Raw genomic sequence first — 115,343 nt, 5'->3', positions numbered from 1 at the left:
ATCGTTCCGCTCTACCGGCACAGGCTGACCGGCCGGCAGGTGGTCGGACGGCGTACCTCCCGGGGGGTGAATCTGCGTCCGGCCCCGCCCGTCCCGGAGCTGGCCGGCACCACGGTGCTCGACTCCGGTGGCCGGGTCGTGGTGCGTACCCGGTGGAGCCCGATGCCCGCGGGTGTCCGTCCGGCGCTGCTCCGGGCGTGGGAGAACGCTCCGGCGATGGCCGGCAAGGTCGGCCCCGACCGCTTTCTGCCCCAGCTGGGCGACGAGATCACCCCCTCCTCGGCCGGCGGCGGCACCATGGAGTACCGCCTGCCGACCGGACTTTCGAGGCTCCTGCCGGTCGCGGTCGCCGACGGCCTGGCCTGCTTCGGCGCCGAGGTCGAGGTGGAGCGCGTGCCCCAGCTCATCGACCTCAGGCTGAACCGCACCGGTCACTGGGTGCGGGCCACCTGGGACTGGCCGGAGAAGGTGCAGGTCGCCAAGCTCGTCTGGCGGAGCGCGGGGCGCGAGGTCCCGGTCACGGTCACGGACGTCCAGCTGCGGGACGGCGGGGGATACGTGGAGTGGGAGGACGCCGGCCCGGTGTCTCTCGTCGCCACGGCCGAACTCCACCTGGCCGGGCGCGGCGTGCTGGTCTCCGAGCCGGACACGGCGTCCGTGCGGGCGGCGCCGCTCACCCTGATCTACGCGGTCGTCCGGCGATGGTGGCACGGACCCGGCCGGAGGGCACTGGCCTTCACCGCCGACCGGCCCTGTGCCGGCGTCACCGTGAAGGTCTGGCTCCACGAGGCCGGGACGCCACCCGAGAAAGACCGTCTCCTCGGGGAGTACCCGGGGGTGAGCTGCGGCCCCGGACGGCACTGCACGATCCGCGTGCGGCTGCCCGCCCGGCCCGAGCACTCGGCCGTCACCTGGTACGCCCGGTGCGAGGCGTGGATCGACGGCGACGAGGTCGGCGTCGACAACTTCAACAGCCGGCGGGAGCTGTGAGCCGATGAAGGACATCTGCCCGTACTGCTACCACGAGATCGACCGGCGACGCCTGTCGTTCGCGTGCACCGGCAACTACGCGCCCGGCCGGCGCCCGTGCCGCCGGACGGTCGACGAGCAGCGGTTGCAGGAGACCGGGTACGCCGAGGAGAGTTACCCGGTCTTCCGGCCGCCGGCGCCGGATTCCCTGCTGGCCTGGTGGCGCAGCCACCGTTCCCGCCAGGCCTACTGCCCGTTCTGCGGCGGGCGGACCGGGAAGCAGGCGTGCCCGTGTTGCCACACGCCGCTGCCGTCGAACTTCCGGGACTCGTTCAGCCCGGTGATCGGGATGGCCGGCGCCGTCTCCACCGGCAAGACCGTCTACCTCACCGTGCTGGCGCAACAGCTCACCAACGTCCTCGGGCGGCGGTTCGCCGCCGACGTGACCGTGCACGGCGACGCGGCCAACGCCTGGATACAGCGGCACGTGACAGCGGTCATGGACAAGGGCCGCCTGCCCGCCCTCACCCAGCAGCTCGACGGTCGCAGCGAGCCCCTGTTCTTCGAGTGGCGGCGACGTGCTCCGCGGCGAAGCGCGCGGTATCAGAGCACCTGTCTCTCCTTCCTCGACACCGCCGGTGAGTCACTGGGCACCAAGCGGGGCATCGAGGAGCTCAAGTTCCTCGCCAAGGTGCACGCGTTCATCGTCCTTCTGGATCCGTTCGCCATCCGCGGGCTGGCCGACAAGATGAACCTGCCGGAAGGACGCAAACCGGCGAGCGAGCCGCTGTCCGTCATCCAGCAGGTGACCGAGGTGCTGCGCATGGAGCACGCGGTCAGCGACCGCCTCGACCTGCCGATCGCGGTGGTGTTCGCCAAGGTCGACGAGCTGCGGGACGTCCTCGGGCCCCAGCATCCGATCTTCCACCCCGCTCCGGACCGGGGCATCTACGACGACGAGGCCGGCCGCCGGGTGCACGAGTCCGTACGCGAACTGCTCCTCGACCATCAGGCCGACGACATCGACCGCGCGCTCCAGTCGAACTACCGGAACTACCGCTACTTCGCCGTTTCCTCGCTCGGTACGCGCCCCAACCCGGACAACACCCTGAACCCGGGCGCGGTCCGGCCGATCCGGGTGGCCGACCCGCTGGTGTGGCTGCTCGCGCACTACGGCCTGGTGCCCAGGACGCGCCGTGGCTGAGAATTTCGAGGCGGCGATCTACACCGACTGTGCCGCCGGGCAGGGCCTGGACGGCATCGCCGGGATGCAGTTCCAGGCCGGCACGCCGCGCCTGACCGCCGATCTGCGGGCGGTGATCAAACGGCACCTGCTCTACGAGCCACCCAGCCAGCTGCTGGAGGACGGCCGGCCCGTCGCGGAGTTCCCGCTCTCGTTGGCGCACGTCTGTGCGGACGGCATGTTCGCCACGGCGAGCGGACGCTACCTGGGCCGGGAGGCGAAGGGAGCCCGTGGGGGCAACCATCTGACACACGCGATCGCCACCCGGGATCCGACGACGTACGGCATCATCCGGCCGGCGCAGCTGGCCGGCGCCGGGTTCTGGAGGGCGGGGCCGTTTCCCACCACGGCGGCCACGTCGCCCCCGGACGACTGGCAGCCGGGACCGATCACGCCACAGGCGGCCGCGTCCTACGTGATCGACTCACCGGGCGGGCCGCGGATGCTGGGCGGACTCGTGTCCGTGCTCGCCACCCCCCGGCTGGGCGGCCACCGCCGGGTGGCCGTCGTCACCGACGACGCCCTCGCCGCACTGCACCTGCTCGCGGCGGCGACGTTGCTGCTGCCGCAACGACGAGCCCTGGAGATCGGCTTCAAGGTCTTCGCGATGGAACCGGCCCGGTCGGCGCTTCCGGTGGTGGTCGTGCACCCGTCCTGGAGCGACTTCGCCGCCGACGTCGACCGCGATCAGGGGTACGCGGTGTTCGATCTGGTGCACGGCCGGTGGACCCGGACGCCGGCCGACGCCGAGGCCGATGCCTGGGCCGACCTGTTCTGCACCGCGGACCCCGATCTCGTCGGGGAGGCGGTGGATCTGGCGGACGCCAGCGGCCTGCGAGGCGTTCCGGCCCGGGCCATGGCCACCGCCGCCACGCTGGACATCGTTCCCCCGCCCGACGTGATGCCACACCTGCTGCGGTGGCTGCGCGGGCAGGAATTCCGGGAGGTACGCGAGGCGTACGGAGAATCGGTGGTCCGCGCCCTCACCGCCGCGCCCGATCCCGCGCTGTTGTTCGACCTGATGCGGGTGGCGGAGGCGGACTACCCGTCCCAACGGGACGCCGTGGCCGAGGCGCTGCTGGTCGCCGAGGTACGCGCGGCCGCCGCGGCGGCGCCGGGGGGCGGTGCCGTGACCCGCGCGCGGTGGCGGGTGCCGGGCCATCAGCAGCCGACCGCGCGGCGCGTCGTCGTCGAGGCGTTGCGGACGGCGGAACCCGCGGCCTTCGCGGCGATCCTCACCCTGGCCGCCGCGCGGGACGTCACGGTACGCCTCGACCAGGTCGCCGAGGCCGCCGATCGGTTCGTCGCCGGATGGCTGCACGATCCCGAGGCGCCCTACCAGCCGTCGTCGTGGCGTACCGAGCCGTCGCTGGTGCCCCGCCTCGAGGAGGCGATCGTGGGGCGGGCCCGGCAGGAACCGATGATGCGGGTGCTGGCCGCCACCTGGTGGAAGGTCCTGCGGCCACGCCCGTTCGTGGCCGACCTCGACAAGCCCTTCGACCGGGCGCTGCTGTCGGCCGCGATGCGCGACGGCGGCGCGGAACTGCGGACAGCGCTCGTCCGGGCCAACGTCGTGGAGGCGAAACGGCGTCATCGGGGCGGCGACCGGGACGCGTACCGGCGTCTCGCGGAAACCCTGTGGGACGAGGTTTCCCCGCCGACCCTGGACGAACTGCGCCTCGTCGGCGACCACGTCGGCCCTGAGCTGCGCCTCGAGCCACGGTTCGCCGCCGAGATCGCCCGGGCGCTGGAGAGCCGGCCGCTGTCCGCGACGACACTGACGGACTGGCGCCGCGTGGTGCGGGTGTTCTTCGACGCCGACGACGACCAGGTCCGCGAGGCGAACCGCCGGGTCGAGGATCTCGAAGCCCAGGACCGCCGGTTCCACGAGATGCTGCGCCGGCCCTTCGACGACCGTCACCCCACGGCCGCCGCGGTGGAGAGCAGCATCGGGCTCATCCGTGACCGCCGCGGGGCCTTCGTCGAACGCCTGCACGGACTGCAGAACCCGGCGCGGCTGCGTGACCTTCTCGACGTGTTGCCGCCCGACCTCGTCGACGGCTTCCTGCAGAGGTGTGCCCAGGACGGCAGGGCGGGCGCCTGGTCACCACCCCGGGCCGCGGTCATGTTCTTTCTGCTCAGCCGGTACCGGCCGGAACGCCACCCGGCCGGCCGGGTCCTCCACGCCGCCTGCGGCCCACGGCTGGACGCGTGGGCCGCGCGCAGCATGGGCACGCAGCTGTACGAGGTGATGCTGTGCCTCCAGCCGCTGGGCCAGCCGGTCGCCGACGATTGGCGACGGTACGCCGACCAGTGGTCCCGGCCGCCGAACGCACTGACCAGCCACCTCAACTGGCTTCGCGACACGACGACGTGACCGGGGTATGACTCGTGTGGCTGGTGCTCGTTCTCGTGGTCCTCGGCGTGGTCGTCGTCTGGGCGTTCCTGGCGTACCTGTTGATCCCGATCGTCCTGCTGCTGATCGCCGCGGGCACCGTGACCGGACTCCTGGTCGGACTGTCGGGCGCCGTCCGCGGACTGTCCGGCAACGAGACGGGCGGCGTCCCGGACGAGGCGCCGGACGACAAGCGGCCCCGGTCCTCGTCCGCGCCGTACCCGTTGCGGGACCGGGCGTGGCCGCACTATCTGACCGCGCAACTCCTCATCGACCTGCGGAACACCGTCGTCCTGCCCACCGCCCTGACGTTGCAGGTGCTGCGGACCCTGGCCGCGCCGCTCGACGACCGCCGCAGGACGCACGACGGACTCTGGGCCTGGGCGCCGTACCTCGCCGGTGCCCTGGTGTTCACGATCGCCATGCTGGCCGGGACGCTGGCGGCGCTGCTGCTGGTGCTGGTGCTCGGCCTCGCGGTCGCCCTGATCGGGTCGGCGGTCGGTGTGGCCGGCGCCGTCCTGTTGCGGTCGATCGATCTCGGCGTACGCCGGTGGCGCCGGGCCGCCGCGGTGTGCCTCCGGTGCTCCTGGGTGACCGCCCTGCCGGCCTACCGGTGTCCGGACTGCGACCACCTCCATCGCGACGTACGACCCGGCCCCCTCGGCATCTGGTCACGGGTCTGCGGGTGCGGCGCCCGCATGCCGACCACCGTCCTGCGCTCGGCCCGCCGGCTCGCCCCCACGTGTCCTCGATGTGAGGAGCCGCTGCCGGACGAAGCCGGCGTCGCCACCGTCCACCGCATCGTCATCGCGGGCGGGCCGGGCACCGGCAAGACGTCGCTGTGGCGGGCTGCGGTGCCCGCACTGACGAAGCAGCCGCCGGAGCCGGCCGGCGGACTGTCCGACCGGAACCTGGCCATCCGGGTGGTCCGACCGGCGACCGCCGTGGTGTCCGGGCCGGCGCTGCTGGTCACCTTCGACCCGCCCGGTGAGATCTTCCGCACCGAGGAAGCGGCGAGGCACGTGCTCAGCCCGGCCGGCTACGCCACGAACCACCTGTTGACCCTCGACCCGTTGGCGTTGCCCGCGGTCCGCGCCGCGGCGTCCGCCGCCGACCGGGGCGATCCTCCCTTCGAGCAGATCTCGCTGGAGTACGCGGAACGCCCGTACCGCCTGTTGGTGGAGCAGATCCGGGAGCACGGCGGGAACACCCGGCGGTGTGTCCTGGCCGTCGTGGTGACGAAGATGGACGAGCTGTGGACCGGCGCCGGGGCACAGCGACTCGGCCTCAGCGGGCACAGCGCACCGAAGCCGCGGACCTGGCTCGCCGACGTGGGCCTGCGGAACCTCGTCCTCGCCGCCGACCGCGACTTCGGCCGGGTCCGCTACTTCTTTCACGGCGTCCCGCCGGACGGCCATTTCGCGCACACCCCCCGGCACTTCGCCGAACCGTCCGCGCCGTTCCACTGGTTGATGCGGCACAGCGCGAAAGGAATGGCCATCCGATGAACCGACCGGGCACCGGCGGACTACCGCACTCCTACCTGGCCTTCCGCGTCCTGCTCACCACCCTGCTGCTGTCCGCGCTGACCGGTCTCGTCGCGACGGCCGTGCGCCGTGAGGTGCCCGCCTGGTTGTGGGGCCAGGCGACAGATCTCTGCCGGTCGGTCCGGGACGGCCTGCTTCCCTGATCGGCCGTGGACCATCGGTCAGATCGGCTCGGCCGGGTGGTTCCGGTAGGCCGCCCGCAACGCGGCCAGCACGGGATGGTCCGCCGGCCAGCGGACGTCGTCGATCCCGGCGATCGGGCGCACGCCGTACACCGCGTTGGTGGCGAAGGCCGCCGCCATCCGCGGCAGGTCCGGCAGGCGGACCGGCGCGCGGGCGATGGGCCCCGGGTACGCGCGGCGCAGGATCTCCGCGGTGACACCGGGCAGGCACTCGCCGTCGGGCCAGAGCACCCGCTCGCCGTCGACGAAGCCGGCGTTCCAGGTGGCGCCCTCCAGGACGGTGCCGTCGTCGGTGGTGAAGATCGCGTCGTGGTAGCCCGCAGCCTGGGCCGCGCGGCGTCGCAGCAGCGGGCCGAACAGCCCGGCGTGCTTGACGGCGGGTACGTCGCGGCGGTACGGCTCGGCGCGGACCAGCAGGGGAGGGCCGTCCGCGCCGGCCGGTCGCAGCGTCACCAGGACCGCGGGGCGGGCCGGCGTGGTCAGGTGCCCGATGTCGAGATCCGGATCGAAGATCGTCACGCGGGCGGTCACCGGGCCGGTGCGCTCGCGCAGCGCATGCCGGAGGTGGTGGCGGACCCGGTCCGGGTCGAGCGCGGCGTCGAACACCGTGCGGCAGTCCCGGACCAGGCGTTCCAGGTGCAGCGACAGGCCGCGGACCCGGCCGTCGGCCACCGTCATCGTGGTGAAGTGGCCGTAGTTCGACAGCGCCAGGCGGCGCAGCTGCTCCGGACCGGCCGGTGCGCCGTCGAGTTCGGCCATCAGACGCCCGGGCCGGCCGGCCGGTCGGCGCGGGGTCCCGCCACTCCGCCCAGCTTGTCCGGGTTGACCACGCCGTAGAGGCCGCAGATGCGGCCGTCCACCAGGTCGGCGACCAGCACCGCGTACAGGCACCCGCCGGCCAGCACCAGCGCGGCCGGCGTGCCGTTGACCTCCTGGTAGCGCACCACCGGGTCGGGCGGGAGGCTCGGCCGGATGGCGAGCAGCAGCCGGACGACCTTGTCCCTTCCGTGGATCACCCGCCGCGCGGCCGACCGCCGGCCACCACCGTCGCTCCACAGTGCCACGTCCGGTGCCAGCACCTCGACCAGCGCCCGCATGTCGCCGCCGAGCGTGGCCGAGATGAACCGCTCGGTCGCGGCGCGCTGGGCCTCCCGGTCCACGTCGTACCGTGGGCGGCGCTCGCGGACCCGCTCCCGGGCCCGGTGCGCGGTCTGGCGCACGGCGTCGGGGCTGCGGTCGACGATCGCGGCGATCTCGCGGTATTGAAAGGAGAACGCCTCCCGGAGGACGAACACGGCCCGCTCGATCGGCGTCAGCGTCTCCAGCACGACCATCAGCGCCAGTGACAGCGACTCCGTGCGGAGCGCGTGGTCGGCGACGTCGGGCTCGGTCAGCAGCGGCTCGGGCAGCCACGGGCCGACGTACCGCTCCCGGGCCCGCCGGACGTCGCGCAGCCGGCCGATGGCGCCGTTGACCGCGACCCGGACCAGGTACGCCCGCGGATTGCGCACCTCGTCGTGGCGCACCGAGTTCCACGCCACCCAGGCGTCCTGTACCACGTCCTCGGCGTCCGAGACGCTGCCGAGCAGGTTGTAGGCGATCGCGAACAGCAGCTGGCGGTGCGTGGCGAAGGGGTCGGCGAGCTGCGCCGCTTGCTGGTCGTGCGCCATCGCATTCTCCCCATTGTGAGCCGCGTCACACCCTCCGGCATCGCGTCACATCGGCGACGGTCACGGACCTCAACCCTGCGTACGTCCGTTGCGACCGACCGGAAGGACGAGATCGTGCTGACTCGCCTTGCTGACGTAATCCTACGGTGGCCGAGGCTGGTGCTGGGGGCAGCGCTGGCGCTCGCCGTGCTCGGCGGCGCGGCCGGACCGGTGCTGTTCGACCGGTTGACCGTGGGCGGTTTCGACCATGCCGGCGGCGAGTCGGCGCGCGCCGCCGCGGCCCTGCGGGAGACGTTCGGGCAGAGCGCGCCGAACCTCGTGGTGCTGGTGACCGACCCGCGCGGAGTGGACGATCCGGCGGTGACCGCGGCGGGCACGGAACTGACCCGGCGGCTGGCCGCCGAGCCGGGCGTGTCCTCGGTGGTGTCGTACTGGACGTCGGGCAACGCGCCGCAGATGCGCGCGTCGTCGGGGCAGCGGGCGCTCGTGCTGGCCACGATCGACGGCAGCGAGACCCAGGTGGACCGGCGGGTGACCGAACTCGCCCCGCGCTACCGGGACGCGGCGGGCCTGGACGTGCAGGTCGGCGGGTACGCCGTGCTCCAGCACGAGATGACCGAGCAGGCGCAGGAGGACGCGACCTTCGGTGAGTCGATCGTGTTCCCGGTGACGCTGGTCGTCCTGGTGCTGGTCTTCGGCAGCGCGGTCGCCGCCTCGCTGCCGCTCCTGGTGGCCCTGGCGACCGTGCTGCTCGGGATGGGCACGATCTGGCTGCTCACCACCATGACCACGCTGTCCGTCTTCTCGGTCAACATCGTCACGCTGCTGGGCCTCGGCCTGGCCATCGACTACAGCCTGTTGATGGTCAACCGGTACCGCGAGGAGTTGCACGCCGGGGACGGCCGGGACAACGCGATCCGGCGGATGCTCGGGTCGGCCGGCCGCACGATCGTCTACTCCGCGGCCACCGTCGCGGTGGCGCTGGCCTGCCTGGCCTGGTTCCCCATCCTGGCGATCCGGTCGATGGCGTACGCCGGGGTGGCCACCGCGGTGCTTTCCGCCGCCGCCTCGCTGATCATCCTGCCGGCGATTCTCGTCGTGCTCGGTCCCCGGGTGGAGCGTGGGCGGTTGTTCGGGTATCGAGGGTTGCTCGGCGACGCGGGGCAGAGCAGCGGGTTCTGGCACCGGCTGGCCAGCATGGTGATGCGGCGCCCGCTCCCGGTCGCCCTCGCCGTGACGGCGTTCTTCCTGCTCCTGGGCACCCCGGCGCTCGGCATGAACCTGGCCCTCCCGGACGAGCGGGTGATGGGGGAGGAGTCGGTGGCGCGGGACGTGGCCGCCACGGTCCGGGCCGAGTTCGACACGGGCGAGCAGAACGCGCTCCAGATCGTGTTGCCGGCCGCCCCCGACCGCGCCGCCGTGGCGGAGTACGCGGGCCGGCTGTCCGGGCTGCCGGGCGCCGCCCGGGTGGACACGGTCACCGGCAGCTATCAGAGCGGCGCCCAGGTGGTGCCGGCCGGGGCCGCCCACCAGGGGTTCGCCGCCGGCGGCGCGGTCTATCTGCAGGTGGTGCCGCGGTCCGAGGCGGCCGACGACGGCGCGGACCTGGTCCGTGCGGTCCGGGCCACGCCGGAACCGGGTCCGATCCTGGTCGGCGGGCTGGCGGCCACCGGCATCGACACGAACGCGGCGCTCGCCGAGCGGCTGCCGGCCGCGCTGGCCACCCTCACCGTCGCCATGATCATCCTGCTGTTCCTGCTCACCGGCAGCGTGCTGCTGCCGGTCCTGGCGCTGGTGCTGAGCGTGCTGAGCCTGACCGCGACGTTCGGGGCCCTGGTCTGGATCTTCCAGGACGGCCACCTGGCCGGGCTCTTCGGTGACTTCACGGTCACCGGCACGATCAGCTCCACGTTGCCGATCATGCTGTTCGCCCTCTCGTTCGGCCTCGCCATGGACTACCAGGTGTTCCTGCTCTCCAGGATCCGCGAGGAGTACGAGCTGACCGGCTCGAACACCGCGGCGGTCGCGCAGGGGCTGGAACGTGTCGGGGGAATCGTCACCGCGGCCGCCGTGCTCATCTCGATCGTCTTCCTGGCGTTCGTCTTCTCCGACATCACGTTCGCCAAGGCGTTCGGCATCGGCCTGCCGTTGGCGGTCCTGATGGACGCCACGCTGGTCCGTGGCGCACTGCTGCCCGCCACGATGCGCCTCGGCGGCCGGCTGACCTGGTGGGCACCGGGCCCGCTGCGCCGCCTGCACGCCTCGATCGGCCTGCGCGAAAGCAGCGCACCGCGCGCCGAGCCGGTCGGGGCGGGCGCCCCCACGAGCCCGGTGAGCTAGATGTGAGGTAAGTCACCTTCGCGAGCATTGAGATGTTAAGCGTCAAGTGTCACGCTTTCTCCACGCGCAGCCTGTCCGCGTTCAGCCGCCGCCGCGCGTGAGTCGACCGGGCTTCCGGAGGTTCCCCCCTCGCCTCCGGAAGCCCCCCGCATGTCCGGCGCGATTCCACCGTGGTCGCGCATTCTCTCCGCATCCCGGTCCTCCACAGGGCGTCCCCGCCGATCCGGCGGGGACGCCGTCGGTGTGGCCGCCGGGCGGAACCCATCGATCGCTCTGGAAGGCGGCCGAGGCATGGTGCCCACACTCTCCACGCGACCGGACGGCCACCCGGCGGGCCGGACGGTGATCCTGGCCGAGCCGCGGGGCTTCTGCGCCGGCGTGCGCCGGGCCATCGCCATGGTCGAGCGGGCCCTCGAGGTCCACGGGCCCCCGGTGTACGTCCGCAAGCAGATCGTCCACAACCACCACGTGGTGAGCGTCCTCGAACGCAAGGGCGCCCGGTTCGTCGAGTCGGAGGACGAGGTGCCGGAGGGCGCGGTGTGCGTGTTCTCCGCACACGGCGTCGCGCCGGCCGTGCACGAGAACGCGCGGCGCCGCGACCTGGACGTCATCGACGCCACCTGCCCGCTCGTGTCCACGGTGCACCAGCAGGCCCGCCGGGTGGTCCGCGACGGGCGCCTGCTGCTGCTGATCGGCCACGCGGACCACGAGGAGACCGAGGGCACGCGGGGCGAGGCGGCGGAGCGGACCGTCGTGGTGGAGACCGAGGCGGACGTCGACCGGCTGGACCTCCCGCCGGACACCCCGGTCGCCTACCTGACCCAGACCACCCTCTCGGTGGACGAGACGGCCGGCATCGTCGACCGGCTCCGGGACCGCTTCGCCGACCTGCTCGGACCGGCGAAGGACACCATCTGCTACGCCAGTCAGAACCGGCAGTCCGGGATCAAGGCGCTCGCCGCCCGGTGCGACGTGGTGCTGGTGGTCGGATCCGAGAACTCCAGCAACTCGCAGCGCATGGTGGACGTCGCGCGGGAGAGCGGCTCGCCGGCGTACCTGGTGCCCGACGTGTCCCGGATGGACCCGCGATGGCTGGACGGAGCGACCCGGGTCGGCGTGAGTTCCGGCGCCAGCGCCCCGGAGGTCCTCGTCGACGACCTACTGGCCTACCTGGAGCGGCACGGCTTCGCCGACGTCGAGGTGGACACCACGTCCGTCGAGGACGTGGTGTTCGCGGTGCCGGGGCCACTGGCCGGCGGGCCACCCGGCCGGGATCCGCGAAGCCCGCAGCGGACGCTGTTCGACGGCGCGCCGGCGGATCCGACGAACGGGGGAATCCGATGACCACGAACATGACCACGCCGGGCTACGTGCGTCCGGTGCGGCAGGACATCCTGGCCGAGGTGGAACGCGAGCTGCGGGACTTCCTCGCCGCCGAACGCAAGCGATGGACCGCCGTGGACGCCCGGGCCGGCACCCTGTTGGACGCGGTGACCGACCTGATCGAGGCGGGCGGCAAGCGGATCCGGCCGGCGTTCTGCGTCACCGGCTACCTGGCCGCCGGCGGCGATCCGGACCGCGCCGAACGGGTCGTGGCCGCCGCGGCGGCCATGGAACTGCTGCACGCCTGCGCCCTGATCCACGACGACGTGATGGACGAAGCCGACCGGCGGCGCGGCGCGCCCACCGTCCACGTGCGGCACGCCCGGCGGCACCAGGAGAACGGCTGGCGCGGTGAGGCCCACCGGTTCGGCGAGAGCGTGGCGATCCTCGCCGGTGACCTCGCGCTGATCTACTCCGACCGGTTCATGGCGCGGGCCGCCGGCGACGCCGCGCTCTGGGCCGAGCTGCGGGCGGAACTGATCGTCGGCCAGTTCATGGACGTGCAGGCGGCCGCCGACCCGACCGCGGACGAACAGCTCTGCCGGTGGATCGCGGTGACCAAGTCCGGCCGGTACACCATCGAGCGGCCCCTGGTGATGGGTGCCGGCCTGGCCGGGCGCACCGACCTGACCGCCGCGTTCGGCCGGTACGGCGCGGCCGTCGGGGAGGCGTTCCAGCTCCGCGACGACCTCATCGACGCGTTCGGTGCCGGGCCGGACGCGACCGGCAAGCCGGCCGGGCTGGACTTCGAACAGCACAAGATGACGCTGCTGATGACGTTGGCGGTGCGGCACGACCCGCGGATACGCGACCTGCAGGCCGGCGGGGCCGACGCCGCCCGGCTGCGCGCGCTGCTGGTCGAGACCGGCACCCGCGCCGAGATCGAGGCGCACATCGGACGGCTCACCGACCAGGGCTGCAGGGCCCTCGACGACGCCCCGCTGGACCCGGCGTGGCGTGCGGAACTGGCCGCGATGGCCCGCCAGGTGGCGTTCCGCGACCGGTAACCGGCGCGACCGAGGACGCCCGGCACGCCCGGGCGGCAGGCGAGAAGAGACGGTGACATGGGACTGCTAGACGCGATAACCGGGCCCGCGGACCTCGCCGGGCTGTCGTCCGCGCAGCTGGGCGAGCTGGCCGGCGAGATCCGGACCTTTCTGATCGAGAACGTCTCCCGCACGGGCGGACACCTCGGCCCCAACCTGGGCGCCGTCGAGCTGACCATCGCGCTGCACCGGGTGTTCCGGTCGCCGCACGACCTGATCGTGTGGGACACCGGCCACCAGGCGTACGTGCACAAGCTGCTCACCGGGCGGGCTGGGCTGTTCCCCCGGCTGCGGCAGAAGGACGGGCTGTCCGGCTACCCGTCGCGGGCGGAGTCGCCGCACGACCTGGTCGAGAACTCGCACGCCTCGACCGCGCTGTCGTACGCCGACGGGCTGGCCAACGGCCTGCGGCTGTCCGGTCGGACCGATCGGGCGGTGGTGGCCGTGGTGGGCGACGGCGCCCTCACCGGCGGGATGGCGTGGGAGGCGCTGAACAACATCGCCGCGGCCAAGGACCGGCCGGTCATCATGGTGGTCAACGACAACGGCCGGTCGTACGCGCCGACCGTCGGCGGTTTCGCACACCACCTGGCCACGCTGCGCACCTCGCGGGGATACGAGCGGTTCCTGGACTGGGTGAAGCGCACGCTGGCGTCGGCGCCGGCCGTCTACCACCCGTTGCACGGCCTCAAGAAGGGCGTCAAGGACCTGGTGGCGCCGCAGGGCCTGTTCGAGGACCTCGGCCTCAAGTACGTCGGCCCGGTCGACGGCCACGACATCGAGGCGGTCGAGTTCAGCCTCCGGCGCGCCGCCCAGTTCGGCGGGCCGGTCATCGTGCACTGCCTGACCCGCAAGGGCAACGGCTACCCGCACGCGGAGAACGACGAGGCCGACCGGTTCCACGCGGTACGCGTGATCGACCCGGTGACCGGCCGGCCGGTCCAGGTCTCCGCGCCGTCCTGGACGTCGGCGTTCGGCGCGGAGATGGTCGCGCTCGCCGAGGAACGCCCCGACGTCGTGGCGGTCACCGCCGCGATGCTGGAACCGACCGGCCTGGCACCGCTCGCCGCCCGGTTCCCGGACCGGGTCTTCGACGTCGGGATCGCCGAGCAGCACGCGGTCACCTCCGCGGCCGGGCTGGCCATGGCCGGTCTGCGGCCGGTCGTCGCGGTCTACTCCACGTTCCTGAACCGGGCCTTCGACCAGGTGCTGCTGGACGTGGCGCTGCACCGGCAGCCGGTCACGTTCGTGCTGGATAGGGCCGGGGTGACCGGCGACGACGGGCCGTCGCACAACGGCATGTGGGACCTGGCGGTGTTCCAGGCCGTGCCGGGGCTGGCCATCGCCGCCCCGCGCGACGCACGGACCCTGCGGGCGGCGCTGCGCGCGGCGGTCGCCCGGGACGACGGCCCGAACCTGATCCGGTTCCCCAAGGGCGCGCTCGGCCCGGACCTCCCGGCGGTGCAGCAGCGCGACGGCGTGGACGTGCTGCGCCGGTCCGGCGAACCGGACGTGCTGCTGGTGTCGGCCGGCGCGATGGCCGGCCTCTGCCTCGACGCGGCGGACCTGCTGGCCGCGCAGGGAATCGGGGTGACCGTGGTCGATCCGTTGCGGCTCAAGCCGGTTCCGGCCGGCCTGATCCGGATGACCGCCGGGTTCCGGCTGGTGGCCACCGTGGAGGACGGCCTGCGGGTGAACGGGTTCGGCGCGGTGCTCGGGCAGCGGCTGCGGGACGTGGCGGCCGGCACCCCGCTGATCGTTTTCGGTCTGCCGCAACGCTTTCTGGACCAGGGCAGGCGGCCCGAGGTGCTGGCGGATTGCGGGCTCACCGCCGGCGCCGTCGCGGCCGCGATCACCGGCCGGCTGGGCGGGTGCCCGCCGCGGTCGCCGGAACGGGACATCCGGGTGAAGGAGACCGTGGCGTGACCGTACAACTGGGAATTCCGACGACCCGGCCGGCCGTACCCGCGCCCCGCCGCCCGACCCGGCAGCTCAAGGTCGGGCCGGTCGGTGTCGGCAGCGAGCATCCGGTGACGGTCCAGTCGATGACCACCACCGTCACCGCGAACGTGGACGCCACCCTGCAGCAGATCGCCGAACTGACCGCCGCCGGGTGCGACATCGTCCGGGTGGCCTGTCCGTCGCAGGACGACGCCGACGCGCTGCCGGCGATCGCCCGGCGCTCCACCATCCCGGTCATCGCCGACATCCACTTCCAGCCGCGGTACGTGATCGCGGCGATCGAGGCCGGCTGCGCCGGAGTGCGGGTGAACCCGGGCAACATCCGGGCGTTCGACGACCGGGTGGGCGAGATCGCCGCGGTGGCGGCCGACCACGGCACGCCGATCCGGATCGGCGTCAACGCCGGCTCGCTGGACCGGCGGCTGCTGGCCAAGTACGGCCGGGCGACGCCCGAGGCGCTGGTCGAGTCCGCGCTGTGGGAGGCGTCGCTCTTCGCCGAGCACGACTTCCACGACCTCAAGATCTCGGTGAAGCACCACGATCCGGTCGTGATGATCCACGCGTACGAGCAGCTGGCCGAGCGGTGCGACTACCCGCTGCACCTCGGCGTGACCGAGGCCGGACCGGCGCTGCAGGGCACGGTCAAGTCGGCGGTGGCGTTCGGCGCCCTGCTGCGTCGGGGCATCGGCGACACCATCCGGGTCTCGCTGTCCGCGCCGCCGGTCGAGGAGATCAAGGTGGGCACGCAGATCCTCCAGTCGCTCGGCCTGCGACCGCGCAAGCTGGAGATCGTGTCCTGCCCGTCCTGCGGCCGGGCCCAGGTGGACGTGTACAAGCTGGCCGACCGGGTGTCCGCCGGCCTGGACGGCATGCCGGTCCCGCTGCGGGTGGCCGTCATGGGCTGCGTCGTCAACGGTCCCGGCGAGGCGCGGGAGGCAGACCTCGGCGTGGCCGCCGGCAACGGCAAGGGGCAGATCTTCGTCCGCGGCAAGGTCGTCAAGACCGTACCCGAGGACCAGATCACCGAGACCCTGATCGAGGAGGCCATGCGGATCGCCGACGAGGCCGCGCCGGACGGGGCGGAGTGATGGGCGTGCTGCGTACCCAGGTGGGGATCATCGGCGCCGGGCCGAGCGGCCTGCTGCTGTCCCACCTGCTGCACCTGCACGGCATCGAGTCGGTGCTGCTGGAGGCCCGGAGCCGCGAGCACGTCGAGCGGCGCGTCCGGGCCGGCCTGATCGAACAGCGCACCGTCGATCTGCTGCGCGACGTCGGCCTGGCCGGGCGCCTGGACTCGGAAGGGCTCACCCACGAGGGATTCGAGCTGCGGTTCGGTGGCCGGCGGCACCGGATCGACTGCACCGCGCTCACCGGCCAGACCGCCACGCTCTACGGCCAGCAGGAAATCGTCAAGGACATGATCGCGGCCCGGGTCGCCGCGGGTGGCGCGCTGCACTTCGGTGTCACCGACGTGACCGTCGCGGACCTCGACGGCGACCGGCCGGTGCTGCGCGGCACCCTCGACGGCACGCCCACGACGATCGCCTGCGACTTCATCGCCGGCTGCGACGGCTACCACGGCGTGGCCCGGCGCAGCATCCCGTCCGGGCGGCTCACCGCGTACGGGCACCACTATCCGCTGGGCTGGCTCGGCGTACTCGTCGAGGCGCCGCCGGCCACCCGCGAGCTGATCTACTCCGTGCACGAGCGCGGGTTCGCCCTGCACAGCATGCGGTCGCCGCGGATCAGCCGGCTGTACCTGCAGGTCGACCGGGACGAGAACCTGGCGAACTGGCCGGACGAGCGGATCTGGAAGGAGTTGCGGGACCGGCTCGCCACGGACGACGCGCAACCCCTCAACGAGGGCCCGATCCTGGAACGGGGCATCACCGCGATGCGCGGCTTCATCGTCGAACCGATGCGCTACGGGCGGCTGTTCCTCGTCGGCGACGCCGCGCACATCGTGCCGCCCAGCGCCGCCAAGGGCCTCAACCTGGCGGTGGCGGACGCGAGGCTGCTCGCCGACGCCTTCGCCGCCTGGTACGGCCGCGGCGACGGGGACCCGCTGGCCGCGTACTCGCCGGCCGCGCTGCAAGCGAACTGGCGTGGCCTCGAGTTCTCGCACCGGATGACGCACCTGCTGCACCGGTTCCCGGACGCGACACCGTTCACGTCGCGGCTGCAGCGGTCGCGCCTGGACCAGCTCGTACGGTCCACCACGGCCGCCACCGCCTTCGCCGAGGAGTACCTCGGCATCGCCCGCCGCTGACGCGCCGCCCGACCGGTACCGACCCGATCCGCTGGAAGGGGAGAGTTCCGTGACCCGGACGCTCCTGATCGACAACTACGACTCCTACACCTACAACCTCTACCAGTTGCTGGCCCGGATCAACGGCGTCGAGCCGGTCGTCCTGGCCAACGACGCGCCGGAGGCGCGCGGGCTGGACCTGGCGGCGTTCGACAACATCGTCATCTCGCCGGGACCCGGGCACCCCGCGCGGGCCCGGGACTTCGGCGTGGCCCGGCGGATCGTGGCCGAGGCGCCGGTACCGGTGCTCGGTGTGTGCCTCGGCCACCAGGGCATCGCCGCCCTCGCCGGCGCCCGGGTCGGGCCGGCGCCGCGGGCCCGGCACGGCTGGCTCACCCGGGTGCGGCACGACGGGCAGGACCTGTTCCGCGGCCTCCCGCAGGACTTCGCCGCGGTGCGCTACCACTCGCTGTGCGTGGCCGAACCGCTGCCGCCCGACCTGGTCGGCACGGCATGGGCCGAGGACGGGGTCAACATGGGCCTGCGCCACCGGCACCGGCCACTGTGGGGGCTGCAGTTCCACCCCGAGTCGGTGGCCACCGAGTACGGGGCCGAACTGATCCGCAACTTCCGGGAGCTGACCCGCGAACACGGTCACGGCCGGCCGCGCCGCCCCCGGGCGTACGGCACCGCCCGGACGGCGCCGGCCGCGCCCGCGAACGGCCGGGTGAGCCACCCGCCCGGGTACCGCCTGCACGTCCGCACCGCCGGGACCGCGGTGGACACCGAGGCCGCCTTCGGCCACCTGTTCGCCGCCGAGCCCACCGCGTTCTGGCTGGACAGCGCGCTGGCCGAACCGGGCCGCGCCCGGTTCTCCTACCTCGGCAGCGCGTCCGGCCCGCTGGCCGAGACGGTCACCTACCGGGTCGGCTCCGGGCGGGTCGAGGTCCGCGGGGCGGACGGCACGGCGCGGTCCCACCCCGGCACCGTGTTCGACTACCTGCGCGCCGAACTCGGCCGCCGGGACATCGACGCACCCCCGCTGCCGTTCGACTTCACCGGCGGTTACGTCGGTTACTTCGGCTACGAACTCAAGGCCGACTGCGGTTCGCCGAACCGGCACCGGGCCCCGACGCCGGACGCGCAATGGCAGTTCCCGGACCGGATGCTCGTGGTCGACCACGAGAGCGACGTCACGTACCTGCTCGCCCTGGGCGACGGCGGCCCGGCCGCCGAGACGGCCGCCGCCGGCTGGCTCGACGACGCCGAGGCGCTGCTGCCGACGCTGCCGGGGAGACGCGCGCCGGCCGCGGTGGCCCGGGCCGGCGAGGACGACCGGGCGGAACGGTGGCTGGTCCGCGACCGCGACCGCTACCTGGCCGACATCCACGCCTGCCGGCGCGCGCTGCTGGCCGGGGAGAGCTACGAGGTGTGCCTGACCAACGCGACCCGGGCGCCGGCGACCGAGGACGGGTTCGCGTTCTACCGGCGGCTGCGCGCCGGCAACCCCGCGCCGTACGCGGCCTACCTCAAGGCCGCCGGGACGGAGGTGGCGTGCTCGTCGCCGGAACGGTTCCTCAAGGTCGACCGGGACCGGGTCGTGGAGACCCGGCCGATCAAGGGTACGGCGCCGCGCAGCCCGGACCCCGAGGAGGACCGGCGGCTGCGCGACCAGCTCGCCTCCAGCGGCAAGACGCGCGCCGAGAACCTCATGATCGTCGACCTGCTGCGCAACGACCTGGGCCGGGTCTGCGAGGTCGGCTCGGTACACGTGCCGCGGCTGATGGCAACCGAGACGTATGCCAGCGTCCACCAGCTCGTGTCGACCGTCCGCGGCCGGCTCCGGCCGGACCTCGACGTCATCGACTGCCTGCGGGCCTGCTTTCCCGGCGGCTCGATGACCGGCGCACCCAAGCTGCGGACGATGGAGATCATCGACGCGCTGGAGACCGAGGCGCGCGGCGTCTACTCCGGCGCGCTCGGCTTCCTGTCCTGCAACGGCACCGCCGACCTGAACATCGTCATCCGCACCGCCGTGCGGATCGGTGACCGGTGGCGGATCGGCGCCGGCGGCGCCATCGTGCTCGACTCCGATCCCGTCGAGGAGTACGAGGAGATGCTGCTCAAGGCGAGGGCCGTGCTGCGCGGCCTGGACCCGGACGGGGTGGCGGGCCGGGACGGCACCGCCGCCGTACTCGCGGACCTGCGCTTCTGACCGGCGGGAGGCCGAACGGTGACACCACAGTTGTCCGGCGCTCCGGCCACCGGCACCCGCTCCGCGCGGCGGGTGGCCGTGGGCCTGCTGCGCCTGTCGAAGTGTTTCGTGTACCAGCAGTACTACGGCTGGGCCCTGGTGTGGTTCATGCTCCCGGCCGAGGTCCGGCAGGCGCCCGGCACGATCGCGGCGATGTGCTGGTACCTGCTCGGCACCGGCGCCATCATCTCGTGCGCCTGCGCGGCCGACGACCTGGTCGGTTTCCGTAACGGCAGCGACGCCGTCAACTACCGGTCCGGCACCACCCTCCGCAAGCTCAGCAACAAGCCGCTGCTGAGCGGCGCCGTGACCGAACGGCAGGCGCGCACGTTCGTGCTGTGCGCCGCCGTCGTCGCCGTGCTCAGTGGCGCGGCGGCGTTCGGGTCGCTCGGCTGGGACGCTCCGCCGGCCGCGTACGCGCTCTATGCGGCCGGCTTCGCGCTCAGCGTGCAGTACTCGACCGGGCTTCGGGTCAGCTACCACCCCGGCGGCGGCGAGACGACGCTGTGGCTCTCCGTCGCCGCCGGTCTGCTCGCCCCCTACGTGGCCGTGACCGGCGACTGGAGCACCGGCGCGGTACTGGCCGCGTTCCTGCTCGGCCTGTGGCAGGTGCTGGTGAGCAGCTACTCCAACGTCAACGACATCACCGGCGACAGCGGCGCCGGCCGGCGCACCCTGGCCGTGACGCTGCCCCGCCGGGCCCTCCGGCGGGTCCTCGTGGGGCTCGTCGGCACGTCGGCCGCCGGCGTCTGCGCGCTCGTGGTGGTCACCCCGTGGCCCTGGTGGACGCTGCTGACCACGGCGCCGGCCATCGCCCTGCACGGATGGCAGCTGTACGTCGGCCCGGTCCTCGGCGACTGGCTGCGCGCCCGGCGGATCGGCTTCCTCGCCTTCGACGCCGGCTTCCTCGGCCTCGCGCTGCCCACGTTCGCCGTCTTCCATCTCTGATTCCCGCACGCATCCGGCCTAGACAAGGGGAAGCACATGCCGCGCAACCGCTCGCCGGTGAACCTCGGGCTGATCTTCGACTGGCACGCCGAGCAGGCCACCCAGACCGTCATGCATCTCGACCGGCCGTTCGACATCGAACCCGACGGCGGCACCGTCTACGACGGGGCCCGGCTCGCGTCGACCGTGGCCGCGATGGCGGCCCGGCTGTACGCCGCCGGGCTGCGCCGGGATGACCGGCTGGTCGTCGTCAAGGACAACCACTACGACACGGTGCTGGTCGCCGCGGGCGCGGCCCGGATCGGCGCGCTGCCCGTCATGATCGGCGCGATCGGCTCGATCGAGACGGTCGGCACCATGATCCGGCGGGCCGATCCGGCGGTGCTGGTGATCGGCGCCCGCTTCCTGGACCAGGCGGTCCGCGCCGGGGTGGACCTGACCGCCGACGACCGGCGGATCGTCCGGATCGGCACCGGCGAGACCACCCCGCCGGCCGGGGTCATCCCGCTGGACGACCTGCGGGACGCCCCGCCCGTACCGCCGCGGGCCCGGGCCGACGACGAACCGATGATCGTCACGCACTCCTCCGGCACCACCGGCGTACCCAAGCTCGTGGTGCACTCCGCCGGCACCGCCATCGGGGCGCAGGCGCGGCTCGAGTCCTCCCGCCTGCCGGTGGTGGTCAGCCGGCGCACCGACACGGTGGGCTCGTCCATCTCGTTCGCGCACTTCCGGGTGCTGTCGTGGACCGCCGGCCAGCTCCGGCTGGCGCCGGGCAAACTGCTCGTCATCGCCGACCACGCGCCGGACCAGGTGGCCCGGTTCCTCGACCGGCACCGGCCGACCACGCTGGAGGCCTGCCCGAACATCTTCCAGCGCTGGGAGGAACTGGCCGACCGGAAGCCGGAACTGTTCGCCGGCGTCCGCTTGTACATCAGCACGTTCGACGCGATCCACCCGCGCACGGTGCGCACGTTCCTCGGCACCTCCCGCCGCCGGATGCCGCTGTGGGCGCACGGCTGGGGGCAGTCCGAGACCGGCCCGCTCTGCTCCACGCTGTTCACCCGGCGCTCGGTGCGCCGCCGCACCAAACCGCTCGGCGTCACCAACCAGGTCGGCTGGCCGCTGCTGTGCCGGGTCCGGGTGGTGGACCAGGGCACCGGCCGCGGCACCGGCCGGCGGCCCGGGCTGCTGATGGCCGCCACCACCGGCCGCTGCCTCGACTACCTCGGCGAGGAGGACCGCCACCGGGCGAAGATCGACGGGCGCTGGTGGAACACCGGCGACCTCGGACAGCGGGCCGGCCTGTTCCGTTACCGGCTGCTGGACCGGGAGGTCGACATGATCCCCGGTGCCAGCTGCATCGAGCTGGAGAGCGTCCTGCTGGACCGCCTGGAGACGGCGACCGAGGTGGTGATCCTCGGCGTGCCCGGCCGGCTGCCGGTGCCGGTCCTGGCGATGCGCGACAACCACCTGGACCCGGCCCGCTGGCGGGCGGCGGTGGCCGACCTGCCGCCCCTGTCCGACCCCCGCGTCGTGCCGTGGGAGGACATGCCCCGCACCGCGACCTGGAAGATCCGCCGGCTGGCCCTGCGCGAGCAGGTGCTCGGAACGAACGAGGCGATCGGCACCGGCCGGTGGACGTGACCCGGCCCGGCGAGTACGAGTAGGAGACGCCCATGTCCTGGATACCCGACCCGCTCATCTACCTGCCCGACCCGGCACCGGTGCTCTCGGCGAAGGCCGACATGCCGGACTGGCTGTACTGGACGCTCCTGCTCGCGGTCGGCGTGTTCTGGCTGCCCGCCTACGCGTTGGCCATCCACCGTGGCCACGTGGACAAGCGGGTCGGTGTGCCGGTGACGCTGGTCGGCATCAACTTCGCCTGGGAGTTCACCCACTCCCTGGTCATCGAGCAACTGCCCGAGCAACGGCCGATGAACTTCGGCGCGCTGCTGCTCGACATCGTCATCCTCGGCCAGGCGCTCAAGTACGGGTACAAGGATCTCCCGCGGCTGTCCCGCCGTACCGCCCAATGGCTGGTCCTCGGCATCCTCGCCTACGCGTCGGTCTTCCTGGTCGTGCTCACCTGGGAACTCAGCGACTTCTACGGCATCTACACCGGCCTGGGGATCAACCTGTTCCTGAGCATCGCGTTCATCCTGATGCTGCGCGCCCGCGGATCGTCGGCCGGCCAGTCGGTGTACGTCGCGCTCGGCAAGTGCCTGGGCACGCTGATGGTCGGCTTCCTGTTCCTCTTCCTGTTCCCGGACCGGTACCTGCTGATGCTGCTCGCCGCCACGGTGTTCGTGATCGACGTGGCGTACATCGTGCTGGTGCACCGGCAGATCCGGGCCGAGGGGCAGTCGCCGTGGGCGCTGAACCGCCCGCCGGTCACCGAGCAGCCGACCGTGGACCGGCTGCCGCCGGCCGTCGTGTCGTGACCGCCTCTCCGATGTCGCGCCGTACGCGCGCGTCCGCCCTCCGGACCGGGCTTGCGAGTACGGTGTGGCGGTGACCCGGTGATCGCGTGCGGCGACCGCTTACGGATACCGACGCGCGGGCCCGAAGGAGCGAACAGTGCCAGGTGCTGAACTGCGCGGGGTGACGCTGGACTGTGCCGACCCGCAGACGCTGGCGGGCTTCTACCGGGAGCTGACCGGGATGCGCGAGCTCTTCGGCACGGACGAGTTCGTCGCTCTGACGGATGGTTCCGGCCGTGCTCTGGGATTCCAGCGGGTCGACGGATACCGGGCGCCGCAGTGGCCGGGTCAGGACGTGCCACAACAGTTCCACCTGGACTTCCGCGCCGACGACCTCGATGCGACGGAGGAACTGGTGCTGGCGCTCGGCGCGGCCAAACCGGACCATCAGCCCGGCGACGGACGGTGGCGGGTATTCCTGGATCCGGCCGGCCATCCCTTCTGCCTGACGTCGTCCTGACCTCACGGCGGGGTCGTGGTCGGCTCCCGGGCGTACGGCCTCGCCGACCCGGACTCCGACCACGCGAGGGATTCCGCGGACCGACACGGCCGTCCCACCGTCGGAATCTGCTTCCGATCGGCGTCCCGGGACCGGTTCGGCCCGGCGGTGTGGCGCGTCAGCATGCGGCCGAGGCGTCGCGCCTCCCGCCGCGCGTCCGGCGATCCATCAGGCCGGCCAACTCTTCGAGGTCGTACTCCGCGCGGCCGGGCGTGCCGTGGCGGGTGAGCTTGCCGCGCCGCGCCCATTGCCGGACCGTGTCCGGTGAGACGCCGGTCGCGAGGGCGGCCAACTCGGTGGGCACGGTGCGCCGCCGAACCTGTTCCGACGGCGCACCGGACCGGCCGGCCGCCGCGCCGTGGCTTCCGGCCGCCGTGCCCTGGCTCTCAGCGGCCGTGCCGTGGCTCTCAGCGGCCGTGCCGTGGCTCTCAGCGGCCGTGCCGTGGCTCTCAGCGGCCGTGCCGTGGCTCCCGGCCGACGGGTCGTGGCGGTCGGGTGTCATGCCGGGGTCGCGCCGGCCATCCGGCGGCTCAGTAGAAGCCACTGGCCGGCGGCCCAGGAATGGCCGGCGCCACAGCCGACCCGGCGGCCCGGGCCGGAGCCGAACGGGGCCAGCGTCGCGTCGCACCCCGGTTCCACGCACGCACCGAGCCGGGGCGGCTGCCGGCCGTCGCCGTTCAGCGCGCGTTCCGCGGCCGCGACCAGGCCGTCGATCTCGTCGGCGAAGTCGCCGGCCGCCGGGTGGGCAGCCAACCAGTCGAGGTGCCGGCGCAGGAACGTGGTCAGGCTCGGGACGGCACGCGCCGGTGCCCGGGTCAGGGCCCGCTCGTCGACGACCATGCCGGCCCACGACGCCAGGACGCCGTGCATCCGGTCCCGCGTCTCGACCGCGGCGTCGTTGAGCGGCGGCGGGGCGCCGGTCCGGCCGGTCCGCCCGCGTCCGATCACGCTGCCGCCGGGCAACGGCACCAGGGCGTGCCCACACGCCTCGTACAGCCCCGGCAGGCCGGTCAGGCCGGCTCCCAGAGCAGATCGGCAGCCCCGGCACAGGCGCGAGCCGGGCACGGCCGGTGGGGGCTCCGCGACGTGCCGGGGGCGCTCGCACGCGCCGATGTCGAGCGTGGTCATGCGGCTCAGTCAACCAACGCGGCAGCCGGGAACCTAGGCTGCTTCGAGGATTTGATAGTGGCCCCACGACCGTTCCGGCCGCAACCACTCCAATGTAGAAGAATTCATCCGGCCCGGGACGGCCGACCGCGGACCGCTGCCACGGCCAGCAGCACCACACTCGGCAGATAGAAGAGTCCGAACGAGGCGGCGCCGAGGACCGCACCGGCACCGAGCACGACGGCCGCGGCGGTGGCGGCCGGCGTCCGGCGTCGCCGCGCGGGAAGCGGCGCGGAGGCGATCCGCGGTGACCACGGCCGCCGCGAGCACCCAGCCGTGGCCCTGGTCGTGCCCGGGACGGACGGTGCCGGGCGCGGATCGCGGGTCCATCCAGTCCTTCCGGGGGGCGTCGCGGGTCGGGGGCGTACCCATGGTGGTGCTCCCGGTGAGCGTCCGGCACCGCGGCGCCGGACCTGTACCGCGCGGGCGGGTCGGCACGGGGGAGTGGGCCGCCGCGCCCGGCCGGTTCCGCCTCGGTGTCGACGCCGCTCCGTTGCATCACCGGCCCTTCCTGGCGGCCGCATCCCCGGACGGCCGGCGGCGGGGAAGATCGGCCGAAGACTCCGTTTCTCGGAGAATACCGGCGCCTCCGGCGGAACCATCCGCCATGTCGCGAACCCGAATACGGCTTTCGGTGGAGCGGCGGGCGATGATCGGCGGTTGGCGATGGGCGGGGCGAGCAGCGGGCGGTGGGGCGACACGGCCCGCCGGGGATCAGCCGGGTGGGGCTCGGTCGCTGACCCGGTGGGTCAGCCGGCCGCGAGCCGCCGCCTGCTCCTCCGGGTGCTCGGACACGGCGGCGAGCTGTCCGGCGTAGCACCGCAGCAGGCCGTGGATCCGGTACCGGCCCGAGGTCTCGTACTCGATGAGGTTGGCGTTGGTGAGCACGCCGAGCAGCGCGGTGGTGTCCACCCCGCTGGTGCCGAACAGGGTGCCCGCCTCGTCGGCGGTGAACTCGTCGGCCGGGAGCAGCCCCAGGTGGCGGAACGCGCGCCGGGCCGGCGGGCTCAGGGCGCGGTACGAGTAGCCGAACGTGGCGCCCACGGCCGCGCGTTCGTCGCCGTGCACGGACAGCGCACCGAACCGGTTGCCGGTGCGTACCTCGGCCACGTACCCGGCGATGGACAGGTCCGGACGGTTGGCCAGGTTCGCGCCGACCGCCCGCAGCGCGATCGGCAGATGGCCGCACAGCCCCGCCAGCTCGGTGGCGACGTCGAGTTCGCGGGCCACCCGGTCACGGCCGACCAGGGCGGCCAGCAGGTCGAGCGATGCCGCGGCGGAGAGCGCGTCGACCCGTACCCGGCGCGCGCCGTGCAGGGCGACCAGACCCGGCAGGTTGTCCCGGCTGGTGAGCAGCACGGCGCAGCGGGGCTCGGCCGGCAGCAGCGGGCGGACCTGGTCGGGGCTGAGCGCGTTGTCCAGCACCACGAGCACCGCCCGGTCGGCCAGCAACGAGCGGTAGAGCGCGGTCTGTTCCTCCACGTCCTCCGGGACGGAGCCGGCCGGCGCGCCGAGGCCGCGGAGGAAGCGGGGCAGCAGGTCGGCCGGGCGTACCGGCGTCTCGGCGGCGTAGCCGTGCAGGTCCGCGTACAGCTGTCCGTCCGGGAACCGGCGCCGCAGGCGGTGCCCGACGTGAATGGCCAGCGCGGTCTTGCCCACCCCGGGCGGACCGCACACCGCCACGACCGGTACGGCGGCCGGCACCGCCTCGGGTGCGAGGAACCGGACCAGGACATCGACCCGGTCACCGCGGCCGACGAAACCGGTGACCTCGGGAGGCAGCTGGGACGGCGGGCGCGCCGCCGGCGGACGGCCGGGTGGGTGCCCGGCGAGCACCGAGTCCCCGCGCAGGATCCCGCGGTACAGCGCCTGCAGTTCCGCGCCCGGATCGAGCCCGGTCTCCTCGGCCAGCACCGTGCGGGCCTGGTGGTAGGCGGCCAGCGCCTCGGCCGACCGGCCGAGCCGGTGCAGGGCGAGGATCAGCTGCGCCCAGAAATTCTCCCGCAGCGGGTACTCGCCGAGGAGCGCGCGCAGCTCACCGACCAGCTCGGCGTGCCCGCCCAGGTCCAGGTCGACGGCGATGCGCCGTTCCAGGGCGGCGATCCGCTCCTCCAGCAACGCGGGTGCCTCGTACCGCTGGAGCAGGTCCGACGAGACGTCGGCCAGCGGCCTGCCGCGCCACAGCGCCAGCGCCTCGCGCAGCCGATTCGACTCGCTGTGCAGGTCGCCCGCCTGGGCGTCCCGCCTGGCCTCGGACACCAGCCTGCGGAAGCGGTGGAGGTCGACGCTTCCCGGGTCGGTGACCAGCCGGTACCCGCCCGGTGTCGTGACGATCGTGGCGGAGCCGATCGACTGGCGCAGCCGGCGGACGTAGTTGTGCACGGCCGCCCGCGGCGAGGACGGCAGTCGTTCCCCCCACAGCGCCGCGTACAGCTCCGGCAGGACCACCGCACCGTCCCCGCGCAGCAGCAGACATGCGAGCAGGGCGCGCTGTTTCGCCGCGCCGAGCGGCACCGGGCGGTCACCGTGCCAGACCTCGACCGGGCCGAGAATGCGGAAGCGGAGGTCGGTGCTCACGCCCGTCCTTCCGTGGCGGATCAGAATGCCGCAACGCCGCCAGGGCCACGGACGGTCGGACGCGGACCGTGGCGGAATGGGCTGTCCGATGACGATTCCAGGCCGGCGATCAGCACGGTTCCGGGGGTGTCCCGGAAATCCGGCGGGCCGGCTCGGCGACGAGTGTGTGCCTAGGCTAGATCAATGTCCATTGTGTTCCCCGTGTCCATTGCCTCCCCCGATTCAATGGATCTTCGCTCCACCTGCCACGACCGCGTCGCGTCAGTTGTCACGGACTCCGAAGAATAGCCTCGCGATATTGCCGGCGCAACACGGTCCGAAACGCGACACCCGCCGGCACCTGCGGTGGAAGATGGCCACCGTCCGGAGTGGATGGTCCGGATCCGGGCATTTCGAAGGTCGCGTGCCGTCCGGTGCCCGCGGGCTTACGCACAGGCAGGTTCACCTTCCGCTGAGCGCCGATGTGCCGTACCCGCGATAGCGGGCGGATAGTGAGACGTCAGCCTGTCCGGCGACACTATTGGCTACCCGTGTCCGCGTCCGGACGAGGGACTGGCGCAGGGTTTCGCCGACCCGCTCGACACGGGAATCATCGAAGGCGACAAAACGGGGGACAGGATATGCATGAGCGGGAGCTGAGAGCGTTCGTCGCGGTCGTCGACGCGGGGCGGATGGACCGGGCCGCCGCGTCGCTCGGATACTCGCAGCCGGCCATCAGTTACCAGATCAAATGTCTGGAGCAGGAGCTGGGTCTGCGGTTGTTCGGGCGCCGGTCGGACGGCGTGCACCTCACGTCGGAGGGCGTGATGATCCTGCCGTCGGCGCGGGCCGTGCTCACCCTGATGGACGGGATCAAGAACCTCCCGGCCGTCACCCGGGAGGTTCCGGCGCCGATCTGCGAGGCCAGCTGAGACGGGTACGGTCAGACGCGCGAACGGTGCGCCGGGGGCACGGCGGGGACGTGGTCGGGCCACGGCACGGCGTACGCCGAGTCCACCCCGCCGGCAGCGCGGGTGAACCGCAGAAGTTCGCGGACGATGCCGGCGCTGCCCATCGCCCAGCCGACGCGGGGGGCGAGCGTGCTGGGCCGCACGCGGTGCTCGTGGTTCGACCAGCGCACCCCGTCGGCGTCGGCGGTCGCCCGAGCGGCGAGGTCGTCGACCAGCCCGGTGGCGAAGTCGAGCGGCTGGGCCTGCTCGGCGTGCCGGTCGCAGGCCAGCGCCAGCACGCCCGCCGTGCCGCAGCACCGGCCGTTGTTGTCCCAGAAGCCGGGCCGCACGCGGCGCGGAAGGCCGCAGTGGGTGACGGTGTGCCAGCACCGGTCGGCCAGACCGGTCCAGGTGGCGTCCCCGGTCAGCGCGCCGAGCAGCCGGAAGACCTGCGCGTCGCCGGCCGGGCCGTTGCACCAGCCGTAGCTGTACCGCTCGATCAGGTCGGGCCGGTGCGGCGGGTCGGAGTGCGGGACCAGGAAACCCGCGGGTCCGGCCTCGTCGCGGGAGACCACGTCGGCGGCACCCGCCAGGGCCAGCTCGATCAGGTCGGCGCGGCCGGCGGCGGCCCCCACGGCGGCAAGGGCGTGCACGATGCCCAGCGTGCCGTGCGCGACGTGGTGCGAACGCGCGGGACCGGGGCGCACCGCCCAGTTGACGCCGCCGGGCGTCGGGTCCGCGGTGTCCAGGTAGGGCGCGACCGCCAGGACGGCCAGGTCGAGGTCGCCGGCGTGCAGCGCGCCCAGCGCGACACCGGCGTTGCCGAAGAGCAGCTCGACCATCTCGCCCCAGCGCCGTCCGTCGAAACGCGAACGTACGTGGCTCAGTGCCCGGTCGGCCGCCCGGGCCGCCCGCTCGTCGCCGAGCAGGCGGTGGACCGCACTCAGGGCGACCGCCGTCCCGGTCAGGCCGAAGTACAGCGAACAGCCGTCCTCGCCGTCGACCGCGGCGGCCAACGCTCGCGCGCCGCGCAGGGCGACGTCGCCGTACCGGTCGTCCCGGAAGTGGCGCTGGGCCTCCAGCAACGCGAGCACGATTCCCGCCCCGCCGCTGTACAGCGTGTCGTCGTCCGCGCCACCGGCCACGGACGGCCACCGCAGCCCGGCGCCGGTGCGGCGCGCCGTCCCGATCATCCAGTCCAGCGCTGCCGCGGCCAGCGCCTCTGCCGTGTCCGTCCGGGGCATGCTCGGCCGGCCGGGGCGGGGAGGCTCCATCTGCCCATTCCACCAGACCGATCATGCCCGCGCGGCCGGCGGGCGGACACCCGCGAGCGCCGCGACCGCATCGAGCGCCGACCGGCTCCGGGCGTCAGGCCCGGGCGGCGTTGGTGGCGATGGCGTCGATGATCCGGCCCCATGCGCCCGCGGGCAGGTCGTGGCCCATGCCGGGAATCAGCACCAGCTCGGCGCCGGGAACCGCGCCGGCCGTGGCCCGTCCGCCGCTCACGTCGACCAGGCGGTCGGCCTCGCCGTGGATGACCACGGTGGGCACCTGCAGGGTGCGCAGGCGCGGGGTACGGTCCGCGGCCGTGACGATCGCGGCGAACTGCCGGGCCGTGCCGGCCGGGTGGTAGGCCCGGTCGACCTTCGCGGCGGCGACGCCGACCCGGTCCTCCTCGCTGATCTCGACGCCGGGCGAACCGATCAGGCGGTACAGGGAGACGTCCGCGGCGATCGCGGCCTCCCGGTCGGCGTCCGGCCGGGGCATCAGCACGGAGACGTCGTCGAGGGTGGCCTGCCCGACCGTGCGGTCGCCGGTGGTGGACATGATCGACGCGAGGCTGGCCACGAGGTCGGGCCGCTCGACGGCGACCAGCTGGGCGATCATGCCGCCCATCGAGACGCCGGCCAGGTGCGCACGGCGCAGTCCGAGTGCCTCGATCAGGCCGGCGGTGTCGGCGGCCATGTCGGACAGTCCGTACCGCACGGACGACCGGTCTCCGGCGAACAGCGCGGGTACGTCCACGTCGCCGAGCTCGTCCAGCCAGGTCGACAGGCCGATGTCGCGGTTGTCGAACCGGACCACGTGGAACCCGCGGGCGGCGAGGTCCACACAGAACCCGTCGGGCCAGGCGACCAGCTGCTCGCCCAGGCCCATGATGAGCAGCATCGCCGGGTCCGCGGGATCACCGAACGTCTGGTAGCAGAGGTCGACAGCGTTCGAGCGTACGAAAGGCAAGCCGTACTCCCATCCTCGGGCCGCGGAGATGATCATGGTTTTGTGCGACGGTAGTCGATGTGGGCAACCGTCGACGGGCCCGGCGCCGGCCGGCGAGGCCCCGGTACGACCTCGCCGGCAGGCCGGCCCGGCGCGTCAGGCGGGGCTGACGTCGGTCGTCAGGGCCAGCTCGCGGCCCGCCTCGACGTCGCTGCGCAGCGACTCCAGGCGCGCCTGTGCCAGCCCGTACGAATCGGAACCGAGCACCTGGTGCAGGGGCGAGGCGGCGTTCGAGGCGACCGCGATGATGGCCGCCACCACCTTCGCCGGATCACCGAGCTGGGTGCCCGGCATCGCGAGATGCGCGGTGGTCATCTCCCGGATCGCGCCGTACCCGTCGGCGGTCGCCGCGGGCAGACCCAGCGAGACCGGTCGCAGGAAGTCGGTCCGCGTGTAGCCGGGCTCGACCAGCGTGACCCTGATGCCGAATTCGGCGACCTCGGCCGCGAGCGACCCGGTAAGGCCCTCCAGGGCGAACTTGCCGGCGGAGTACAGCCCCCAGCCGGGGAACGTGGTCAGGCCGAGGACCGACGACACGTTGACGATGTGCCCCCGCCGGGCGGCCCGCATCCCCGGCAGCACGGCGCGCAGCACGTTCCAGACGCCGAAGACCTGCACCTCGAACATGCGCCGGACCTCGGCGTCGCTGGTTTCCTCGACGGCGCCGAGGAACCCGTAGCCGGCGTTGTTGACCACGACGTCGAGGCCGCCGAACCGGTCCGCGGTCGCGGCGACCGCGGCGGCGACGGCCCGCTCGTCGGTGAGGTCGAGTTCGATCGGCAGCAGCCGCGTGCGGTCGACGTCGCCGAGAGCGGCGGCGAGGCGTTCGGCGGAGCGGGACGTGGCCGCGACGTTGTGCCCCTGCGCCAGCAGCTGCCGGACGAGTTCGAGGCCGAGGCCGCGGGAGGTACCAGTGACGAACCATGTGTTGGACATGGCTCCATGCTCGGCCGCCCGGACCCGGGCGGACACGGCTGAGCAGGCCCAGCGCTTCCTGGGAACGCCATACCCACCCAGGCGGCGGGCACCGGCGCGGAGCGCGATCAGCCGGGGGGTTCCGGCAGGTGGGCCGCGGCCATCGGACTTCGGACGGTCCACCCGAGGGCCCGGTACAGGTCGCGGCCGTCGTCGGTGGCGACGAGAACCCCGGTGTGCATGCCCCGCCGGGCGGCGTTGTCGCTGAGCGCGCGCACGACCGCGGTGCCCAGGCCCCGCCGACGGTGCCGGGGTGCCGTTTCGACCCGGTCGATCACGCCCGTCCGGCCGGCGGGCGCGAGCCGTCCCGAGGCCGCGGTGTCCCCGGCGGCGTCGACGACGGAAGCGACGATCACCGCGCCGGTGGTGGTGATCCGGATGGTGTAGGGCGCGGGCGCGGTCGCCGCGCCGGGGCTGAACGGCGCGGTCATGAGGTGGCCGGTGTCGGCGATCGCCCAGGGGGAGGGCAGGCGCCGGCGAAGGCAGGCGGGTTCGCCCGCGACCTTGATCCAGGTGCCCGGCGCGTGGGGTCGCCGGCTCAGGCCGGCCAGGGATTCCTCGTCGCAGGCCGGTAGGACGTACCGGAGGCGATGTCCGGGAAGCCCGACCGGGATGCGCCATCCACCGGGGACCGCGGTCGGCGCCGGCACGGTGCGGGAGATCGCCCAACCGTGCACCCAGGCGGCGACCACCCCGGACAGGTCGGTGTCCGCCAGGCCGTGCGGGTGTTGCGGCGCGAGGAACACGACGACGTCGTTGCCGGTGCCCGGCAGGGGCGTCACCGGTGTCCAGCCGGTCCGCCGGTAGAACGCGACCGTGTCGGCGGCGTGCCGCGAGGTCAGCAGCCAGGCCCGGCCGTGCGGTGCGGTCCCGGTGATCAGGTGCAGCAGTCGGCGGCCCAGGTTCCGGCCGCGTGCCGCGGGCCGGACCGCGAGTTCGTCGACCTCGAACGCCGTGTCGAGCAGCGCGCGGACCCGGTCCGGGCCCAGCTGGCGGGTGACCGCGGGGTAGGCCCGCTCGGCGGGTAGTGGGGTGCGGGTGAGCCACCCGGTCGCGAAGCCGTCGATCCGGTCGCCGGTACGCGCGGTGACCAGGCGGAATCCGTCGCGGCCGGCATCGGCGGCCAGCCGCCGGCGGAACCGGTGGGCGGCCGCCGGGTGCTCGTGCCAGGGCGCTGCGCCGAACACCTCGGTGTAGACGTCGACCAGGTCGTCGACGAGCGGCGGCGGCATGGCCGCACCGGTGTGGACTTCGAGCATCGTCAACCTTCCGTGTGGATCTGCCGGTGCGGGCGGCGACGGCGCCAGTCTTTCGTAGTTGCAAACTCTTGGCAATAAGGTCGCGATCATGGCGCCGATCACGCCCGGTTGTCGGTAGACACTGAAAACCATTTCCAATAAGGTCGTCGCCATGACATCAACATCTACGTCCTGGCTTGTTCCTCGGCGGCGTGCGCTCGCGGCGATCGGCTCGGCGGTGATCCTCGGCCTGACCGTCGCCCCGAGCGGGACGGCCGCCGCGGCGCCGGCCGCGGCGGGCCGCGGCGCGTTCCTGGTGGCGGCCGATGCGGCGGCCGGCGCGGTGCACGTGTTGCGCGCCTCGGACCTGCGCCGCACCGGCTCCCTCGACGACCTCGACGTCGATGTGCACGCCGGCACCGTGCCCCTCCCGGACGGCCGGGTGATCCTCGCCGACGAGCACGGCACCGTCCACGCGGTACGCCTCGACCGGGCCGGCCGGCCGCGCATCGAGCGGTCCGTCGCCATCCCGACCGCGGGGCGCACCTGGGCCGGCGCCGCCTGGGCCGCGGTCGACCCGTCACTGCGCTACTACGGCATCACCTCCGCGTACGAGGACTCCGCCGACCAGAGCGTCACGGTCGTCGACCTGCACACCTTCGCCGTCCGCCAGCTTCCCGTCGAGGTCGACCGGGTCGGCGGCGCCTACACCGAGGTGCAGGTGACGTTCGGCGGGCGGCCGACGCAGATCGTCACCGCGGCCGGCGGGAAGTTCCGGACGTTCCCGCTCGCCGACGTCCTGGCCGGTCGGGTGCCGGCGGCGACGAGCAGTGCGCCGCTGGGTGACGGCAACCACGGCCCGCTCGGGTCCCGCCGCGGCGACCGCCACTTCAGCACCACCGCCGACGGCGTCGACGGGGTCGCCCTGCCGGCGACGACCCTGGTCGGCCGGACCAGCGTGGCGTACTCCGCCACCCGCGCCATCGTGCAGAACTACCGGCCGCGCTGGGGCGCCGACGACCGTACCGTCTGGGGCTCGGTGGCCGAGGACACCGGACTGGCTCCGGAGCAGTGGGCGGAGCAGCGCAACCACGTGCACACCCTGGACACCTCGACGGCACGGTCCGGCCTGACGAAGCTGCCCGACGGCCTGCCCGGCCGGCTGGCGCTGTCCGCGCGGTACGCGGCCGTCACCACCGCATCGCCGCAGGGCGACGTCACCACGCTGATCGACGCCGACCCGCGCTCGGCCACCTACCGGCGGGTGGTGGGAACCGTCGCCCTCGCCCCGCTGGCGAAGGGCCCGGTCGAGGGCCGGCCGCCGGCGGGCGCGGAGACCCGGGCCACGGCCATCACCCCGGACGGCGCGAAGGCGTTCGTCACCAGCGGCGGCGAGGGACGCATCACCGCGATCGACACGCGGACCCGCTCGGTCCACCGCACCGCGCGCGTGCCCACGCCGCTGACCGCGGGGGGCCACCTGACCGTCGTCCAGTTCGGCGCGCCCGTCACCGATCTCGTGGCCCGCTGACCACACCCCTCCGCCGGAGTCCTGGCGGGTCGGTCCACCCGGGTCCGTACGTCCAGCGGTTCCGGGTGGCCGGGTGTCACCGGCTACTGTGGAGGCGATGGCTGACCGCCGTCATTTGTGCCTTTCACGGGGGTGGGGCGCGCATGGGTGGAGAATCGAATGCGGTCGTTTCCGGTGGCTTCGACGCGGGCCGGCTGCGCTACGGCGTCTTCGGTGGCCTGACCATCTTCGACCGGGGCGGGTCCGTGCGGGTCGCGGCCGCCAAACAGCGTTCGCTGTTGGCCCGGCTCCTGATCCGGGCCAATGCCACGGTCGGCGTGGACGAACTCGTCGACGAGCTGTGGCCGGTCGACCCGCCACGCACGGCGCGCAACGTTCTGCAGTGGTACGTGTCCCAGCTGCGCCGCACGCTTCCGGCGGACGCGGGGCCGCTGGCCTGGGACACGTACGGCTACCGGATCACCGTGGCTCCCGGTGAACTCGACGCCACCGAGTTCGCCCGGTGGATCGCGGACGGCCGGGCCAGCCTCGCCGACCGGGACTATCCGGCGGCCCGCGCCCAGCTCGGCAACGCGATGAACATGTGGCACGCGGCGCCCTACGGCGACGTCGCGTCGAGCGCGGCGATCGACGCCGAGGTCGCCCGGCTCACCCAGTTGCGGCACGTCGGCCTGGTGGCCCGGCTGCGCGCCGACCTGGTCCTCGGCGACGGCGCCGCGATCATCGGCGAGCTGACCACGCTGGCCGCCGCGCATCCGTTCGACGAGGAGGTCAACGGGCTGCTGATCGAGGCGCTCTACGGCCTGGGCCGGGCCGCCGACGCTCTCGGTCACTGCCGGCAGCTGCGCCGTACGCTCTGCGACGAACTGGGTCTCGACCCCGGACCGTGGCTGTCCGAGCTGGAGCACACGATCCTCAACCGGCGCCCGCTGGAGCCGGGTCCCGGTGTGCCGGGCCGGGGCGAGCCGGACCCGCCGGAGATCGGCATCCGCACCCCGCCGCGCCCGCAGCCACCCAGACCGTTCCAGCTGCCGCCCGACCTGCCGGACTTCGTCGGCCGCGCGGGCGCCGGCGAGACGCTGGTGCGGATGCTGGGCGACCACCCGGACGGCGCCTACCCGGCGGTCGCGGCGATCACCGGTGATCCCGGCATCGGCAAGAGCGCCCTGGCCGTACACGTGGCGCACCGGGTCGCCGGGAACTTCCCGGACGGCGCCATGTACATCGACCTCCTCGGCGGCGAGACCCGGCCGGTGGACCCGGCGGACGCGCTCGGCCAGCTCCTGGTGGGCTTCGGCGTACCGATGCCGTCGGTGCCGCCCCAGGCCGGCGCCCGGTCCTCGATGCTGCGTTCCCTGCTGGCCGGCAAGCGGGTACTGCTGGTGCTGGACAACGTCGCCGGTGCCGAGCAGGTGCGCGCGCTGCTGCCCGGGTCGTCGAGCTGCGCGGTGCTGATCACCAGCCGCGCGCCGATGCCCGGGATCGGACCGCACCCCGCGGTCGAGCTGTACCGGCTCTCCGCGGCCGAGTCCACCGACCTGCTGCGGCGCGTCGTCGGCCAGGCGCGCACCGCGCGGGAGCCCGCGGAGACCGCGCGCGTCGTGGCGCTGCTCGACGGGCTGCCGCTCGCCCTCCGGGTGGTCGGCAGCCGCCTGGCCGGCCACCCGCACCGTGGATTCGCCTGGGTGGCCCGCCGGCTCGGCGACGAACGGCGGCGCCTGCAGGTGCTCAACGGCCCGGACGCCGCGGTCACCCGCGGGCTGGACCTCAGCTACCAGGCGATCAGTCCGGAGCAGCGGGCGGCGATGCGGCTGCTCGCGGCGCTGGAGGTGCCCGACTTCGCCGCCTGGCTGGCCGGCGCCGTGCTGGACCGCCCGGCCGCCGACATCGAGGACACCATCGACGCGCTGGTCCAGGCACGGCTGCTGAGCGTCGCACCCACCGCCCGCGCCGGCCTGCCGCGCTATCGCTTCCACCAACTGGTGCGCTGGTACGCCCGGCAACTGTCCAGCCGCGCGGACCAGGCCGCGGTCCGCGAGGCGGCGCTGCGCCGGGCGTACACCGCCTGTCTGACCGTCGCCGAGGAGATGGACCTGCGGCTGCGGCGCACGCCGCGGCTCGCGTACAGCCGCTCGCCCCGCCGCCCGCTGGCCGGCCTGCTCCGGGACCTGGACGTGGGCGAGCCGCTGCGCTGGTTCGAGGCCGAGCGGGCCACGCTGGTCGCGGCCGTGCTGCACGCCGCCGCGCACGGCTGGGACCCGCTGGCCTGGGACCTGGCGCTGTCCCTGTCGCGGTTCTGCCAACTGCACAACCACATCGAGGACTGGCGTACCACCGGGATCGTGGCCGTGGCCGCCACCCGGCGTGGCCACGACCCGGCCGGGCTGGCCGCGGCCCGCCACAACCTGGGCGAGTTCTATTCGGTGCAGGACCGGCACCGCCCGGCGCTGCGCCATCTGAGCCGCGCGGCCGAGCTGTTCCGCGAGCACGGCGACCGCCGCGGCGAGGGCTGGGCGCTCGCCGCCTTCGGTGTCTGCGAACGGTCCCTCGGCCGTCGCGACGCCGCCCGGGTCAGCGCCGAGCGGTCGCTCGCCCTGCTGTCCGGCCACCGGGCTCCGGCCGACGAGGCGGTCGCCTGGCACAGTCTCGGCGCGGTGCACTACGAGCAGGGGCGGGTCGGCGAGGCGGCCGGTTGCTACGTCGAGGCGCTGCGGCGCTACGGGCAGGTGGGGGACAGCCTGAACGAGGCGATCCTGCACTGTGATCTCGGCATCGCCTACGGCGCGCTGGGCCGGTCGGACGAGGCGGAGGCCGCGCTGGACACCGCGGTGCGCCGCAGCCGCCAGGTCGGCTTCGGCAACGGCGAGGTGTACGGGACGGTGGCGCTGGGCCAGTTGCAGATGCGGACCGGCCGGGACGACCGCGCGATCGCCACGCTGCACCAGGGCCTGGCGCTCGCCCGGCGGATCGCCGACGCGTACGCCGAGGGCATGAGCCTGTTGCTGCTCGGCACGGCGTACCGCACCTGTGGTCGTCTGCCGGAGTCCGGCACCCACCTGGCCGGCGCCGAGGCCGTCTTCCGGCGGCTGGACATGCCGGGCCCGCTCGCCCGGGCGCTGGTCGGCCGCGGCGACACGGCGGCCGCGGCGGGCACGCCCGACGAGGCGGCGGCGGCCTGGCGGGAGGCGCTGGACATCCTGCAGGGCCTGGGCGCGCCGGACGCCGTACCCCTGGCGGCTCGCCTCGCCGAGGTGTCCTGACCCGGTCCGCGACCGGGCGGGGCGGTGACCACAGCGCCGTTACAGTGCCGCCACAGCGGCCCCTGGGACGCTCGCCGCCATGGACGCCATCGCCGAATTCCACGTGGTCCGCAACGACGAGGAACAGTACTCGATCTGGCCGGCGGACCGGCCGCCGCCGGCCGGGTGGCACCGGACCGGCGTGGCGGGTGAACGGGAGCGCTGCCTCGCGTACATCGACCAGGTGTGGACGGATCTGCGCCCGGCGAGCCTGCGCCGGGCGTCCGAGGCAGCGGCGGCGGGCGGCGATGAGTGAGGCGGTGGCGACGGCCACCGGCCAGCTGTCGCCCTTCGACCCCTCCGATCCCGCGCTGCTGAGCGACCCGTACCCGGTCTACGCCCGGTACCGTGCGGCCGAGCCGGTCCACTGGGGCCTGCCGGCGCTGGTCGGATATCCGGGCGCCTGGTACGTGTTCGGTCACGCCGACGCACTCACCGTGCTGCGCGATCCGCGCTTCGGAAAGGCCCGCCGGGCCGGCGCCCGGGCCGGCGCGCAACCGGCCGCCGACGCGATCCCGGAGGAGGCGCGACCGTACCTGCTGATCGGCCAGCAGTGGATCGCCCACCGGGACCCACCCGATCACACCCGGCTGCACGGCGTGCTGTGGCCGCACTTCACGACCGGCGCGGTCCAGGCCCGCCGGGACCGGATGACCACGCTGGCCGACGGTCTGCTGGACGAGATTCTCCGGCCCGGCGGCGGCGAGATCGACGTGGTCGCCGACTACGCCGCGCGCCTGCCGTTCCACGTCATCTGCGACATCATGGGCATCCCGCGGGCGGACTGGCCGGACTTCGCGCGCTGGTCGGCGCCGATGCGCGCGGTCGGCACCCGTACCCCGCTGCCGGTCTGGGCGCGGGCCAGCGAGGCCGCGACCGCCGCCCGGGACCGCCTGGCCGAGCTGGTCGCCGAGCGCCGCCGCCGGCCCACCGGCGACCTCATCGACGACATGCGCCTGGCCCGGGAGGGCGGCCACTTCGTCAGCGACGAGGAACTGCACGCCAACCTGCTCTTCGTGCTGTACGCGGCGGCCGGCCTGCACACCATGACCGCGCTGGTGTCGAGCGCCGTGCGCCTGCTGCTGGCGCACCCGGACCAGCTCGCCGCGCTGCGCGCCGACGACGGCCTGCTCGCCGGTGCCGTCACGGAGGCCCTGCGGTTCGAGCCGCCGCTGCAGATGACCAACCGGGTGGCGGTGGCCGACGTGCCGCTCGGCGGACGTACCGTCCGGGCCGGTGACTCGGTGCTCGCGATGCTCGCCGCCGCCAACCGCGACCCGGCCGCGCACGAGCAGCCGGACCGGTTCGACATCACCCGCCGGCGGCGCCCGCACCTCAGCTTCAGCGCCGGCATCCACACCTGCTTCGGGGCGCCGCTGGCGCTGGCCGAGGGCGAGGTGGCGATCGGTGCGCTGCTGCGCCGGCTCGACCGGCCCCGGCCCGCCGGCCCGGCGCAGTGGACCCCCACCGGATCGCTGCGCCTGCTGCGGACGCTGCCGCTGCGGTACCACGACGACCACCGGAGGAACCGACCGTGACCGGCACCGCCCCGCTCTTCGACCACGTGTTCCTGGTCCTCGACGACGACGCCTACGCCGCGGTGGCCGGCTCGTCGTTCCTGCGCGAGGACTTCGCCCGGGTCAAGCTCAAGCGCCTGACCAGCTCGATCGCCGGCACCTACGCCGGGGTCGGCGTCGCCGGCAGCAACACCATCGTGGAGTTCTTTCCGGCGTCGGCACCGCCGTTCCCCGGCCTGTGCGCGGGGCTTTCGCTGTCCTTCGAGCGGCCGGGCACCCTCCGGCAGGCGCGCGACCGGCTCGCCGCCGCCGGTCTGCCGGCCCGCTCCGAACTGGTTCACCGGGACGTGCCCGGTGCGGGTTCGCGGCCCTGGTACCACCTGCTGGAGCCGGAGCTGGACGGCGACCACGGCATCCGGCTGATGCTGGCCGAGGTCGCCGGTGAGTACTTCGACCGGGTCGGTGCCCGGCGCGGCGACGACGGGACCCTGGCCCGGTCCGGTTACCTGGACGCCGCGCTCGGCGGACCGCCGGATCCCGGCCTCGCGCTGGTCGACGTGAGCGGTGTGACGCTGCGGCTGACGCCCGCGCGGACCGCCCGGCTGGCGGCGGTGCTGCGGGCGCTGGGATACACCGACGCCGGTACGGCCGGCGAGATCGCGTTGCGCGGCCCGGACAGCCTGCTGCGCCTGGTCGCCGACGACACCGCGGCGGAGGGCGTCACCGCGGTCGACCTCGTCCTGCGCCGGCCGGTCACGCCACCACGGGCCTTCGGCCCATCCTCCACTCTGGACGGATCGACCTGGTCGTTCGTGCCGCATGCGGCGCCGCGCCGGACCGTCGAGGCGGGGGAGGCACGGTGAGCGCCGCGTTCGCGCAGAGGTTCGCCGCGCAGGTCGCCGCGGGCGCCGGAACGGCCGTCGAGTACGGCCCGGACCGTCTCACCTATCCGCAGCTGGACCGGGCCAGCGCAGCGCTGGCGGTACGGCTGCGCGCGGCCGGCGCCGGGCCGGGCGCGATCGTCGGAGTGGCGCTCCGGCGGGGCCCGGACGCCGTCGTCGCGATCCTGGCGGTGGCCCGGGCGGGCGCGGCCTGGCTGCCGCTGGACCCGGAGCACCCGGCCGAGCGCCTGCGCTACTGCCTGCGCGACGCGGACGCGGCGGCGGTGATCACCGACGGCCTCGCCGACCTCGGCGACGAGCCGGTGATCCGCATCGATCCGGCCGCGGCGGCGCCCACCGGTGCGTTCCCGCCGGTGGTGGTCCCGCCCGGCGAGGCCGCCTACTGCATCTACACCTCCGGCTCCACCGGCCGGCCCAAGGGCGTGGTGCTCACCCAGGCCGGGCTGGCGAACCTCATCGCCACCCAGGAGGCCGCGCTCGGCCTGGGCACCGACACCCGGATGCTGCAGTTCGCCACCCCGGCGTTCGACGCGTCGGTCTTCGAGATCGCGTGCACGCTGGCGGTCGGCGGCACGCTCGTCATCGCCTCGGCCGCCGAGCGGCTGGACGGCGAACGGCTCGTCGCCCGGCTGCGCGGAGCCGCCGTGACGCACGCGCTGCTGCCGCCGTCCGTGCTGGCCATGCTGCCGGTGACCGATCTGCCCGCCCTGCGGGTGCTGCTCAGCGGCGGCGAGGCGCTGTCCGGGCAGGTCGCGGCGCGCTGGGCGGCGGGCCGCCGGCTGATCAACGCCTACGGGCCGTCGGAGACCACGGTGATCGCCACCGAGGCGGACATCGACGGCGACGACGGCACCCGCCCGCCGATCGGCCGGCCCCTGCCCGGGCTGCGTGCCGTGGTGCTCGGTCCGGACCTGCGGCCGGTACCGGACTCGGCGGCCGGCGAGTTGGCCGTCGGCGGCGTCGGAGTGGGGCGCGGCTACCTGAACCGCTACCGGCTGACCGCCGAGCGGTTCGTGCCGGACGCGGACGGCCCGCCGGGCGCGCGCGTCTACCGCACCGGCGACCTGGTCCGCCGCCTGGCCGACGGTCAACTGGAGTTCCTCGGGCGGATCGACCACCAGGTCAAGGTGCGCGGCCACCGGGTCGAGCTGGAGGAGATCGCGGCCCGGTTGCGCGAACACCCGTCGGTGCACGACGCGGTCGCCGTGGTGCGGCCCGGCCCGTCCGGTGACGCCGGCGACGAGGTGCTGGCCGGGTACGTCACCGGGGCCGGCGTCGATCCGGTGGAGCTGCGCGCGGTGCTGGCCGGCATGCTGCCCGGCTACATGGTGCCGGCCGCGCTGGTCGTCCTGCCCCGGATGCCGCTCACCGCCAGCGGCAAGATCGACCGGGAGGCGCTGCCGCCGGTCGGGACCACGGCGGCCGGCGCCGGACACCGGGCGCCGCGCAACGACGTGGAACGCACCATCGCCGGCCTGATGTCCGACCTGCTCGGCGGCGTCGAACCCGGCCGTGACGACAGCTTCCTCTCGCTCGGCGGCCATTCCCTGCTGGTCGGCCGGCTCGCGGCCCGGATCCGGGCCGCGCTGGGAGTGGAGATACCGCTGCCGGACATCTTCGCGGCACCGACCGTCGCCGGACTCGCCGCGCTGGCGGCCACCGGGACCGCGGCGCCGGTGCTGCCGCCGGTGTGCCCGACCAACCGGGACCGCTACCTGCCGCTGTCGTTCCCGCAGGAACGGGTGTGGTTCCTGGAACGGCTGGCGCCGGGCAACCTCGCCTACAACACCCAGATGACGATCCGGCTGACCGGCCCGTTGGACGCGGGCGCGCTGCACGCCACGCTGAGCGAGATCGTCCGGCGGCACGAGATCCTGCGCACCGCGTTCGTCGACCATGACGGCCGGGGAGTGCAGCGGGTGCTGCCGCCGATGCCGGTGACGATGCCGGTGCGGGACCTGACCGGCATACCGCCGCGGCAACGGCGGGCCGAGGCGGAGCGGCTGGTGGCCGAGGCTCTGCGCGCCCCGTTCGACCTGACCCGGCCGCCGCTGGCCCGCTGGACACTGCTGCGGCTGGCCGCCGACGACCACATGCTGGTGCAGGTCGAACACCACTTCGTCCACGACGGATGGTCGTTCGCGGTGCTGCTGGGCGAGATCGAGCACCTGTATCCGGCGCTGCGCGACGGCCGGCCGGTTACGCTGCCGGCACCGCCGATCCAGTACGGCGACTTCGCGATGTGGCAGCGCGGCCGGATGCGCGGCGAGACGCTGCACCGGCACGTCGCCCACTGGACCGGCCGGCTCGCCGGCGTACCGCAGGCCCTGGACCTCCCCACCGACCGGCCACGCCCGCCGCGGCAGACGTTCCAGGGCGATGCCGTGCGGCGCGACCTGCCCGCCGAACTGGCCGCCGGGTTACGGCGGTTCGCCCGGCGGCACGGCGTGACGCTCTACGCCGTCATGCTCGCCGGGTTCGGCGCGCTGCTGCGCCGGTACACCCGGCAGACCGACCTGGTCATCGGCGCGGGCTTCGCGAACCGGCGGGCCGCCGAGCTGGAACGGATGATCGGGATGGTCGTCAACACGCTCCCGCTGCGCCTGGACGTCTCCGGCGACGCCGGACTCGCCGAGCTGGCCCGCCGGGCACAGGACACCGTGGTGGACGCCGCCGCCTGGCAGGACGTACCGCTGGACCGGGTGATCGACGCCCTCGGCGTGGCCCGCGACGCGTCCCGCAACCCGCTGTTCGGCGTGATGTTCAGCTTCCACGACTCGGCCGTGCCCGACCTGGAGTTCGGCGGTCTGCGCGGGACCGTGACCGAACGGCACAACGGCTCGGCCAAGACCGACCTCAACGTCGTGGTCATTCCGCGCGCCGAGCAGCGGGTCGGCCGCCCGCACCGGGACGGCGCCGACTCGATCACGCTGATCTGGGAGTACGCCACGGCGCTGTTCGACCGGGCCACCGCCGAGCGGATGGTCACGCACTACCTGACGCTGCTCGACCACGCCGTCGGCGCACCACAGCAACCGGTGCGCGCGCTGTCGGCGATGCCGGCCACCGAACGCGACCAGGTGCTGCACGGGTGGAACGCGCCGGCCCCGCCGTTCCCGGTGGACAGCGACCTGCCCACCCTGTTCGCGGCGCAGGTCGCGGCCGCCCCGGACGCGCCCGCGCTGGCCCTCCTCGACCGGGACGGACGGCAGGTCGCGGTGTCCTACCGGGAGCTGGCCGGGCGAGCCGACGCGCTCGCCGGCCGGCTGGCGCGCGCCGGCGTGGGACCGGGCACCGCGGTCGGCGTGCTGCTGCCGCGCGGCGTGCCGCACATCACCGCGCACCTGGCGACGCTGCGGCTCGGCGCCACCGTCGTACCGCTGGACGTCGCCGCACCCGCCGCCCGGCTGGCGCAGGTGATCACGGCGGCCGGCGTCCGGGTGGTGGTCACCGGAACGGCTCACCTCCCGGCCGGCACCGCCCTGCCCGCCGTGGTGGTCCACGCCGACGATCCGGAGGCCGACCACCCCGAGGCGGGCGATCCGCTCCTGCCGCCGACGGCGCCACCGTCGCCGGTCGCCGCCGCGTACGTCTTCCTCACCTCCGGTTCCACCGGCGGGCCCAAGCCGATCGCGCTGACCCACCGCGGGGTGTTGCGGTTGTTCTCCGGCACCCGCTACGTCCGGTTCGAGGCCGGCCTGCGGTTCGGGCACGCCACCAATCCGATCTTCGATCCGAGCCTGTTCGAGCTGTGGGGCCCGCTGCTGTGCGGCGGCACGGTCTGCGTCATCCCGCCCGACGTCCTCCCGCACCCGGCGGCGCTGGAGCACCACCTGCGCGCCCTGTCCGTCGACACGCTGTTCCTCACCACCGCCCTCTTCAACGAGGTGGCGACGGGACGGCCGGAGACGTTCGACGGCCTGCGCACGCTGATGTTCGGCGGCGAGGCCGCACACGCCGGCGCGGTCCGCACGCTGCTGGCCCGCCGCGGCACCGGCACCGGCCCGGCCCGGCTGCTCAACCTGTACGGCCCGACCGAGACCACCACCCTGGCCACCTCCCACCTGATCACCGGGCTGCCGGACGGCGAGGCCAGCGTGCCGATCGGCCGGGGCGAGGCGAACACGCCGGTCTACCTGCTCGACGACCGGCTGGACCCGGTGCCGGTCGGCGTGGTCGGCGAGCTGTACATCGGCGGGCCCGGGGTGGCGCTCGGCTACCTCGGCCGGCCCGGGCGTACCGCCGAACGTTTCCTGCCCGACCCGTTCGGGCCGGCCGGCGCCCGGATGTACCGCACCGGCGACCTGATGCGCTGGCGCGCCGACGGCACCCTGCACTTCGTCGGCCGCACCGACGACCAGGTCAAGATCCGCGGTTTCCGGATCGAGCCGGGCGAGATCCGGACGGCGCTGCGGGCCGATCCGGCCGTGGCCGACGCGGCCGTCCTGCCCACCGGCCCGCCCGGGCACCAGCGCCTCGTCGCCTACCTGGTGCTGTCCGGCCCGGACGGCACGGACGCGGTCGCCCGGCGGCTCGGCGGAATCCTGCCCGCGCACCTGATCCCGGACGTCTGGGTGGCCCTGGACGCGCTGCCCTTGACCACCACCGGCAAGCTCGACCGAGCCGCGCTGCCCACGCCCGCGCCCACCGGGCCGGACGACCGGTACGTGCCGCCCGGCACCGGCACCGAGCAGCGCCTGGCCCGGATCTGGGCCGACCTGATCGGCGTGGACCGCGTCGGGCGCACCGACGACTTCTTCCGGCTCGGCGGCCACTCGCTCCTGGCCACCCGCCTGATCAACCAGGTGGAACAGGACTTCGGCGTGGACGTACGGCTGGCCGACTTCCTGCAGCGCCCGGAGTTGGCCGCCCTCGCCGCCCTGGTCGACACGGGCCCACCCGTGCCGGACCGGAGACCCGGCCCCGCCCGGCCGGACGCCGGTGACCTGCTGGACCGACTCGACGAACTGTCCGACGCGGAGGTCACCGCCCTGCTCCGGGAACTCGAGCAGACGGACGGCCCGGGCGCGGGCCGCGGCGACCGCGGACCCACCGGCACCCGGACCGCGGAGGTGGACGGATGACCACCGGACACCTCGACGACCGGGCCCGGCTGGCGGCGCGCCTGCGTGCGCTGGCCGAGCCGGCCCGCCCCCTGTCGTACGCGCAGCGCCGGCTGTGGTTCCTCGATCAGCTGGTGCCCGGCTCGGCGGTCTACAACGTGCCGCTGGGCTTCCGGATCCGCGGCCCGCTCGACGTGACCGCGCTGGACGCGGCGCTGAGCACGGTGGTGCGCCGGCACGAGTTGCTCCGAACGGTGTTTCCCGCCCCGGACGGTGAGCCGGTGCCGCGGGTGCTGGACGCCGGCGTACCCTCGCTGACCCTGGTCGATCTCGCCGCCGAGCCGGACCCGGCCGCCGCCGTGCGGGCCGCCGCCGCGACGGCGGCCCGGCAGCCGTTCGACCTGGTGTCCGGGCCGCTGTGGCGGGCCGTGGTGTTCCGGACCGGGCCGGCCGATCACCTGTTCACGTTCACCGCGCACCACATCGTCGCGGACGGCTGGTCCGCGGAACTGCTCGGCCGGGAGATCAGCGAGTGCTACGCCGCGCACCTGGCTCGCCGTCCGCCGCAGCTGCCGGAGCTGACCTGGCAGTACGACGACTACGCGCGCTGGCAGGAGGAACGGCTGCGCCGCGACGGTGCCGGCTCGCTCGACTACTGGCGCGCCGCGCTCGCCGACGTACCGGAACTGGCCGCGCTGCCGACCGACCACCCGCGGCCGCCGGTACTCGGATACGACGGCTCGGCGATCGCCGTCGCCCTGCCGGACGGCGCGTCGGCACGGGTGGCCGAACTGGCCCGGTCCACCGGCAGCACGCCGTACAGCGTGCTGCTGGCCGCGTTCGCGGTCCTGGTCTCGCGGTGCACCGGCGACGAACGGGTGGTCATCGGCACCCCGGTGGCCAACCGCGACCAGCACCGCACCGCACCGCTGATCGGCTTCTTCACCAACACGCTCGCGCTGCGCGTCGACGTGCCGGCCGGCGAGTCGTTCGCGGCGCTGGTCGCCCGGGTCGGCGGCGTGGTCCGGGCCGCGCTCGCCCATCAGGACGTGCCGTTCGAGTGGCTGGTCGAGCAGCTGCGGCCGGAACGCGACCTGGCCCGCAACCCGCTGTTCGACGTGCTGTTCAGTTACCGGACGGACGAGGTGACCGCGTGGCGGCTGCCCGGCTGCGAGGTCACCGCGGAGCCCGGCGAGACCGGCGCGGCCCGGTTCGACCTGACGCTGAGCCTGGTGGACGGCGCGCACGGGTGCGGCGGGCGGCTGGAGTACCGCACCGACCTGTTCGACGCGGGCACCGCCGGCGACCTCGGGCGGCGCTTTTCCACCGTGCTCGGCGCGGCGCTGGACGCGCCCGGTGCCCCGGTGGGTGACCTGCCGGTGCTGGCGCCGGAGGAGGCGTCCCGGCTGGCCCGGTGGTCCGGCCGGGACGCGACGGCACCGGGTGTGCCGGACACGGTCGACCGGCGGATCTCCCGGCGGGTGGCGGAGCGGCCGGCGGCGGTGGCGCTGCGGGACGCCGACGGTGCCTGGACCTACGCCGAGCTGTGGGCCGCCGCCGGCACGGTCGCCGCGCGGCTGCGCGCGCTCGGCGCGGGACCGGGCAGCCGGATCGGCGTCCACCTGCCCCGGACCCGATGGCTGGTCGCGGCGCTGCTCGGCGTGCTGCGGGCGGGCGCCGCGTACGTGCCTCTCGACCCCGCCTACCCGGCGGCCAGGCTGCGGCTGGTGGCCGCGGACGCCGGCCTGCTCGCGGTGCTCACCGACGGGCCGCGCCTGCCGATGGCCGCCGGTCTGGCACCGCACGCGCTCGACGTCACCGGCCCGGCCGGCCCGGCCGCCGGCCCGGAGCCGGTGGTCGGCCCGGACGACCTCGCCTACCTGATGTACACCTCCGGCTCCACCGGCCGGCCCAAGGGCGTCGCGGTGAGCCACGGCAACCTCGCCGCCTTCGCCGGTGGCATGGACGCGCTGCTCGGCGACGGGCCGGACCGGGAGCAGCCGACCTGGCTGGCCGTCACCAGCGTCTCGTTCGACATCTCCGTGCTGGAGCTGCTCTGGACGCTGACCCGGGGACACCGGGTGGCGATCGGCGACCCGGCCGCGGCGGGGGCCCGCGCGGTCCGGCGCACCGACCTGAGCGTCTTCTTCTTCGGCAGCGACAGCGCCGCCGCGCACGCCGGCGACCGGTACCGGCTGCTGCGTACCGCCGCCCGGTTCGCGGACCGGCACGGCTTCGCCGCGGTGTGGACGCCGGAGCGGCACTTCCACGCGTTCGGCGGGCTGTTCCCGAACCCCGCCGTGACCGGCGCGGCGCTGGCCGCGTGGACCGAGCGGGTCGACATCCGGGCCGGCAGTGTGGTGCTGCCGCTGCACGACCCGCTCGAGGTCGCCGAACAGTGGGCGGCCGTGGACAACCTCTCCGGCGGCCGGGTCGGGGTGTCGTTCGCCTCCGGCTGGCACGCCCGCGACTTCGTACTCGCGCCGGACCGCTTCGCCGACCGCAAACGGGTGATGGTGGACGGCATCGAGGAGGTCCGGCGGCTGTGGCGTGGCGGCACCGTGACCCGGCGCTCCGGCGACGGCACGCCGGTCGAGGTCGGCGTGCACCCCCGGCCGGTGCGGGCCGACCTGCCGTGCTGGCTGACCAGCGCCCGGCATCCGGACACCTTCCGGGCCGCCGGAGAACTCGGCGCCGGCCTGCTCACTCACCTGCTCGGACACGATCTGGCCGAACTGGCCGACAAGATCATGGCGTATCGGCAGGCGTGGCGGGCGGCCGGACACGGCCCGCACGCCCGCTCCGGCCGGGACGGGCACGTGGTGGTCATGCTGCACACCTTCGTCGGCCCGGACCGCGACCAGGCGCGCGGCACCGCCCGCGAACCGCTGCGCGCCTACCTGCGGACGTCGCTCGACCTGGTGGCCGGGCTGGGCGGTGCGGCCGGCGCCGACCTGCGCGCGCTGCCGCCGGAGGACCTGGAGCCGCTGATCGACCGCGCGGTCGACCGGTTCACCGCCACCGCGGGACTGCTCGGCACCCCGGACGACGCCGCCGCGATGATCGAGCGGCTGGCCGGGATCGGCGTCGACGAGGTCGCCTGCCTGCTTGACTTCGGCGTCGCCGAACCGGAGGTGATCGCCGGGCTGGAACACCTGGCCCGGGTGCCGGCCGCGCTGGAACGGCGGGCCGCCGCGGTGCACCCGGTGAGCGACCAGCTGCGCCGCTACGGTGCCACCCACCTGCAGTGCACGCCGTCCCTCGCCCGGCTCGTCCTGGCCGAGGACGGCGGCCCGGCCGCGCTGGGCGGGCTGCGCCGGATGCTGCTCGGCGGCGAGGCCCTCGGCGCCGACCTGGCCGGCCGGGTGCGCTCGGCCGTGCCGGAGGTGCACAACATGTACGGACCGACCGAGGCGACGATCTGGGCGACCAGCGCGCCGGTCGACGGCGGCGCGATCCGGATCGGACGGCCGCTGCCCGGCGCACGGGCGTACGTGGCCGACGCCCGGTTGCGTCTCGCCCCGGTCGGGGTGCCCGGCGAACTGCTGCTCGGCGGCGACTATGTGGCCCGCGGCTATCACGGACGGCCCGGGCTGACCGCCGACCGGTTCGTCCCGGACCCGTTCGGCGAACGGCCCGGCGCCCGGCTCTACCGCACCGGCGACCTGGTCCGGTGGCGCCACGACGGGATGCTGGAGTACCTCGGCCGCCTCGACGACCAGGTCAAGATCCGGGGGCACCGGGTCGAACTCGGCGAGGTCGAGGCCGCGCTGGCCGCGCACCCGGCGGTCGAGGCCGCGGTGGCCGCGGTCCGCGGTACGGGCGCGGAGCGGATGCTGGTCGGGTACGCCGTGCCCCGGCCCGGCACACCGATGCCGGCCGCCGAGGCGCTGCGTGAGTTCCTGGCCGACCGGCTGCCCGAGGCGATGATCCCGGCCACCTTCGGCCGGCTGGACGAATTGCCGCTGACCCCGAACGGGAAGGTGGACCGGCGCCGGCTGCCCGAGCCCGGCACCGGCGCGGCCGACCGGCCGCACGAGCCTCCCGTCGGACCGACCGAGGAACTCGTCGCCGGCGTGTGGCGGGAACTGCTGCCGGTCGACGCGGTCGGCCGCTCGGACAGCTTCTTCGCGCTCGGCGGGAACTCGCTGCTCGTGGTGCGGGCCCGGGCCCGGCTGATCGCCGCGACCGGGGTGGACGTGACGCTGCTGGACCTGTTCCGGTATCCGACCGTGGCGGCGCTCGCCGCGGTGCTGGACGCCCGCCGGCACGATCCGGGCCACCCGCCCGGCGGCCCGGCCCAGGTGGCCACCGAGGCCGCCGCCGACGGCGCGCGGCGACGAGCCGCGCTGGCCCGGTCCGCACACCCGCGGCGTACCGGGAGGGCCGGATGAGTGACGACACGCCCATGCCGATCGCGCTGACCGGGATGGCCTGCCGGCTGCCCGGCGCGGACACCGTAGACGAGTTCTGGCGCACCGTACGCGACGGCACCGAGCAGGTCCGCCGGTTCACCGCCGGCGAACTGGTCGCGGCCGGCAACGACCCGGCCCTGGTCGACGATCCCGACTACGTCCCGGCCGCGGCGGTGATCGACGGCGCGGACCGGTTCGACGCCGGCTTCTTCGGCCTCACGCCGGGCGAGGCGGAGCAACTCGATCCGCAGCACCGGGTGTTCCTGGAGTGCGCCTGGTCGGCGCTGGAGGACGCCGGGCACGACACCGCGCGCTTCACCGGCTCGGTGGGGATGTACGCCGGCTGCTTCATGAACAAGTACCTGTCGGCGAACCTGCTCACCAACCCCCGGTTCCTGCGTTCGCCGGCCGCGTACTACGCGCGCAACTTCAACGACAAGGACTTCCTGGCCGCCCGGGCCGCGTACCTGCTGAACCTGACCGGTCCGGCGCTGACCGTGCAGACCGCGTGCTCCACGTCGCTGGTCGCCACGCACCTGGCGGTGCAGGCGCTGTTGGCGTACGAGTGCGACATGGCCCTGGTCGGCGGGGTCTGCCTGCACGTGCCGCTGCACACCGGCTACCTGGCCCACGAGGGTGGACTGCTGTCACCCGGCGGCCACTGCCGGCCGTTCGACGCCAGCGCCGACGGCACCATTCCCGGGTACGGCTGCGGCGTGGTGGTGCTGCGCCGGCTGGACGACGCGCTGCGCGACCGCGATCACATCCGGGCGACCATCCGGGGCACCGCGGTGAACAACAACGGCGCCGGCGCGATCAGCTTCACCGCCCCGAGCGTCGACGGCCAGCTGGCGGTGATCGCCACCGCCCAGGCCGTCGCCGGAACACCGCCGGAGACCATCGGGTACGTCGAGGCGCACGGCACCGGCACCCCGCTCGGCGACCCGATCGAGGTGGCGGCGCTCACCGAGGCGTTCCGGGCCGGCACCGACCGGGTGGGCTTCTGCGCGCTCGGCTCGGCGAAGGCGAACCTCGGTCACCTGGACGCCGCGGCCGGCGTGGTCGGCCTGATGCGGGCCGCGCTGGCACTGGAGCACGGCCGGATACCGCCGCTGGCCAACCTGGACACCCCGAACCCGGAGCTGAAGCTCGACACCTCGCCGTTCTACCTGCCGCGCACCGCCCGGGACTGGCCCGCCGCCGGCCACCCGCGCCGGGCGGCGGTCAGCTCCTTCGGCGTCGGCGGCACCAATGCGCACGTGGTGCTCGAACAGGCGCCCGCGGTGGAGCCCGCCGGGCCGGACCGGGACTGGCAGCTCCTCCCGGTCTCCGGCGTGGACACCGGTGCGGTGGCCGAGGCGATGCGCCGGCTCGCCGACCACCTGGACGCCGGTGACACGCGGCTGGCGGACGCCGCGTACACGTTGCAGGCCGGCCGCCGGCACTTCGCGGAACGCGGATTCGTCGTGGCCGGGAACCGCGCCGCTGCCGTCGCGGCGCTGCGGGCGCCCGGCGCCGCCCGCACCGTCCGGTGCGCGCCCGGCGAGCGGCAGGTGGTGTTCGCCTATCCCGGCGGCGGCAGCCAGCACCCCGGCATGGCCGCGGAGGCGTACCGGGCCGAGCCGGTGTTCGCCGCGGCCGTCGACGAGTGCGCCGACCTGCTCGCGCCGCGCCTCGACCTGCGGGCCGCGCTGCTGTCCGGGCAGACCCAGGAGCATCCGTCGGCGGTGCTGGCCGGCATCTTCGCCGTCGAATGGGCGCTCACCCGGCTCTGGGAGTCGTGGGGCGTACGCCCCCGGGCGGTCCTCGGGCACAGCCTCGGCGAGTACGCCGCGGCCTGCGCCGCCGGGGTGTTCACGCTCGCCGAGGCGCTGGATCTGACGGTCCTGCGCGGTGACCTGTTCGCCCGGATGCCGCCCGGCCGGATGCTCTCCGTCGCCCTGGCCGAACGGCCGCTGCGGGAGCGGCTCGGCCCGGACGTCGACGTGGCCGCGGTCAACGCGCCCGGGATGACCCTGGTGTCCGGGCCGCGCGAGGCCATCGCGGAGCTGGCCGCACGGCTGGCCGCCGACGGCGTCGACGCGCGGCCGGTGCCGATCGACGTGGCCAGCCACTCCGCCATGGTGGAACCGTTCCTGGACGAGCTGACCGCCCGCGTCGGCCGGTACCGGCTCGGCACGCCGGCGGTGCCGGTGCTGTCCGGCGTCACCGGCACCTGGCTGCGGGCGGAGGACGCGACCGACCCGGCGTACTGGGCCCGGCACCTGCGCCGGCCGGTGCGGTTCGCCGACTGCGTGCGGGAGGCGGTCCGCGGGCCCGGCCGGGTCGTGCTGGAGGTCGGGCCGGGTCAGACGCTGACCTCGCTGGTGCGGGCGCAGGGACTGACGCCGGTACCGGTGGCGGTGAGTTCGCTGCCCCGGGCCCAGGACGGCGGATCGGACCTCGCCCACCTGGTCGGTGCCGTGGGACGGCTCTGGCAGGCCGGCGTCGACGTGGACTGGGCGGCGCTGCACGGGCCCGCCCGGCCGCGGCGGACGCCGCTGCCGGCGTACCCGTTCCAGCGGCGCCGGCACTGGATCCCGGCCGGCGGCCGGCCACCGGCCACCGCCGCGGACGGCGACGGCCCTGGAGCCCTCCCTGCGGACGGCGACGGCCCACGGGCCCTCTCTACGGACGGCGACGGCCCACGGGCCCATTCTGCGGATGGCGACGGACGCGGAGCCCGTTCTGCGGACGGCGACCGGCGCGGCGACCGGGGGCCGGTTGCCGATGCGCCGCGCGGCGACCGGGAGCGGCGGCTCGCGGGGCTGTGGCGGGACCTCCTCGGCGTGCCGCACGTCGGCCGGAACGACGACTTCGGCGCGCTCGGCGGGCACTCGTTTCTCGCCATGCAACTCGGCCGCCGGATACGCACCGACCTCGGCGTCACGGTGACGGTCCGGGACCTGTTCGCCCACCCGACCGTCGCGGAACTCGCCGGCCTGCTCGCCGAACGCGCCCGCGGCGGCACCGCGGACCGGCCGGACCTGATCGCCGAGGCGCGGCTCGACCCGGCGATCACCGCGGACCACGTGCCGCCCGCAACCGGGCCGGTCACCGACGTGTTCCTCACCGGGGCCACCGGATTCCTCGGCGCCCACCTCTGCGCCGAACTGCTGCGCCGCACCACCGCCACGGTCCACTGCCTGGTCCGCGCCGACGACCCGCGGGGCGCGGCCGAACGTCTGCGCGCGGCGCTGGACCGGTCCGGGCTGGGTGGTGCCGCCGAAGCCGCGGGGGAGCGGTTGGTCGCGGTGCCCGGCGACCTGTCCCGCGAGCGCCTCGGACTGACCGGCGCCGCCTTCACCGAGCTGGCCGAGCGGACCGGCCTGATCGTCCACTGTGGCGCCTGGGTCAACTTCGTCCGCCCGTACCGGGCGCTGCGGGACACCAACGTGCTCGGTACCCAGGAGGTGCTGCGGATGGCGGCCACCGGTCGGCGTACCCCGGTGCACCACGTCTCCACGCTCGCCGTGCTGGCCGGTGCGCTCGCCGGCGGGGTACCCGGCACGATCGGTGAGGACGGTCCGCTGCCGCCCCCGGTCGGGCACGACACCGCGTACAGCGAGAGCAAATGGGTCGGCGAGCAACTGGTCTGGGAGGCGGGCCGCCGCGGCGTACCGGTCGCGGTGCACCGGCCCGGGGTGGTCCTCGGTGCCACCACCACCGGGGTGAGCAACCCGGACGACTACTACACCCGGCTGGTGCAGGGCTGCGTCCGGCTCGGCCTCGCGCCGGCCCGGTCGTTCCCGCAGCACGGCGGGCCGGTGGACGCCGTGGCCCGGCAGATCGTGACCATCGCGCTGCGGCCCGACTCGCCCGGCCGTGCCTTCCACAACATCGCCGAGCAGCCGTTGGCCTGGGACCGGATCTTCGAGCTGGTCCGCGACGCCGGCTACCGCCTGGACCGGGTGCCCTTCACCCGGTGGCGGACCGCGCTCGACGAGCGGCTGGAGACCGATCCGGACCCGGCGCTCGCCACGCTCGGCAGCCTGCTCACCGCGGCACCGGACCGGGAGATGCCCGCGTTCGCCACCGCCAACGCCCGCGAGTTCGGCGGCGCCGACCTGCCCTCCCGGCGGCTGGACGACCCGCGCTACTTCGACACGCTGCTCGGCTTCTTCGCCGGCCAGGGCTGGATCCCGCAGCGTCCCGTATCCGACCAGGAGGCGTCGTGACCACCCAGACCACCGCCAGTACGTCCGCATCACCGCAGTCCGGCATGCGCACCTGGGTGGCGATCTGGGCCGGCCAGTTCGCCTCCGTGATCGGATCCGAGGTGTCCGCGTTCGCGCTCGGCGTCTGGGCGTTCCGGGAGACCGGCTCGGCCACCTCGTTCACGTTGATCATGTTCTTCGCGCAGTTGCCGATCGTGCTGCTCGTACCGTTCGCGGGCGCCCTGGTGGACCGCTGGGACCGGCGTCGCACGCTGATGGCCGCGAACGTGCTCGGCGCCGCCGCCATGGCCGGCCTCGGCGTGCTGGTGCTCACCGGGGTGTTCCGGATCTGGCACATCTATCCGGTGATCGGCCTGGTGGCGGTCGCCAACGCGTTCTACTGGCCGGCGTACGCCTCGGTGCCCCCGTTGCTGGTCCCCAAGGCGCAGTTGGGCCGTGCGGCGGGGATGGTGGAACTCGCCAGCGCCGCCGCCAAGACGCTGGCGCCGGTGCTCGCCACCCTGCTGGTCGAGGCGGTGCTGCTGGCCGGGATCGTGCTGATCGACGCCGGCACCTTCCTGGTCTCGATCGCCGCGCTGTGGCTGGTCCGGATTCCCAGCCCGCGCGGCGGCGCGCCGGCCCGCCACGGCTCACTGATCGCGGACGTCCGCGAGGGCTGGCGCTATCTGGTCGGCCGGCCCGCGCTGGTCCGGCTCCTGCTGTTCTTCATGGCCATCAACGTCTTCTTCTCGTTCGCGCTCGTGCTCGGCGTGCCGCTGGTGGCGTCCTTCGCCTCCGCCGGCGTGGTCGGCCTGACCACCTCGGCCGGCGTCGCGGGCCTGTTGCTCGGCGGCGTGGTGATGAGCCTGTGGGTCGGCCCGAAACGCAAGGTCTACGGCGTCGTCGTGGCGGGTCTGCTGCTCGGCGTGAGCACCGTGCTGGCCGGGCTGCGCCCGTCCGCCCCGCTGGTCGCGGCCGCGCTGTTCGGGCTGTACTTCTTCATCCCGGTGATCAACAGCTGCAGCCAGGCGATCTGGCAGGCCAAGGTGCCCCTGGAACTGCAGGGCCGGGTGTTCGCCCTGCGCCGCACGCTGGCCACGTCCACCGCGCCGGTCGGCTTTCTCACCGCGGGGCTTCTCGCCGACCGGGTCTTCGGCCCGATGATGCTGCCGGGCGGGGCGTTGGCCGACTCACCCGCGCGGCTGCTGGGCGTCGGCCCCGGACGGGGGATCGCGCTGATGTTCGTGCTGGTCGGCGTCGCGTGCGTACTGGTGGGCGCGGCCGGCCTGGCATCATCCCGGCTGATGCGCATCGACATCGACCTCCCGGACGCGGTGCCGGACCGGCCCCACCGGTGAGCGCCGGCGGCGGTGCGGGCCGACGGCTTCGCTCCTGGCTTAACCGCCGGGACCGCGCGGCGGCGCGGTCCCGGCTTAGGGTGAGGCCATGGCGGACTTCCGGCACACCGATCGTCGTCCCCGGCCGCTGCTGCGCACGGTGGTCGGCGAGGTGTTGCGCCGCCGGCGGCAGGAGCAGTGCCGCACCCTCGCCGAGGTGGCCCGCGACGCGAACGTCTCGGTGCAGTACCTCTCCGAGGTCGAGCGCGGCCGCAAGGAGCCCAGCTCGGAGATCCTGGCGGCGGTCTGCGACTCGCTGCGCATCGAGCTGGCCGACCTGCTCGCCGAGGTGCGGCAGGACCTCACCGCCGGCCGCGCCGCGGTCCTGTCGCTCGACCCCGCCCGGTCGGGCCGGGCGGGGCGGGTTCAGGCCCCGATCCCGAACCGGCCCGGGCGCCGCGGCGACGTCATGCTGCTCGCCGCTTGATCCGCGCGGTGCCGCCGGTGAGCGCCCCGCCGGCGCCGCGCCGGACCGGCCCGCGTGCTACGCGCTGAGGCGGTAGGTGCGGGACGGGCGGGTGATGATCACCCGGTCGGCCAGCCCGTAGGCGACGGCCTCCTCCGCGGTCAGCGCCATGCTGCGGTCGGTGTCCTCCCGGATCTTCGCGGTCGAGTGACCGGTGTGTTCGGCGAGGATCCGGTCCATCTGAGCCCGCACCTTCGCCACCTCCTTCGCCTCGACGGCCAGATCGGGCAGCGTGCCGCGGGCCTGGCTCGACGGCTGGTGCAGGGTCACCTTGGCGTGCCGCAGCACCGCGCGTTTGCCCCGGGTGCCGGCCGCCAGCAGGGCCGCGGCCGCGGAGGACGCCTGCCCCACACAGAACGTCGTGACGTCGCAGCGGACGAAGTTCATCGTGTCGTAGATCGCGGTGAGCGCGCTGAACGAACCGCCCGGCGAGTTGATGTACAGCGCGATCTCCTGCTCGCCGGCCGACTCCAGATGCAGGAGCTGGGCGATCACCACGTTCGCCACGCCGTCGTCGATCTCGGTGCCGAGGAAGATGATGCGGTCGGAGAGCAGCCGGGAGTAGATGTCGTAGGCGCGCTCGCCGTTCGGCGTCTTCTCCACCACGGTCGGAATCGTGTACTGGCTCATACGCTCAACCCCATCGGCAGGCGCTGGATCAGCGGACGCACGTCGTCGACGCTGCCGAGGATGTGGTCGATCAGCCCGTACTCCCGGGCCTCCTCGGCGGTGAACCACCGGTCCCGCCGGCTGTCGCGCTCGACCGTCGCGATGCTCTGCCCGGTGTGCTCGGCGGTGAGCCGCAGCAGGGTGGCGCCGACCCGCTCCAGCTGGTCGGCGTAGATCTCCACGTCGGCGGCGGTGCCGCCGAAGCCGGCGGAACCCTGGTGCATCAGCACCTGCGCGTGCGGGAGGCTGAAACGCTTGCCGGGTGTGCCCGCGGTGAGCAGGAACTGTCCCATGCTTCCGGCCAGACCGAGCGCGAGCGTGCTGACGTCGTTCGGGATCAGCCGCATCGTGTCGTAGATGGCCAGCCCGGCGCTGACCGACCCGCCCGGCGAGTTGATGTAGAGGCTGATCGTGCCGCGCGGGTCCTCGGCGGACAGCAGCAGCAGCTGCCCGCACAGCCGGTTGGCCACCGGGTCGTCGACCTCACTGCCCAGCACGATGATCCGCTGATGGAGTAGCCGCGCGGCCACCTGGTCGTCGATGGACCCCGCGGTCCAAGGGCTGATCCCGTTCGAGAGTGGCATGGTTCGTCGCTCCTCGTGTCCGTGTTCCGGACTCCACCATCGGCCCGGGAACGCCGACACCCCAAGGAGATCTGCTGTCAGCAGACGGCCGGGAGATCGGCGAGGAGGCGCGCCATCCGGCGGCGACCGGCCGGCCGGACGTAGGCCGCGAAGGCGCCGGCGAACTCGGCGCGGGCGCGCTGCTGCTCGGCATGGAGACGACCGGTGAGTTCGCCCATCGCGAGGAGGGTGTCGGCCGGGGCGCGGCCGGCGACCATCTCGTGCGCGAACCCGCGCAGCGTCGTTATCTGGACCTCCGAGTCCTGGAACCGGCCGAGCACGTTCTGCAGCTTCTTCAGGTCCTTGATCGCCGTGCGCACGGCGGCGTCACCGAGCACCGGCGCGAACATGTCGAGCGCGTAGCGCAGCTCCTTGCACCGCTTCCGCAGGTCGTGCAGATCCTCCGGCGGCGAGGCGTCGGAGATCGCGGTGCCGTCGCGGACCACCCGCCGGTGCGCCCGCGCCAGATTGGCGCGGGCCAGGGCCCCGGCCGACCAGGCGGCACCGTCCGGCCCGTGTGCGGAGTCGGCCAGCTCGGCCAGCGCACCCGGCCAATCGTCGAGCAGTTGCCGCAGGCGGGCGCCGCGCAGCGCACCCACCAGGGCGCGGCGCTCGGCGGCCCGCCGGTGCGCCAGGTGCACCCGGAACGGCTCCAGGTCGGCGGCCGCGGCCGCGTCCAGCCAGCCGGCCATCTCCGGCAGGCCGAGCTGGTACACATCGAGATCGCGGACCGGTGTGGTGCGGTCGCCGAGCCACTTGAACTGCGGCTCCCACACGTCCCGGACGTGCGGCGGAAGCGCCGGCCGGCCCAGCTTCAGCGACGAGCGGGTCCGCCGGACCGCGACGCGGACGTGGTGCAGGAACTCGGTGTCGATGTCGGCGACCGCGCCGGGCAGGTTGTCGCGCAGTTGGCCGAGAAACCGGGTCAGCTCCGCGGCGAGCAGCGTCTGCGCCGGTACCCCGGGATCGATCGGCCGAACGCGGGCGGCCGGAGGAGCCGCCGGCTCGCACGGGACGGGTTCCAGCATGGTGGTGACGAGCCGCCAGGCGTGGTCGGCCTCTCTCCGGTGTCCGGGCACCGGCCAGACGGCGACCGTCGGCGGCGGTGCGGCACCGTCCTCGGCGGGTTCGTCCACGTCGAGGCGTACCACGGTCTCGCCGTTCGCGTGGCGCAGCTCGACCCGGCACGTCCGCCTCCGGTGCTCGCCGACGGCGAGCAGGGCGCGGATGCCGGCGCGCGGCGCGACCCGGTCCTTCAGCGTGCCGTCCGGCAGCGCACCCGCCATCGCCGGCACCCGCAGCGCCGTGCCGTCGAGCGCCTGCGCGACGGTCCGCCCGTTGCGCGTCAGCTCGAGTCGTTCGTCGCCGGCCCCGGCGACCAGGACGAGTCGCTGCCCGGCGCGGGCGAGACGCCGGTCGAACGTGTCGAGCACCGTGCGCCGCACCACGGACTGCCGGCCGGCCGACACCTCGAACGCCGGGGTCAGCAGAACCCGCAGGGCATCGAGGTCGAGGGCCGCGCCGCCGGGCGGACGGGCGATGCGGACGGCCACCGGTGCCTGCATGAACGGTTTCAGTGCTTGGACCTCAGCTTCCGGAATCCCTTGGACACCTTCGCCTGCGTCTTCGGGTCCTTGGCCTTGCGGACCATCTCCTTCTCGAGCTTCTTCGCCTTCGGTGATTTCGCGGCCCGCTCGATCCGGCCCATGAGCTTTCCCATGACGCCTCTGCCCCTCTACTCGGTCTGAGTCACTGTGGGTGGCTCCGGGCGAGCCCGCCTCATCCGGCCCGGATGACCTCCGGGCCGGGTTCGTGCGGCCACCGAGCCCGCCGCGGGCGGGAGTGGCCATGACCGTCTGCGGGACCGTGCCGTCCGGCGCCCGCCCGCGGAGTCCGCCGGTCAGCGGTTGCCGCCCCGGAAGATCCGCAGGAAGAACAGGAACACGTTGAGGATGTCGAGGAAGATCGACGCCGCCAGAAGCGGCGCGGCCTCGACGTCCGAGGAGCGCCGTAGCCGCTGGAAGTCGAACATGATGAAGCCCGCGAAGATCACCAGGCCGAGCACGGAGTAGATGAGGGCACCGTTCGGGATGTTCACGAAGATCAGCACGATGCCGAAGACGAGCAGGGCCACCAGCGCCCAGAAACACACCCGGGCCAGCGCCGTGAGGTCGCGGCGGGTGGCGTATCCGGCCGCGCCGAACGCGGCGACGAACAAGGCCGTCGCGGCTCCGGCCTGCCAGAGCGCCTGCGGGTCGGTGTTCGCGTAGTAGACCAGAGTCGGCGCGACCGCCACGCCGGTCAGCAGTCCGAACGCCGCCAGCAGCGCCACCGTCGCCGGCCGGGATCGGCGGACGGCGAACTGCATGGCGATCAGGGCGGCGAACGATGCCAGGTAGGCGGCCAAGGCGATGCCGCCGGGCAGGTTCCGGCCGAGGTAGGCGCCGACCGCGAACAGCGCGGTGGTCGCCGCGACATAGCCCATCGTCTGGGCGAACAGAGTGGCGGCCGCGCCGGCGGCCAGCCCGACCGGGTGACGTGCGTAGGCGTCGTCCATCGAACTCCCCTGCGGCGTCGAGATGGCATGGCCACCACACTGTGCGCCCGCGGCCGGAGACGGGCGCCCTTCGCCAGGGGTGATACTCGCCGGGCCGGCCGCGGTCGACGACGTCGTCCGGTGGCCACTGCGCCGCGAGTCATCCGCACGTGATGAGGTCAGCGGAGGGCCGGCCACCGGACGATGGCGACGTGACGGACAGGGACTGGCGCGAGCGCCGGGTCGAGGTGCAGGGACGCCCGGTGTACGTCCGCATCGGACCCGAGGTGGCCGGCTCGGTTCCGTTCGTACACGTGCACGGTTTCGCGGTGTCCGGGAGTTACCTGATGCCGACCGCCCGGGCGCTGGCCGGGCGCGCGACGACGCTCGTGCCGGATCTGCCGGGCTACGGGCGCAGCGCGGCCTGGGGTCCCGCGCTCGGGATCCCCTCGCTGGCCTGGGCGCTGCTCGACCTGCTCAACGCTCTGGGGCTCGAGCGGGTGTTGCTGATCGGCAACTCGATGGGCGGGCCGGTGTCGCTGGAGGTGGCGCACAGCGCGCCGGAGCGGGTGGCGGGCATCGTGCTCGCCTCGCCCGCCGGCGGCGCGCACAACCAGCCGTTCGGCCGGGCGCTGCTGCAGCTCGCCCGCGACGTGTTCCGGGAGAGCCCGCGCATGCTCCCCGTCGTGCTGCCCGACTATCTGCGCTTCGGTCCGGTCAACGGCCTGCACCTGTTCAGCGAACTGGCGCGGTTCCCCGCGCTGGAACGCCTGCTCTGCACCCCGGTGCCCACGCTCGCCGTGCTCGGCGGCCGCGACCCGCTGATGCCGCCGAGGGCGCGGGTCCGCGAGATCAGCCGGCTGGCGCCTCCACATCTGACGGTGACCACGATCGCCGGCGCGGCACACGCCATGAACTACAGCCACCCGGACGACCTCGGCCGGGTGATCGGCCGTTGGCTCGACGGCGGCGACCTCGCCGGCGGACCCGGGGCGCCAGGCGTCGCGGGTCGCCGGCCGGCCCGGCCCGGAGATTCCTGACGGTTGCGGGATTCGCGCGAGGGTCACGGTGACGGGCGCGGGCCGTCGGCGGTGCCCGACTTGAGGGTACGGGCCGGCGTGGTGTGGTAGCGGGTCCGGTAGTCCGCGGCGAACCGGCCCAGGTGGACGAAGCCCCAGCGGTAGGCGACCTGACTGACCGTGGTCACGCCCGGGTCGGCGGCACGCAGGTCCTCGTGCGCCCGGGCCAGCCGGACCGCACGCAGGTACGCCAGGGGAGTGCAGTCGAGGTACCGCCGGAAACCGGCCTGCAGGGTCCGCACGCTGACCCCGGCGAGCTGGGCGAGCGCGAGGACGGTGAACGGCTCCTCGGGCCGCTCGTGGATGGCCTCGACGGCGCGGACCTGGTTCTCCAGGTACTCCTGGTCGATCCTGACGACGGCCATCCGGCAGTCCGTCGACCACCGATCGATGACGACGTCCTCCTCGGCCCGGGAGACCACCGCCCGGTTTCCCGCGCCCACCAGCAGTCTGCCGGCCTGGTGTGCCTGCACGTGGCCGGAGAAGGGGATGCCGACCTGTACGAGTCCGGGTTGTCGTAGCCGAGGGTGACATCGGCGCCGTATCCTGCGTCACAGATCGCCAGTGGACCGAGCTGGATGACGTGGTGTGCGGGACTTCCACCGCGACGTCACCTCAACGATAGCGACCCCTCCGGCCGAGTCGTCAGGTGTCGGCGACCGGCGAGACCTCGCGCGGCGGCCACGTCTGAGCGTGGGGGTGCGCGAGAACGGTGGCGCAGAGATCGGCGACGGCGCTCAGGTACTCCCGCTCCGCGGCGGTGAAATAGTGCCCGGTGGCGTCGTAGATCAGGCCGATCGCGCCGACGGCGACGCCCCCGGCCATCAACGGCACGCCCGCGAAGGCGCATCCCCACAGCGCGCCTCCGTCGGGATACCCGAGACGGATCTCCGGCGGCGACGCCAGCCAGATCGCCCGCTCGCGGACGACCACGTCGGTGAGGGGGTACCGCGAATCGACGTCGAGCACGCCGATCTCATGCACGGTCGCGCCGGTGTCGAAGAGCAGCGTCACGTCGATGACGTCCTGGTCCGTCACCCGGCCGAGGACCGCGATGTCGGCTCCGGTCGCCGCGACGGCCTGGGCCAGGGCCAGCTGAAGCACGGTGGCGTCGCTCGGGGAGGCGGCGGTGGCGTGCAGCAGCAAGGACAGCCGGCGCAGCAGATCCGCCGCGCCGAGATCATCGTCCGGGACCATGTCATTCCCTCCAGGCGGCATTTTCTCCCCTTGGCACGCATGGTGCCCGGATCTGCCGGGCCGCTGCCACGCGTGGCCGGCGCGTTCGTCCGCGGGACGCCGTCGCTGATCCGAAAAGCGCAGCAAAGTCGCCGGCATCGACGTTCGTGGTGGGTGGCGGCTGATGGGGGAGCCGGGCGGCGGCCCACTTGTGTTGACACATTGCGGCCCCTCTTGTATCAAGTACATGACACAAGAGGGGGTTGCCGTGTGGGTTGTGCCCTGGGTCGCGTCGGCGGTCTCGCTCTTCCTGGCTCTGGCCACCGTCGGCCTGGTCCTGATCCGGTGGTTGTGGCCGTCGCGCGCGCCGGCTCCGGTCGGCGAGTTCGCCTGGGCCGAGGACGGCGACGTGCCGCGTCCTCGCCGGCTGCCGTGGCCCGCCTCCGGGAGCGGCGCAACGGTTCGAGCGGTGCGGTGGCGGTGGGCGGGCATGGCGGTCGGTGCGGTCGGCGCCGTCGTGGCGGTCGCGACGGGGGAGTCGGCACGGGGTGCGATGCTCGCCTGGCCCGTGTTCGGCCTCGGCGTGCTGGTCGGGACGCTGGCGGGGGAACTGGCCGTGCCGGCACCGACCGGGCCGGTGCGCCGTGCGGAGCTGCGGGTCCGGCGGGTTCTCGACTATGTGCCGCGTCCGCTCGGTGCGCTGGTGTGCGTCGCCGCGACGGCCCTGTGCGCGCTGGCGACCGCGACGACCACGGGGGTCTCGGGGGGCTGGAGCGCCACGGACCGGGACATCGTGTGTGTCGTGGGGGAGGCGACGTACACCTCCGGGCCGTGGCCCGGCACCCACTACACCGTTCCGGTCCTCTCCGTCGTCGTCGTCGGACTGGTGCTGGCCGGCCTGGTGCTCCGCCGGGTGGTGCGCCGGCCACGGTTGACCGATGTCGTGGGCGTCGACGACGTCTCGCGGCGGCGCTCTGCCGAGGTGGTCACGGCGGCGGCCGGCGTTCTCGTGCTCACCCCCGTCATGGGCGTCGCGGCGACGGCGGGCACGGCGATGAGCGCCTCCGGCGCCGGCTGTGGTGAGCCGCTGGGGGCATTGACGAGTCCGGTGCTGTCGGGACTGTTCGTCGTGGCCTTCCTGGCGACGGCGTGGTGCGGCGGCTTCCTGTTGTTGCCGTCGACCCGGTCGGCGGACCGGAGGCCGGCGTGACCGAACTGCCGACCCTGGTGGTGGAGTCGGCTGATCCGACACCGCCCTACGAGCAGCTGCGCCGGCAACTCGCGGCACTCATCCGCGACGGCGTCGTGGCCGGCGGTCAGCGACTGCCCCCGTTGCGTCAACTGGCCGGCGACCTGGGGCTGGCGGTCGGGACGGTGGCGCGTACCTATCGGGAGCTGGAGGCCGCCGGCCTCGTGGAGTCGCGACGGGGTCGCGGCACCCGGGTGACCGACGTCCCGGCGCCGGCGCTGCGGGAGGAGCCGTCGTCGCTGGCGCGTGCGGCCGAGGACTTCGTCCGTCGCGCCCGGGCGTCCGGCGCCGAACGGCCCGCCATCCTCGCAGCCGTCCGGCAGGCCCTGGACAGCACGGCCTGATCGGCACACCCGACCCGACACGTCCGTGCGACGTGCGTTCCGCGGCCCGCCCGGTGCGGTTCGCGTTCCCGAAGGAGACCTTGCTGCCGTGATCGCGCTCGAAAACGTGACGAAGACGTACCCGAAGGCGTCCCGGCCGTCGCTGGACGCGGTCACTGTCGGGATCGAGAAGGGTGAGTTCGTCTTCTTCATCGGGCCCTCGGGTTCCGGGAAGTCGACGTTCATCAAGCTCCTGCTGCACGAGGTGCAGCCGACCAGCGGCCGGGTCGTGGTCAATGCCAAGGACGTGACCACGATGCGCCCGTGGCGGATCCCGCACTTCCGGCGCTCCATCGGCTGTGTGTTCCAGGATTTCCGGCTGCTGCCCAACCGCACCGCGTACGAGAACGTGGCCTTCGCCCTCGAGGTGATCGGCAAGACCAAGGCGGTCGCCCGGCGGGTGGTCCCCGAGGTGCTGGAGCTGGTCGGCCTGGGTGGCAAGGAGCACCGCTACCCGCATGAGCTGTCCGGCGGTGAGCAGCAGCGGGTCGCGGTGGCCCGGGCGTTCGTGAACCGGCCGCTGATCCTGCTGGCCGACGAGCCGACCGGAAACCTCGACCCCGACACCTCCATCGAGATCATGCGACTGCTGGACCGGATCAACCGCACCGGCACCACCGTCGTGATGGTCACCCACGACTCCAACATCGTCAACCAGATGCGCCGCCGGGTCATCGAGATCGAGAGCGGACGGATCGTCCGTGACCAGGCCCGCGGCGTGTACGGCTAGACCGCCCCCTGCCCCGTCGTCTGGTTCTCGACGCGGAGATCCGGAAGGGACCACCCCATGCGCCTCAAGTATGTCCTCAACGAGGTTCTGGTCGGCCTGTGGCGAAACGTCACCATGACCATCGCCATGATCATCACCCTGACCGTGTCGCTGACCATGCTCGGCGCCAGCGTGCTGCTGTACCTGCAGGTCGACGAGATGAAGGACGTCCACTACGGCCGGATCGAGGTCTCGGTCTTCCTGCGAGACGACGTCACCGATGCCCAGCGGACCAGTCTCCAGGCGGCACTTCAGCGCAACCCGCTGGTGAAGAGCCTCACCTACGAGAACCGGGAGCAGGCGTACGCCAGGTTCCAGCGGATCTGGAGCGACTCGCCGGTTCTCGTCACCGCGGTCCGGCCGGGCGCCCTGCCCGAGTCCTTCCGGGTGAAGCTCAAGGACCCCGAGACCTACGACAAACTCGCCGCCCAGCTGAAGGACCAGTCCGGCATCGGGACGATCGTCGACCAGCGGGAGCTCCTGTCGAAGGTGTTCGCCATCTTCGGCTCGGTCCAGAAGCTCGCCCTCGTCATCGCCGTGACGATGGCGGTCGCGGCGCTGCTGCTGGTGGCCAACACCATTCAGGTGGCGGCGTACAGCAAGCGCCGGGAGGTGGCGGTCATGAAGCTGGTCGGTGCGTCCAACTGGTTCGTCCAGGCGCCGTTCGTCCTGGAGGCCATGGCCGCCGGCGTCATCGGCTCGATCGTCGCCTTCGCCGCCCTGTACGCCGGCCGCAGCGTTCTCTTCGGCGGCCCGTCCGGCGCCCTGACCACCGTGCTCACCCCCATTCCGGAGGGCAACATGTGGCTGATGCTGCCGCTGCTGGCGGCCGTCGGCGCGGGCGTGAGCGGCATCACCGCCTGGTTCACCCTGCGCTTCTACCTCCGGGTCTGACGGCGGTCCGGCGACGGCCGCGGTCGTCTCCGCGGTGGGGTATTGCATGATCACTTCCCGGCTCGGCAGAGTGGTGGCGTGAGCGACTACCGGCTGAGCGAAGACCCGGCTGATCTCGACCTGGACCGCGTCGTACGGTGGATCACCACCGATGCCTACTGGGCCAAGGGCCGCACGCGTGAGGTGGTCGAGCGTTCGTTCGCCCATTCGGTCCCGGCCGGCCTCTACGCCCCCGACGGGCGGCAGGTCGCGGTGGCGCGCATCGTGTCCGACCGGGCGACGTTCATCTGGCTCTGTGACGTGTACGTCGATCCCGACTTCCGTGGCCGCGGCCTCGGCACCGTGCTCGCCGCCTGGAGCGTCGAGTGGGCCGAGCGCCACGGCATCAAGCGTGTTCTGCTGGCCACGCTCGACGCGCACGGGGTGTACGCGAAGGCCGGATTCGTGCCGGTCGGACACCCCGAGCGCTGGATGGAGATCGACACCCGGCCGCCGTTCGGCTGACTCTCCCGCAGCGTCCGCAGGTCGCGGTAGAGCGCACCGATGTCCGGCTCAGTCGTCCCGGGTCGCGATCAGGCCGGTCAGCTCCGCGGTCCGCTGCGGGGTCCAGCCGTCCGGCGGCGCGATCTCCGCCCAGGCCGCCACCGGTTCGGCGCCGTAGCTGTGCCCGTGCCCGGCCGGAACCCCGGTGGAGAACGCCATGTCCGCGGTCACCTGCCAGAACGTCACGAACGGGTACCACCGGACGCCGGTCGACACGTCGGCCCCGCGCGGCTCGCGCAGCCAGTCCGGCCGGCTGAGCATCAGCCGCGGACTCCACCACACGATCGGGTCCGACGGGTGCTGCAGGTACGCCACCCGCGGCGTCGCCCACCCCGGCGCCGGACCGTCCAGGTCGACGGCCGGATCACGGGCGAAGCGGATGGTGGCGCCGTTCTCGTAGCTGGGCAGGATCTCGGTGCTGCCCGGGTCGCGGCCGGCGACGAACTGACGCCACAGCTCGTTACGGTTGGGCGGACCCACCAGCAGCATGCCGTCGACCCGGTTACGGATGTCGTCGGCGCCGCTGAACGCCGACTCCGCGCCGAAGGAACCCAGACTCTCGCCGAACAGCAGCAGCCTGGGCCGCCGGGCCGCCGGCAGCTTCGACCAGTCCCCGTACACGGCGTTGAACAGATCCCGGCCGGCCTGCCGGGCGCGTTCCTTGTCGACCAGGAAGGACAACCAGCTCGGCAGGTACGAGTACTGCATGCCGACCATGGCCGAGTCGCCGCGGTACATGTACTCCAGCGGGTCGACGCCGTCCTGGTCCACCCAGCCGGTACCGGTCGTGGTGATGACGACGAGCACCTCGCGGTCGAAGGCGCCGGTACGCCGCAGCTCGGCCACCGCCAGCGCGGCCCGTTCCCGCGAGGTCGGCGCCGAGTCCAGTCCGGCGTAGACCCGGATCGACCGCTTGACACCGAGGCCGCCGAACCGGCGCAGCTGCTCGACGCTGGGCCCGCCGGTGACGAAGTTGCGGCCCTGCTTGCCCAGCGACGCCCAGGACACCAGCGAGCCCGGGCCGCCCGAGCGCAGCGCATCCTGCGTCGGTGACACGTCGGGCTCGGTCTCGGAGTTGATCGCCTTGAAGCTGTTGTCCGTGACGGCGAAGAATCCGTCCAGAACCACGCCGTTCAGCACGCCCAGCGCCAGGACGAACACCGACAGGCCGGCGAGCACCCGCGCGGTCGGCGCCGGCACCACCCGCCCCAGCAGCCGGCCGACGGCGCGGGCCGCGCGGCGCAGCAGGCGGAACAGGCCGATCAGGCCGACCGCGACGAGGACGGCGAGCGGCAGGACGAGCAGATACCGGGGACGAGCCGGCTCGTCGAGGCCCGTCAACCGGTGGATCTCCCGCTGCCAACCGGCGCCCAGATAGAGCAGGACCAGCACCGCCACCACCGCCATGAGCGCCAGGACCCGCCAGGCGGTCCGGCCGGGCCGGCGAACCGGGCGGTTGCTCAGCTTCCCGGCCAGCCAGACCACCAGCACGCCGAGCCCGTACCCGATCGCCGCCGAGATGCCGCCCACCACCGCCTGCAACCCGGGACCGCGGGGCAGCAGCGACGGGGTCAGCGACAGGCAGAAGCAGATCACCGCGCCCAGCAGCCCGACGAAGTCGTAATGCCACCGGTGCACCAGCCGCCACCACCGGCCGTGCGACGGCGGTTTCGGCTGATCCGGTTCCGGCGGCGCCTGCGCCGCGGACGTCGCGATAGTCATCGGCGTGCCACCTTCTCTGTCGGCCGTCATGCGTTCCACCTCGCGATGCCGGCGGCGACCAGGACACCGAGTCCGTTCACCGCCCAGTGCAGACCGATCGGGGCCAGCAGGCTGCCGCTGCGCCGGCGCAGCTCACACAGCAGCACCCCGGCCGCCGCGGTGAACACCACCGCCCCGGCGACGGTGAGGATCTGCCCGGCCGGACCGGGACCGACCAGGCCGGTCACCGCCGGATTGACCCGGTTGAGGCGCAGCGACGGCAGGACGTGCCAGAGGCCGAAGACCCCCGACGACAGGAGCGTGGCCCGGGTACGGCCCCCTCCCGCGCACACCAGCCCCCACAGCACGCCCCGGAACGCGACCTCCTCGAACAGCACGGTGCCGAGGGGGATCACCACGAGCGCGGTGCGCAATGCCGCGCCCAGATCCGTGCGGTACCGCTCGTCGAGGAACGCGGACCGGGTGACGGGCAGCCACGCGGCCAGCAGGTAGACCACGGCCACCGCGACCAGACCGCACAGCCCGTACGCCGCGCCGCGCCGCATCGACCGCCGGCCCAGGCCCACCTCGTCGGCGCTGAGCCCCGCCGCGCGTGCCAGCAGAAGCAGGAGCAGCGCGCCCAGCGGCCCGGCCAGGAGCATCGTTCCCGGCGGTCCGAAGCGCGCGGCAGCCAGGGTCGCGGCCAGCCAGCCCACCGTCGCGACCACCGCCGTCGCCGGCGACACCCAGCGATTCGACGGCTCGGCTGTCACGCCTCGAGCATCGGCGCCGGGACCGGCACCCGCGTCACCCGCGGCGGATGGCCGGGTCAGCCGGTGGCCGGAACGGCGGCATCCACCTGGTCGCCGAGCGGCAGATCGCGGCCAGCTCGTGCGCGCTCGGACGGTCGCGCGGATCGTGGGCCAGCGCCGCGCGTACCGTCGCGCCGACGGCGCGGTGCAGCCCGGCGAGGTTCGGCCGCCCCGAGCCGACACGCCGGATCCACTCCGCGTCGTGCCGGGCGGCGAACGGGTGGACGCCGGTGGCCAGGTAGGCGATCAGGCTGCCCCAGGCGAAGACGTCCGCGCTCGGCGCCAGCGGCTCGCCGCGCAGCTGCTCCGGAGCGGCCCAGCCGCGGCTGCACCGCACGCATCCGTCACCGGCGGGGCGTTCCCCGACGTACTGCGAGATGCCGAAGTCGATGGCCCGGACGTCATCGCCGCCGATCAGCAGGTTGGCCGGTTTGACGTCGCCGTGCACGACTCCGCTGTCGTGGATGGACGCGAGCGTACCGGCCAGCTCGCCACCGAACCTCAGCAGCGAGGCGACCGACATCGTCTCGCCCATCAGCCCCGCCCCGCTCTGGTAACCCTGCAGGTACGCGGTGGCCAGATAGGAGCCGGTCGCGGTGACACCGTGCGTGATCGGGGCGGCCGTACGGGTCACATCCACGGCCGAGGCGATGGCGAACTCACGCCGGCAGGCGACGGCCGTACCGCGGCGGAACATCTTCACCGCGACCGGAGGACCGCCGGCGAGTGGCGTCGCCAGAAAGACCGTCGCGTCCCGCCTCTCCCGATCGCGGACAACAGGCGGTTGCCGTCGACGATCCGCCCGTCACCGCGCCGGGACCACGGGTCGTGCCGTCGGGGCAGCGTGGCACACCGGGCGGGGAGGGGCACGCTCATGACGTCTCCATTTCCGGGAAGCAGGGCATCAGGCCTGCACGGCGGGCGTGCCCGGCTCCGCGGCCGGTGGCTCAGGCGGTGGTCGTCCGCAGAACCGGAGGCAGCCGGGTGGCGCTGAGTTCCGCGGGTTTCCGGCCACCACGCGCGGGCCTCGGTGTCCCACTCCGTTCTCCGCTGCGAACGGGCGGCCTGCACCCAGGCGACGACCAGCGCCGCGGCGAGGGCGAGCAGCAGGCAGACCAGGACGGTGACGCGCGGTCGACGGCGCAAGCACGGTTCGGCCATGACGTCAGCGTCACAGCCCTCCGGCGAGCGCGGCCCATCCGCGAAGGATGAGCGCACGACCCGCCGTCCGGGGCGATGCCACCCGCACGGGATGAGAACCGCACCGGCCACCGCCATGTTCACTGGACCCGCGGATGTACCCGCCGTGGCGCGGCTCCGAATGGAAGGTGATCCTCGTGCTGTGCTCCCTGATCGTGCTGGCGTGCCTGATCGCGGCAGTTGTCCTCGCGGCGCGGCCCCAGCTGCGCCGAGCGGTCCTCGAGGCGGCCGGCCGGCCGGCCATGGCGGTCGCGCCGCCGGCCGCGGTACCGGAGCCGGACCCGCAGACCCTGGAGGGCGTCCTGAGCCGACAGCTGATGACGGGGGAGATCACCGGACTGCAGTACCGGAACGCCATGGCCAGCATCGCCAGCCGCGACGCCGCGCGTCACCCGCTCGACGTGCCCTCCCAGACCGATCCACCGGAACCCGCCTGAGCGGCGCCGGAAGCCGGCCGCGCCCGTCGCTCCACCCGGTGACGTCCGCCCGCCCGGTCACCGGTGGCGTGCCGACCGGGCGGCGGCCGACCGGTTCCGGCCCGCGCCGGGTTCGTGCCGCGCAGATCCGGTGCGCCCGGTACGCTGTGCCCCCTCAGCACCCTGTTGACCCGGGAGTTCACAGTGGAGTACAGCGCCGCACCCGCCGGCCAGGCGGAGAGTCCGAAGCGGAAGACGCCGGTCGGTGTGGATCCCACGGTGCCGAGCGTGGCCCGGGTGTACGACTTCCTGCTCGGCGGCAAGGACAACTTCGCGGTCGACCGGGAGTTCGCCGCCAAGCTCATCGAGCTGACCCCCGGCGGGATCGACGTGGGGCTGCACAACCGGGCCGCCCTGGGCCGGGCCGTCCGGCACATGGTGAACCAGGGCATCGACCAGTTCATCGACCTCGGCGCCGGCCTACCCACGGTGCAGAACACCCACGAGGTCGCGCAGAGCGTGAACCCCAAGGCCAAGGTGGTCTACGTCGACAACGACCCGATGGTGCTGGTGCACGGCCGGGCGTTGCTGGCCGAGAACGGGAACACCACGGTGATCACCGCCGACCTGTGCGACCCGGACGAGGTCCTGAACAGTCCCGATTTGCGCGCTCTGATCGACTTCGACCGGCCGGTCGGGCTCCTGATGGTCGCGGTGCTCCACCACCTCGACGACTCGCAGCGCCCCGGCGAGCTGGTCGCGCGGTACCGCGACGCGGTCCCGTCGGGCAGCCTCGTTTTCATCACCCACTTCATCGACGGCGGCGCGGAGACCGCCGACATCGAGCGGGTGATGCTGGGCGACCTGGGCAGCGGACGGTTCCGGAGCTTCGACGAGGTCCGCGGCTTCTTCGCCGGCATGGAGCTGCTGGAACCCGGCGTGGTCTACAACCCACTCTGGCGTCCGGACCCGGACGACGTCGTGCCCGAGCCGATGAGCTTCGCCGGGAAGATCATCGCGGGCGGCCTGGGCCGCAAGCCCTAGACCCGCGCACCAGAGCCGGCCGGCCCGCACGTCAGCGACGGACCCCGATCCCCGCGGAGGTGCGGACCACCACCGTGGTGGTGGCCCGCACGCCGCTCAGCCCGCGCCGGCCAGCAGTTCGGCCGCCCGGCGGACGGCCCGGTCGTCCGCCGGCTCACCGAAGCGCCGGGCCAGGCCCTCCTCGATCAGGCCGGCCAGCTCGTCGACGGGCATCCCGTCCACCGAGCCGCCCGCCCCGGCCAGGAGGACCAGGATCTCGCGCACCACGTCGTCGTACTCACCGGGATTGCCGGGGTAGACGACGTCCATCGGATCGGCCTGCTCCAGGGCCGCGGCGAGCCTCCGGTACGTGTCCGGGAAGCGCCGCCGCAACAGCCGGTCGACCGCGCGTTCCTCGCCCGGCTCGGCGAAGGACCAGAAGGGCTCCCGCAACGGCTGTTCACCGGGTGCGAGCCCCGCCATCACGGTCACCTCTTCTCCAGGATCGTCTTGAACACGGCGTTCCCGTTGGGCTTGATCTGGTAGACCGCGTACCCCTTGTCGCCGATCGGCACCAGCACCCGGTCGGACCGCGCCGTGTCCGGAATCGTACCTTCCGGGAATCCGTCGCGATTGACGCGCGTGCTCAGGTCACGGACCGCGGCCTGCGCCTCCTGCGCCGTGCTGTAGCCGGCCCGCTGTGCCCGCGCGTCGTCGACGTGGGCCATGTTGCTGTTGACCACCTTGCGGGGCACGTCGCCGACCTTCGGCAGGCACGGGATCCGCGGCGGATCCTCGTTGTGCGTGAGCACGGTCGCCGCCCCGGCCACCACGTAGTAGGTGTGGAGGTCGGCGACGGTGAGGTTGTACACCCGGGTGGTCTCGGTGCGCGTGGCGACCGCGGTCACCCGGACCGGTCCGCCGCCCAGCTGCTGCACCGCGGTGCCCGCCGCCAGCTTCCGGGCGGGCACCCAGGCCCGCTTGGCCGGGACCCAGAACGGGTGCTCCGCCGTGGCGGACAGCACCGCGGCCGGGGTGGTGGCGTCGGCATCGTCGTCGATGCTGATGTCGACCAGTTGTCGGACGCCGTACCCGGTTCTCGTGGCGGTCACCGACCGGGCCGCGGTGCGGCGTCCCGCCGGGTCGGTCGCGGTCACCGCGTCACCGATCCGTACGGTCTCGATCGCCTTGGTCTGGCCGTCGGCCAGGCGCACCCGGGTGCCGGCCACGAAGCTGTTCCCGACCGGGCAGCTGCCGCCGCCGTTCCGCAGCTTCTCGATGATCTTCTGGATGCTGCGGAACTTGTCGCCGTTCTTCCACGCCTTCAGACCGGTGGCACCCCAGCCGAGGATGGGGATCGCGGACCCGAGCGACAGCAGACCGCCGGTCCAGTCGCCACGGCCGAAGGACACCGCGGCGTCGATGCCGTCGCACACCTCGCCGGCGCCGGGGATCAGCCCGCACGCCATGAGCGTGAACTGCAGCATGTCCAGGAGCAGGTCGCCGTTCTCCTTGGCGAACTGATTGAGGTCGGCCAGCATCGTGCAGCCGGCCGTTCCGGCGTTCGCCGGCGTGCTGCACTTGGCGGGGTTGATCAGGGCGTCGGCGAAGTCCTTGAAGACCGTCAGGCACTCCTTGGACACCGACGACGGGTCGATCGCCAGGCAGCCCCACGTCTTGTGGGCGTCCGCGGCGGTGCCCTCGCCGTCCGGCCCGCTGCCCGGCTCGTTGCTGCGCCGGTCCAGCTCGGCCTGCTTGAGCCGGTCGACGTAGATGTCCGCGGCCTCCTGGGCGGCCTTCGCCGCCGCGGCGGCGTCCTGACCGGCCGCGTCCGCCGCCGCCCGGGCCGCATGCTTGGCCTGGTAGGCGGTGTACGCATCGGCCTGCGCCCGCTGCGCAGCGGCGGTCGCGGTGGCCGCCGACCGGGCGGCCTGGCTGGCGCTGGCCTGCGCCCGGTTCGCGGCGTTGCGGGCGGTGACCGCGGACTGCGCCGCCTGGTCGGCCGACTGCTTCGCCTGGTCGGCCGAGGCGGCGGCCTGGTTGGCGAACGTCACGGCCTGCTGCGCGGCGGCGTCGGCCCGGGCCTTGGCCGCGTTCGCGTCGTTGGCGTACCCCTGGGCCCGCTTGGCCGCCTCGACCGCGCGGTCCGCGTCCTCCAGGGCCTTCTGGGCGTACTGCTGGGCCTCGGCGATGAGCTTCCTCACCGTGGCCACGTGCGCGGCCTGCTCCAGGTCACGCTGCTGCGCCTGGTACAGGCCGGTGGTGAGGAAGTACGAGAGGTACGACGGCGGGCCGGCCAGCGCCACCTTCGCGGCGGCCTGGACCTCCGGGCCGCCCTGCTCCATGACGCGGTACACCTCGAGCCGGTCGTCCGCGGCGCGGGCCGTGTACTGCCCGGTGCGGAGGAACTGGTGCAGCTCCGCCGCCGTGCCGGCCAGGGCCCGGTCCGCGGCCGCCTTCAGGTTCGTGCCGGCGGTCGGCAGCATGGCGTACACCTGCTGCCGGTCCTTCGCCACCTTGCCGGCGTAGTTCCTGGTGCGCAGGAACGACTCCACCACGGCGTCGCTGCCGCCCAGCGCGGCCTGCGCGGCGGTCTTCTCCGGGCCGTCGGGCAGCGTGTCGACCAGCCGCCAGAGCCGGGCCCGGTCGTCCTGACCGGCGGCGCTCCGCCGGCCCTCGGTCAGCCACAGGCGCAGTTCCGCGTCATCGCCGCCGAGCGCGTCCTGCGCGGCCTGCCGCGTCCACTCACCACCGATCGTCACCAGTGCCAACGCGGCCCGCCGGCCTTTGTCCCGCACGACCTCGACCGGCGCGTCCACGGCGGCGGCCTCGGCCAGAAGGGTCCTGGTGGTCGCGTCGACGCGGTCCTGCTCGGCGGTGTCCCACAGCAGCGTCCGGTTCCACGCCGCCAGCTCACCGCTCGCCGCGGTGTTCTGCCGTTCCGCCTCCAGCGCCGTCTGGGCCGCCTGGACCCCCTGCTCGGTCCACTCCGCCAGCCGGGCCTGGTCCTCGGTACGCGCCAGCGCCTCCAGCTCGACGGCCTGGTTCGCGGCGTTCACCGCCACGTTCGCCGCGTCCACCGCCGACTGGGCGTGCTTGGCCGCCTCGGCCGCGGAGATCTCGGCCCGGTCGGCGGCGTCCGCCGCGGCCCGGGCCTGGGTGACCGCGTTCTCCGCGTGCTCGGCGGCCTGCTGGGCGTACCGGAACGCCTCGTCCGACGCCTCCTTCGCCTGCCGGGCCAGGCTCTCGGCGCGGTCCGCGGCCCGGTCCGCGGTCGCGGCGGCCCGGCGGGCCTGCGCGGCCGCGTTCCGGGCGCGCTGCGCCTGCTGTGCCGACACACCGGACTGCCGGCCGGCCTCGTCCGCGGCGTTCGCCGCATCGTCGGCGTTCGCACCGGCGGCCTTGGCCGAGAGGGCCGCCGCGGTCGCCTGGGCCATCGCCCGGTCCCTCTCGGCCTTGACCTGCTCCAGTTCGCGGGCGCGCTCGGCGGCGTCGCGGGCGGCCTCGGCGGCCTCCCGCGCCAACCGGGCGTCGCCGGCATTCAGCCGCGCGGCGGCGGCGGCGCGCTGTGCGCGCGAGGCGGCCTGCGCGGTCAGTGCCGCCGCGGTGGTCGCCTTGCGGGCGGCGTCGGCCGCCACCCGGGCGGCGCGCATCGCGGCGTTGGACGCCGCGACCGCCTCGCGGGCCGCGTCGGCCGCACCCTGAGCCGCGTCCGCGGCCCGCCCGGCCGCGGCGGACGCCTTCCGGGCGTCACCGCCCGCCGCCTTGGCCTCCGCCTCCGCGGCCTGGGCGGCCCGCTTGGCCTCGGCGGCCGCGTTGCCGGCCCGGATCGACGACTCCTCGGCGGCGAGCGCCTCCCGTGCGGTGGTCTCACCGGCCTGCTTCGCCTGCTCGGTCAGGCTCCGGATCGAGGCCAGCTCGGCGTCGCGGGCCCGGGCCGTGAACTGACCCCAGCGCAGGAACTCCTTGAGGTCCTCCGGCGTCCCGTTCAGGGCGGACTGCGCGGCCGCGTTCAGGACCGGGCCGCTGTTGTTCGGCGCGCCGGTCAGCATCCGGGTGGCGGCCAGCCGGTCGTCGGCGTGCTCCGCCGCGTCCCGCCCGGAGGTCAGGAACTTGTCGATGCCCTCGGCGCCACCGGCCAGCGCCTGCTGGGCCGCGGACTTGACGGTCGTCCCACCGGCCGCGAGCGCCCGGTACACCCGCTGGCGCTCGTCGGCGGCCCAGGCGTTGCGCCACCCGCCGTAGACGAACTTCTCGATCTCCTCCGGCGACCTGTCGAGCGCGGCGTGCGCGGCGGTGCGCAACGTCGCGCCGTCCATGCCGGCCAGCACCTGGACGGCCGCCCGCTCGTCCGCCTCCAGCGCGACCTGGGCGCCGTGATCGAAGTAGGCCCGGACGTCGGCGTCCGAGCCGAGCAGCGCCGCTTCCGCGGCGCGCCGCACCGACGGTCCACCCTCGACGAGGTCCGCAGCCGCGTGGTCGCGCATCTGCGCCACCGTCGCGCCGGACTCCGCCGCATGCGCCGGCACACCCGGGCCGCCGAGCTGGACTACCAGCGCCAGCGCGACGGCCGCACCGCCGATGCGGGCACCGCCGGGTATGCGGCGGCCTGAACGTTTGACCACGGACCAGACGGATGGCAAGGCCATCACAACCCCCATGAGTGAGAACGGCGTCGGCGCGCCGGAACGGCGCGTCCACAGTGGTGAGGTGGAGAACGGCCGATCAGCCGGGTTGCGTCGCGCGGTGCCCGCCGCCATCACGTACGGGCCACTCGTATCCATGCAGTGCCATCAGCCGCGCGCCTCCCCCGTGCTTGGCCAGGTCATCTACATACCGTTGCCGCTCCCGTTCTGGCCAGCCCGGCGGAATTGATCTACCACTATCCGTAAAGCGGACATGCGTGACCCGTCCCGGTCTGCGGCCCAGCCCGACCTTACGGCCCCGGGCGCGGCGGTGTCATCCCGGTGGCGCCCAGACCCAGCCGGGGAACCGTCGCCGCAACAGGTCGAGGGCGCGCGTCCATGCGTCGTGTTCGGTTCTCCGTGGCGGGAAGACGGTCGGTGGTTCTGGTGGAGTGTCGGTCTCGCGGTAGCCCCAGGTGAAGGACGCGAGCCGCCTGATGGGCTCGGCACGGGTACGCCGGGGGACCGTGGTGAGGAACATGTCGGCGCGCCAGTCGAGGGCGTCGGCACCGCGGAGATTCCGTGCCGGGGCGTCGAATGCCGAGGGCAGGTATCCGAGCGCGAGGAACGGAAGGTCCGTGTCCTGCCAGACCGGGCCGAGGTCCACCTCGCTGGCCTCGTCTACCCGCCCGTCGCGCCAGGAGCGCACGCTGTGAACGATCTGGATCCACCCCATGAGCTGCCGATAGCCCTCGCCCGCGTACACCAGGGTCGCCGACATGCTCGGGTATCCCGCCGCTGCCTCCGGCCCGAACGGCAGGTTCGCAAGGATGTCGAACCCGGCTTCGGCGCCGGTGGCGATCCGCTTGACCCGGACGACGACGTCGCCGTCGCGGTCCTCGTGCGTGAAGGGAATCCGGAGATCGCCTGCCATGTCGGCGAGCGTAGCCACCGGCCCGATGCCCAGGTCTGTCGCGGCAACCGCCGAAGCCGGGCGGTAAATGGAGTTGCCGGCGCCGGTGGGGTGGCCCTAGCGTAGTGATCACCACCAGGACGAACCGATCACGGTCAGGAGACCAACCATGTCGTGGCACACCTCGATCGCAGCGCACCGGCTGATGCCGCGCGGCGAGGTCGCCATGGCCTGTGCCGGGCGACCCGGCTATCCGACCGGCGGCGAGGACAGCCACGACCTGGGCCGGCGGCGCAGCTAGTACCCGACTAGCGATCGCCGCCCTCCCGGTTCGGGACGGGCGGCTTTTCCGTTTCCGGCACGGCCGGCCTCTCGACTCCGGCCTACGGGTGTAGCTCAACCGGCAGAGCACCGGTCTCCAAAACCGGAAGACGCGGGTTCGACTCCTGCTGCCCGTGCGCACTCGCCCCGGCCCCTGGCCGGCGGCATGGCTCATTGACAACTCCACAGCGGATGGCACATCACCGACGCCGCGCACAGCCGTGCGCCGCGTCGCATCGTGCCCGGCCGCCGGCAGATCCGCCGGCGGCCGGGTGATCCGGAGCGGGGGAGACGGCACGCCGCGCGCCTGGGGAGCGTGAGACACCCCGTTCGACCCGGGGTTCCGGACGACATGGGCTTGTGGCGCAGCTGGTAGCGCACCGGTTCGGCAGACCGGGGGTCGGCGGTTCGAATCCGCCCAGGTCCACCACGGAAGGTGCGCGGCGAATCGGGCGGGCCGACCGGTCACGGCGGTCAGGCCAAGCCGGCCACGTTCCGCCTGTCCTCGTAGCTCAGCGGAAAGAGCACCGGATTACGGATCCGGGGGCCGGGAGTTCGAATCTCTCCGGGGACACCGAAGGCACCAGCCCGCCGGCCTGAATGAGCCGGATCTCGCCGGTTCGATCCGGCCAGTCACCCTCATGCGCGTCGTGGACGGCGGCACGTCCAGCGGTCCGTAAAACCGCCGCCTTCGTGGCAGACCTGGGTCGGCACCAGGGACGCGCACTTCGTTGCCCTCGTAGCTCAGCGGACAGAGCACCGGATTCCGGATCCGGGGGCCGCTGGTTCGATCCCAGCCGGGGGCGCAGCACGGTCGTATGCCCGAGTCTGGTCAGGGGACCGCCTGCAAAGCGGTGGACGCCGGTTCGAATCCGGCTACGGCCTCTCGATGATGTGCCGTCCGCGGTGGAGTACACCGCAGGCGAGCGTTGGCTGCTCAACCGCCCCTCATACCGGCGGACCGCCCGGTTCGACACCGGGGCCTGCGACCGTGTCCGGGGACGGCACGCTAGTTCACCGAGACCGCCCACCAGTCGCGGGCCGGTAGCCGCACCCACCGATCGGGTTCGGTGAACGGGCGGGCGTCGGCGGGACGCACGCCGGCGTAGGCACAGCAGTACTCGACGGCGTGGTTCTGGTACAGGAAGACGCGCAGGACCTCGGCGGCGGGTGCGCCGGCCGCAGACCATCCGTCGCCCGGGCTGAGGTCCCATCCGGTGATGACGCCGTCGTGTACCGCCGCGCCCTGATCGCCGCTCTTGGGATTGGCGTACATGCTGTAGCCGACCGTGTCGGCCGACAGCAGCAGCGCGACCAGCGGCATGGAGGCGCCGTACGCCCACGGCTGGCTGACGACGCATCCGCCGGGCACGTCGGTGACACCGAGCGTCTGCATCGACTCGTCGTCGGTGGCGTCCCACATGTCCGCGACGGCGATCTCGTCCTCGACGACCGTGGCCTGCAGGCGCCGTACCGCTTCGGCGGCGTCGATGCCGCCCACGCAGCACAGGCTCATGCCCTCGGCGTCGATCTCGGCGAGCGCGTCGATGAGCCTGCGGGACTCCGCGACGGCGGCGGCCTCCGCCTCCGTCAGTGTCGCGCTCGTGTCGAACAGGTCCGGCGTCGCGCCGGCCAGACTCAGCCGCGCCGGTGACCAGCCGCCCATCATCGGACGCTCGGGGTCCGCGCCGGCGGCCACCAGCGCGCGGGCGTTGGCGGGTCTGCCGGTATGGACGGCGAGCCAGAGCGCGGTGCGTCCGTCGTCCACGGCGTCCACGTCGTCGACGAGCCGGGCCAGCTCCGTCACCACCTCGGCCGAGCCCACCCGCGCCGCGTGGTGCAGGGGCCGCCCGCGCCCGCGTACCAGGGTGTTCGGGTCGGCGCCGGCCGCCAGCCGTTGCCTTACCACGGCGAGGTCCGACCAGGACCGGTAGCCCATCCGCGACCAGTCGACGTCCGTCATGCCGTGCCTCCCCGATGCTCCCCGACCGGCTCAGCGTAGGAGACGACGGGCGAGCACCCGTACCCGGTGGAATTGCTTCTCGGCCGTGCTTCGGATTCGCCGAGCGGGCTGCCCGGCGGTGGGCGCAGGAACAGCCGATCAAGGCGGCGGTTACGCTGGGTCAACAGCGACCCGAGGATGTGACTGCAGATGATCAATGTGCAGGAATTCGCCCGGCGGCTCAGCACTCTCGGAGCCGACGAGTTCACCAGCGACGACGTCGTGGACCTGGCGACCGAGGCCGATGTCCGGATCAGCGCTGACCTCGAGATCGACGCCGGCCTGGCGCAGCGCCTGCTGGACCACATCTCGCCGGCGGTGCCGGTCACCGGAGCACAGATGACGGCGTCGCAGTGGCCGCCACCGGTCTCCGCACGTCCTGCCGCCCCTCCGGTGTCGTTCTCCAGTCCCGGCGCGGTCGACGGCCCGAGCGCACAGCCGGCCCGGTCCCGCAGGTCCGGGCCCGCGCGCGGCGGCCGGCGACCCGGCTCCCGACGAACCGGCAGGTGACAGGGCCGTCCACGGGGATCAGCGCGACTTCTTCGGCCGCCCTCGCCGCCGCCGCGGGCCGAGGGGGGACCGCAGTGTGGGGACGCGCGGAGGCTCAGTGCCGTCTGGCCGTTGCCACCGGTGCGACGGCGCGGAGTTCGTCGGTCAGCCGGGTGGCCAGTTCCTGTGCGGACTCCGACGGCGACGACGGTGTGGGTTCGAAGAACGTCACCTTCAGCCGGGGGCGCCGCGGGAAACGGGTGATGTCCACGGTCCCGGAGACCGCCGCGCAGACGATGCGGGCCTGCGGTACGGCATGAGCCATGCGTCCCGCACCGCTGCGGGCTCGCAGTTGCCGGCCTTGCGAACGGCTGCCTTCCGGGAAGATCCCGACGCAGCCCCCGGCGGAGAGGCACCGCACCGCGGCATCCAGTGCGTTCGTGTCGGCCTGGCCGCGCCGGACGGGAATCTGCCCCATCCCGTCGAGTACGCGACGGAGCAGCGGATTCTTCCAGAGCGACGCCTTGGCGAGGGCCTGGATCTGCCGGTGCCGGCGGGCGGCGAACGCGATGACCACGGGGTCCCACGCGCTGTCGTGGTTGGCCGCGACGATCACCGGGCCGTGCGTCGGGAGGTGGTGTACGCCGACCACCTCGAGACGACCCCACCAGCGGACGACCGGCCCGGCCGCCGCCATGACGGCCCGATAGACCGGCGGGATCCGGCCGGCGTCGCCCCGCGCAGCGGCAGAATGATGGCGCTCCATGACTCACTCTCACTGTTCGGGCCCGGGCCGGGTCACCAGCGGACGCTTGCTGGTCTGCGTGACGTCGCCCGTCCACCGCGTGGACGGCGAGCCACCGGCCCCTGTCTAACAGGTGGAGCGGCCCTCGGCAAAGCGGCACGGCGCCGTGGGCGGGCGCTGTCACGTGCGGCGATCAGGCGCCGCGGACCTCGCGGTGAAGCAGGGCGGACCGGTGCTTGAGGGCGGTGACCATGGCTGCCGCCCGGGCGGAGCGGTCCCGGGGTGTGACGATGACGGCGAAGCGGCCGGGCCATCCGGCGTCGTCGACCGGGAGGACCCGGACGCCGGCCGGCACGGTGGGGGCGGCGAGATGGGGGAGCACCGGGATGCCCAGGCCGGCGACCGGCTGTGGGTGGCGATGCTCGACGTGACCCGGCCGGACGACGTCCGCGCGCGGGTCGACGAGGCGTTCGCGCATTTCGGCACGGTGGACGTGGTCGTCAACAAGGCCGGGTACGGGCTGTTCGCGGACGGCTCGTTCGTCCTGGACAACGACCCGGAAGCGATCGTGCGCGCGATGATGGCCGGCGACCGCGTTGTCGGTGCGCAGAACCTGAGTGGCGGCGGGGAACCGGCGGCGCCCGCAGGGGACGCCGCCGGCCGGCCGGTCACCGGGTGGTTCAGCGGCGGGCGTAGACGTACGGCTTGAGGGCGGGTTCCGCGGTCGCGGTCGGTGCGGCGCCCCAGTTCGCGGTGAGCGTGGCGTTGAGCTGCGCCAGGTCCCGCTGGTAGGTGGTGGGGTCGACGCCGGGCATGGCGGGCTCGGCGCACACCGACGGGGGGATCCGTGCGGGTTGCGCCGGCCCGCGGTGGGTGATGGCGTCCAGGGCCAGGGCGTAGGCGACCGCGTCGGACGTGCCGACGGCGATGTGCTCGCCGGTGTTGTCGGCGCACATGCCCTGCAGCGACACGTTGGTGATCGAGCCGTCGGTGCCGTGCAGGCTGGAGGTGCCGGTGTGGTCGCGGTTGGGCGTGACGTACTGGTCCAGTGTGGTGTAGACGTTGGTGTAGGAGATGCCGCGGAAGGTCTCCTGGTAGGAGTTGAGCGCCCGGATGAAGTTCGCCTGCGGTGTCATCTGCCAGAAGGCGGGCGGGCAGGCGCCGCCGGCGCAGTTGGCCGCGCTGACCAGGCTGCCGTGATTGGGCGTGCCCAGCGAGACGTAGTCCGAGACCATCCCGCGGGTGTCGGGCCAGAAGCGGAGCGCGAAACGGGGTTCGAGGCCGCCCTGGCTGTGCCCGACGACGGCGACCTTACGGCCGCTGATCCGGTTGACGTGGCGGATCGCGTGGACGACGTACTCGGCGGACTCCTGGATGTCGCCGAGGCCGTGGCCGGGCAGGGCCACCGAGCAGTACGGATGGCGGATCTTGTCGAGAGCGGCGAACCAGTTCCACGAGAACTGGTCGGGGTCCAGTGCGGTGGCGGGGACGAACAGGGCCACCTCGGTGCGGGCGCGGGTGGCGTTCGGTGTGCAGGTCACGGCCGCGGCGAGTCGGGCGGCCGGAACGGACAGCCGCGGCCCGGCCTGGTCGAGCGGGGCGAAGTCCGGTGCCGTGGCGGCCGGTGCCCGGCTCGCGGAGGCGTGGCCTGCTACGCCCATGAACGCCGCGGCCAGCGACAGGCACAGCAGGCCGAGGGCTGCTCTGCGCCAGGTGGCGGTCATGCGGCTTCCCCCTGGGCTGGCGATGTCCATACGGGTCTCCCTTGGTGCGCGAAACCTCGGCCGGTGATGTCCGAGGAGGGGCGACCGCTACGCTAGAACCTGACGTTAACGTCAAGGGCAACAGAAAGCCGGCGGAAATCCCTACCGGCCGAGGACGGCGCCGCCGTTGAGGCCGATGACCTGACCGGTCAGGTATCCGGCTTCGGCCGAGGCGATGTAGGTGATCGCCGCCGCGACGTCCGCCGGTGTACCGGTCCGGCCGACCAGGGTGTCGGCAATCTTGGTGGCGACGAAGTCGGGCGTGTCCTGGCCATCGAAGATGTCGGTGTCCTGAATGTAGCCGGGAGCCAGGACGTTCACCGTGATGCCGTCCCTGCCGAGTTGCCTGGCCAGCCCGAAAGCCCACCCGTGCAGCGCGGCCTTCGCCGCCGCGTACGATCCGGCCGAGTGCGTGCCCGCGCCGCCCCGCTGAGCCGCCGCCGAGCTGATCATGATGAGCCTGCCGCCCGGCCGGGTCAGGCGGTTCAGCAGCGCGTTCGTGAGCAGCACCGCGGTGATGAGGTTGACGTCCAGATCCCGGTGCCAGGACGCGGCCAGGGCGTCGAGCCCGTCGTCCGCCGGCGGCGTGCTGATCGCGCCGGCGTTGTTGACCAGCACGTCGACGTCGCCCAGTGCCGAGATGCGGTCCGCGGCGCGTCGCACCTGTGCCGGATCCGTCAGGTCCGCACCGACCGGGATCACCACGTTCGACCCGACTGTCTCGTTGATCTCCCTGCTGGCCTGATCCAGCAGCTCGGTACGCCGACCGACGATGACCACCCGGTCCCCGTGGGCGGCGAAGGCGCCGGCGATCTCGCGGCCGATGCCCGTCGCGCCGCCGGAAACGACCGCCAGACGTGAAGAAGTGACCATACGGAGACGGTAACGAACCGCCGGCTCGCCTCGGCCGACTCGATGGTCGCCGTAACGCCGTCGCCCCATGCCTGTCCCTCGAACCTGCGGACCGGCACGGGGCTACGGCATCCGACGGCCCCTAGTAGATGGCGCCGGTTGCGCCGCCGACGAAGCAGAAGCGCAGCTCCAGGCGGTACCAGTTGGTGAGGCCCGTGACCCGGCCGGCGTAGCTCCCGACGACGGAGCCGTCGCGGACCGGCCGGCCGTTCGTGACGTCACGGATGTAGTAGTGGCAGGGCGCGACGATGCCGGTGTTGACATTGAAATAGACCGCGCCGTCCGAGCCGGCCTGCACGGCCGCGGTGTTGCACTCTCCAGAGATCGGTGCTGTCACGCACGTGGCGGGCAGGAGCCCGGCGGACGGTGCCGACGGCGCGGCTTGCGCGGCCGCCGGCCCGGCAGCCAGCGCACTGGCCGCGGCCATGCCGACCGCCAAGGCAAGGGCGGTAACGATTCTCCTCATGGGGACCTCCGAGTTCTGGTCGACGAACGGCTCTCGCCGGTCCTGACCACTGAAGTCTCGGTTCTCAATTCCGGCGCGGGTGGAGTTCGGACGAATTTGGACGGCGCCCCCCGGCCCGCGCGCCGGCCGGTCAGGACCGGTCGCAGTCCTTCTCCGCTGCCTTCTCGAAGGTCGGCTCCGACACCACGTGCTGGTCCCGGTATCCCACGCCGGTCAGCACCGTCCCGGGCGCCAGTTCCCGCAGCCGCGCGACGGTGAACTCCAGCGTGGCCACGTTCGCCGGGCCGCCGTACACCCGGTACTCGGCGCCGTCCCGGAACTCGCGCAGCGTCTCCCGACTGATCAGCCAATCCGACGGTCGTTCGAACAACGCGATCCGGGCCGGGGCGGTCGCGACCGGGCTCCGGACGCCGTCCGGACCCGGCGCGCTCAGTGGCGCCCCCACCGACCACTCCCGAGGCCGGTGCCGCACATCGCTGGGCGCCGGCGACGTGGTGTCCTCGCGCTCCGCGAGCGTGACGTAGGAGAGTTCGCCGCGGGCGCATGCGGCGACCAGAACCGTCGGCCGGCCGTCCACCATGGCGAGTGCGATGTACGGATGCGGATCCGGTGAGCAGCCCGCCAGGCCGAGGAGCGCGACGATACCGAGGAGTGCGCTCACCAGCCGGTCGCACGGGCGACGTCGTGCCATAGGAACCCCCGCAGTCATCGATCGTCCCCCAAGCTAGAGAGGACCAGCACGACGTACGGTCTCGGCGGCCTAACGAAACGGTTGCGCGTCGGCCGGTCGGTGCTGCGGGGCCGGCCGCAGGGGAACCGGTGCGACCGACGTGGCCGCGCCGGGCCCCACAACTCGATGGCGGACGGCTCCGCACTCGAGGATGATGCGGCAATGCCCGGTACACCCGAGGGATTCACCTACCGCCTCCGCAAGAGCGGGGAGGTGGAGGTGCTGCACCACGGCCGCCCTGCCGTCGTGCTCCGCGGTGCCGCCGCAGCCCGGTTCCTGGCGGACGTGGACAGCGGTGGTGATCCGCAGGAGCTGATGGCACGCATCACCGGCAACTACCGGCACGGCAACGAGCGAACTGCCAGGAATCATCCCCGCAACCGGCGCCGGTAGAACGCGCGGTATGAAGAAGACCTCGGTGCCTCATCCGCCGTAGGTCACCCGGCACAGGCGGGACCTGGCCGGCAAGGCGGACCGCGACCACATTACCGGCGAAGACCATCGCAGGGCGCGCACGACGGCGGTTGAGCGTACGTGCGCCGCGACCGCGCCCACGTCCCGGCACTCAGTCGGCGAGGGCGGCACCGATATCGAGCCGCGGCACCGTCACGGTGTTGTCCGGGTCGGTCACCGGGACGCCGGTCGCCCGCAGTGCGGCGAGCACGGTGTCCACCGCGGCGTCCGGGAACCGTTCCCGGTACACCGCCCAGGCGCCCGCCACGTGCGGCGCGGCCATCGACGTGCCGGTGAGCGCGGCGGTGCCACCGCCCGGCACCGACGACGTGATGGACGTGCCGGGCGCCAGCAGCTCGACCTGGGGCGACGAGTTCGACGTGGTGCGTACCTCGTCGGCCTTCGTGGTGTTGCCCACGGTGACCGAGGTGGAGATGCAGGCCGGCGTGCTCACCCCGGTGTTGGAGGAGCCGTTGCCGGACGAGATGACGGTGGGGACGCCGAGCGTACGCAGGGTGTCGATCGCGGTTTTGCGCGAGTCGGTGTCGCAGGCCGTCGACCGGGTCGAGGCGGAGCCGATGCTGATGTTGACCGCGGCGACGTCGAGGCCGGCGGTCACCCGGTTGATGATCCGGTTGAGGCCGGCCAACTGGTCCGAGGCGAACGACTGGGCACACACCGGGGCGTCGTTGCGGCAGTCCGCGGTGACCCGGCTGAACACCTGCACCGACATCACGCCGGCGTCCGGGGCCACCCCGTCGAACGTCATCGTGCCGGCGCGCCGCCCGGCGGCGATGCCGGCCACGTGGGTGCCGTGCCGGCAGTCGGTGGCCGCGAACGTGCAGGGCACCCCCGACCCCGTCCCGGTCTGTGTGGTGGCACCGTTGGGACAGGTGGCGCTGGACGAATAGCACGCCTCCTCGACCACCCGGCCGGCGAGGAACGGGTGGGCGCGGTCCACGCCGGTGTCCAGCACGGCGACGATCTGGCCGGTGCCGTCCAGGCCGCGCGCGGTCAGCCCGGTGGCGCCGACGATGCCGGTGCTGTCGTCGAGCAGTGGTTCGCCTGCCTCGTCCGGCTGCACCGAGACGATGCGGCCGGACGCCCGCAGCGCCGCGACGGCCGCCGCGGGTGCGGTCAGGGCCAGATAGGGCACCGCGTCGTAGCGGTGGTGGACGGTGTGCGGGACGCCGTGCAGCCCGGACTCGACCGCGGCCCGGGCGGCGGCGATCCCGGACCGCTGCGCGTCCCGGTCGGCGGACCGGCGGGCCGCCTGCGGATCGAACGGGGTCCTGAGCCGGACGATCACGCGAACGTCCGCGGCAGCGCCGGGCGGTGCCGCCGCGACGACCGCACCGGCCGGCGCCGGGACCAGGGCGGCGCCGAGCACGGCGGCGAGGAGTGCCGCGGCGACGCGCCGGGCCACCGCGAAGGTGATCGTCGGGTGCCTGTCGATTCGCATGCCGGAAGAATCCCATCGATCGCCGCCGCGCGTTGTCCCGTGCGGACCCGGCCGGCCGGCGACGGGTACCGCCGGCACGTCCGTGGAGTCGATCGGCCGCGTGTTCGCACGCACGCGGAGCTGCTGTCGGTCAGGCCGTGAGCCATTGCCTGATCGTGGCGAAGTCCGTGTCGGCGAGACCGGCGAACGGGTCGACGCGATGCACCAGAGCCTTACCCGGGTGATGCCTGGCCACCCAGTGCCGATCGACGTCGGTCGTCTCGTCGTCGATCCAGACGAACGAGCGTCCGGCCGCCCACTGAACGAGGAACGCCGTCTTCCAATGAAGCTGACGGACCGGCGGCATGTCGTTCCCTGTGCGTGGAATCCGACAGGTCGGGGACTGTTCGGATCGTCGCGGGGATCTAGCGGGTCACCACGATGCTGCCGTCCATCGCGTGGTCGCCGGAATCGCACCGCGCCGTCGAGGTGGGGCCGTGGACCAACAGCGGCGTGTGGTACGTAACCCGAATCTGGAATATGACACCTCGGCGCCGACGTCCCAGCACACCAGCCGGGCGTAGTAGGCCGTGGGGGTCGCGGTGTTACGCGTGCAGCTCCCACCGAGGTATGTCCAAGGGTTGACGTCGTTCACTCCCCGGCACGACGTTCCGCGCAGCGACTGCTCGCCGGTCACCTGCGGTGTCCCGCTCGCGGCCGCCTGAGCCGTGCTGCCGGGAAGCAGGGCGGCGAACAGTGCGACGACTTGTCTGGGTCCGGTTCGGTGCGGTCAGACAAACAACGCTGGACAACCGATAATGGGTGGTGCGTGTCGGGGGGTGGGGGAGGCCAGGAAGATGCCGAGACCGGAACGACCGTTGGAAGGACTGGACGGCCCGGCGGCGCGACTGGCGGCTGAGCTGCGGCAGTTGCGGGAGAAGGCGGGTAAGCCGGGCTACCGGGAGATGGCCGCGAAGGTGAACTATTCGGTGGCGACGCTGTCCGCGGCGGCGTCGGGGCGGCGACTGCCCACATTGGAGGTCACGCTCGCGTACGTCGCCGCGTGCAATGGTGATGTCGGCCGGTGGGAGCGGCGCTGGCGGGAGGCGGAACGCCTTTGCGTGGCCCCGGCCGGCGAGCGGATCGAGGTGAACGGGCAGGGCCGATCGCCGTACCCGGGGCTGGCGACGTTCCAACCGGAGGACGCGGAGCTGTTCTTCGGCCGTACCGCACTGGTGGAGGAATTGACCCGCCGCCTGCGGGAAAAGCGCTTCCTCGCGGTCTTCGGCCCCTCCGGGGCGGGCAAGTCATCGGTGGTACGAGCGGGCCTGGTCCCCGCCGCGGACGGGCCGGTGCTGGTGCTGACCCCGGGCGCGCATCCGATGACCGAACTGGCGGTGCAGCTCGCCCGGCATGCCGGGGTGCCGGCCGGCCGGCTGCTGGACGAGTTGCGCGAGGACCCGACCAGGGCACATCTCGTGGTACGGCAGGGGCTGCCCGCCGACGGCGACCTGCTCGTGGTGGTGGACCAGTTCGAAGAGGTCTTCGCCTCCTGCCGGGCCCCGGCGGAGCGGGCGGACTTCATCGCCGCGTTGCTGTCGATGTGCCGGGAACCGGACGGACGGGCCCGGGTCGTGCTGGCGGTCCGTGCCGACCACTACGCCCGGTTCACCGAACACCCCGCACTGCTGGCCGAGTTGGCCGATGCGCAGGTGCTGATCGGCGGGATGAGCCCGGTGGAACTGCGCGAGGCCGTGACCAGACCGGCCGAGCTGCGCGGCGCCCGCGTCGAAGGCGCTCTGGTCGCCACGATCGTCGCCGAGGTCGCCGACTCACCCGGGGCGTTGCCCCTGGCCGCGCACGCGCTGCGCGAGGCGTGGCACCGCCGTCAGGGCGCGATCGTCACCCTCGCCGGGTATGCGGCGGCCGGCGGGGTGGCCGGTGCCGTGGCCAACACCGCGGAGCAGACGTACGCGCGGATGTCCGCTCAGGAACAGGACGTCACCCGGCGGGTCCTGCTGCGGATGGTGGACGCCGGGCAGGACGGGCTGATCACCCGGCGGCGGCTGAGCCGGGCCGAACTGGACACCGTGGACCTGGCTCCGGCCGTCGTCGACGCGTTCACGGCGGCCCGGCTGTTCAGCACCGACCGCGACACCGTGGAGATCGCGCACGAGGCGCTGATCCAGGGCTGGCCGCGGCTGCGTGGCTGGGTCGAGGAGAGCCGTGCCGGGCTGCGGCTGCACCGGCAGCTCACCGAGGCCGCCGCCGCCTGGGAGTCACTCGGCCGCGACGACGGCGCGTTGTACCGGGGCCTGCGGCTGTCCGCGGCGCTGGAGGCGAACCTCGCCGACCTGACCGGTTCGGAACGGGACTTCCTCGAGGTCAGCCGGGTGCGGGAAGCCCGCGAGGCCCGCTCGCGGCAGCGGCGTACCCGGTGGGCCGTGATCAGTCTGGCCGCCGGGGTGACGGTGATGAGCGTGATCGCGGCCGTCGCGTTCCGGCAGGCCGGCCGCGCCGACGACGAGCGCGAACGGGCGCTGTCGCATCAGCTGGTGGCCAACGCGCGTGACCAGCTGCAGGTCGATCACGAGCTGGCCGTGTTGCTGGCCCGGGCGGCGTACGACACCAAACCGACCGCCGAGGCCGCCGCCGCGCTGCGCCAGGCCGTCGTCGACTCGCGGATGCGGGCGAAACTCGTCACCGGGCAGCGGCAGGTGCTCGGCGTCGACTACAGCCCGGACGGCCGGCGGGTGGCGGCCAGCGGCGACGACGGCACGGTCCGGGTGTGGACGATGAACGGCCCCGACCGGTTCGGCGGGGAGCCCCGGGTGCTGCGGGACCATCCGAGCTACGTCCGCATCCCGAAATTCAGCCCGGACGGCCGCTATCTCGTGGCCAGTGGGGTCAGCGGTCTGGTGACGGTGTGGGACCTGGCCACCGGCGTACCCCCGCTGGTGTTGCGTGGTCATGGCGGTGAGGTGTCCGCCGTCGCGTTCAGCCGCGACGCACGCCTGGTCGCCGGGGCCGGGGACGACGGCACCGTCCGGATCTGGGACCGCCGCAGCGGGAACCCGCAGCCCGTCCGTGCCCTTCCGCTGAACGCCGGACCGGCGCGGGCGGTGGCCTTCAGCCCGGACGGCCGGCATCTCGCCGCCGGCAGCGGTGACGGACCGGTGAAGATCTGGGACCTGTCCTCCAGGACCGCGCCACCCGAGGTGCTGAGCGGCCACGAAGGCACCGTGTGGAACATCGCCTACAGCCCGGACGGCCGTCTGCTGGCCAGTGCCGGCGCCGACCAGACGGTCCGGATCTGGGCGCGGGCCGGCGGCGCGCCCCCGCTGGTGCTGCGTGCCGGGGACGGCACCGTGGAGACCGTGGCCTTCAGCCCGGACGGCCGGAAGATCGCCAGTGGTCACAGTGGCAGTGACACCGTCCGGGTGTGGAATGCGACGGCCGGTGACGGGGAGGACCCGCTGCTGCTGCACGGTCATTCCGGCCCGGTGTGGAGCGTCGCGTTCAGCCCCGACGGTCGTCGGCTGCTCAGCGGCAGTGGCGACGGCACGCTGCGCACCTGGGATCCGAGCCACCCCGGCAGCCCCCGGGTGCTCGACGGTCACACCGGCGCCGCGTGGGCGGTGGCGGTCAGCGCCGACGGGAACACCATCGCCAGCGGCGGCGCCGACAAGACGGTCCGGATCTGGCGGGGCGGTACGAGCCTGGTGCTCCCCGGCCACGCCGAGGAGGTGCTTGCGGTGTCGTTGTCCGCGGACGGTCGCCGGGTGGCGAGCGCCTCGCGAGATCGGACGGTACGGGTGTGGGACACCGCCAAGGGGAGTTCCGTCGCCGTGCTCCGCGGTCACACCAAGACCGTCTGGGGTGTCGCACTCAGCCCCGACGGCCGGCGGGTGGCCAGCGGAGGCCATGACGAGGTGGTACGGATCTGGGACGTCGACCGGCCGGGCGCTCCGCTGGTTCTCCAAGGACATGAAGCGTCCATCCGGGGCGTGGCGCACACCGACGGCCGGCGCCCACCCCGCATCCTCCGGGGCCACCGGGGCCCGGTCTGGACCGTGGCGTTCCGCCCCGACGGCCGCCAGATCGTCAGCGCCGGCCACGACCGGAGCGAACGAATCTGGGACACCACCAGCGGCGAGGAACTCGTCGCCTTCCGGGGCCACGGCACCTTCGTCGAACAGGCCCAGTTCGCACCCGGCGACACGCTGGTCACCGCCCACGGCGACGGCACCATCCGGTTGACCCGCTGCGAAGCCTGCGGCCCCGTCAACCACATCCGGGCCGTCGCCGACTCCCGGGTCACCCGCCCCCTGAGCCCCGACGAGCGCCGGACCTACCTCCACGAGACCGAACCCCGGTGAGCGGACGACCGCGCCGTCCGTGTTCACGGCCGGCCGGTCACCGACCCGCCGGTTCGCCGCCGCGCACACCGGTGCAGGCCAGCGCGATGCGGGCCACGTCCGCCGGGTAGGCGAGGTGCGGGAAGTGGCCGCCGGGCAGCACGGTGATCTCCGCCGCCGGCAGCGCGGCGACCAGCCATCGGCGATAGGCGGCGGGCGGCTCGGATCCGGTCACCCAGTGGTAACCGACGCCGCGGTCACGGAGTTCGCGCAGCTCGGCCTCGCGGGCCGCGGTCAGCTCCTCGTCGGTGCTGTCGAGGATCTCCGCCCAGTAGCCGAGCAGCAGGTCCTGGCGGGGGTCGGTGGCGGTCTCCACCAGGTCCCGAGCCGCCGGCGGCAGCCCGGTCACGCCCATCCCGGCGACGAACCCGTCCCACACCTGCCGCCAGCGCGGCGACCGGAGCACCGGTTCCGCCGTCCGGACCGCCGCGCCGAACGGTCCGGTCAGCAGCGGCTGGTCGAGGTTGAGCACCGCGCGGACGGGATAGCGGGCCGCGTAGGCGGTGGCGAGCACCGCGCCGATCGAGTGCCCGACCAGCACCGGCGTCGTTCCCGGCGGCACCTGATCGTGCACCGCGGCGGCCACGCCGGCCAGCCGGTACTCCTCGCGCGGCGGCGCGGCACCGTGGCCGGGCAGATCGAGCGCCCGGATCGGGCAGCCGGGCGCCATCGCGGTCAGCTCACGGACCAACGGCCCGAACTGGCGGTGGTCATAGGTGAGGCCGTGCAGCAGGACGAAGGAATCACTCATGCCCGGGACGGCGTAACCACCGGTGGAACGAGTTGTTCACACCTGCCAGCGGTCCGGGCCGCCGGGGGCCGGCTGGTAGCGGAACGTGCCGCCGGTGCGCAGCGACGCGCGCAGGTGCGCGGCGACCAGCGGGGCGGCGGCGTCCAGACGGTTCAGCACGGTGTGCAGGGCCCGGGTGGCGTTGACCCGGGCGCGTTCCGCCTCCGCCGTCGGCCGGCGCGGGCGCCCGCCCAGCCCGGTGGCGCGGCGCAGCTCCTCGATCAGCGCGGAGCGCTCGGCGGTCAGCTCGTCCCGCCGCTGCCCGACCGCCTCCGCGACGAGCCCGTCCAGCGCGGTCAGGCGCCGGCGGAAGGCGTCGCGGGCCGCGCGGTCGAGAATCGGGTCGGGCGGGCATACGGGTAACCCGGCTCCGCCGGCGACCAGGTCGAGCGCGGCGATCTCGCGGCCGGGGGCGGACACGAGCGTACGCAGGAAATGCAGTCCCCGGACGTCACGCAACCGGGCCTGCTCCGTACCCGCCGACAGGAGCCAGTCGTCGCCGTCCCGGACCAGCGACCAGGCGGCCGGACGGCGCACGCCCAGGCGGGCAGCGATATCGCGGGCGCGCACCGCGTCGCCGGCGCGACCGCGGGCGGTCAGCGTGGAGACCAGCCACGGCAGTGCGCCGAGCCGCTCCTCGACCGCCACGGCCCGGTCGAAGTGGGCCGCCGCGTCCGCCGGCCGGCCGAGGTGGGCGGCCAGCCGCCCGAGGTAGTCGTCGACCGGGCCGGTGATCATGTTGGCGCCACCCCAGACCACCAGCCTGCCGGCGTACGGGCTGAGCGTGTCGTAGAGCAGCCCGGCCGCCGCCGGAGGCCCGCCGCGCGCCGCCACGAACGCCAGGTCGGCGACCGCGCCGAGCCAGCGGGGACCGGTGCCGGCCAGCACCGCCGGCAGCAATCGGTCCAGCTCGAGCAGCGCCTCCGGCACCCGGCCCGACTCGGCGAGCACACGGGCCGCGGTGGCCTCGAAGAAGTGGCCCGGCAACCGGCGGGCGAGTTCCTCCAGCCCGTCCACCCCGGCCGGGTCGCCACGCAGACCGGCCAGCGCCGCGGTGAGCGACGCGGTCAGCCGCGCGGTGTCGGCCAGCCCTGCCCGCCGCCCTTGCCCGGCAGCCCGGGCGATGAGGCGTTCAGCGAGGTCGAACCGGCCACGGATCATCGCGAGCAACGCCTGCCGAGTTAGCGTCACGACGCCGGCCTCGGCGTCCCCGTCCAGCTCACCGGCCCGGGCATACATGGTCAGCGCGGCGGCCGCCGCGTCCAGATCGCCCAGCTCGGCGAGCGCGGTGAATCGCCACATCAGCCCGCGCCGCTGCAGCGCCGCGTCCCCGGCCCGGCGGCCCAGTTCGACGATGTCGGCCGAGGTGGACAGCCGGTCCTCGGTCGCGGCCGGATCCCACAGCGCGTGCAGGCGACCGTCGAGCGCGTACCCGGTCGTGCCCGGATCGTCGGCCAGCGCCAGCGCCTGGCCGATCAGCGTCTCCCGGCGGTCGGCGGCAGACGGGTCACCGAGCAGTTCCCGGGCCAGCCGGACCAGGACCCGGGCGCGGACGGCGGGCGGCGCGGGGCGGCTCGCGGCCTCCTCGAGGAGCCGTATCAGCGCGACGTCGAGGGTGAGGAACTCGGCCCGCGACGGCAGGGACAACGCCAGCGCGACGACCGGTCGCTCGGCCGGGACCAAGGCTGCCAGCTCCAGTGCGGGGCCCGGCCAGCCCGCGGTCGCCAGCCACACCGCGTCCCGCTGTTCGGCGGTCAGCGCGGGAAGCAGCGCGACGAGTTCGTCGCGGGTGAGCGGGGTGAGCCGGAGCTGCGGCACGGCGCCGACGTCGTCGGTGGAGGTCACCAGGACCCGTTCGCCGGGCACCGGCGTGGCCTCGTCGAGCAGCAGCAGATGCGGGCCGGACGGCACCTGGTCAGCAGCCCGCGCCACGGCGAGCCCGTTCGTCCCGGCCATCTCCGCCGCGGCTTCGAGCAGCGCGGTCTTGCCCGACCCGGCCGGCCCGACGACCGCCAGCGTGCCGCCACGGTCGACCAGCCGGCGCACCGCGGCCAGCTCACGGGCGCGCCCGATCAGATCCACGTTCGCCGAATCTACCGTTCCGGTCAACGGTCCTCGACGTCCACGGGTGGGCGCAGCCGGCGTCCGTACCGCGGCCGACAGGCGAACCCGGCCGTTTCCTTTCGGGCAGCAGCATGCTGCCGATGGTGAACGGTGAGTTTCTGACCGAGGAGAGGCCGGCTTTTCGTGAAGCGCAGTCGTGTGGTCGTTGCCGTCGCTGTCCTCGTGTCCCTGGGCGGTCTCACCGGATGCGCCTCCAGGACCGTCGAGGAGCCGCCGTCTCCGGGCACCGCTTCGGTCAGCTCGGCCCCGGCCGAGCCGGTCATGACGATCGAGCATGCCGGTGAGACGTACGCGAAGCTCAGCGCCGCTTCGAACGCCGCCAGGGAACGATGGATGGGCGCGCCCGTACCGACCGAGGCGAATCTGTCCGTGCACCGGAAGCTCGCGGCCGGCGCGGGCAGGGCCACCGTCGCCTTCTCCACGGGACTCCGCAAGCACCGCTGGCCCGCCGAGGTCCAGCCCATCATCGCCGCCCTGGACGAGCACCTCCAGCAGCGCGCGGCCGCGTACCAGCGGGTCGCCGCCGCCGGCACCGTCGCCGAATACCTTGCCGCCGTCGGCGAGGTACCGGTGACCAGTTCCCTGACCGGCCAGGTACGTCAGGCGCTCGGCCTGCCGGAATCCGCGGTGGTCCCGGGCGTGAGTCCCCGATAACCGGCCGGCGGCCACGCTCGGGACCTCTCGCCGGGACGGGCCCGGACGGGTACAGTCGGCGGCAGCCACGCTCTGCCCGACTCCGAGTTCGGCTCGACGCCCCTGCCGTCACCGTGCCGCACGACCGAGGACAAGCCGTCGATGACGCGGCGTGGAACCGCCCGCACGAGGGCGTGCCGGTTCTGCTGGTGCACGGCAACGGCTCGTCCGCCGAATACTGGCTGCCGCTCATCCGCCGGCTCCCCGACAGCGTCCGGGTCGTCGCCCCCCACCTACGCGGGTACGGCCGCAGCGAGGCGGCACCGGTGGACGCCACCCGGGGCCTGCGGGACTTCGCCGACGACCTGGCCGCGCTGCTCGACGACCGGGACCTGTTCCCCCGGGGCGGCCCGGTGATCGTGGCGGCGCACTCGATGGGCTGCGGCGTGGCCATGCAGATGATCGCCGACCACCCGGACCGATTCACGTCGGCCCTGCTGGAGTCGCCCATGAGCCCGTACGGCTTTGGCGGCACCCGCGGCCTCGACGGCACCCCGGCAACCGCGGACTTCGCCGGCACCGGAGGCGGCGGCGCCCACCCCGACTTCGTGGCCCGCATCGAGGCGGGTGACCGCAGCGCCGAGGCGCGGGCCAGCCCACTGTCCGTGCTGCGCTCCCGGTACGTGGCGGACCCGGCATCGCTCGGCGACGACGAGGAACTCCTGCTCAATCGGTGCTCAGTATGGCGATCGGTGACGACAGCTACCCGGGCGACAGCAGGCCGGCGACCAGCTGGCCGTTCTTCGGGCCCGGCGACCGTGGCGTCCTCAACGCCATGTCACCCAAGCACGTCAACGTCGCCGACGCTCTGGTCCGCGCGGCGCCGAAACCGCCGATCGTCTGGGTGCGCGGCGACCGGGACGTGATCATGTCGGATACCTCGCTGTTCGACCGGGCATACCTACCGTGAGGTCGTCTACGACAAGTGCGGCCACTCACCGCACATCGAACGTCCGGCCGAGTTCGCCGCCGAGCTCCTCACACTCGTCCACGACGCGGCCGGCTGAGCGGGCGGGACGGACGGGCCGGCGTCGCCCGCCGGCCCACCGCGCGAATTCCGGAGGTCAGGAGCCGTCGGACGCCGTGGCTTCCGCGACGACCGAGCCGCCGGGCCCGTACGCCGTCACCCGCGCACTCCTGACGGAGTCGGTCGGGTCCCAGACGACGAAGATCCCGCCGTCGTCCGTTCCGGTGACCACCCGACCGGACGCCAGCCGGGCCCGCACCGTAGTCGCCCCGGCAGGCAGCTGCCCGACGAGCACGTTCGCCTTGACAACGGCGTCCCCGTCACCGAAGAGGCGGATGCTGTCCGCGGGCCCGCTCTCCATGACCGTGCCGAACGTCAAGTCGACGCCCGCCGTGCCGCTGCGGCAGACACTGATCCAGTCGTCCGCCTCCGAGACGTAGACGCGGAGCGTGCTGTCACCCCGCTCGACCTCCAGCCGCTGAGCCGGCACACCGGCGAATCCGTGCTGGAGGCCGGCGGAAAGGCGGTGACACTCGGCGCCCGTCTCGGCGTCGGTCATCGGACGTGCGTCCGCCGCGACCGAGTATCCGTCGTGCCAGCTGATCATGTTCGACGCCACCAGGACGCCGACGCCGGCCACCACGGCAGCGGCCGCCCGGTACCAGACGCCCCGGCTCCGTGCGCCGGGCGGATCGCCGGGGTCAGCGGACATCGGGACCCGGGCGTGCGGCGGAAGACGGACAGCAGGACATGGACGCTCCGTGGTGAGGGAGGTGTCAAGCTACCGATCGCCGGCCGGTGCTCACCATCGAGCTTCCGGTCGATCCCGGGAAGGCCGCTCGGCGGAGCCGGGGTGTTGACGCTGATCGACCCGTACTGTCTATACTGCACATAGACAGTAGGTGCAGGGGAGGCTTCGCGAATGCGCGTCATCGTCTCGCCGACCTCCGGGGTTCCGCTCTATGAGCAGATCGTGGAGCAGGTCCGGCAGCAGATCATGGCGGGGGAGCTGGCGGCCGGGGCGGCGTTGCCGTCATTGCGTGCGCTGGCCGGGGAGTTGCGGGTCAGCCTGATCACCACGACCCGGGCGTACAACGACCTGGCCGCCGAGGGGCTGATCGTGAACGTGCCGGGCAAGGGCTCGTTCGTCGCGCAGCTCGACCCGGACGAGGCGCGCCGGCACTCGCTGGAGCGGGCGCGGGCGGGACTGCGGCAGATCGTCGATCGCACCCGGCACACCGGGCTGGTCTCGCTGGCGGAGCTGACCGCCATGCTCGCGGAGGAGTGGGAACGATGAGCAGGACAGAGCACATCGTGGAAGCCTTGGGGCTGGTGAAGCGCCGCGGGGAGTTCACCCTGGGCCCGCTGGACCTTCGCGTTCCGCGGGGATTCGTCACCGGGATGGTCGGGGCCAACGGCTCGGGCAAGACCACCACACTGCGCACGCTGCTCGGTCTGGTTCGCGCGGACGCGGGGAGTGTCGCGATGCCACCGATGGGCGCGGTCGGGGTCGCGTTCGACCAGCCGTTCGTGCTGCCGTACTGGCGTGTCCGCGACGCCGCCGAGGTCTATGCCGCGTCCCGGCCCGGGTGGGATCAGGACTGGTTCGACCGGCTGTGCCGCCGGTTCCGGCTACGGGCCGACGAGCGGGTGAAGGAACTGTCGCGCGGCCAGGGCAACAAGCTGATGATCGCGCTGGCGATGGGCAACCATCCCGATCTGCTGATCCTGGACGAGCCCACCAGCGGTCTCGACCCCGCCGCCCGCGCCGACCTGGTCGACCTGCTGCGCGAGCACATGCGCCGGGAGGACGCGTCGCTGCTGTTCTCCACGCACATCACCGGCGACCTGGAGCACTTCGCCGACTACCTCGTGTTCGTCGACAACGGCCAGGTCGTCTACTCCGGCGCGCTCGACGAACTCGTCGAGAGGTTCGCGTACGTCAAGGGAGCGCCGGAGGACCTGACCGCACAGAACACGCCGCTGATCCGCGGTCTTCGCCGCGGCCAGGCGAGCTTCGACGGCATCATCCGGACCGCCGACTCCGCCGCGTTCGGCCCGGGCGTCCACCTCGAGACTCCGACGGTCGAGCAGATCGTGGTCCACCACGAGCGGCGCAACGACGAGGAGCACTGACATGCGCGCGATCGTCCACTTCGTCGGCCTGGACCTGCGATCCATGCGGCCCAACGCGAAGTACATGCTCATCCCGGTGCTCGTGGTCATCGTCCCGGTCCTGCTCCTCCTCGGGCCGTACATGCTGATCCCCGCGATCTCCGGCCTGGCGGTGGTCAGCGCCCCCTCGTCGCTGTTCGCCAACGACGAACTCGGCCGCCTCGACACGCTCTACACCGCACTCGGCATCCGGCGCCGTCAGGTCGTCGCCGGCCGCTACGCGACCTGCCTGCTGCTGATGATCGCTCTCACCGTCGCCGGGGTCCTCCTGGCTCCGATCGCCGCGCTCGCCCTCGGTACCGCGTTCGACTGGGCGACCGCCGCCGCCCTGGCCGCCGGCAGCGTCGCGCTCGTCGGTATCTTTCTCGCCTCCGGACTGCCCGCCTATTTCGGGCTCGACCCCGGACCTCTCCGCATCGTCGTCTCCGTCCTGCACGTCGCCGTCCTGACCTTTGTCTGCGTCGGCTGGGCGGTTCCCGAGGTCCGCACCGCGCTGCTGGCGTGGCTCGGTGATGCGAACCTCGCCTGGCTCACCCTCGCCGCGTTCGCGATCCTCGGCGTCCTCATGGCCGCCTCCACCGCGCTTTCCACCCGCCTGTACGCCCAGCGCGATCTCTAGCTCCGACCACTGTGGACCACGGCGACGACGGCCGGCCGTTGGCGGTGACCGGCGGCGTGAGACCGCGTTGTCACGGGACTTCCGGCCCTGGTCCGCGCAGGCCGGCGGGGTGACGGTCATGTCCACGGCCGGTCGGTCCACCCCGCTTCGATGCCCGCCCTAGCAGTCTCGGAAGTTCTCCGCGTTCGCGCGCGCGTGCGCGGCCAGGTCGGCAAGGTGGAGGGCGGCACCCTGCAGGCTCTCCGGCACCAACCGGTAGAAGGTGAAGCGCCCCCGCGGTTCGGTCGTCACCACGCCGGCCTCACGCAGGAGTTTGAGGTGGCCCGAGACGTTCGGCTGCTTCGCGCCGGTGTCCGCCACCAGATGAGACGTGCAGGCCGGCCCGTCGGCGAGCAGTCGTACGATCTCCGCGCGCAACGGATCACCCAGCAAACGCAGGACATCAGAGTTTGGTGATATCAGTTTTTGCTGATCCAGTTGCGGTTCCGGTGCGACGGGAGCCGGCTTCCCGCCGGCCGGTTCCTGCTCCGGCGCCAGCAGTAGGCCGCCCAGCAGGTCGAGCGTCTCCCGGCGCATCCGGTAGTAGACCCAGGTGCCGCGTCGCTCCGAGTCGACCAGGCCGGTCTCGCGTAGGACCCGCAGGTGATGCGAGACGGTCGCGCCCGTCACGTCGAAGGCGTCGGTCAGGTCGCAGACACAGACCTCGCTCTGCGAGGCGATCAGCGACAGCAGCCGCAGCCGGATCGGGTCGCTGAGCGCCTTGAACATCGGTGCCAGCCGCCCGGCGGTGCCGGGCGCCAAGGCCTGCACCGACAGTGGCGGGCAGCATTCCTGGGCCGGCACGGCGTGCGAGGACGGCGGAACAGACATGCCGCTAGCTTGACAGCCATCTAACAAAGATGCAAGGTGTGGGCCTCGCTTCGACATCTGTCGAAGTTATATCAGGGCCGGCTGATGAGCGGCGTCGCCGGGGCCCGGGCGGCGTGCGCCGGCTGAATCGACTGCCGCCGGCAGCGGACTTCGAGGAGAACACCGATGAGCCAGGACACCAGTGCCCCGGACCCCTGCTGCGGCAGCGCGCGGGCGGCGGAGCGGGCCGGCGAGCGGAAACTGCCGGTCGCGGTGATCGGTGCCGGCCCGGTCGGGCTGGCCGCCGCCGCGCACCTGCAGGAACAGGGTCTGCCGTTCACCGTCCTCGAAGCCGGTCCCACGGCCGGCGCCGCCGTCGCGGCGTGGGGTCACGTCCGGCTGTTCTCACCCTGGCGCTACAACATCGACCAGGCCGCCCGCCGGCTGCTCGACACCGCCGGCGGCTGGACCGGCCCCGATCCGGACGTCCTGCCTACCGGCGCGGAACTCGTCGACGCCTACCTGCAACCGCTGGCGATGCTGCCGCACCTGTCCGGCGCGATCCGCTACGACGCCCGCGTGGTGGCGATCGGCCGCGTCGGCGTCGACCGGGTCCGGACCAGCGGCCGGGACCGGGCGCCGTTCGTGCTGCGGCTGCACACGGGCGAGGACATCCTGGCCTCCGCCGTGATCGACGCGTCCGGTACCTGGCACACCCCGAATGTGCTCGGCGCGAACGGGTTGCCCGCGCACGGCGAACGGGCCGCCGCCGCCCGGATCGCATCAGCGCTTCCTGATGTCCTCGGCGTCGGGCGCGACGGCTACGCCGGCCGGCACACCCTCGTCGTCGGTGCCGGTCACTCGGCCGCCACCACCCTGCTCGCGCTGGCCGAACTCGCCGGACAGGAACCCGGCACGCGGATCACCTGGGCCACCCGCGGCGGCAGCATCGACCGCGCCGTCGGCGGCGGCGACGCCGACGCCCTGCCCGGCCGCGGTGCGCTGGGCAGCGGCGTCAGGCTGCTCGTCGACGCCGGGCGGGTCACCCTGGTCACCGGCTTCGCGGTGCACGCCGTCCGGGCCACCCCGGCCGGTGTGGAGCTGACCGCCACGGACGGGCGCACTCTCGCCGGCGACCGGGTGGTGTCGGCCACCGGTTTCCGTCCGGACCACTCCATCGCCGACGAACTGCGCCTCGACCTGGACCCGGCGCTCGGATGCACCCGCGCGCTGGCGCCGCTGATCGACCCGAACGAGCACTCCTGCGGCACCGTCCGCCCACACGGCGTCGACGAGCTCGCCCAGCCCGAGCCGGACTACTACGCCGTCGGGATGAAGTCCTACGGTCGCGCACCGACGTTCCTGCTGGCCACCGGCTACGAGCAGGTCCGCTCCGTGGCCGCCGCGCTCGCCGGGGACTGGACCGCGGCCCGTGACGTGCGGCTCGACCTCCCGGAAACCGGTGTCTGCTCGGCCACCCGGGGCTATCGGGCGATGCTCGACGACGCCGCGGCCCGCTACGGCCTCGCCCCCGAGATCCCCGCCCGGCTCGTCTCCGCCGGGCTACGGCACCTGACCACCGCAGGGACCGTCGAGGCCGCCACCCGAGCTGCCGCCGCCGAACTCGGCATCGACGCGGACGTCGCCCTGCACCTGGCCGCGCTCGCCGGGAACCAGTCCGCCGGCGCCGGCCCGTCGACGCTGCCCGGTACCGAACCGAACCTCGCCACGGTGACGTCCGGCGGCGGCTGCTGCGGGTGACCCGGGGCGGCGCCCGGCCGCCGGGCCGGCGTCGCCCGCGGAGACGTCCGCGACGACGCCGCGCCCGGCTCGGCGCCGGGCAGTGGGTAGAGTCTGGTGATGCCCGGCCGTCGACCGCACCCGTTGACGGTACGTGGACGCGCCGGTTCGATCGGTGTGCTGATCATCGTCCTGCTCAGCGCGATCATGGCCGGGGTCGGCAGCCCGCACCACGCCCACGACCACCACGAGACGGTCGCCGTCGCGGGCCCGGCGTGTGCGCCCGCGCCGGAGACGCCGCCATCCGGCCATGACCATGAGGGTGCACCGGAGCACGCCCGGTCCACCACGGGCGGTCCGGCGGTCGGTTCGCTGACGCCGGCGGTCACGGTGGTGCTGCCGGCCTCCGCGATCCCGGCGGCCCGTCGATGGCCTGCGCACCGACCCGTCTGCATCAGTATCCGAGTCCTTCGGGTGTAGGAGCCGGTCGTACCCCGGCCGTCCCTGCTCGTGTTCCGCACCGAAGGACCCGTTTCGATGACTCCTGCCCACGACCCGTCAGAACCACCCGCGGACGAGACTTCTCCGCCGCTGCGCAGCACGCACACCTACCGGGGACTGGCCTACGACCGGTGGGGCAGCGGCGGGCGACCGGTCCTGCTGCTGCACGGCGTGCTGTTCGACCGGCGACTCTGGTGGCCGGCGGCGGCCGAGATCGCCGGCGACTGCACCGTCATCGCGCCCGACCTGCCCGGGCACGGCGAGACGCCCGCCAGGCCGGAGGATGATCCGGGCACGCTCGCCGCGGACCTCGCCGCCGTCGTGTCCGGCCTCGCCCTGCGGCGCGCGCCGGTGGTGGTCGGGCACGCCACGTCGGTCCACCTGGCGCACCTGTTCGCCGGCCGGTACGCCAGCCGCGCCGTGGTGGCGGTGGACGAACTCACGCCGGCTCCCGGGGACACCCCCGAGCACATCGTCGCGGCCATGGGCGGGGAACACGTGCCCGGCGTGTTCCAGCCGTTCGCCGTCGCCCGACGCGATCCGGCCCTGCTGCGGGCGTACCGGTGCTGCTGGGCCGCCGGTCCGCCGCCGGCCGCCGACCTCACGGTCCTGAGCCGCCCCGGGGCCGGCGACAACGACGACGATCCGGGCGACGGCCGGGTCCGGGTCTACCGGAGCCGCGGCCGGTTCGCGCACCTGCACCAGGTGCGGCGGTTCGCCGAGGATCTACGGTCGCTGCTGTGACGCGCCCCGCCGCTCACCTCACCGTGCGGGCCGGGGGAGCACACCCAGGAGGGTCGCGGTCAGGGCCAGCTTCAGGGAGTCCTTCAGTTCCAGGTGGAAGCGGGCCAGCTCGGGTTCGGCCTGGTAGGCCGCCCGCAGGCTGGGTGGGGGTGTGCTGTACGCGGAGAGCGCGCCGGCCAGGACCATGGTCTGCAGGCTGAACAGTGTCGCGTTCTCGCCCAGCTCCGGCAGGTACTTCTGGATCGTGGCGGTCATGCTGGTCAGGCGGTCCAGGGAGGCGCGCTTGTAGCGGGTGACGACCTCGACGGAGACGTTGTGTTCCAGGACGCTGCCCTGGGCGCCGAAGAGGTCGCACAGCACCGCCCGGCCGGACAGGGAGCGGCTGAGGATGTCGGCCACCGCCGTCGCCCGCTCGGCCATGGGCGCGTCCCCGTCGACGCCCGCGGCCAGCTCGCCGGCCAGGTCGGTGAGCCACTCCTGCAGGAAGCGGTCCAGCAGTTCCAGCAGCACCGCCTCGCGGGATTCGAAGTAGCGCAACACGTTCGGCTTCGCCAGGCCGACCCGGCGGCTGAGTTCGTTCAGCGTGACCGCGGCCACCGGCATCTCGTCGAGCATCGCCGACGCCTCGTCGAGGATCGCCCGCCGACGGATCTCCCGCTGCTGTTCGGTGCGTGCCCGCTGGAAAGTCACGATCACCAGCCTAACTTAAGTACCCCCGGTACGTTGACAACGTACCGGAAGTACCTTAACGTCGACGGCACAAGATACCTACGGTACTTTAGTCAGCTGGGAGCCGACATGACCGACAAGTGGACGACCGCCGACATCCCCGACCAGCGCGGCCGGGTGGCCGTGGTGACCGGCGCCAACACCGGACTGGGGTACGAGACCGCCAAGGCCCTCGCCGAGCGCGGGGCGTCGGTGGTGCTCGCCGTGCGCAACGTCGAGAAGGGCGAGCGGGCCGCGGCCCAATTGACCGGCGACGTGACCGTGCAGGCGCTGGACCTCACCTCGCTCGACTCCGTCCGGACCGCGGCCGCGGCGCTGCGGTCCCGGCTCGACCGGATCGACCTGCTGATCAACAACGCCGGCGTGATGTACACCCCGCAGCAGACCACCCGGGACGGCTTCGAGATGCAGTTCGGCACCAACCACCTCGGCCACTTCGCCCTGACCGGACTGCTGCTGGACCGGATGCTGCCGGTACCCGGCTCGCGGGTGGTCACGGTCAGCAGCACCGGCCACCGCATCCGGGCCGCGATCCACTTCGACGATCTGCAGTGGGAGCGCGCGTACAGCCGGGTCGGCGCGTACGGCCAGTCCAAACTGGCCAACCTGATGTTCACCTACGAGCTGCAGCGCCGGCTCGCCCCGCACGGCACCACCGTCGCGGTGGCCGCACACCCCGGCGTGTCCAGCACCGAACTCGCCCGTAGCACCCCGGCGGCCCTGCGGCTCCCGCTCACCTGGCTCGCCCCGCTGATCACCCAGACGCCGGCGATGGGCGCGCTGCCGACCCTGCGTGCCGCCACCGACCCCGCCGGGTTCGGCGGCCAGTACTACGGCCCCGGCGGACGCCACGAGATCAAGGGCCACCCCCGCCTGGTCACCTCCAGCCCCGAGTCCTACGAGGTAGCCGTCCAGCAGCGGCTGTGGGCCGTCTCCGAAGAACTCACCGGCGTGACGTTTCCGGTCGGCCGGCCCACCCGGACCGCGGCTCCCTCCGCATCGGCCGTCACCGGCTAGCTGAGCCCGCGGAGTGGACCCGTCCGGGAAACGGCCGGCCGACATGGTCACACGGGTCGCTTGACCGCGGGCGGAGGTGGCGCCGCCGCCGGCACGGGGGCCGGCCGGACGGTCCGCTGGGCGATGACGGCACCGGCGATGATGATCGCGCCGCCGATCGCCTGGAACCAGCTCAGGTTCTCGCCCAGGAAGATGACGCCCATGATCGCCGCCACCACGGGGAACAGGAAGGTGACGGTGGAGGCGATGGTGGCGCCGATGCCGCTGATCAAGCCGTAGTACAGCACGTACGAGATGCCGGTCCCGACGGCGCCCAGCACGACCATCGCGAGCACCACGTTCAGCGGGATCTCGGCCGGGGCGTTGGTGAACAGCGGCATGATCAGGCTCATCTGGATCGTCGCACTGATCACCTGGCCGGCGGACAGCGCCACCGTGGAGTATCCCGTGTCGGCCATGAACCGGCGGGTGTAGACGAACACGATCCCGTAGCAGAGGGACGCGCCGAGCGGCAGCAGCAGACCGACGGTGAACGCGCTGGACAGGTCCTGCAGTTGCGGCACGAACACCACCAGGACGCCACCGAAGCCGACGAAGATGCCGAGCGTGCGCCAGAAGGTCGGGCGCTCGTTCGGCAGGATCGCCAGCGCGAACAGCAGGGTGAACAGCGGCGACGTTCCGTTCAGGACGCCGGAGAGCGCCGACGGGATCCGCTCCGCGGCGTAGGCGAAGAACGTGAACGGAATGGTGTTGAAGAAGATCGCCGCGACGCTCATGTGTCCCCAGATGCGCCAGCCTTTCGGCAGTTTCTCCCGGCGGAACCAGAGCACGATCGCCAACGCGAGCGCACCCAGCGCCACTCGGCCCCAGACCACCTGAAGGGGGGCCAGCGCCTGCACGGCGATGGTGATGAACATGAAGTTGGAGCCCCAGATAAGAGCGAGAGCGCCGTATCGGATTCGCCAGTCGATCGCGGTCATACCAGGATCTTGGCGAACGTCTCGAATGCCGGACAGTAGCCGTTCTGACCTTGTCCGATAATATCCTGCCAACTACAGTGAGTGAATGATCGCTAGCGTGGCCGCCGTGGTCATCGACCGCGTCGAGCCGTTCGAGTTGGGCGTGTTGTGCGAGGTGTTCGGCATCGACCGGACGGTCGACGGCGTGGCGCCGATCGATTTCCGGGTCTGCGGGGAGCAGCCGGGCGTCCCGGTCCGGTCCAGCGTCTGCCTGGAGATCACTCCACGGTACGGGCTGGACGCGCTCGCCGACGCCGATGTCGTGGCCATTCCCGCATGCGCCGTGCGTGACACCTATCCGCCGGCCGTGCTGGCCGCTCTGCGCGAGGCCGCGGCGCGCGGGGCGACGCTGCTGTCCATCTGCAACGGTGCGTTCCTGCTCGGCCAGGCCGGATTGCTCGACGGCCGGAAATGCACCACGCACTGGCGCTACGCGGCCGAGTTCCGGCGCCGTTTCCCGTCGGCCGTCGTCGATCCCGACGTGCTTTTCGTCGACGACGGCAACGTGGTCACCAGTGCGGGCACCGCCGCCGGAATTGACGCCTGTCTCTACCTGGTACGCCGGGACATGGGCGCGCGTACCGCCATGTCGATCGCCCGCTGCATGGTGGCCCCGCCGCAGCGCGACGGAGGGCAGCGGCAGTTCATCGACCTGCCCATCCCGGACGCCGACGGCGGCAGCCTTCGGCTGGTGCTCTCCTGGATGCTGGAGACCATCAACGTCGATCACAGCGTCGCCGCGCTGGCCCGCCGGGCGAACATGTCGGAACGCACGTTCGCCCGGCGGTTCGTCGCCGAGACCGGCACCACCCCGCACAAGTGGCTCACCCTGCAGCGGGTGCTGCACGCGCGAACCCTGCTGGAGGAGACCCGGCTGAGCATGGAGGAGGTCGCCCGGCAGTGCGGCTTCGGCACCGGAGCGCTGCTGCGGCACCACTTCCAGCGGACCGTCGGCATCACCCCGGCCGGCTACCGCCGCAACTTCTGCCACGGTGACGTGGTGGTCACCGGCTAGGGCCGGGCGTCGCGGCCCACTCCGTCACGACGTCGGCCAGCACCGACAGCGGCAGCGCCCCGTGACCGATCACGAGATCGTGGAACGCGCGGATGTCGAACCGGTCGCCGAGCGCGGACTTCGCCGCGGCCCGCAGCCGCCGGAACTCCAGACGCCCCACCATGTACGCCAACGCCTGACCGGGCCAGGCGATGTAGCGGTCCACCTCGGTCTCGATCTCGGACCGCGGCATGGGGGTGTTGGTGCACAGGTACTCCACCGCGCGCTCGCGGGTCCAGCCGCGGGAGTGCAGTCCGGTGTCGACCACCAGCCGGGCGGCGCGCAGCGAGTCCAGGGTGAGCAGGCCGAGACGCGCCACATCACCGGAGTACAGGCCCATCTCCTCGGCCAGCCGCTCGCAGTACAGGCCCCAGCCCTCGGCGTACGCGGTGACGTCGGCGATGCGGCGCAGCAGCGGCAGGTCGGTCAGCTCCTGGGCCAGCGTGAGCTGGACATGGTGTCCGGGCACGGCCTCGTGGAACGCGTACACCTCAGCGTTGTAGCGTGGCCGGTCCTCGGCCAGCGCGGTGTTCGCGAAGTACGTGCCCGGCCGCGACCCGTCGAGCGCGGGAGCCAGGTAGTACGCGGGCGGCGCGCCGCCGGCCTGGGCCGCCGGCACCGGCTCGACGACGCAGCGCTGCTCGGGGAGCCGGCCGAACCAGCGCGGCGCGACCTGCTCCGCACGGGCGATCGTGGTGCGGGCGGTGGCGAGCACCTCCTCGCCGTCGGTCCAGCGCAACGCCGGATCGGTGCGCATCCGCTCGAAGATCTCGGCGTGCTCGGTGGTGCCGAAGACCCGGGAGCCGACCTCGGCGAACTCCGCACGGACGTCCGCGACCAGTTCCCGGCCCACCCGGTGCAGGTCGTCGGGTGCGCTGCCGGTCGTGGTGTGCACCCGGATCGCCAGTGCGTAGGCGGCCTCGCCGCCGGCCATCCAGCACAGGCCGGGCTGCTCGGTGGAGCGTCCGTGTTCGGCGATCTCGGCGGCGAGCGTCTCCCGGTACGCGGCGAACGCGGGCCGGACGACGTCGGTCACCAGGCGGTCACGGGTGCTGGCGAAACGCTCCGAGTCCCAGCTGGTACGCAGCAGCGGATCGGCCGTGGGGTCCGCGAGGTGCCGGTCGAGCTGACCGACCGCGCGGTCGACCAGACGCCGGACCGGGGTGCGGCCCGCCCGGACGCCGTTCCGGTGCCGGTGCGCCGCGGCGGCGAGGTAGTCGGGGATCGCGGCCAGCCGGTCCAGGTACGCCTGCGCGTGATCCTCCTCGGCGAAGGAGGTCTGCGGCAGCATCGCCAGCAACCCACCGGCCGGCGCGATGAACATGTCGGTGACGGTGTACTCCACCGCCCGGGTGTCCACCCGGTCGATGAGCGAGCGGGCCTGCTGCTCGACGACCGCGAGGGTGAGTCGATCCGAGCCCGCCACGGTGGCGGCGAGGGAGTGGGCGGTGGTCAGGATGCGCGTGGCGATGGACCGCAGCTTCTCCTGCGCGTCCTCGCTGGGGTCGCCGAGCCGGTCCTGCCCGTCGCGCAGGCCGTACCGGGCACCGATGAGCACCGGCTCCTCGATCAGCAACGCGTCAACCAGTTCATCGGCCAGTCGCGTGACCTCGTTCATGTCAGTCCCATCGGTCGAAAGGGCCCGGTCGGGACGCGGACGGGCCGCGTCCCGACCGGATGGCAGGTGCGGCGGTCAGGCCGCCTTGCGGACCTTCCAGATGTTCTCGACCGGGAACCGGCGAGCCCATTCCTTGCTCACGTACGGGTACGTGGTGGTCGCGTCCGCCGGCGGGCGCAACTCGATCAGGTCCTCGACCACGAACCCGCCGGCCCGGAACAACCGGATCCAGTCGCCGTAGGTGAGCTGGTAGGCCACCACGGTCTCGGTGTGGAAGCGGAACAGGTCGAAGTAGTCCTCGGTCAACCGGTCACCCAGCTGATTCGCCTCGTTGTCCCAGCACAGGTCCCGGAAGACCGAACTGATGTTGAACGAGAGCAGCCCACCGGGGCGGAGCAGGCGCGCCATCTCCGGAATCGACTTGTGCGGGTCGGCGTAGGTGAGCGCGCCGTGGTCGCAGAAGACGATGTCGAAGCTGGCGTCCGGCAACGGGATGTTCTCCACGTTCGCCTCGATCAGCGGGAACTCCACACCCGCCGCCACCTGGTGCTCCTTGGCGTGCACGAGCTGCTGCCCGGACATGTCCACACCGACCGGACGGGCCCCGGCCTGGGCCAGGGCGATGGAGCACTGCCCGCCGCCGCAGCCGACTTCGAGGGTGTCCTTGCCCTGCACCTCGCCCAGCGCGTTGACCTGCGACTCCGGGGCCTGCCACAGGCCCCAGGCCATGCCGTCGGCGCACAGGAAACCGTTGTGGTCCTTCTGGTAGCCGTCGCTGACTCGGTTCCAGGTCTCCCGGTTGCGGTCGAGGTAGACCTGGCTGACGACGTCGTCGGCGTTGTCGCGGGTCGCGCGGGTGCGAACGACCTTGGCCTGCGTCATGGCAATTCCTTTCCGTTGGTTGTTGCCGGATCTATGCGGGACGCCACGGCGGCCGCCATCGCGGCCACCGTGCCGTGTTGGAAGACGTCGCGGACGGTCAGGAGCCATCCGCCCTCGCGAGCGCGGGCGGCGAACACCGCCGCGCCGATCGAGTCGCCGCCCAGTTCGAAGAAGTTGTCGTCGCGGCCCGGCCGGGTGAGACCGACCACGTCGGTGAGCAGCTCGGTGAGCGCGCGTTCCACCGCACCGACCGGTGCCGCGTACGCGGTCGCCAGGTCCGGCCGTTCGCCCTCCAGGGCGGGCAGCGCCGAATGGTCGACCTTCCCGTTCGCGGTCAGCGGGATCGAGTCCACCGGCAATACCCGCGCGGGCACCATGTACGACGGCAGCTCGGCGCCCGCGAACCGGCGGAGGTCGTCGGGCGACACGGGCTCGGCCAGCACGGCGTGCGCGATGACCCGGTCACCGTGCACCGACGCCACGGCCTGCCGGACCGCGGGGTGCCGGACCAGGCTCTCCTCGATCTCGCCGAGTTCCACCCGGAAGCCCCTGATCTTGACCTGGCCGTCGTCACGGCCGAGGTACTGCAGGTGCCCGTCGCCGGACCAGCGCGCCTTGTCGCCGGTGCGGTAGAGACGCGCGCCGGGCGGGCCGAACGGGTCGGGCACGAACCGCTCGGCGGTGAGACCGGGCCGCCGGTGGTAGCCCCGGGCGAGCCCCGGGCCGCCGACGTACAGGTCGCCGACCACACCGATCGGAACCGGCTGGAAACGCGAGTCCAGCAACCAGATCCGGGCGTTGGCGAACGGGCGGCCGATCGGGACCGGACCGTCGGGGACGTCGGCGGGCAGGCGGTGGATCGCGCAACCGACCGTGGCCTCGGTGGGTCCGTACTCGTTGTAGATCGCGAGATCCGGGTCGGCGTCGAGCCAGCGCCTGACGTGTCCGCCCTGCAGTTGCTCGCCACCCAGGACGATGCACCGGGTCGTCCCCGCGAGCCGCTGCCGGGGAAGCTCGTGTTCGAGCAGGCGCAGGGCGCTCGGCGACAGCTTGAACAGGCCGTACCGGGTGCCGCTGGTCACGGTGTCCGCGAGGTCGGCCGCCACCGCCGCGTTCGCCGTGATCTGCAGCGTCGCCCCGGCGACCAGCGGGGTGTAGACCGAGGTGACGCTCATGTCGAAGGAGAAGGAGGACTGCAGCGGCACGACCTGCCCGGGCCGCACGCCGTACTCCTCGACCGCCCACGCCAGGTAGTTCGCCAGCGAGCCACGGCTGACCATCACGCCCTTGGGCCGCCCGGTCGATCCGGAGGTGTACATCACGTACGCCAGGTGGCCGGGTGCCGTCCGGGCGTCGAGCGGGGCGGACGGCCCGGTGCCGTCGACGAGCAGCACCCGGGCGGCGCCGGCGGGCAGGCGCTCCGCCTGGTCCCGGCCGGTGATGACGTGCCGCGCCCGGCTGTCGTCCAGCATGTAGGCCAGCCGCGCGGGAGCCAGCGACGGGTCCAGGGGAACGTACCCGCCTCCCGCGCGCAGGACGGCGAGCACCGCGGTGATCAGCTGGGGGCCGGGTGGCAGGCAGATTCCGACCAGGACGTCCGGGCCGACCCCGGCGGCCCGCAGCCGGCCGGCGAGCGTGTCGACCGCGGCGCGCAGCTCGCCGTAGGACGCCGGGCCGTCCGGGCCGCGCAGCGCGGGGGCATCCCCGTGCTCCAGCGACAGCAGCTCGGCGAGGTCCGGCGCCGGTGCCGTGACGGAGGCGGCGTTGATCTCGTCGAACCGGGCCCGTTCGGACTCGAGCAGCAGGGGGAGCGCGGAGATCGGCGTGTCCGGCGCCGCGACGGCGGCCGCGGCGAACTGGACCCAGCGGTCGGCGATCCGCCGGGCCGTCGCGGCGTCGAACAGGTCACGGCGGTATTCCAGGCTGCCGCGCAGGCGGTCGCCGTCGGCGTGGAGCCAGAGGGTGGTCTCGAACTTCGCCGCATGCCACGGCACGGCGGCTCGGGTCACCTCGATGCCGGGCAGGCGAAGGCCGGGCTCGGCGTTCTCCTCCCAGACGAACATGGTCTGGAACAGCGGCGACCGGGCGAGGTCACGGCGCGGGGCCACCTCCCGGACGATGCGCTCGAACGCGATGTCCTGGTGGAACAGCGCGCCGGCGACCTCCCCGCGCACTCGTCGCACCAGTTCCCGCACGGTCGGATCGCCGCCGCACCGAGCCGGGACGGGCAGGGTGTTGACGAAGAACCCGACGACGTCCGCCAGCTCGGGGCGGGGCCGGTTGGCGACCGGGACCCCCACCGCGAACTGCGTCTGTCCGGTGTGCCGGTGCAGGAACGCCTGGTAGAGAGCCAGGAAGGTGGCGAACGTGGTGGTCGCCTCGGCGTCACCGAGCGCCCGGGCCCCGGCCAGCACCGACGGCGGCGGGTGGAACTCCACCGTGCCGCCGGCCGGATCGGGGTCGGCGGTGCGGGGACGGTCGGTGGGGAACTCGAGGACGTCGTCGACCCCGCTCAGCGCCTGGCGCCAGTACCGCGCCTGCTCGGCCATCCGGCCGCCACTGAGCCACTCACGCTGCCACACCGCGAAGTCGGCGTACTGGATCGTCGTCGGCTTCAGCTCGGCGCCGGCGTACACCTGACTGATCTCGCGCTGCACCAGCGCGTCGGACCAGCCGTCACCGGCGAGGTGATGGGTGCACAACAGCAGCACGTGGTCGTCGTCGGCGACGCGGACGAGGTCGGCGCGGAACACCCGGCCCGCGCCGAGGTCGAAGGGCTCTTCGGCCAGCCGGGTGCACCGCTCGGCCAGCGCGGCGTCGTCGAGGCCGGTGGCGTCGACATGCCGGAGCCCCCCGTCGATCGGCATCGGTGTCTGCACCGGCCCGCCGGCGCAGACACTCACCGCGCTGCGCAGCACCTCGTGCCGTTCCACCACGACGGCGACGGCGCGTTCGAGCGCGGCGACGTCCAGCGGCCCGCGCAGCCGCAGCGGACTGACCAGGTGGTACGCCGCCGAATCCGGTTCGGTCTGGTGGAGGAACCACAGCCGGTTCTGGCCGTACGACAGGGGCAGCGCTCCGGCGGCACGCTGCTCCTCGGCCCGGCGTACCCGGGTGGCCCTGGCCTCGGCCGCCCGCAGCAGCAGAAGCCGGCGCTTCTGCGGGGATAGAGCGGCGATCCGGGCGGACAGGTCAGTCATGTGAGGCTCCCCATCTTGCTGAGGACGACCGCGGGCAGGGTGGCCCAGGACTCCGCGAGGAAGTGGTCGCCGGCCACGCCGAGGTGGGTGAAGGGGCCGGTGGTGTGCGCGGACCAGCCCGCCATCAGCTCGGCGGTGACGCCGGCGTCCGACTCGGCGTGCACGGCGGTCACCGGGCAGTCCAGCGGCGCGGTGGGGGTGAACGTGTACGTCCGGCACATCTCCGTGTCCGCGGTCAGCACCCGGATGGCCTGGGCCGCTGCCTCGTCGCGTTCCGGTCCGTCGGGCACGCCGGTCAGCGACGCGGCGACCTGCGCGGCGATGTCGTCGGCGCCGGGCCGGTCCGGGTGCTCGAACTGCGGTGGCGGGCTGGCCGCGACGACCAGGTGCACGGCCTCGATGCCGAAGTTGGCGCGCAGCGCGCGGTTCAGCTCGAAGCCCAGGAGCGCGCCCATGCTGTGCCCGAACACCGCGAACGGCGTCTCCAGCAGCGGGGCGATCGCCGGCACCAGCCGGGCCGCGAGCCCCACGAGGTCCGTGGCCGGTCGCTCGGCGGCGCGGTTCTCCCGGCCGGGCAGCTGGATCGGGCAGAGCTGGACGTCCGGCGGAAGCAGCCGCGACCAGGACGCGAACTGCGCCGCGCCGCGACCCGCGCACGGCAGGGCGAAGAGACGGAGGCGGGGTCGTGCGCCCCGGTCGAACCCGGGCAGCCAGGCGTTCATCGCGCACTCCCGGGCAGCAGCGGGAACAGCGGCCGGTCCACGCGTTCCCTCAGATACCGGGCGCCGGATGTCCCGCCGGTGCCCGCGGCCGAGCCGACCAATTTCACCGCGATCCCCCAGTGTGTGCGTTTGAAGGCCTGCCAGGCTCCCTGCAGCCTGGCCATGGACCGGTGGATCCGGTCCCGGTCCGCCGCGGGCAGCAGTGCGGGGTCGAGTGCGGCGGCCGTGGTTTCGAAGTCCCGGAAGCTGCGCGACTGGATCGCGCTCGACCCCTCGGTGGTCATCCGCAGGACGGCGAACACCTCGGCGGGCATGGTGGCCAGCAGGCGGAGCAGCGGCGCGGTGCCCTCCACCCGCCCGGCGGCGGAGTCCAGCAACGCCGCCGCGGCCCGGACGTCCCGCTCGGCCAGCGCCTTGTCCGCCTCCCGCGCGGCCGCGGCGAGCACCGCGAACAGCCGGTCGAGGATCTGGACGGTCCGGACGAACATCACCTCGTCGTGCAGCGCGGTCATCGGCAGCATCGTCAGCGTGACGACCTGGGCGACGGATCGCGGTGTGGCCTCGAGCGTCCGCGCGGCCAGCACGGCGGCGGCCACCGCCGAATCCGGTTCGTCCGCCTCGGTGCCGGCGGCCACCGCGTTCGTCGCGTACGGCGCGACCTCCCGCACCCGGAGCAACGCCCGCAGCGCCGCCCTGGTCCGCTTCTGCTGTCCGGAGCCGGCGGTCCGGGACCGCTCCCGCGCCTCGTGCCCGGCGAGGTCGGCGACCAGGGCGGTGATCAGCCCGTCCACCGCGGCGGTGCCCCCGTCGACCGATTCCAGCAACGGGTTGCCGATGTAGCTGTCGTAGCTGACGGCATCCCGGTGGAGATCGAAGGTCAGCGGCAGCCACCGGTCCAGCACGCCGCCGGGTGTGCCGGCGTCGAGCCCGGCGCCGAAGCCGCGGGCGCACTGGTGCAGCGCGCGGTGTGCGTACTCCAGAGTGGTGGGCAGCCACGGGGACACGGCGGTCTTGCCGAACCGGCGGACGTGGTCGACCACGGCGGCGAACGGGAAGGCGGCGCAATGCTCCGAGAAGGCATCCCCGCCGGACGCGGACGCGAGGAGCAGCAGCCGGGTCCACCGCTGGACGTCGGCGGCGGGGTCCGTGGTGTCGGCCTGCACGGCGTGGGCGGCCAGCCCGCCCACGCCGCGGACCGGCGAGACGGCGCTCATCGGGTGTTCCACTCGCTGAGCAGGGCGGCCACCTCGGCATCGTCCAGCTGCTCCAGCAGGTCGATCTCGGCGAGCAGGTCCTCCGACAGCGTGGCCAGCTCGGCCTCGACGGCGCGGTCGATCCAGGCCGCCTGCTCGGCGAGCGTGCTGTGCTCGAACGCGGTCCGCAGCGACATCTCGACGCCGAACGACTCGGCGACGGCGAACACGAGACGAGTCGCCAGCAGGGAATGGCCGCCCCGGAGGAAGAAGTCGTCGTCACGGGCGGGCTCGGCGGGCAGCAGCCGGGCCCAGATCCGGGTCAGCTCCACCTCGGTCGGCGTGGCGGCCGGTAACCGGTCGCCGGTGCCGCACCACACCGGTTCGGGCAGCGCGGCCCGGTTGATCTTGCCGTGCCGGGTGGGGAAGCCCGCCAGTCCGAGCACCAGCCCGGGCGTCATCCAGCGGGGCAACGCGCGCCGGGCCTCCTCGTGCGCGAACCGGGCCAGCGCGGCGAGGCCGTCCGCATCGGTGGGCCGGTCGGGCGTGACGTAGCCGATGAGCCGGGTGTCGCCGGTGGGGTCGGTGTGCGGGACGACGACGGCCTCGCCCACCCCGGGCGTCGCGGTGAGCACGGCCTCGATCTCCGCCGGCTCGATCCGGTAACCACGGATCTTGAGCTGGCGGTCGCGCCGGCCCAGGAAATCGATCCCGCCGTCGGCACGCAGCCGGCCCAGGTCGCCCGTGCGGTAGAGCCGCGCGCCCCGGACGTCGGTGAACGGATCGGGCCGGAACCGCTCGGCGGTCAGGGCGGGCTGGCCGAGGTAGCCCCACGCCACGCCGACGCCGCCGATGCAGATCTCGCCGACCACGCCGGGCGCGACCGGACGCATCCGCTCGTCCAACAGGTAGACCCGGGCGTGCGGGAACGGCGATCCGATGTGGACATGGTCGACGGTGTCGCGGAACCGGGCCAGGGTCGCCGACACCGTCGCCTCCGTCGGGCCGTACGCGTTGTAGAGCGTCCGGCCGGCGGCCCAGCGACGGGCGGTGTCGAGCCGGCAGGTGTCCCCGCCGAGGAGCACGGCGCGCAGCGCGGGCAGCGCGGTGTCCGGCAGGGTGGCCGCGGTGGTCGGGGTGACGTTGAGCAGGGTGACCCCGCGGTCGGCGACCAGCGCGGCCAGCGGCGCACCCGCCACCTGGTCGTCGCCGGCCACCACGAGCGTCGCGCCGGCGGCCAGCGCCAGACCGACCTGGAAGACCCACGGGTCGAAGGTGGGCGCGGCGGCGAGCAGGATGACGTCCTCGGTGGTCACCTCCAGTGCGGCCACGTGGGTGCGGATCAGGTTCGCCAGCCCGCGGTGGGCGACCATCACACCCTTGGGCGCACCGGTCGACCCGGAGGTGTAGATGACGTACGCCAGGTCGTCCAGTCCCGCCTCGGGCAGGTCGGCGGCGTGCGTCTCGGTCACCGCGACACGCTCGACGTCCGCCTCCGCCAGGGTGTCGGAGCCCGGATCGACCAGGACGATCCGGACGCCGCACTCGCCGAGCTGGCGGACCCGCCGTTCGGCGGGCGCGGCCGGGTCCAGGGGCAGGAAGGCGGCGCCCGCACGCAGCGTCGCCAGCGCGGCGACCACGCCGCCGACGCCGCGGCCGCAGCACACGCCGACGACGTCGCCGCCGTGCACGCCGCGCTCGACCAGCCGCCCGGCCAGTCCGGTGACCCGGTCGCGCAGCTGGGCCCAGGTGAGCACGGACGACTCGTCGCGCACCGCGATCCGGTCCGGCCGGGACCGCGCCCAGCGGTCCACGGCGAGGTCCGCCCGGACCAGGCCGGCCGGGTCGTAGGCGGTGGCCGACAGCCAGTCGGCGGTCGGCGCGGCCGCGTCACCGGTGAGTTCCAGCGCGGACAGCGGCCGGTCTGGCGCCGCGAGCACCGCGTTCAGCAGCGCCGACCAGTTGGCGGCCAGCTGCTCGATCGTCGCGCGGTCGAAGGCCGCGGCGCGGTACTCGAAGTAGCCGTGGATCTCCGCACCCGCCTGGGTCAGCGAGAGGGTCAGGTCGAACTTCGCCCACGGCCAGGTCAGCGGGAAGTCGGCGCAGCGCAGCCCGGTCCAGTCGCCCGCCGGCGGAGGAACGTTCTGCCAGGCGAGGAACGCCTGAATCGGGTCGCGGCCGGCGCCGATCTCCCGGACCACCTGCTCGTACGGGGCGTCCTGGTGCTCGTAGGCGTCCAGCAGGTCACCGCCGATCCGGCTGACCAGCGCCGCCGGGGTGGGATCGTCCTGCAGGTCGACCGGGAAGGCCAGGGTGTTGACGAAGAACCCGACGGTGTCGAACTCGCCGGCCGATCGCCGGTTGGCCGCCGGAAAGCCGATCAGGAACCGGTCCTGACCGCTGTAGCGGGCCAGCAGGGCCGCGTACGCGGACAGCAGCACGGCGAACTCGGTGGTGCCCTCGGCGGCCGCCAGCCGGCTGAGCCGGGCCGCCTGTTCGGCCGGGACCGTCACCGGGACCGTGCCGCCCCGGTGGTCCGACGCCTCGGCCACGGTGCGGTCGCGGGGCAGCGCCAGTTCGGTGGGTACGCCCGCCAGCCGTTCCCGCCAGAAGCGCATCGATCCGGCGAACGGGTCGGCGGCGCGGCGCTGCGCGTCGGCGAAGTCGAGGTACTGCGGACGGTCTCGGACGGTCTCGGAGTTGTAGGCCAGGCGCAGCTCGTCCACGAGGATCGGGTGCGACCACCCGTCGGACACGATGTGGTGCAGGCCGATCACCAGGATGTGGTCGGTGTCGTCGAGCGTGAGCAGGCCGGCGCGCAGAACCGGGCCGGTGGCGAGGGTGAACGGTTCGGCCAGGAACGCCTGGCAGACCTCCCGGGCCCGGTCCTCGGCCGGCTCCGGTCCGGCGAGTTCGAGGTCGGCCAGGGGGACGGCGGTTGCCGGGGACACGTGCTGGCGGGCGGTGCCCGTGTCGTCCGGGCGGTAGGTCGTGCGCAGGATCGCGTGCCGCCGGACCAGACCCGTGACCGCGCCGGCCAGCGCGGCCCGGTCGAGGGCGCCGGTCAGCCGCAGGGCGAAACCGCTGTTGTAGACGGAGCTGCCCGGGTCCAGCCGGTCCAGGAACCACAGCCGCTCCTGGGCGTACGACAGCGGCGCCTCGGACCGGGTCCCGGCACGGGCGGCATCGCCCAGGCGGGCCGCCAGCAGTTCGTGCAGCCGCCGCGGGTTCTCGCCGG

General features: G+C 73.6%; 93 protein-coding genes, 5 tRNA genes and 1 pseudogene (2 of these 99 only partly in view). 55 read left to right on the top strand and 44 right to left on the bottom strand.

Annotation, left to right across the window (positions count from 1 at the left end):
* The 5 genes in view from LDL48_RS02020 to LDL48_RS02000 are tightly spaced (at most 23 nt apart) and all read left to right on the top strand, a layout consistent with a single transcriptional unit that may run on beyond the window.
* Positions 1-990: the 3' portion of a hypothetical protein gene (locus LDL48_RS02020; RefSeq protein ID WP_225253204.1), read on the top strand. Its footprint begins 876 nt before the window's first position; only the last 990 of its 1,866 coding nucleotides appear in the window; the start codon falls outside the window, past its left edge; its stop codon occupies positions 988-990.
* 4 nt (positions 991-994) lie between these two features.
* On the top strand, positions 995-2,173 hold the full coding sequence (locus LDL48_RS02015) for a TRAFAC clade GTPase domain-containing protein (RefSeq protein ID WP_225253203.1): 1,179 nt from the start codon (positions 995-997) through the stop codon (positions 2,171-2,173).
* The gene (locus tag LDL48_RS02010) at positions 2,166-4,589 is read left to right on the top strand and encodes a GTPase-associated protein 1-related protein (RefSeq protein ID WP_225253202.1); all 2,424 of its coding nucleotides are present in this window, start codon (positions 2,166-2,168) and stop codon (positions 4,587-4,589) included. The genes LDL48_RS02015 and LDL48_RS02010 overlap by 8 nt, the downstream gene beginning before the upstream one ends.
* Positions 4,590-4,612: 23 nt before the next feature.
* Positions 4,613-6,115, top strand: a complete 1,503-nt coding sequence (locus LDL48_RS44370) for a hypothetical protein (RefSeq protein ID WP_225253201.1) — start codon at positions 4,613-4,615, stop codon at positions 6,113-6,115.
* A complete protein-coding gene (locus LDL48_RS02000; RefSeq protein ID WP_225253200.1) occupies positions 6,112-6,297 on the top strand; it encodes a hypothetical protein in 186 nt (61 codons plus the stop codon). The genes LDL48_RS44370 and LDL48_RS02000 overlap by 4 nt, the downstream gene beginning before the upstream one ends.
* Positions 6,298-6,315: 18 nt before the next feature.
* Here the strand turns inward: LDL48_RS02000 and LDL48_RS01995 are convergent, their stop codons facing one another.
* Both LDL48_RS01995 and LDL48_RS01990 read right to left on the bottom strand, forming a co-directional pair.
* The gene (locus LDL48_RS01995; protein ID WP_225253199.1) at positions 6,316-7,095 is read right to left on the bottom strand and encodes an aminotransferase class IV; all 780 of its coding nucleotides are present in this window, start codon (positions 7,093-7,095) and stop codon (positions 6,316-6,318) included.
* Positions 7,095-8,006 carry an RNA polymerase sigma-70 factor gene (locus tag LDL48_RS01990; RefSeq protein ID WP_225253198.1) on the bottom strand — a complete coding sequence of 304 codons (912 nt, stop codon included), beginning with the start codon at positions 8,004-8,006 and terminating at the stop codon, positions 7,095-7,097. The genes LDL48_RS01995 and LDL48_RS01990 overlap by 1 nt, the downstream gene beginning before the upstream one ends.
* 159 nt (positions 8,007-8,165) lie before the next feature.
* On the opposite strand from LDL48_RS01990, the gene LDL48_RS01985 reads away from it, so the two are divergent.
* The 11 genes from LDL48_RS01985 (at position 8,166) to LDL48_RS01935 (ending at position 23,130) form a co-directional block, all read left to right on the top strand.
* Positions 8,166-10,346, top strand: coding sequence for an MMPL family transporter (locus LDL48_RS01985; RefSeq protein WP_225253197.1), 2,181 nt, complete (start codon positions 8,166-8,168; stop codon positions 10,344-10,346).
* Between the two features lie 291 nt (positions 10,347-10,637).
* Positions 10,638-11,690: a 4-hydroxy-3-methylbut-2-enyl diphosphate reductase gene (gene ispH / locus LDL48_RS01980; RefSeq protein ID WP_225253196.1), complete on the top strand. Its 1,053-nt coding sequence runs from the start codon at positions 10,638-10,640 to the stop codon at positions 11,688-11,690.
* Positions 11,687-12,736: a polyprenyl synthetase family protein gene (locus tag LDL48_RS01975; RefSeq protein WP_225253195.1), complete on the top strand. Its 1,050-nt coding sequence runs from the start codon at positions 11,687-11,689 to the stop codon at positions 12,734-12,736. Before ispH ends, LDL48_RS01975 begins: the two co-directional genes overlap by 4 nt.
* Positions 12,737-12,793: 57 nt before the next feature.
* A complete protein-coding gene (gene dxs, locus LDL48_RS01970) occupies positions 12,794-14,701 on the top strand; it encodes a 1-deoxy-D-xylulose-5-phosphate synthase (RefSeq protein WP_225253194.1) in 1,908 nt (635 codons plus the stop codon).
* On the top strand, positions 14,698-15,825 hold the full coding sequence (gene ispG / locus LDL48_RS01965; protein WP_225253193.1) for a flavodoxin-dependent (E)-4-hydroxy-3-methylbut-2-enyl-diphosphate synthase: 1,128 nt from the start codon (positions 14,698-14,700) through the stop codon (positions 15,823-15,825). The genes dxs and ispG overlap by 4 nt, the downstream gene beginning before the upstream one ends.
* A gap of 5 nt (positions 15,826-15,830) precedes the next feature.
* Positions 15,831-17,006: a 4-hydroxybenzoate 3-monooxygenase gene (locus LDL48_RS01960; RefSeq protein WP_225253192.1), complete on the top strand. Its 1,176-nt coding sequence runs from the start codon at positions 15,831-15,833 to the stop codon at positions 17,004-17,006.
* Between the two features lie 49 nt (positions 17,007-17,055).
* Complete coding sequence (gene pabB, locus LDL48_RS01955) at positions 17,056-19,200, top strand: aminodeoxychorismate synthase component I (RefSeq protein ID WP_225253191.1); 2,145 nt, start codon at positions 17,056-17,058, stop codon at positions 19,198-19,200.
* Positions 19,201-19,218: 18 nt separating this feature from the next.
* Positions 19,219-20,187, top strand: coding sequence for a prenyltransferase (locus tag LDL48_RS01950; RefSeq protein WP_225253190.1), 969 nt, complete (start codon positions 19,219-19,221; stop codon positions 20,185-20,187).
* Positions 20,188-20,223: 36 nt separating this feature from the next.
* On the top strand, positions 20,224-21,834 hold the full coding sequence (locus LDL48_RS01945; protein ID WP_225253189.1) for a class I adenylate-forming enzyme family protein: 1,611 nt from the start codon (positions 20,224-20,226) through the stop codon (positions 21,832-21,834).
* A gap of 32 nt (positions 21,835-21,866) precedes the next feature.
* Positions 21,867-22,631: a transmembrane-type terpene cyclase gene (locus LDL48_RS01940; RefSeq protein ID WP_225253188.1), complete on the top strand. Its 765-nt coding sequence runs from the start codon at positions 21,867-21,869 to the stop codon at positions 22,629-22,631.
* Positions 22,632-22,767: 136 nt separating this feature from the next.
* Complete coding sequence (locus tag LDL48_RS01935) at positions 22,768-23,130, top strand: VOC family protein (protein ID WP_225253187.1); 363 nt, start codon at positions 22,768-22,770, stop codon at positions 23,128-23,130.
* A 157-nt stretch (positions 23,131-23,287) separates the two neighbouring features.
* On the opposite strand, the gene LDL48_RS01930 is transcribed toward LDL48_RS01935, so the two are convergent.
* The 3 genes from LDL48_RS01930 to LDL48_RS01920 form a co-directional block, all read right to left on the bottom strand.
* Complete coding sequence (locus LDL48_RS01930) at positions 23,288-23,671, bottom strand: MerR family transcriptional regulator (RefSeq protein WP_225253186.1); 384 nt, start codon at positions 23,669-23,671, stop codon at positions 23,288-23,290.
* A complete protein-coding gene (locus tag LDL48_RS01925; RefSeq protein ID WP_225253185.1) occupies positions 23,668-24,297 on the bottom strand; it encodes a hypothetical protein in 630 nt (209 codons plus the stop codon). The genes LDL48_RS01930 and LDL48_RS01925 overlap by 4 nt, the downstream gene beginning before the upstream one ends.
* Positions 24,298-25,050: 753 nt before the next feature.
* Positions 25,051-26,913 carry an AfsR/SARP family transcriptional regulator gene (locus LDL48_RS01920; protein ID WP_225253184.1) on the bottom strand — a complete coding sequence of 621 codons (1,863 nt, stop codon included), beginning with the start codon at positions 26,911-26,913 and terminating at the stop codon, positions 25,051-25,053.
* 620 nt (positions 26,914-27,533) lie between these two features.
* Here LDL48_RS01920 and LDL48_RS01915 point away from each other — a divergent pair.
* Positions 27,534-27,824, top strand: coding sequence for a LysR family transcriptional regulator (locus tag LDL48_RS01915; RefSeq protein ID WP_225253183.1), 291 nt, complete (start codon positions 27,534-27,536; stop codon positions 27,822-27,824).
* An 11-nt stretch (positions 27,825-27,835) separates the two neighbouring features.
* On the opposite strand, the gene LDL48_RS01910 is transcribed toward LDL48_RS01915, so the two are convergent.
* The 4 genes from LDL48_RS01910 to LDL48_RS01895 all read right to left on the bottom strand — a co-directional run bounded on the left by LDL48_RS01910 (position 27,836) and on the right by LDL48_RS01895 (position 32,353).
* On the bottom strand, positions 27,836-29,116 hold the full coding sequence (locus LDL48_RS01910; protein ID WP_225253182.1) for a lanthionine synthetase LanC family protein: 1,281 nt from the start codon (positions 29,114-29,116) through the stop codon (positions 27,836-27,838).
* A 94-nt stretch (positions 29,117-29,210) separates the two neighbouring features.
* Positions 29,211-30,080: an alpha/beta fold hydrolase gene (locus LDL48_RS01905; protein ID WP_225253181.1), complete on the bottom strand. Its 870-nt coding sequence runs from the start codon at positions 30,078-30,080 to the stop codon at positions 29,211-29,213.
* 135 nt (positions 30,081-30,215) lie between these two features.
* Positions 30,216-31,055 carry an SDR family NAD(P)-dependent oxidoreductase gene (locus tag LDL48_RS01900; protein ID WP_225253180.1) on the bottom strand — a complete coding sequence of 280 codons (840 nt, stop codon included), beginning with the start codon at positions 31,053-31,055 and terminating at the stop codon, positions 30,216-30,218.
* Between the two features lie 107 nt (positions 31,056-31,162).
* Entirely contained in the window at positions 31,163-32,353 is a 1,191-nt protein-coding gene (locus LDL48_RS01895; protein ID WP_225253179.1) for a GNAT family N-acetyltransferase, read from the bottom strand.
* A gap of 151 nt (positions 32,354-32,504) precedes the next feature.
* Between LDL48_RS01895 and LDL48_RS01890 the strand changes: the two genes are divergently transcribed.
* The 10 genes from LDL48_RS01890 (at position 32,505) to LDL48_RS01845 (ending at position 55,079) form a co-directional block, all read left to right on the top strand.
* Positions 32,505-33,863 carry a hypothetical protein gene (locus tag LDL48_RS01890; RefSeq protein WP_225253178.1) on the top strand — a complete coding sequence of 453 codons (1,359 nt, stop codon included), beginning with the start codon at positions 32,505-32,507 and terminating at the stop codon, positions 33,861-33,863.
* Between the two features lie 143 nt (positions 33,864-34,006).
* Positions 34,007-37,123, top strand: coding sequence for an AfsR/SARP family transcriptional regulator (locus LDL48_RS01885; protein ID WP_225253177.1), 3,117 nt, complete (start codon positions 34,007-34,009; stop codon positions 37,121-37,123).
* A gap of 79 nt (positions 37,124-37,202) precedes the next feature.
* Positions 37,203-37,418, top strand: coding sequence for an MbtH family protein (locus LDL48_RS01880; protein ID WP_225253176.1), 216 nt, complete (start codon positions 37,203-37,205; stop codon positions 37,416-37,418).
* Positions 37,411-38,700 (top strand): cytochrome P450, encoded by a 1,290-nt coding sequence (locus tag LDL48_RS01875; protein WP_225253175.1) that lies wholly within the window; start codon positions 37,411-37,413, stop codon positions 38,698-38,700. The genes LDL48_RS01880 and LDL48_RS01875 overlap by 8 nt, the downstream gene beginning before the upstream one ends.
* Positions 38,697-39,542 (top strand): DUF5829 family protein, encoded by an 846-nt coding sequence (locus LDL48_RS01870; protein ID WP_225253174.1) that lies wholly within the window; start codon positions 38,697-38,699, stop codon positions 39,540-39,542. The genes LDL48_RS01875 and LDL48_RS01870 overlap by 4 nt, the downstream gene beginning before the upstream one ends.
* Positions 39,539-44,665: a non-ribosomal peptide synthetase gene (locus LDL48_RS01865; protein WP_225253173.1), complete on the top strand. Its 5,127-nt coding sequence runs from the start codon at positions 39,539-39,541 to the stop codon at positions 44,663-44,665. Before LDL48_RS01870 ends, LDL48_RS01865 begins: the two co-directional genes overlap by 4 nt.
* The gene (locus LDL48_RS01860) at positions 44,662-49,038 is read left to right on the top strand and encodes a MupA/Atu3671 family FMN-dependent luciferase-like monooxygenase (RefSeq protein WP_225253172.1); all 4,377 of its coding nucleotides are present in this window, start codon (positions 44,662-44,664) and stop codon (positions 49,036-49,038) included. Before LDL48_RS01865 ends, LDL48_RS01860 begins: the two co-directional genes overlap by 4 nt.
* Entirely contained in the window at positions 49,035-53,276 is a 4,242-nt protein-coding gene (locus LDL48_RS01855) for a type I polyketide synthase (protein WP_225253171.1), read from the top strand. Before LDL48_RS01860 ends, LDL48_RS01855 begins: the two co-directional genes overlap by 4 nt.
* A complete protein-coding gene (locus LDL48_RS01850) occupies positions 53,273-54,613 on the top strand; it encodes an MFS transporter (RefSeq protein ID WP_225253170.1) in 1,341 nt (446 codons plus the stop codon). Before LDL48_RS01855 ends, LDL48_RS01850 begins: the two co-directional genes overlap by 4 nt.
* Positions 54,614-54,701: 88 nt before the next feature.
* Positions 54,702-55,079: a helix-turn-helix domain-containing protein gene (locus LDL48_RS01845; RefSeq protein WP_225253169.1), complete on the top strand. Its 378-nt coding sequence runs from the start codon at positions 54,702-54,704 to the stop codon at positions 55,077-55,079.
* A 57-nt stretch (positions 55,080-55,136) separates the two neighbouring features.
* Here the strand turns inward: LDL48_RS01845 and LDL48_RS01840 are convergent, their stop codons facing one another.
* From LDL48_RS01840 to LDL48_RS01820, 5 genes are all read right to left on the bottom strand, one after another.
* Positions 55,137-55,748: a ClpP family protease gene (locus LDL48_RS01840; protein WP_225253168.1), complete on the bottom strand. Its 612-nt coding sequence runs from the start codon at positions 55,746-55,748 to the stop codon at positions 55,137-55,139.
* On the bottom strand, positions 55,745-56,371 hold the full coding sequence (locus tag LDL48_RS01835; protein WP_225253167.1) for a ClpP family protease: 627 nt from the start codon (positions 56,369-56,371) through the stop codon (positions 55,745-55,747). The genes LDL48_RS01840 and LDL48_RS01835 overlap by 4 nt, the downstream gene beginning before the upstream one ends.
* A gap of 77 nt (positions 56,372-56,448) precedes the next feature.
* Entirely contained in the window at positions 56,449-57,963 is a 1,515-nt protein-coding gene (locus LDL48_RS01830) for a CHAD domain-containing protein (protein ID WP_225253166.1), read from the bottom strand.
* Between the two features lie 20 nt (positions 57,964-57,983).
* A complete protein-coding gene (locus tag LDL48_RS01825; RefSeq protein WP_225253165.1) occupies positions 57,984-58,130 on the bottom strand; it encodes a hypothetical protein in 147 nt (48 codons plus the stop codon).
* 180 nt (positions 58,131-58,310) lie between these two features.
* Entirely contained in the window at positions 58,311-58,967 is a 657-nt protein-coding gene (locus LDL48_RS01820; RefSeq protein ID WP_225253164.1) for a Bax inhibitor-1/YccA family protein, read from the bottom strand.
* A gap of 191 nt (positions 58,968-59,158) precedes the next feature.
* Between LDL48_RS01820 and LDL48_RS01815 the strand changes: the two genes are divergently transcribed.
* Positions 59,159-59,986, top strand: a complete 828-nt coding sequence (locus LDL48_RS01815; protein WP_225253163.1) for an alpha/beta fold hydrolase — start codon at positions 59,159-59,161, stop codon at positions 59,984-59,986.
* 23 nt (positions 59,987-60,009) lie between these two features.
* Here the strand turns inward: LDL48_RS01815 and LDL48_RS01810 are convergent, their stop codons facing one another.
* Together LDL48_RS01810 and LDL48_RS01805 are read right to left on the bottom strand one after the other, a co-directional pair.
* Positions 60,010-60,570: a helix-turn-helix transcriptional regulator gene (locus LDL48_RS01810; protein WP_225253317.1), complete on the bottom strand. Its 561-nt coding sequence runs from the start codon at positions 60,568-60,570 to the stop codon at positions 60,010-60,012.
* Positions 60,571-60,670: 100 nt separating this feature from the next.
* Positions 60,671-61,222 carry a GAF domain-containing protein gene (locus tag LDL48_RS01805; protein WP_225253162.1) on the bottom strand — a complete coding sequence of 184 codons (552 nt, stop codon included), beginning with the start codon at positions 61,220-61,222 and terminating at the stop codon, positions 60,671-60,673.
* Positions 61,223-61,469: 247 nt separating this feature from the next.
* Here LDL48_RS01805 and LDL48_RS01800 point away from each other — a divergent pair, with 247 nt between their 5' ends.
* From LDL48_RS01800 to LDL48_RS01780, 5 genes are all read left to right on the top strand, one after another.
* The gene (locus LDL48_RS01800) at positions 61,470-62,411 is read left to right on the top strand and encodes a hypothetical protein (RefSeq protein ID WP_225253161.1); all 942 of its coding nucleotides are present in this window, start codon (positions 61,470-61,472) and stop codon (positions 62,409-62,411) included.
* Positions 62,408-62,794 (top strand): GntR family transcriptional regulator, encoded by a 387-nt coding sequence (locus LDL48_RS01795; protein WP_225253160.1) that lies wholly within the window; start codon positions 62,408-62,410, stop codon positions 62,792-62,794. The genes LDL48_RS01800 and LDL48_RS01795 overlap by 4 nt, the downstream gene beginning before the upstream one ends.
* An 88-nt stretch (positions 62,795-62,882) precedes the next feature.
* Complete coding sequence (gene ftsE, locus LDL48_RS01790) at positions 62,883-63,563, top strand: cell division ATP-binding protein FtsE (RefSeq protein ID WP_225253159.1); 681 nt, start codon at positions 62,883-62,885, stop codon at positions 63,561-63,563.
* 57 nt (positions 63,564-63,620) lie between these two features.
* Positions 63,621-64,496 carry a permease-like cell division protein FtsX gene (ftsX, locus tag LDL48_RS01785; RefSeq protein ID WP_225253158.1) on the top strand — a complete coding sequence of 292 codons (876 nt, stop codon included), beginning with the start codon at positions 63,621-63,623 and terminating at the stop codon, positions 64,494-64,496.
* Between the two features lie 78 nt (positions 64,497-64,574).
* On the top strand, positions 64,575-65,000 hold the full coding sequence (locus LDL48_RS01780) for a GNAT family N-acetyltransferase (protein WP_225253157.1): 426 nt from the start codon (positions 64,575-64,577) through the stop codon (positions 64,998-65,000).
* Between the two features lie 48 nt (positions 65,001-65,048).
* Here LDL48_RS01780 and LDL48_RS01775 read toward each other — a convergent pair whose 3' ends face one another.
* Genes LDL48_RS01775 through LDL48_RS01765 form a run of 3 tightly spaced genes read right to left on the bottom strand, consistent with a single transcriptional unit; the run spans position 65,049 to position 68,291 of the window.
* Complete coding sequence (locus tag LDL48_RS01775; protein WP_225253156.1) at positions 65,049-66,761, bottom strand: alpha/beta hydrolase; 1,713 nt, start codon at positions 66,759-66,761, stop codon at positions 65,049-65,051.
* Between the two features lie 26 nt (positions 66,762-66,787).
* Complete coding sequence (locus LDL48_RS01770) at positions 66,788-67,513, bottom strand: CPBP family intramembrane glutamic endopeptidase (protein WP_225253155.1); 726 nt, start codon at positions 67,511-67,513, stop codon at positions 66,788-66,790.
* 34 nt (positions 67,514-67,547) lie between these two features.
* Positions 67,548-68,291, bottom strand: coding sequence for a protein kinase domain-containing protein (locus LDL48_RS01765; protein WP_225253316.1), 744 nt, complete (start codon positions 68,289-68,291; stop codon positions 67,548-67,550).
* 598 nt (positions 68,292-68,889) lie between these two features.
* Between LDL48_RS01765 and LDL48_RS01760 the strand changes: the two genes are divergently transcribed.
* Positions 68,890-69,189, top strand: coding sequence for a hypothetical protein (locus LDL48_RS01760; RefSeq protein ID WP_225253154.1), 300 nt, complete (start codon positions 68,890-68,892; stop codon positions 69,187-69,189).
* Between the two features lie 183 nt (positions 69,190-69,372).
* Positions 69,373-70,212, top strand: coding sequence for an SAM-dependent methyltransferase (locus tag LDL48_RS01755; protein ID WP_225253153.1), 840 nt, complete (start codon positions 69,373-69,375; stop codon positions 70,210-70,212).
* A gap of 96 nt (positions 70,213-70,308) precedes the next feature.
* Here the strand turns inward: LDL48_RS01755 and LDL48_RS01750 are convergent, their stop codons facing one another.
* From LDL48_RS01750 to LDL48_RS01740, 3 genes are all read right to left on the bottom strand, one after another.
* Entirely contained in the window at positions 70,309-70,674 is a 366-nt protein-coding gene (locus tag LDL48_RS01750) for a hypothetical protein (protein ID WP_225253152.1), read from the bottom strand.
* Between the two features lie 5 nt (positions 70,675-70,679).
* Positions 70,680-74,678: a polymorphic toxin-type HINT domain-containing protein gene (locus LDL48_RS01745; RefSeq protein ID WP_225253151.1), complete on the bottom strand. Its 3,999-nt coding sequence runs from the start codon at positions 74,676-74,678 to the stop codon at positions 70,680-70,682.
* Between the two features lie 472 nt (positions 74,679-75,150).
* Positions 75,151-75,750 (bottom strand): hypothetical protein, encoded by a 600-nt coding sequence (locus LDL48_RS01740; protein ID WP_225253150.1) that lies wholly within the window; start codon positions 75,748-75,750, stop codon positions 75,151-75,153.
* A 148-nt stretch (positions 75,751-75,898) separates the two neighbouring features.
* On the opposite strand from LDL48_RS01740, the gene LDL48_RS43290 reads away from it, so the two are divergent.
* The 6 genes from LDL48_RS43290 (at position 75,899) to LDL48_RS01715 (ending at position 76,935) form a co-directional block, all read left to right on the top strand.
* On the top strand, positions 75,899-76,030 hold the full coding sequence (locus LDL48_RS43290) for a hypothetical protein (RefSeq protein ID WP_255627023.1): 132 nt from the start codon (positions 75,899-75,901) through the stop codon (positions 76,028-76,030).
* An 84-nt stretch (positions 76,031-76,114) separates the two neighbouring features.
* Positions 76,115-76,187 (top strand) — tRNA-Trp (locus tag LDL48_RS01735).
* A gap of 217 nt (positions 76,188-76,404) precedes the next feature.
* Positions 76,405-76,480, top strand: a tRNA-Ala gene (locus LDL48_RS01730).
* Between the two features lie 71 nt (positions 76,481-76,551).
* Positions 76,552-76,624 (top strand) — tRNA-Arg (locus LDL48_RS01725).
* Between the two features lie 159 nt (positions 76,625-76,783).
* Positions 76,784-76,856: transfer RNA gene (locus LDL48_RS01720), tRNA-Arg, on the top strand.
* A 6-nt stretch (positions 76,857-76,862) separates the two neighbouring features.
* Positions 76,863-76,935, top strand: a tRNA-Cys gene (locus LDL48_RS01715).
* 124 nt (positions 76,936-77,059) lie between these two features.
* Here the strand turns inward: LDL48_RS01715 and LDL48_RS01710 are convergent.
* Positions 77,060-78,013 (bottom strand): ankyrin repeat domain-containing protein, encoded by a 954-nt coding sequence (locus LDL48_RS01710; RefSeq protein ID WP_225253149.1) that lies wholly within the window; start codon positions 78,011-78,013, stop codon positions 77,060-77,062.
* 189 nt (positions 78,014-78,202) lie between these two features.
* Here LDL48_RS01710 and LDL48_RS01705 point away from each other — a divergent pair, with 189 nt between their 5' ends.
* Complete coding sequence (locus LDL48_RS01705) at positions 78,203-78,562, top strand: hypothetical protein (RefSeq protein WP_225253148.1); 360 nt, start codon at positions 78,203-78,205, stop codon at positions 78,560-78,562.
* A 94-nt stretch (positions 78,563-78,656) separates the two neighbouring features.
* Here the strand turns inward: LDL48_RS01705 and LDL48_RS01700 are convergent, their stop codons facing one another.
* Positions 78,657-79,307, bottom strand: coding sequence for a lysophospholipid acyltransferase family protein (locus LDL48_RS01700; RefSeq protein ID WP_225253147.1), 651 nt, complete (start codon positions 79,305-79,307; stop codon positions 78,657-78,659).
* A gap of 172 nt (positions 79,308-79,479) precedes the next feature.
* Positions 79,480-79,668: a hypothetical protein gene (locus LDL48_RS01695; protein ID WP_225253146.1), complete on the bottom strand. Its 189-nt coding sequence runs from the start codon at positions 79,666-79,668 to the stop codon at positions 79,480-79,482.
* On the opposite strand from LDL48_RS01695, the gene LDL48_RS01690 reads away from it, so the two are divergent.
* A complete protein-coding gene (locus tag LDL48_RS01690) occupies positions 79,657-79,995 on the top strand; it encodes an SDR family oxidoreductase (RefSeq protein WP_225253145.1) in 339 nt (112 codons plus the stop codon). The two genes, LDL48_RS01695 and LDL48_RS01690, sit on opposite strands and share 12 nt — an antisense overlap.
* Here LDL48_RS01690 and LDL48_RS44165 read toward each other — a convergent pair.
* From LDL48_RS44165 to LDL48_RS01670, 4 genes are all read right to left on the bottom strand, one after another.
* Positions 79,967-81,010, bottom strand: a complete 1,044-nt coding sequence (locus tag LDL48_RS44165) for a lipase family alpha/beta hydrolase (RefSeq protein ID WP_272492988.1) — start codon at positions 81,008-81,010, stop codon at positions 79,967-79,969. The two genes, LDL48_RS01690 and LDL48_RS44165, sit on opposite strands and share 29 nt — an antisense overlap.
* A 141-nt stretch (positions 81,011-81,151) precedes the next feature.
* Entirely contained in the window at positions 81,152-81,922 is a 771-nt protein-coding gene (locus LDL48_RS01680; protein WP_225253144.1) for an SDR family NAD(P)-dependent oxidoreductase, read from the bottom strand.
* A gap of 121 nt (positions 81,923-82,043) precedes the next feature.
* On the bottom strand, positions 82,044-82,400 hold the full coding sequence (locus LDL48_RS01675) for a hypothetical protein (protein ID WP_225253143.1): 357 nt from the start codon (positions 82,398-82,400) through the stop codon (positions 82,044-82,046).
* 157 nt (positions 82,401-82,557) lie between these two features.
* A complete protein-coding gene (locus LDL48_RS01670) occupies positions 82,558-83,118 on the bottom strand; it encodes a hypothetical protein (protein ID WP_225253142.1) in 561 nt (186 codons plus the stop codon).
* A gap of 201 nt (positions 83,119-83,319) precedes the next feature.
* On the opposite strand from LDL48_RS01670, the gene LDL48_RS01665 reads away from it, so the two are divergent.
* Positions 83,320-83,550, top strand: a complete 231-nt coding sequence (locus LDL48_RS01665) for a hypothetical protein (protein WP_225253141.1) — start codon at positions 83,320-83,322, stop codon at positions 83,548-83,550.
* Between the two features lie 172 nt (positions 83,551-83,722).
* On the opposite strand, the gene LDL48_RS01660 is transcribed toward LDL48_RS01665, so the two are convergent.
* Complete coding sequence (locus LDL48_RS01660; protein WP_225253140.1) at positions 83,723-85,072, bottom strand: S8 family peptidase; 1,350 nt, start codon at positions 85,070-85,072, stop codon at positions 83,723-83,725.
* A gap of 130 nt (positions 85,073-85,202) precedes the next feature.
* Positions 85,203-85,418 (bottom strand): hypothetical protein, encoded by a 216-nt coding sequence (locus LDL48_RS01655; RefSeq protein WP_372472020.1) that lies wholly within the window; start codon positions 85,416-85,418, stop codon positions 85,203-85,205.
* 490 nt (positions 85,419-85,908) lie between these two features.
* Here LDL48_RS01655 and LDL48_RS01650 point away from each other — a divergent pair, with 490 nt between their 5' ends.
* On the top strand, positions 85,909-89,430 hold the full coding sequence (locus LDL48_RS01650) for an nSTAND1 domain-containing NTPase (protein ID WP_225253139.1): 3,522 nt from the start codon (positions 85,909-85,911) through the stop codon (positions 89,428-89,430).
* Positions 89,431-89,467: 37 nt separating this feature from the next.
* Here the strand turns inward: LDL48_RS01650 and LDL48_RS01645 are convergent, their stop codons facing one another.
* Positions 89,468-90,220, bottom strand: coding sequence for an alpha/beta fold hydrolase (locus LDL48_RS01645; protein WP_225253138.1), 753 nt, complete (start codon positions 90,218-90,220; stop codon positions 89,468-89,470).
* A gap of 36 nt (positions 90,221-90,256) precedes the next feature.
* Positions 90,257-92,341 carry a hypothetical protein gene (locus LDL48_RS01640; protein WP_225253137.1) on the bottom strand — a complete coding sequence of 695 codons (2,085 nt, stop codon included), beginning with the start codon at positions 92,339-92,341 and terminating at the stop codon, positions 90,257-90,259.
* 303 nt (positions 92,342-92,644) lie between these two features.
* On the opposite strand from LDL48_RS01640, the gene LDL48_RS01635 reads away from it, so the two are divergent.
* Complete coding sequence (locus tag LDL48_RS01635) at positions 92,645-93,037, top strand: hypothetical protein (protein ID WP_225253136.1); 393 nt, start codon at positions 92,645-92,647, stop codon at positions 93,035-93,037.
* 113 nt (positions 93,038-93,150) lie between these two features.
* Positions 93,151-93,942: an alpha/beta fold hydrolase gene (locus LDL48_RS01630; protein WP_225253135.1), complete on the top strand. Its 792-nt coding sequence runs from the start codon at positions 93,151-93,153 to the stop codon at positions 93,940-93,942.
* Positions 93,943-94,140: 198 nt separating this feature from the next.
* Here LDL48_RS01630 and LDL48_RS01625 read toward each other — a convergent pair whose 3' ends face one another.
* A complete protein-coding gene (locus tag LDL48_RS01625) occupies positions 94,141-94,755 on the bottom strand; it encodes a hypothetical protein (RefSeq protein WP_225253134.1) in 615 nt (204 codons plus the stop codon).
* 210 nt (positions 94,756-94,965) lie between these two features.
* On the opposite strand from LDL48_RS01625, the gene LDL48_RS01620 reads away from it, so the two are divergent.
* Genes LDL48_RS01620 through LDL48_RS01610 form a run of 3 tightly spaced genes read left to right on the top strand, consistent with a single transcriptional unit; the run spans position 94,966 to position 96,837 of the window.
* The gene (locus LDL48_RS01620) at positions 94,966-95,340 is read left to right on the top strand and encodes a GntR family transcriptional regulator (protein WP_225253133.1); all 375 of its coding nucleotides are present in this window, start codon (positions 94,966-94,968) and stop codon (positions 95,338-95,340) included.
* Positions 95,337-96,179, top strand: a complete 843-nt coding sequence (locus LDL48_RS01615; protein ID WP_225253132.1) for an ATP-binding cassette domain-containing protein — start codon at positions 95,337-95,339, stop codon at positions 96,177-96,179. Before LDL48_RS01620 ends, LDL48_RS01615 begins: the two co-directional genes overlap by 4 nt.
* 1 nt (position 96,180) lies before the next feature.
* Positions 96,181-96,837, top strand: coding sequence for an ABC-2 transporter permease (locus tag LDL48_RS01610; protein ID WP_225253131.1), 657 nt, complete (start codon positions 96,181-96,183; stop codon positions 96,835-96,837).
* Between the two features lie 159 nt (positions 96,838-96,996).
* On the opposite strand, the gene LDL48_RS01605 is transcribed toward LDL48_RS01610, so the two are convergent.
* Positions 96,997-97,275, bottom strand: a complete 279-nt coding sequence (locus LDL48_RS01605; RefSeq protein ID WP_372472026.1) for an ArsR/SmtB family transcription factor — start codon at positions 97,273-97,275, stop codon at positions 96,997-96,999.
* A 57-nt stretch (positions 97,276-97,332) separates the two neighbouring features.
* Positions 97,333-97,707: pseudogene (locus LDL48_RS01600) on the bottom strand (ArsR/SmtB family transcription factor); the annotation flags it as partial.
* Positions 97,708-97,872: 165 nt separating this feature from the next.
* On the opposite strand from LDL48_RS01600, the gene LDL48_RS01595 reads away from it, so the two are divergent.
* From LDL48_RS01595 to LDL48_RS01585, 3 genes are all read left to right on the top strand, one after another.
* The gene (locus LDL48_RS01595; protein ID WP_372472019.1) at positions 97,873-99,447 is read left to right on the top strand and encodes an FAD-dependent oxidoreductase; all 1,575 of its coding nucleotides are present in this window, start codon (positions 97,873-97,875) and stop codon (positions 99,445-99,447) included.
* A 99-nt stretch (positions 99,448-99,546) separates the two neighbouring features.
* Entirely contained in the window at positions 99,547-99,906 is a 360-nt protein-coding gene (locus LDL48_RS01590) for a hypothetical protein (protein WP_225253130.1), read from the top strand.
* A 57-nt stretch (positions 99,907-99,963) separates the two neighbouring features.
* The gene (locus tag LDL48_RS01585; RefSeq protein WP_225253129.1) at positions 99,964-100,671 is read left to right on the top strand and encodes an alpha/beta fold hydrolase; all 708 of its coding nucleotides are present in this window, start codon (positions 99,964-99,966) and stop codon (positions 100,669-100,671) included.
* Between the two features lie 18 nt (positions 100,672-100,689).
* Here LDL48_RS01585 and LDL48_RS01580 read toward each other — a convergent pair whose 3' ends face one another.
* Complete coding sequence (locus LDL48_RS01580; protein WP_225253128.1) at positions 100,690-101,361, bottom strand: TetR/AcrR family transcriptional regulator; 672 nt, start codon at positions 101,359-101,361, stop codon at positions 100,690-100,692.
* A 108-nt stretch (positions 101,362-101,469) separates the two neighbouring features.
* On the opposite strand from LDL48_RS01580, the gene LDL48_RS01575 reads away from it, so the two are divergent.
* Positions 101,470-102,417 carry an SDR family NAD(P)-dependent oxidoreductase gene (locus tag LDL48_RS01575; RefSeq protein WP_225253127.1) on the top strand — a complete coding sequence of 316 codons (948 nt, stop codon included), beginning with the start codon at positions 101,470-101,472 and terminating at the stop codon, positions 102,415-102,417.
* A gap of 47 nt (positions 102,418-102,464) precedes the next feature.
* Here the strand turns inward: LDL48_RS01575 and LDL48_RS01570 are convergent, their stop codons facing one another.
* A complete protein-coding gene (locus LDL48_RS01570) occupies positions 102,465-103,397 on the bottom strand; it encodes a DMT family transporter (RefSeq protein ID WP_225253126.1) in 933 nt (310 codons plus the stop codon).
* A gap of 85 nt (positions 103,398-103,482) precedes the next feature.
* Between LDL48_RS01570 and LDL48_RS01565 the strand changes: the two genes are divergently transcribed.
* Positions 103,483-104,451, top strand: coding sequence for a GlxA family transcriptional regulator (locus LDL48_RS01565; protein WP_225253125.1), 969 nt, complete (start codon positions 103,483-103,485; stop codon positions 104,449-104,451).
* Here the strand turns inward: LDL48_RS01565 and LDL48_RS01560 are convergent.
* From LDL48_RS01560 to LDL48_RS01535, 6 genes are all read right to left on the bottom strand, one after another.
* Positions 104,441-106,108 carry a DUF885 domain-containing protein gene (locus LDL48_RS01560; RefSeq protein ID WP_225253124.1) on the bottom strand — a complete coding sequence of 556 codons (1,668 nt, stop codon included), beginning with the start codon at positions 106,106-106,108 and terminating at the stop codon, positions 104,441-104,443. The genes LDL48_RS01565 and LDL48_RS01560 overlap by 11 nt on opposite strands.
* A 75-nt stretch (positions 106,109-106,183) precedes the next feature.
* Positions 106,184-106,990 (bottom strand): class I SAM-dependent methyltransferase, encoded by an 807-nt coding sequence (locus LDL48_RS01555; protein ID WP_225253123.1) that lies wholly within the window; start codon positions 106,988-106,990, stop codon positions 106,184-106,186.
* Positions 106,987-110,190 (bottom strand): non-ribosomal peptide synthetase, encoded by a 3,204-nt coding sequence (locus LDL48_RS01550; protein ID WP_225253122.1) that lies wholly within the window; start codon positions 110,188-110,190, stop codon positions 106,987-106,989. The genes LDL48_RS01555 and LDL48_RS01550 overlap by 4 nt, the downstream gene beginning before the upstream one ends.
* Positions 110,187-110,912 carry a thioesterase II family protein gene (locus LDL48_RS01545; RefSeq protein WP_225253121.1) on the bottom strand — a complete coding sequence of 242 codons (726 nt, stop codon included), beginning with the start codon at positions 110,910-110,912 and terminating at the stop codon, positions 110,187-110,189. The genes LDL48_RS01550 and LDL48_RS01545 overlap by 4 nt, the downstream gene beginning before the upstream one ends.
* The gene (locus tag LDL48_RS01540; RefSeq protein ID WP_225253120.1) at positions 110,909-112,126 is read right to left on the bottom strand and encodes a tryptophan 2,3-dioxygenase; all 1,218 of its coding nucleotides are present in this window, start codon (positions 112,124-112,126) and stop codon (positions 110,909-110,911) included. The genes LDL48_RS01545 and LDL48_RS01540 overlap by 4 nt, the downstream gene beginning before the upstream one ends.
* Positions 112,123-115,343, bottom strand: the 3' portion of a protein-coding gene (locus LDL48_RS01535) for a non-ribosomal peptide synthetase (RefSeq protein WP_225253119.1). Its footprint extends 4 nt past the window's final position; 3,221 of the gene's 3,225 nt are visible here — the last part of the coding sequence; the start codon falls outside the window, past its right edge — the gene reads right to left on this strand; it ends in the stop codon at positions 112,123-112,125. The genes LDL48_RS01540 and LDL48_RS01535 overlap by 4 nt, the downstream gene beginning before the upstream one ends.

The organism is Jidongwangia harbinensis (genome assembly GCF_020216025.1).
GTDB lineage: Bacteria > Actinomycetota > Actinomycetes > Mycobacteriales > Micromonosporaceae > Actinoplanes > Actinoplanes harbinensis.
The sequence above is the reverse complement of the archived record's forward strand: the minus strand, read 5'-3'. Positions and strand labels throughout refer to the sequence as shown.

Bases quoted from the DNA above. Each gene is read 5' to 3' on its own strand.
- LDL48_RS02015 (WP_225253203.1), top strand. From the start codon at position 995: ATGAAGGACATCTGCCCGTACTGCTACCACGAGATCGACCGGCGACGC.
- LDL48_RS02000 (WP_225253200.1), top strand. From the start codon at position 6,112: ATGAACCGACCGGGCACCGGCGGACTACCGCACTCCTACCTGGCCTTC.
- LDL48_RS01995 (WP_225253199.1), bottom strand. From the start codon at position 7,095: ATGGCCGAACTCGACGGCGCACCGGCCGGTCCGGAGCAGCTGCGCCGC.
- LDL48_RS01990 (WP_225253198.1), bottom strand. From the start codon at position 8,006: ATGGCGCACGACCAGCAAGCGGCGCAGCTCGCCGACCCCTTCGCCACG.
- ispH (WP_225253196.1), top strand. From the start codon at position 10,638: ATGGTGCCCACACTCTCCACGCGACCGGACGGCCACCCGGCGGGCCGG.
- LDL48_RS01975 (WP_225253195.1), top strand. From the start codon at position 11,687: ATGACCACGAACATGACCACGCCGGGCTACGTGCGTCCGGTGCGGCAG.
- dxs (WP_225253194.1), top strand. From the start codon at position 12,794: ATGGGACTGCTAGACGCGATAACCGGGCCCGCGGACCTCGCCGGGCTG.
- LDL48_RS01945 (WP_225253189.1), top strand. From the start codon at position 20,224: ATGCCGCGCAACCGCTCGCCGGTGAACCTCGGGCTGATCTTCGACTGG.
- LDL48_RS01940 (WP_225253188.1), top strand. From the start codon at position 21,867: ATGTCCTGGATACCCGACCCGCTCATCTACCTGCCCGACCCGGCACCG.
- LDL48_RS01930 (WP_225253186.1), bottom strand. From the start codon at position 23,671: ATGACACCCGACCGCCACGACCCGTCGGCCGGGAGCCACGGCACGGCC.
- LDL48_RS01925 (WP_225253185.1), bottom strand. From the start codon at position 24,297: ATGACCACGCTCGACATCGGCGCGTGCGAGCGCCCCCGGCACGTCGCG.
- LDL48_RS01915 (WP_225253183.1), top strand. From the start codon at position 27,534: ATGCATGAGCGGGAGCTGAGAGCGTTCGTCGCGGTCGTCGACGCGGGG.
- LDL48_RS01910 (WP_225253182.1), bottom strand. From the start codon at position 29,116: ATGGAGCCTCCCCGCCCCGGCCGGCCGAGCATGCCCCGGACGGACACG.
- LDL48_RS01900 (WP_225253180.1), bottom strand. From the start codon at position 31,055: ATGTCCAACACATGGTTCGTCACTGGTACCTCCCGCGGCCTCGGCCTC.
- LDL48_RS01895 (WP_225253179.1), bottom strand. From the start codon at position 32,353: ATGCTCGAAGTCCACACCGGTGCGGCCATGCCGCCGCCGCTCGTCGAC.
- LDL48_RS01890 (WP_225253178.1), top strand. From the start codon at position 32,505: ATGACATCAACATCTACGTCCTGGCTTGTTCCTCGGCGGCGTGCGCTC.
- LDL48_RS01885 (WP_225253177.1), top strand. From the start codon at position 34,007: ATGGGTGGAGAATCGAATGCGGTCGTTTCCGGTGGCTTCGACGCGGGC.
- LDL48_RS01880 (WP_225253176.1), top strand. From the start codon at position 37,203: ATGGACGCCATCGCCGAATTCCACGTGGTCCGCAACGACGAGGAACAG.
- LDL48_RS01875 (WP_225253175.1), top strand. From the start codon at position 37,411: ATGAGTGAGGCGGTGGCGACGGCCACCGGCCAGCTGTCGCCCTTCGAC.
- LDL48_RS01860 (WP_225253172.1), top strand. From the start codon at position 44,662: ATGACCACCGGACACCTCGACGACCGGGCCCGGCTGGCGGCGCGCCTG.
- LDL48_RS01855 (WP_225253171.1), top strand. From the start codon at position 49,035: ATGAGTGACGACACGCCCATGCCGATCGCGCTGACCGGGATGGCCTGC.
- LDL48_RS01845 (WP_225253169.1), top strand. From the start codon at position 54,702: ATGGCGGACTTCCGGCACACCGATCGTCGTCCCCGGCCGCTGCTGCGC.
- LDL48_RS01840 (WP_225253168.1), bottom strand. From the start codon at position 55,748: ATGAGCCAGTACACGATTCCGACCGTGGTGGAGAAGACGCCGAACGGC.
- LDL48_RS01835 (WP_225253167.1), bottom strand. From the start codon at position 56,371: ATGCCACTCTCGAACGGGATCAGCCCTTGGACCGCGGGGTCCATCGAC.
- LDL48_RS01825 (WP_225253165.1), bottom strand. From the start codon at position 58,130: ATGGGAAAGCTCATGGGCCGGATCGAGCGGGCCGCGAAATCACCGAAG.
- LDL48_RS01820 (WP_225253164.1), bottom strand. From the start codon at position 58,967: ATGGACGACGCCTACGCACGTCACCCGGTCGGGCTGGCCGCCGGCGCG.
- LDL48_RS01805 (WP_225253162.1), bottom strand. From the start codon at position 61,222: ATGGTCCCGGACGATGATCTCGGCGCGGCGGATCTGCTGCGCCGGCTG.
- ftsX (WP_225253158.1), top strand. From the start codon at position 63,621: ATGCGCCTCAAGTATGTCCTCAACGAGGTTCTGGTCGGCCTGTGGCGA.
- LDL48_RS01775 (WP_225253156.1), bottom strand. From the start codon at position 66,761: ATGACTATCGCGACGTCCGCGGCGCAGGCGCCGCCGGAACCGGATCAG.
- LDL48_RS01750 (WP_225253152.1), bottom strand. From the start codon at position 70,674: ATGGCGGGGCTCGCACCCGGTGAACAGCCGTTGCGGGAGCCCTTCTGG.
- LDL48_RS01745 (WP_225253151.1), bottom strand. From the start codon at position 74,678: ATGCGCGACCACGCGGCTGCGGACCTCGTCGAGGGTGGACCGTCGGTG.
- LDL48_RS01740 (WP_225253150.1), bottom strand. From the start codon at position 75,750: ATGGCAGGCGATCTCCGGATTCCCTTCACGCACGAGGACCGCGACGGC.
- LDL48_RS43290 (WP_255627023.1), top strand. From the start codon at position 75,899: ATGTCGTGGCACACCTCGATCGCAGCGCACCGGCTGATGCCGCGCGGC.
- LDL48_RS01710 (WP_225253149.1), bottom strand. From the start codon at position 78,013: ATGACGGACGTCGACTGGTCGCGGATGGGCTACCGGTCCTGGTCGGAC.
- LDL48_RS01705 (WP_225253148.1), top strand. From the start codon at position 78,203: ATGATCAATGTGCAGGAATTCGCCCGGCGGCTCAGCACTCTCGGAGCC.
- LDL48_RS01700 (WP_225253147.1), bottom strand. From the start codon at position 79,307: ATGGAGCGCCATCATTCTGCCGCTGCGCGGGGCGACGCCGGCCGGATC.
- LDL48_RS01690 (WP_225253145.1), top strand. From the start codon at position 79,657: ATGGGGGAGCACCGGGATGCCCAGGCCGGCGACCGGCTGTGGGTGGCG.
- LDL48_RS44165 (WP_272492988.1), bottom strand. From the start codon at position 81,010: ATGACCGCCACCTGGCGCAGAGCAGCCCTCGGCCTGCTGTGCCTGTCG.
- LDL48_RS01680 (WP_225253144.1), bottom strand. From the start codon at position 81,922: ATGGTCACTTCTTCACGTCTGGCGGTCGTTTCCGGCGGCGCGACGGGC.
- LDL48_RS01670 (WP_225253142.1), bottom strand. From the start codon at position 83,118: ATGGCACGACGTCGCCCGTGCGACCGGCTGGTGAGCGCACTCCTCGGT.
- LDL48_RS01665 (WP_225253141.1), top strand. From the start codon at position 83,320: ATGCCCGGTACACCCGAGGGATTCACCTACCGCCTCCGCAAGAGCGGG.
- LDL48_RS01660 (WP_225253140.1), bottom strand. From the start codon at position 85,072: ATGCGAATCGACAGGCACCCGACGATCACCTTCGCGGTGGCCCGGCGC.
- LDL48_RS01655 (WP_372472020.1), bottom strand. From the start codon at position 85,418: ATGCCGCCGGTCCGTCAGCTTCATTGGAAGACGGCGTTCCTCGTTCAG.
- LDL48_RS01650 (WP_225253139.1), top strand. From the start codon at position 85,909: ATGCCGAGACCGGAACGACCGTTGGAAGGACTGGACGGCCCGGCGGCG.
- LDL48_RS01645 (WP_225253138.1), bottom strand. From the start codon at position 90,220: ATGAGTGATTCCTTCGTCCTGCTGCACGGCCTCACCTATGACCACCGC.
- LDL48_RS01635 (WP_225253136.1), top strand. From the start codon at position 92,645: ATGACGATCGAGCATGCCGGTGAGACGTACGCGAAGCTCAGCGCCGCT.
- LDL48_RS01625 (WP_225253134.1), bottom strand. From the start codon at position 94,755: ATGTCCGCTGACCCCGGCGATCCGCCCGGCGCACGGAGCCGGGGCGTC.
- LDL48_RS01620 (WP_225253133.1), top strand. From the start codon at position 94,966: ATGCGCGTCATCGTCTCGCCGACCTCCGGGGTTCCGCTCTATGAGCAG.
- LDL48_RS01615 (WP_225253132.1), top strand. From the start codon at position 95,337: ATGAGCAGGACAGAGCACATCGTGGAAGCCTTGGGGCTGGTGAAGCGC.
- LDL48_RS01610 (WP_225253131.1), top strand. From the start codon at position 96,181: ATGCGCGCGATCGTCCACTTCGTCGGCCTGGACCTGCGATCCATGCGG.
- LDL48_RS01595 (WP_372472019.1), top strand. From the start codon at position 97,873: ATGAGCCAGGACACCAGTGCCCCGGACCCCTGCTGCGGCAGCGCGCGG.
- LDL48_RS01590 (WP_225253130.1), top strand. From the start codon at position 99,547: ATGCCCGGCCGTCGACCGCACCCGTTGACGGTACGTGGACGCGCCGGT.
- LDL48_RS01585 (WP_225253129.1), top strand. From the start codon at position 99,964: ATGACTCCTGCCCACGACCCGTCAGAACCACCCGCGGACGAGACTTCT.
- LDL48_RS01575 (WP_225253127.1), top strand. From the start codon at position 101,470: ATGACCGACAAGTGGACGACCGCCGACATCCCCGACCAGCGCGGCCGG.
- LDL48_RS01570 (WP_225253126.1), bottom strand. From the start codon at position 103,397: ATGACCGCGATCGACTGGCGAATCCGATACGGCGCTCTCGCTCTTATC.
- LDL48_RS01565 (WP_225253125.1), top strand. From the start codon at position 103,483: ATGATCGCTAGCGTGGCCGCCGTGGTCATCGACCGCGTCGAGCCGTTC.
- LDL48_RS01560 (WP_225253124.1), bottom strand. From the start codon at position 106,108: ATGAACGAGGTCACGCGACTGGCCGATGAACTGGTTGACGCGTTGCTG.
- LDL48_RS01555 (WP_225253123.1), bottom strand. From the start codon at position 106,990: ATGACGCAGGCCAAGGTCGTTCGCACCCGCGCGACCCGCGACAACGCC.
- LDL48_RS01550 (WP_225253122.1), bottom strand. From the start codon at position 110,190: ATGACTGACCTGTCCGCCCGGATCGCCGCTCTATCCCCGCAGAAGCGC.
- LDL48_RS01545 (WP_225253121.1), bottom strand. From the start codon at position 110,912: ATGAACGCCTGGCTGCCCGGGTTCGACCGGGGCGCACGACCCCGCCTC.
- LDL48_RS01540 (WP_225253120.1), bottom strand. From the start codon at position 112,126: ATGAGCGCCGTCTCGCCGGTCCGCGGCGTGGGCGGGCTGGCCGCCCAC.